This window comes from Methylocapsa sp. S129 (assembly GCF_009765995.1).
In the GTDB taxonomy this organism is placed as follows: Bacteria; Pseudomonadota; Alphaproteobacteria; order Rhizobiales; family Beijerinckiaceae; genus Roseiarcus.
The window spans coordinates 18218-133560 of record NZ_LMUI01000060.1; the positions used below are offsets into that span (position 1 = coordinate 18218).

At 63.3% G+C, this 115343-nt stretch carries 96 protein-coding genes and 4 pseudogenes; 39 read left to right on the forward strand and 61 right to left on the reverse strand.

Features of this window, described 5'->3' with window-relative positions; translation table 11 throughout:
* Both GSQ90_RS30570 and GSQ90_RS30575 read right to left on the reverse strand, forming a co-directional pair.
* A partial coding sequence (locus tag GSQ90_RS30570) for a M56 family metallopeptidase (protein WP_158818776.1) occupies window positions 1-1597 on the reverse strand: 1597 nt, incomplete at its 3' end.
* The gene (locus tag GSQ90_RS30575; RefSeq protein ID WP_246731848.1) at window positions 1597-1977 is read right to left on the reverse strand and encodes a BlaI/MecI/CopY family transcriptional regulator; all 381 of its coding nucleotides are present in this window, start codon (window positions 1975-1977) and stop codon (window positions 1597-1599) included. The genes GSQ90_RS30575 and GSQ90_RS30570, both read right to left, overlap by 1 nt.
* Window positions 1978-2076: 99 nt before the next feature.
* Here GSQ90_RS30575 and GSQ90_RS30580 point away from each other — a divergent pair, with 99 nt between their 5' ends.
* The 3 genes from GSQ90_RS30580 to GSQ90_RS30590 are packed head-to-tail and all read left to right on the forward strand — an operon-like array spanning window position 2077 to window position 9536.
* Window positions 2077-3240 carry an efflux RND transporter periplasmic adaptor subunit gene (locus tag GSQ90_RS30580; RefSeq protein WP_158818777.1) on the forward strand — a complete coding sequence of 388 codons (1164 nt, stop codon included), beginning with the start codon at window positions 2077-2079 and terminating at the stop codon, window positions 3238-3240.
* 6 nt (window positions 3241-3246) lie between these two features.
* Entirely contained in the window at window positions 3247-6432 is a 3186-nt protein-coding gene (locus GSQ90_RS30585; RefSeq protein WP_158818778.1) for an efflux RND transporter permease subunit, read from the forward strand.
* Complete coding sequence (locus GSQ90_RS30590) at window positions 6429-9536, forward strand: efflux RND transporter permease subunit (protein ID WP_256366642.1); 3108 nt, start codon at window positions 6429-6431, stop codon at window positions 9534-9536. Before GSQ90_RS30585 ends, GSQ90_RS30590 begins: the two co-directional genes overlap by 4 nt.
* A gap of 662 nt (window positions 9537-10198) precedes the next feature.
* On the opposite strand, the gene GSQ90_RS30595 is transcribed toward GSQ90_RS30590, so the two are convergent.
* The 11 genes from GSQ90_RS30595 to GSQ90_RS30645 are packed head-to-tail and all read right to left on the reverse strand — an operon-like array spanning window position 10199 to window position 22344.
* Window positions 10199-11593 (reverse strand): FAD-dependent oxidoreductase, encoded by a 1395-nt coding sequence (locus GSQ90_RS30595; RefSeq protein WP_158818780.1) that lies wholly within the window; start codon window positions 11591-11593, stop codon window positions 10199-10201.
* Window positions 11590-12204, reverse strand: a complete 615-nt coding sequence (locus GSQ90_RS30600) for a cysteine hydrolase (protein WP_158818781.1) — start codon at window positions 12202-12204, stop codon at window positions 11590-11592. Before GSQ90_RS30600 ends, GSQ90_RS30595 begins: the two co-directional genes overlap by 4 nt.
* A complete protein-coding gene (locus tag GSQ90_RS30605) occupies window positions 12201-14276 on the reverse strand; it encodes a hydantoinase/oxoprolinase family protein (protein ID WP_158818782.1) in 2076 nt (691 codons plus the stop codon). Before GSQ90_RS30605 ends, GSQ90_RS30600 begins: the two co-directional genes overlap by 4 nt.
* Entirely contained in the window at window positions 14273-16012 is a 1740-nt protein-coding gene (locus GSQ90_RS30610; protein ID WP_158818783.1) for a hydantoinase B/oxoprolinase family protein, read from the reverse strand. The genes GSQ90_RS30605 and GSQ90_RS30610 overlap by 4 nt, the downstream gene beginning before the upstream one ends.
* Complete coding sequence (locus GSQ90_RS30615) at window positions 16009-16956, reverse strand: oxaloacetate decarboxylase (RefSeq protein WP_158818784.1); 948 nt, start codon at window positions 16954-16956, stop codon at window positions 16009-16011. The genes GSQ90_RS30610 and GSQ90_RS30615 overlap by 4 nt, the downstream gene beginning before the upstream one ends.
* Window positions 16957-16958: 2 nt before the next feature.
* Window positions 16959-17672, reverse strand: a complete 714-nt coding sequence (locus GSQ90_RS30620; protein ID WP_158818785.1) for an ABC transporter ATP-binding protein — start codon at window positions 17670-17672, stop codon at window positions 16959-16961.
* Window positions 17665-18411, reverse strand: coding sequence for an ABC transporter ATP-binding protein (locus GSQ90_RS30625; RefSeq protein WP_158819015.1), 747 nt, complete (start codon window positions 18409-18411; stop codon window positions 17665-17667). Before GSQ90_RS30625 ends, GSQ90_RS30620 begins: the two co-directional genes overlap by 8 nt.
* A gap of 8 nt (window positions 18412-18419) precedes the next feature.
* The gene (locus GSQ90_RS30630; RefSeq protein ID WP_246731849.1) at window positions 18420-19409 is read right to left on the reverse strand and encodes a branched-chain amino acid ABC transporter permease; all 990 of its coding nucleotides are present in this window, start codon (window positions 19407-19409) and stop codon (window positions 18420-18422) included.
* Window positions 19406-20275 carry a branched-chain amino acid ABC transporter permease gene (locus tag GSQ90_RS30635; RefSeq protein WP_158818786.1) on the reverse strand — a complete coding sequence of 290 codons (870 nt, stop codon included), beginning with the start codon at window positions 20273-20275 and terminating at the stop codon, window positions 19406-19408. The genes GSQ90_RS30630 and GSQ90_RS30635 overlap by 4 nt, the downstream gene beginning before the upstream one ends.
* Window positions 20276-20284: 9 nt before the next feature.
* Window positions 20285-21508: an ABC transporter substrate-binding protein gene (locus GSQ90_RS30640; RefSeq protein WP_158818787.1), complete on the reverse strand. Its 1224-nt coding sequence runs from the start codon at window positions 21506-21508 to the stop codon at window positions 20285-20287.
* Window positions 21505-22344 (reverse strand): GntR family transcriptional regulator, encoded by an 840-nt coding sequence (locus GSQ90_RS30645; protein ID WP_158818788.1) that lies wholly within the window; start codon window positions 22342-22344, stop codon window positions 21505-21507. Before GSQ90_RS30645 ends, GSQ90_RS30640 begins: the two co-directional genes overlap by 4 nt.
* Window positions 22345-22467: 123 nt before the next feature.
* Between GSQ90_RS30645 and leuC the strand changes: the two genes are divergently transcribed.
* Together leuC and leuD are read left to right on the forward strand one after the other, a co-directional pair.
* Window positions 22468-23871, forward strand: a complete 1404-nt coding sequence (leuC, locus tag GSQ90_RS30650; protein ID WP_158818789.1) for a 3-isopropylmalate dehydratase large subunit — start codon at window positions 22468-22470, stop codon at window positions 23869-23871.
* Between the two features lie 11 nt (window positions 23872-23882).
* A complete protein-coding gene (gene leuD, locus GSQ90_RS30655; protein ID WP_158818790.1) occupies window positions 23883-24530 on the forward strand; it encodes a 3-isopropylmalate dehydratase small subunit in 648 nt (215 codons plus the stop codon).
* A gap of 126 nt (window positions 24531-24656) precedes the next feature.
* Here leuD and GSQ90_RS30660 read toward each other — a convergent pair whose 3' ends face one another.
* From GSQ90_RS30660 to GSQ90_RS30695, 9 genes and pseudogenes are all read right to left on the reverse strand, one after another.
* Window positions 24657-25727, reverse strand: coding sequence for an ABC transporter ATP-binding protein (locus GSQ90_RS30660; protein WP_158818791.1), 1071 nt, complete (start codon window positions 25725-25727; stop codon window positions 24657-24659).
* 27 nt (window positions 25728-25754) lie between these two features.
* A complete protein-coding gene (locus tag GSQ90_RS30665; RefSeq protein WP_158818792.1) occupies window positions 25755-27914 on the reverse strand; it encodes an ADP-ribosylglycohydrolase family protein in 2160 nt (719 codons plus the stop codon).
* Window positions 27915-27958: 44 nt separating this feature from the next.
* A complete protein-coding gene (locus tag GSQ90_RS30670; RefSeq protein WP_158818793.1) occupies window positions 27959-28792 on the reverse strand; it encodes a carbohydrate ABC transporter permease in 834 nt (277 codons plus the stop codon).
* Complete coding sequence (locus tag GSQ90_RS30675) at window positions 28789-29628, reverse strand: carbohydrate ABC transporter permease (protein ID WP_371418512.1); 840 nt, start codon at window positions 29626-29628, stop codon at window positions 28789-28791. Before GSQ90_RS30675 ends, GSQ90_RS30670 begins: the two co-directional genes overlap by 4 nt.
* 77 nt (window positions 29629-29705) lie before the next feature.
* The gene (locus GSQ90_RS30680; RefSeq protein ID WP_158818795.1) at window positions 29706-31052 is read right to left on the reverse strand and encodes an ABC transporter substrate-binding protein; all 1347 of its coding nucleotides are present in this window, start codon (window positions 31050-31052) and stop codon (window positions 29706-29708) included.
* 43 nt (window positions 31053-31095) lie between these two features.
* On the reverse strand, window positions 31096-32106 hold the full coding sequence (locus tag GSQ90_RS30685) for a LacI family DNA-binding transcriptional regulator (protein WP_158818796.1): 1011 nt from the start codon (window positions 32104-32106) through the stop codon (window positions 31096-31098).
* Window positions 32107-32662: 556 nt separating this feature from the next.
* A pseudogene (locus tag GSQ90_RS33015) lies at window positions 32663-32925 on the reverse strand (xanthine dehydrogenase family protein molybdopterin-binding subunit); the annotation flags it as partial.
* Window positions 32918-33976, reverse strand: coding sequence for a xanthine dehydrogenase family protein subunit M (locus tag GSQ90_RS30690; protein ID WP_158818797.1), 1059 nt, complete (start codon window positions 33974-33976; stop codon window positions 32918-32920). The pseudogene GSQ90_RS33015 and the gene GSQ90_RS30690, both read right to left, overlap by 8 nt.
* Complete coding sequence (locus GSQ90_RS30695) at window positions 33973-34470, reverse strand: (2Fe-2S)-binding protein (RefSeq protein WP_158818798.1); 498 nt, start codon at window positions 34468-34470, stop codon at window positions 33973-33975. The genes GSQ90_RS30690 and GSQ90_RS30695 overlap by 4 nt, the downstream gene beginning before the upstream one ends.
* A gap of 260 nt (window positions 34471-34730) precedes the next feature.
* On the opposite strand from GSQ90_RS30695, the pseudogene GSQ90_RS33020 reads away from it, so the two are divergent.
* The 10 genes and pseudogenes from GSQ90_RS33020 to dhaL (GSQ90_RS30740) form a co-directional block, all read left to right on the forward strand.
* Window positions 34731-34914, forward strand: a pseudogene (locus GSQ90_RS33020) (DDE-type integrase/transposase/recombinase); the annotation flags it as partial.
* 504 nt (window positions 34915-35418) lie between these two features.
* Window positions 35419-36897: a sugar ABC transporter ATP-binding protein gene (locus GSQ90_RS30700; RefSeq protein WP_158818799.1), complete on the forward strand. Its 1479-nt coding sequence runs from the start codon at window positions 35419-35421 to the stop codon at window positions 36895-36897.
* A gap of 44 nt (window positions 36898-36941) precedes the next feature.
* Window positions 36942-37928, forward strand: a complete 987-nt coding sequence (locus GSQ90_RS30705; RefSeq protein ID WP_246731869.1) for an ABC transporter permease — start codon at window positions 36942-36944, stop codon at window positions 37926-37928.
* A 99-nt stretch (window positions 37929-38027) separates the two neighbouring features.
* Window positions 38028-39005 carry a substrate-binding domain-containing protein gene (locus GSQ90_RS30710; protein ID WP_371418520.1) on the forward strand — a complete coding sequence of 326 codons (978 nt, stop codon included), beginning with the start codon at window positions 38028-38030 and terminating at the stop codon, window positions 39003-39005.
* 97 nt (window positions 39006-39102) lie between these two features.
* Window positions 39103-39873 carry an SDR family oxidoreductase gene (locus GSQ90_RS30715; RefSeq protein WP_158818802.1) on the forward strand — a complete coding sequence of 257 codons (771 nt, stop codon included), beginning with the start codon at window positions 39103-39105 and terminating at the stop codon, window positions 39871-39873.
* Window positions 39874-39914: 41 nt separating this feature from the next.
* Complete coding sequence (locus GSQ90_RS30720; RefSeq protein WP_158818803.1) at window positions 39915-40907, forward strand: dihydroxyacetone kinase subunit DhaK; 993 nt, start codon at window positions 39915-39917, stop codon at window positions 40905-40907.
* A gap of 13 nt (window positions 40908-40920) precedes the next feature.
* Entirely contained in the window at window positions 40921-41571 is a 651-nt protein-coding gene (gene dhaL / locus GSQ90_RS30725; RefSeq protein WP_158818804.1) for a dihydroxyacetone kinase subunit DhaL, read from the forward strand.
* Between the two features lie 146 nt (window positions 41572-41717).
* On the forward strand, window positions 41718-42164 hold the full coding sequence (locus tag GSQ90_RS30730) for an RpiB/LacA/LacB family sugar-phosphate isomerase (protein ID WP_158818805.1): 447 nt from the start codon (window positions 41718-41720) through the stop codon (window positions 42162-42164).
* 236 nt (window positions 42165-42400) lie between these two features.
* A complete protein-coding gene (locus tag GSQ90_RS30735; protein WP_246731850.1) occupies window positions 42401-44488 on the forward strand; it encodes a bifunctional sugar-binding transcriptional regulator/dihydroxyacetone kinase subunit DhaK in 2088 nt (695 codons plus the stop codon).
* A 29-nt stretch (window positions 44489-44517) separates the two neighbouring features.
* Entirely contained in the window at window positions 44518-45189 is a 672-nt protein-coding gene (gene dhaL, locus GSQ90_RS30740) for a dihydroxyacetone kinase subunit DhaL (RefSeq protein WP_158818806.1), read from the forward strand.
* A 324-nt stretch (window positions 45190-45513) separates the two neighbouring features.
* On the opposite strand, the gene GSQ90_RS30745 is transcribed toward dhaL (GSQ90_RS30740), so the two are convergent.
* The 7 genes from GSQ90_RS30745 to GSQ90_RS30775 form a co-directional block, all read right to left on the reverse strand.
* Window positions 45514-46236 carry an HAD hydrolase-like protein gene (locus GSQ90_RS30745; RefSeq protein ID WP_246731870.1) on the reverse strand — a complete coding sequence of 241 codons (723 nt, stop codon included), beginning with the start codon at window positions 46234-46236 and terminating at the stop codon, window positions 45514-45516.
* Window positions 46237-46350: 114 nt separating this feature from the next.
* A complete protein-coding gene (locus GSQ90_RS30750) occupies window positions 46351-47379 on the reverse strand; it encodes an ABC transporter ATP-binding protein (RefSeq protein WP_158818808.1) in 1029 nt (342 codons plus the stop codon).
* The gene (locus GSQ90_RS30755) at window positions 47376-49193 is read right to left on the reverse strand and encodes a dipeptide/oligopeptide/nickel ABC transporter permease/ATP-binding protein (protein ID WP_158818809.1); all 1818 of its coding nucleotides are present in this window, start codon (window positions 49191-49193) and stop codon (window positions 47376-47378) included. Before GSQ90_RS30755 ends, GSQ90_RS30750 begins: the two co-directional genes overlap by 4 nt.
* Window positions 49190-50140 (reverse strand): ABC transporter permease, encoded by a 951-nt coding sequence (locus GSQ90_RS30760; protein ID WP_158818810.1) that lies wholly within the window; start codon window positions 50138-50140, stop codon window positions 49190-49192. The genes GSQ90_RS30755 and GSQ90_RS30760 overlap by 4 nt, the downstream gene beginning before the upstream one ends.
* A 12-nt stretch (window positions 50141-50152) precedes the next feature.
* On the reverse strand, window positions 50153-51676 hold the full coding sequence (locus tag GSQ90_RS30765) for an ABC transporter substrate-binding protein (protein ID WP_210255024.1): 1524 nt from the start codon (window positions 51674-51676) through the stop codon (window positions 50153-50155).
* Window positions 51677-51728: 52 nt separating this feature from the next.
* A complete protein-coding gene (locus GSQ90_RS30770) occupies window positions 51729-53384 on the reverse strand; it encodes a hydantoinase B/oxoprolinase family protein (RefSeq protein WP_158818811.1) in 1656 nt (551 codons plus the stop codon).
* The gene (locus tag GSQ90_RS30775) at window positions 53381-55432 is read right to left on the reverse strand and encodes a hydantoinase/oxoprolinase family protein (RefSeq protein ID WP_158818812.1); all 2052 of its coding nucleotides are present in this window, start codon (window positions 55430-55432) and stop codon (window positions 53381-53383) included. Before GSQ90_RS30775 ends, GSQ90_RS30770 begins: the two co-directional genes overlap by 4 nt.
* A 345-nt stretch (window positions 55433-55777) precedes the next feature.
* Here GSQ90_RS30775 and GSQ90_RS30780 point away from each other — a divergent pair, with 345 nt between their 5' ends.
* A complete protein-coding gene (locus GSQ90_RS30780; protein ID WP_158818813.1) occupies window positions 55778-57097 on the forward strand; it encodes an FAD-binding oxidoreductase in 1320 nt (439 codons plus the stop codon).
* On the opposite strand, the gene GSQ90_RS30785 is transcribed toward GSQ90_RS30780, so the two are convergent.
* Entirely contained in the window at window positions 57069-57329 is a 261-nt protein-coding gene (locus GSQ90_RS30785; RefSeq protein WP_158818814.1) for an IclR family transcriptional regulator C-terminal domain-containing protein, read from the reverse strand. The two genes, GSQ90_RS30780 and GSQ90_RS30785, sit on opposite strands and share 29 nt — an antisense overlap.
* A gap of 85 nt (window positions 57330-57414) precedes the next feature.
* On the opposite strand from GSQ90_RS30785, the gene GSQ90_RS30790 reads away from it, so the two are divergent.
* Entirely contained in the window at window positions 57415-58350 is a 936-nt protein-coding gene (locus tag GSQ90_RS30790) for a LysR family transcriptional regulator (RefSeq protein WP_158818815.1), read from the forward strand.
* Window positions 58351-58406: 56 nt separating this feature from the next.
* Here GSQ90_RS30790 and GSQ90_RS30795 read toward each other — a convergent pair whose 3' ends face one another.
* From GSQ90_RS30795 to GSQ90_RS30805, 3 genes are all read right to left on the reverse strand, one after another.
* Window positions 58407-59555: an FAD-binding oxidoreductase gene (locus GSQ90_RS30795; RefSeq protein ID WP_158818816.1), complete on the reverse strand. Its 1149-nt coding sequence runs from the start codon at window positions 59553-59555 to the stop codon at window positions 58407-58409.
* A gap of 84 nt (window positions 59556-59639) precedes the next feature.
* A complete protein-coding gene (locus GSQ90_RS32780) occupies window positions 59640-61229 on the reverse strand; it encodes an amino acid ABC transporter permease/ATP-binding protein (RefSeq protein WP_158818817.1) in 1590 nt (529 codons plus the stop codon).
* Window positions 61230-61336: 107 nt separating this feature from the next.
* Window positions 61337-62158 carry an ABC transporter substrate-binding protein gene (locus tag GSQ90_RS30805; RefSeq protein WP_158818818.1) on the reverse strand — a complete coding sequence of 274 codons (822 nt, stop codon included), beginning with the start codon at window positions 62156-62158 and terminating at the stop codon, window positions 61337-61339.
* Window positions 62159-62263: 105 nt separating this feature from the next.
* On the opposite strand from GSQ90_RS30805, the gene GSQ90_RS30810 reads away from it, so the two are divergent.
* The 5 genes from GSQ90_RS30810 (at window position 62264) to GSQ90_RS30830 (ending at window position 68733) form a co-directional block, all read left to right on the forward strand.
* Complete coding sequence (locus GSQ90_RS30810; protein ID WP_158818819.1) at window positions 62264-63346, forward strand: LacI family DNA-binding transcriptional regulator; 1083 nt, start codon at window positions 62264-62266, stop codon at window positions 63344-63346.
* Between the two features lie 140 nt (window positions 63347-63486).
* Window positions 63487-65034: an ABC transporter substrate-binding protein gene (locus GSQ90_RS30815; protein ID WP_210255025.1), complete on the forward strand. Its 1548-nt coding sequence runs from the start codon at window positions 63487-63489 to the stop codon at window positions 65032-65034.
* A 38-nt stretch (window positions 65035-65072) separates the two neighbouring features.
* Entirely contained in the window at window positions 65073-66011 is a 939-nt protein-coding gene (locus GSQ90_RS30820) for an ABC transporter permease (RefSeq protein ID WP_158818820.1), read from the forward strand.
* Window positions 66008-66892 carry an ABC transporter permease gene (locus tag GSQ90_RS30825; RefSeq protein ID WP_158818821.1) on the forward strand — a complete coding sequence of 295 codons (885 nt, stop codon included), beginning with the start codon at window positions 66008-66010 and terminating at the stop codon, window positions 66890-66892. Before GSQ90_RS30820 ends, GSQ90_RS30825 begins: the two co-directional genes overlap by 4 nt.
* A complete protein-coding gene (locus GSQ90_RS30830; protein ID WP_158818822.1) occupies window positions 66889-68733 on the forward strand; it encodes an ABC transporter ATP-binding protein in 1845 nt (614 codons plus the stop codon). Before GSQ90_RS30825 ends, GSQ90_RS30830 begins: the two co-directional genes overlap by 4 nt.
* Before the next feature lie 82 nt (window positions 68734-68815).
* Here GSQ90_RS30830 and GSQ90_RS30835 read toward each other — a convergent pair whose 3' ends face one another.
* The 7 genes from GSQ90_RS30835 to GSQ90_RS30865 all read right to left on the reverse strand — a co-directional run bounded on the left by GSQ90_RS30835 (window position 68816) and on the right by GSQ90_RS30865 (window position 76837).
* On the reverse strand, window positions 68816-69529 hold the full coding sequence (locus GSQ90_RS30835) for a M24 family metallopeptidase (RefSeq protein WP_158818823.1): 714 nt from the start codon (window positions 69527-69529) through the stop codon (window positions 68816-68818).
* A gap of 251 nt (window positions 69530-69780) precedes the next feature.
* On the reverse strand, window positions 69781-70236 hold the full coding sequence (locus GSQ90_RS30840; protein ID WP_158818824.1) for a hypothetical protein: 456 nt from the start codon (window positions 70234-70236) through the stop codon (window positions 69781-69783).
* A 9-nt stretch (window positions 70237-70245) separates the two neighbouring features.
* Entirely contained in the window at window positions 70246-71421 is a 1176-nt protein-coding gene (locus GSQ90_RS30845) for a M24 family metallopeptidase (protein WP_158818825.1), read from the reverse strand.
* Between the two features lie 341 nt (window positions 71422-71762).
* Window positions 71763-73940, reverse strand: coding sequence for a cytochrome P450 (locus tag GSQ90_RS30850; protein WP_158818826.1), 2178 nt, complete (start codon window positions 73938-73940; stop codon window positions 71763-71765).
* A gap of 85 nt (window positions 73941-74025) precedes the next feature.
* Window positions 74026-74655, reverse strand: coding sequence for a flavin reductase family protein (locus tag GSQ90_RS30855; RefSeq protein WP_158818827.1), 630 nt, complete (start codon window positions 74653-74655; stop codon window positions 74026-74028).
* Between the two features lie 36 nt (window positions 74656-74691).
* Window positions 74692-75603, reverse strand: a complete 912-nt coding sequence (locus GSQ90_RS30860; RefSeq protein ID WP_158818828.1) for a fumarylacetoacetate hydrolase family protein — start codon at window positions 75601-75603, stop codon at window positions 74692-74694.
* A gap of 115 nt (window positions 75604-75718) precedes the next feature.
* Window positions 75719-76837, reverse strand: coding sequence for a cupin domain-containing protein (locus GSQ90_RS30865; RefSeq protein WP_158818829.1), 1119 nt, complete (start codon window positions 76835-76837; stop codon window positions 75719-75721).
* Window positions 76838-76963: 126 nt separating this feature from the next.
* On the opposite strand from GSQ90_RS30865, the gene GSQ90_RS30870 reads away from it, so the two are divergent.
* Together GSQ90_RS30870 and GSQ90_RS30875 are read left to right on the forward strand one after the other, a co-directional pair.
* Window positions 76964-77722, forward strand: a complete 759-nt coding sequence (locus GSQ90_RS30870) for a GntR family transcriptional regulator (protein WP_158818830.1) — start codon at window positions 76964-76966, stop codon at window positions 77720-77722.
* 210 nt (window positions 77723-77932) lie between these two features.
* Window positions 77933-78954: pseudogene (locus GSQ90_RS30875) on the forward strand (class II D-tagatose-bisphosphate aldolase non-catalytic subunit).
* Here the strand turns inward: GSQ90_RS30875 and GSQ90_RS30880 are convergent.
* The 7 genes from GSQ90_RS30880 to GSQ90_RS30910 all read right to left on the reverse strand — a co-directional run bounded on the left by GSQ90_RS30880 (window position 78891) and on the right by GSQ90_RS30910 (window position 84653).
* A complete protein-coding gene (locus GSQ90_RS30880) occupies window positions 78891-79289 on the reverse strand; it encodes a cupin domain-containing protein (protein WP_158818831.1) in 399 nt (132 codons plus the stop codon). The pseudogene GSQ90_RS30875 and the gene GSQ90_RS30880 sit on opposite strands and share 64 nt — an antisense overlap.
* Window positions 79290-79376: 87 nt before the next feature.
* The gene (locus GSQ90_RS30885; RefSeq protein WP_158818832.1) at window positions 79377-80045 is read right to left on the reverse strand and encodes an ABC transporter ATP-binding protein; all 669 of its coding nucleotides are present in this window, start codon (window positions 80043-80045) and stop codon (window positions 79377-79379) included.
* Window positions 80017-80853 (reverse strand): ABC transporter ATP-binding protein, encoded by an 837-nt coding sequence (locus tag GSQ90_RS30890; protein ID WP_158818833.1) that lies wholly within the window; start codon window positions 80851-80853, stop codon window positions 80017-80019. Before GSQ90_RS30890 ends, GSQ90_RS30885 begins: the two co-directional genes overlap by 29 nt.
* 2 nt (window positions 80854-80855) lie before the next feature.
* Window positions 80856-81851, reverse strand: coding sequence for a branched-chain amino acid ABC transporter permease (locus GSQ90_RS30895; protein WP_246731852.1), 996 nt, complete (start codon window positions 81849-81851; stop codon window positions 80856-80858).
* A complete protein-coding gene (locus GSQ90_RS30900; RefSeq protein WP_158818834.1) occupies window positions 81841-82785 on the reverse strand; it encodes a branched-chain amino acid ABC transporter permease in 945 nt (314 codons plus the stop codon). The genes GSQ90_RS30895 and GSQ90_RS30900 overlap by 11 nt, the downstream gene beginning before the upstream one ends.
* Window positions 82786-82797: 12 nt before the next feature.
* Window positions 82798-83886 (reverse strand): branched-chain amino acid ABC transporter substrate-binding protein, encoded by a 1089-nt coding sequence (locus GSQ90_RS30905; protein ID WP_246731853.1) that lies wholly within the window; start codon window positions 83884-83886, stop codon window positions 82798-82800.
* 80 nt (window positions 83887-83966) lie between these two features.
* On the reverse strand, window positions 83967-84653 hold the full coding sequence (locus GSQ90_RS30910; protein ID WP_158818836.1) for a GntR family transcriptional regulator: 687 nt from the start codon (window positions 84651-84653) through the stop codon (window positions 83967-83969).
* Between the two features lie 127 nt (window positions 84654-84780).
* On the opposite strand from GSQ90_RS30910, the gene GSQ90_RS30915 reads away from it, so the two are divergent.
* The 10 genes from GSQ90_RS30915 to GSQ90_RS30960 all read left to right on the forward strand — a co-directional run bounded on the left by GSQ90_RS30915 (window position 84781) and on the right by GSQ90_RS30960 (window position 94268).
* Window positions 84781-85341: a cupin domain-containing protein gene (locus GSQ90_RS30915; protein WP_158818837.1), complete on the forward strand. Its 561-nt coding sequence runs from the start codon at window positions 84781-84783 to the stop codon at window positions 85339-85341.
* Window positions 85342-85348: 7 nt separating this feature from the next.
* Window positions 85349-86101: an SDR family oxidoreductase gene (locus tag GSQ90_RS30920; RefSeq protein ID WP_158818838.1), complete on the forward strand. Its 753-nt coding sequence runs from the start codon at window positions 85349-85351 to the stop codon at window positions 86099-86101.
* An 8-nt stretch (window positions 86102-86109) separates the two neighbouring features.
* On the forward strand, window positions 86110-86904 hold the full coding sequence (locus tag GSQ90_RS30925; RefSeq protein WP_158818839.1) for an aspartate dehydrogenase: 795 nt from the start codon (window positions 86110-86112) through the stop codon (window positions 86902-86904).
* A complete protein-coding gene (locus GSQ90_RS30930; protein ID WP_158818840.1) occupies window positions 86901-88136 on the forward strand; it encodes an FAD-binding oxidoreductase in 1236 nt (411 codons plus the stop codon). The genes GSQ90_RS30925 and GSQ90_RS30930 overlap by 4 nt, the downstream gene beginning before the upstream one ends.
* Before the next feature lie 2 nt (window positions 88137-88138).
* The gene (locus GSQ90_RS30935; RefSeq protein WP_158818841.1) at window positions 88139-89152 is read left to right on the forward strand and encodes a 4-hydroxyproline epimerase; all 1014 of its coding nucleotides are present in this window, start codon (window positions 88139-88141) and stop codon (window positions 89150-89152) included.
* Window positions 89145-90989: a cobalamin-dependent protein gene (locus GSQ90_RS30940; protein ID WP_158818842.1), complete on the forward strand. Its 1845-nt coding sequence runs from the start codon at window positions 89145-89147 to the stop codon at window positions 90987-90989. The genes GSQ90_RS30935 and GSQ90_RS30940 overlap by 8 nt, the downstream gene beginning before the upstream one ends.
* Complete coding sequence (locus GSQ90_RS30945) at window positions 90971-92005, forward strand: proline racemase family protein (protein WP_158818843.1); 1035 nt, start codon at window positions 90971-90973, stop codon at window positions 92003-92005. Before GSQ90_RS30940 ends, GSQ90_RS30945 begins: the two co-directional genes overlap by 19 nt.
* A gap of 10 nt (window positions 92006-92015) precedes the next feature.
* Entirely contained in the window at window positions 92016-92813 is a 798-nt protein-coding gene (locus GSQ90_RS30950) for an alpha/beta fold hydrolase (protein ID WP_158818844.1), read from the forward strand.
* Between the two features lie 184 nt (window positions 92814-92997).
* Window positions 92998-93312 (forward strand): NIPSNAP family protein, encoded by a 315-nt coding sequence (locus GSQ90_RS30955; RefSeq protein WP_158818845.1) that lies wholly within the window; start codon window positions 92998-93000, stop codon window positions 93310-93312.
* 8 nt (window positions 93313-93320) lie between these two features.
* Window positions 93321-94268, forward strand: coding sequence for a 3-hydroxyacyl-CoA dehydrogenase (locus tag GSQ90_RS30960; protein ID WP_158818846.1), 948 nt, complete (start codon window positions 93321-93323; stop codon window positions 94266-94268).
* A 27-nt stretch (window positions 94269-94295) separates the two neighbouring features.
* Here the strand turns inward: GSQ90_RS30960 and GSQ90_RS32230 are convergent, their stop codons facing one another.
* On the reverse strand, window positions 94296-94442 hold the full coding sequence (locus tag GSQ90_RS32230; RefSeq protein ID WP_210255026.1) for a hypothetical protein: 147 nt from the start codon (window positions 94440-94442) through the stop codon (window positions 94296-94298).
* Here GSQ90_RS32230 and GSQ90_RS33025 point away from each other — a divergent pair.
* Window positions 94434-94913: pseudogene (locus GSQ90_RS33025) on the forward strand (transposase); the annotation flags it as partial. The gene GSQ90_RS32230 and the pseudogene GSQ90_RS33025 overlap by 9 nt on opposite strands.
* Window positions 94914-95002: 89 nt before the next feature.
* Here GSQ90_RS33025 and GSQ90_RS30970 read toward each other — a convergent pair.
* The 3 genes from GSQ90_RS30970 to GSQ90_RS30980 are packed head-to-tail and all read right to left on the reverse strand — an operon-like array spanning window position 95003 to window position 98819.
* Entirely contained in the window at window positions 95003-95974 is a 972-nt protein-coding gene (locus tag GSQ90_RS30970; RefSeq protein WP_158818847.1) for a polysaccharide deacetylase family protein, read from the reverse strand.
* A 25-nt stretch (window positions 95975-95999) separates the two neighbouring features.
* A complete protein-coding gene (locus tag GSQ90_RS30975) occupies window positions 96000-97220 on the reverse strand; it encodes a DUF917 domain-containing protein (protein WP_246731854.1) in 1221 nt (406 codons plus the stop codon).
* 48 nt (window positions 97221-97268) lie between these two features.
* Window positions 97269-98819, reverse strand: coding sequence for a hydantoinase/oxoprolinase N-terminal domain-containing protein (locus GSQ90_RS30980; RefSeq protein WP_158818848.1), 1551 nt, complete (start codon window positions 98817-98819; stop codon window positions 97269-97271).
* A 209-nt stretch (window positions 98820-99028) separates the two neighbouring features.
* Here GSQ90_RS30980 and GSQ90_RS30985 point away from each other — a divergent pair, with 209 nt between their 5' ends.
* The gene (locus GSQ90_RS30985) at window positions 99029-101746 is read left to right on the forward strand and encodes a LuxR C-terminal-related transcriptional regulator (RefSeq protein ID WP_158818849.1); all 2718 of its coding nucleotides are present in this window, start codon (window positions 99029-99031) and stop codon (window positions 101744-101746) included.
* 100 nt (window positions 101747-101846) lie between these two features.
* Here the strand turns inward: GSQ90_RS30985 and GSQ90_RS30990 are convergent, their stop codons facing one another.
* From GSQ90_RS30990 to GSQ90_RS31020, 7 genes are all read right to left on the reverse strand, one after another.
* Complete coding sequence (locus GSQ90_RS30990; RefSeq protein WP_158818850.1) at window positions 101847-102938, reverse strand: DUF917 domain-containing protein; 1092 nt, start codon at window positions 102936-102938, stop codon at window positions 101847-101849.
* 23 nt (window positions 102939-102961) lie between these two features.
* Window positions 102962-104503, reverse strand: a complete 1542-nt coding sequence (locus tag GSQ90_RS30995; protein WP_158818851.1) for a hydantoinase/oxoprolinase N-terminal domain-containing protein — start codon at window positions 104501-104503, stop codon at window positions 102962-102964.
* A 47-nt stretch (window positions 104504-104550) separates the two neighbouring features.
* Window positions 104551-105615 carry an ABC transporter ATP-binding protein gene (locus GSQ90_RS31000; RefSeq protein ID WP_371418522.1) on the reverse strand — a complete coding sequence of 355 codons (1065 nt, stop codon included), beginning with the start codon at window positions 105613-105615 and terminating at the stop codon, window positions 104551-104553.
* Between the two features lie 46 nt (window positions 105616-105661).
* Window positions 105662-106771 carry a PotD/PotF family extracellular solute-binding protein gene (locus tag GSQ90_RS31005; protein WP_158818853.1) on the reverse strand — a complete coding sequence of 370 codons (1110 nt, stop codon included), beginning with the start codon at window positions 106769-106771 and terminating at the stop codon, window positions 105662-105664.
* A gap of 81 nt (window positions 106772-106852) precedes the next feature.
* Entirely contained in the window at window positions 106853-107659 is an 807-nt protein-coding gene (locus GSQ90_RS31010) for an ABC transporter permease (protein ID WP_158818854.1), read from the reverse strand.
* On the reverse strand, window positions 107656-108570 hold the full coding sequence (locus GSQ90_RS31015; RefSeq protein WP_158818855.1) for an ABC transporter permease: 915 nt from the start codon (window positions 108568-108570) through the stop codon (window positions 107656-107658). Before GSQ90_RS31015 ends, GSQ90_RS31010 begins: the two co-directional genes overlap by 4 nt.
* A gap of 31 nt (window positions 108571-108601) precedes the next feature.
* The gene (locus tag GSQ90_RS31020) at window positions 108602-109369 is read right to left on the reverse strand and encodes an aspartate/glutamate racemase family protein (RefSeq protein ID WP_158818856.1); all 768 of its coding nucleotides are present in this window, start codon (window positions 109367-109369) and stop codon (window positions 108602-108604) included.
* A gap of 436 nt (window positions 109370-109805) precedes the next feature.
* On the opposite strand from GSQ90_RS31020, the gene GSQ90_RS31025 reads away from it, so the two are divergent.
* The 3 genes from GSQ90_RS31025 (at window position 109806) to GSQ90_RS31035 (ending at window position 112301) form a co-directional block, all read left to right on the forward strand.
* The gene (locus tag GSQ90_RS31025) at window positions 109806-110816 is read left to right on the forward strand and encodes an NAD(P)-dependent alcohol dehydrogenase (protein ID WP_158818857.1); all 1011 of its coding nucleotides are present in this window, start codon (window positions 109806-109808) and stop codon (window positions 110814-110816) included.
* Window positions 110817-110862: 46 nt separating this feature from the next.
* Window positions 110863-111198: a hypothetical protein gene (locus tag GSQ90_RS31030; RefSeq protein WP_158818858.1), complete on the forward strand. Its 336-nt coding sequence runs from the start codon at window positions 110863-110865 to the stop codon at window positions 111196-111198.
* A gap of 113 nt (window positions 111199-111311) precedes the next feature.
* Window positions 111312-112301, forward strand: coding sequence for a polysaccharide deacetylase family protein (locus GSQ90_RS31035; RefSeq protein WP_158818859.1), 990 nt, complete (start codon window positions 111312-111314; stop codon window positions 112299-112301).
* Between the two features lie 331 nt (window positions 112302-112632).
* Here GSQ90_RS31035 and GSQ90_RS31040 read toward each other — a convergent pair whose 3' ends face one another.
* From GSQ90_RS31040 to GSQ90_RS31050, 3 genes are all read right to left on the reverse strand, one after another.
* Window positions 112633-113190, reverse strand: a complete 558-nt coding sequence (locus GSQ90_RS31040; RefSeq protein ID WP_158818860.1) for a flavin reductase — start codon at window positions 113188-113190, stop codon at window positions 112633-112635.
* Window positions 113191-113222: 32 nt separating this feature from the next.
* Entirely contained in the window at window positions 113223-113837 is a 615-nt protein-coding gene (locus GSQ90_RS31045; RefSeq protein WP_158818861.1) for a malonic semialdehyde reductase, read from the reverse strand.
* 522 nt (window positions 113838-114359) lie between these two features.
* Window positions 114360-115169: a GntR family transcriptional regulator gene (locus GSQ90_RS31050; RefSeq protein WP_158818862.1), complete on the reverse strand. Its 810-nt coding sequence runs from the start codon at window positions 115167-115169 to the stop codon at window positions 114360-114362.
* Between the last annotated feature and the right edge of the window lie 174 nt (window positions 115170-115343).

Sequence of the window (115343 nt, forward strand, 5' to 3'; positions counted from 1 at the left end):
GGAACGTCAACTGAGCCGCCACGACCGTGTAGAAGAAGTCCTGATCGCTGTAGGGATATACCGCGAATTTCTTTTGATCCGTCCCTTGCGCGAATAGCTGATCGCCTTCGCGCGTGATCGAGAAATAATATATCGACGTCAGCTGATAAATTCCGACATAGCGATCAAGAACGCTTGCATCCACTTTTATCGGCGTATGCGGCGTGAGTTCTTCCGCGACGCGACGGTCAAAATCCGCCTCGAGCTGAGCGGCCGCTTCCGGCGTAATGCGTTCAAAAACCGTCGTGAGCCCATATTTGCGGTGAATTGCACGCGTGACGTTTCCCGATGCGTCCGTGATAAAGGCGTCCTGTTCGACGGCGACGGCCTGGAAGAAATCATGCTCGGTGTAGGGATATTCGGCGACAGGCGATTTGCCGGTGCGCCGGGTTAGCAGATGATCGTCTTCGCGCGTGACGGTCATGACCGACCCGCTCGCCCTATCCTCGTAGAAGCCGACGTCGGCGTCGAGAAGCTTGGAATCGATCGTGATGCGCGGGTGAGGCGCTTGTTGCTGCTCCATGGTCGTCGCTTCATCTTGCGTCACGCCTGTCGAACTCGCCGCCAGAGGGCTCGCCACGATAGCGGCGATCGGCAGGATCGCAGCGAGCAGCACGGCGCGAGCGCGCTTATCGAACGGCGTCGGAGCGCTCGGATCGGCGAGAATACGCTCGATCCGAGCGGGCAGCGTAGCGGGGCGCGCCATCGGTATGCCGCTTGGGAGAATTGGCGAGCCGGAGGCCATTTCCAGGAGGATTTGCGCATAGAGAGGCCGATCGCAAAGATCGCCGATCGCCTCGTCGTCGCTGACCGCCTCCGCGAGTTCGGACAATCTGCGCCGCAGCCACCAACTCAAAGGATTGAACCAGAAAATCGCTCTGTTCACGCTGGCTGCAAGCTGAACGTAGAAGTCGCCGCGCCGGACATGCGCCGCCTCGTGCGCGACAACGGCGGCGCGCTTCACCTGCGGCCACTCGGCATAAGCGAGCGGGAGCAGAATGATCGAACCGAAGGTTGCCGGGCCCTTGATGTCGAGGCTGACGCGGATGTCGCGCCCGCCTGTCCAGGACTCGCGAAGGGGCGTCGCTTTCCAGACGATGCGTCCGGTGATCGCGAGTCCTACGATCAATCGTGCGAGGAATATGCCGGCCGCCGCCGCATAGGCGAACAGGGCGAGCGACCGCCAGTCGAAGAACGATGGGTCGCCCGCTCCGGTCGCCTGCGGCAAGGCCCCAAGATTCGCAGCGCCTCCTGCGGCCGCCGAAGCGTTGGCCGCGGCGGCGGACGTCGCGGGGGGCGCCATTTCGGGTCGTATATCGAGGCCGCCGAGAAGGCTCGGAAACATGCGATCAAGGCCCGTCGCGCTGAGAGGAACGGGAGGCAATATAGCCGCCACAATCCTGCTCGCGATTGGCATGGACAGGGAGACGATAAGAACGATCGTCCAGGCCGCCAACTGAACGCGGGGATTGCGCAGAGGCGGCGTCCTGAGGCCAAACCAGACGACGATCGTCAGCACGAGAGTTCGCAGAGCTGCCTCCAGCAGCGCCTCCACCATCACGCCCTCCGTTGTTTCGCCTTGGCGATTTTCTCGGCCAGTCGCTGAAGCTGCGCGGAATCTAGCACAGCCGAATCGACCATGCCCACCAGGACCTCCTCGACCGACCCATTGCACATCCAATCGATGATCCGTCTCACCGCCCTCGCCGCGACTTCGCCTCGGCTTTCCGCTGCCGCGAAGACATAGGTGCGCCCGCGAACCGAGTGGGTGACAAATCCCTTGTCTTCAAGCCGCTTAAGGACGGTTCGGACGGTCGATTCCTTCAGTCGTCGCGGCAAGCGCTCGCGGACCGTATCGGCCGTCAACGGACCCGACGCCCATACGAGCTGCATCACTTCACGCTCCAGGCCGCCCAAATCGGTTGAGATTTCCATCATTGCTCTGCTATCCTCTGTAGTGCTACTTACCGTAGCGGATAGTTGTGGGCCGCACAAGATTGGGCAATGGCGTTGGACGGAGCGAGGTCGCTATCAACGATGCGGGGCGCTTTGGTCATCACTGGACTTCTGGCCCTGATCGCCGGGAGCTGGGTTTATCTCGACGAGAGACCTCTCGTCTGGGTCGCGGGCGTCTGGCGTTCAACGTCGACGGACGCCGTTGTGACGCCGCCGCCGCCGATCTCAGTTACGGTCGAGGCCGCCCGAAAGGAACTCGCGCCCATTTATCTATCGACCATCGGCACCGTGCAGGCCTTCAATACCGTCAGCGTCAAGACCCAGGTGGATGGTCAGATCACGGAGATATTGTTCCAAGAGGGGCAGGACGTAAAGGCCGGAGATAGACTGGCGATCATTGATCCCCGGCCATACCAGGCTCGCCTGGATCAGCAAATTGCCGCCCGGATGCGCGACCAGGCGCTGCTGAAGGGCGCTGAGCTTGATCTGGCTCGATACGAAGAACTGGTGAAGAAGAGCTTCGCCACGCAGCAACAGGTCGACCAGCAACAAGCGCAGGTCGGACAATATCAAGGCTCGGTGCTGAACGACGAGGCGCAAATAGACTATGCGCGCACGCAGCTCGGTTTCACCACGATCGCCTCGCCGATCGATGGGCGGGTCGGCATCCGCCAGGTCGACATCGGAAATTTTGTGCGCGCCGCCGATGGCGCCTCGATCGTCGTCATCGCCCAGTTGCGGCCGATCTCGGTGATCTTCACGGCATCGGCGGATGCGGTGGCGCGCAGCAAGCTAAGCCTCGGCGCGATGCATGTCCCCGTCATCGCTCTTGGCCAGGACGGCGTCACGGAGCTCGATCGCGGATTTGTCGAGATGGCCGACAATCAGGTCGATCAAACGACGGGAACGATCAAGCTTAAGGCTGCCTTCCCCAATGAGGTGTTGAAGCTCTGGCCAGGTAATTTCGTCAATGGGCGGCTCATCGTCGAGACACGGCGCGACGGCGTGACCGTTTCGTCCGCGGCGGTGCGTCACGGCCCACGCTGCGACTTTGCCTGGATCGTGCGAGCCGACGAGACCGCTGCGACACGGTGCGTGACGGCCGGGCAGGCGTTTGCCGGCCGCACCTTGATCGAAAAGGGTCTGGCGGTTGGGGATCGGGTGGTCGTGGATGGACAGTATCGCCTTGAGGAGGGCAGCAAAGTTGAGGCGCGACCGCCGGCGCCGACGAAGCCGACGGGGTAGCGCGACGTGAACCTCTCTCGCCCCTTCATCCTGCGACCGATCGCCACCACGCTGCTGGTCGCGGCGACCGTGCTGCTGGGGATCATCGGCTATGCGCTCTTGCCTGTCGCGGCTTTGCCGGAAGTCGACTTCCCAACGATCCAGGTCGTGACCGGCTACCCCGGCGCATCGCCGGACGTTATGGCGACGTCGGTGACGGCGCCGCTCGAGCATTTTTTCGGCCAGATCGCCGGCTTGACGTCGATGAATTCGACGAGCTCGGAAGGCGTGAGCCAGATCACGCTGCAATTCAATCTGTCTCGCCGCATCGATTCGGCGGCGCAGGACGTGCAGGCCCAGATCAACGCCTCTGCCGATTGGGTGCCGACCGCCGAACTCCCCAATCCTCCGACCTACCGCGAGGTCAACCCGGCCGATACGCCGGTGCTGATCCTTGCTCTGACCTCCGACACGCTGCCGCTGCACATTGTGGACGATTACGCCGAAACGGTCCTCGTGCAAAAGCTGTCGCAGATCGACGGCGTCGGCGAAGTGACCGCGGAAGGCGGTCAAAGGCGCGCGGTGCGGCTGGAGGTCAATCCCGCCAAACTGGCGGGGCTCGGACTCTCGATGGAGGATGTCCGCCTTGCGGTCGCGGCAACCACTTCGGACCTGCCGAAGGGCAGTCTGAATGGCGAGCGCCAGGCGTTTCAGATCGGCTCCAATGATCAGCTTTTCGTCGCCGACGCCTATCTGAACGCCGTGATCGCCTATCGCAACGGCGCGCCGGTCCTGCTGCGCGACGTCGGCGTCGCCATCGACGGCGTCGAGGACGCCGAATTGGCGGGGTGGTACGCTTCAAGCCGGGCGCTCAGGGACGGAAAGCCGGCGATCATCCTCGATATTCGGCGCCAGCCCGGCGCCAATATCATCGAGGTCGTCGACGCCATCCACGCGCTTTTGCCGAGGCTGCGGTCGTCGCTGCCGCCAGGGCTCAAGATCGATGTGGTGACCGACCGAACGACCACCATCCGGGCGGCGATCGCCGACGTGAAATTCACGCTGGCGCTGACCGTGGCGCTGGTCGTGATGGTGATCTTCGTTTTCCTCCGGAAACTTTGGGCCACGGTGATTCCCAGCGTCGCGTTGCCGGTGTCGCTCGTCGCCACCTTCGGCGGCATGGCGTTATTCGGCTTCAGCCTGGACAATCTCTCGTTGATGGCGCTGACGGTCGCGTCGGGTTTCGTAGTCGACGACGCGATCGTGATGATCGAAAATATCGTCCGGCACATTGAGAACGGCGAACCTCCTGTGGAGGCCGCGCTGAAGGGCGCGCGACAGATCGGCTTCACGGTCGTCTCGCTGACCATATCGCTGATCGCGGTGTTCATCCCATTGTTGCTGATGGGCGGCGTGGTCGGCCGGCTGTTTCGCGAATTCGCCATCACTCTGTCCGTGGCTGTCGTCATCTCCGGCGTCGTGTCATTGACGCTGACGCCGATGATGTGCGCGAAACTGCTGCGCGCCGAAGAGCAGGAGCCCCATCGCGGCGCCTTATTCCGCTGGACCGAGCGAGGCTTTGCGCGAATGCTGGCTGGCTATGAAGTCGGCTTGAACTGGGTGCTTCGCCATCAGGCGCTGACGCTGGCGTTCAGCATCGCCACCCTCCTGGCGACGGTCATTCTGTACGGCGCTGTCGCCAAGGGTTTTCTGCCAGAGCAGGACACGGGGCTTTTGGTCGGCGTCACCGACGCCGCGCAGGACATCTCCTTCCCGGCGATGCAAGCGCGGCAGCAGGCCGTGGCGGAGATCGTGGCGCACGACCCGGCCGTGATCGCGGTGGATAGTTTCGTCGGCGCCGGCTCGGTCAACCCGACGTTGAATAGCGGACGGCTCTACATCAACATCGGGGCGCCGGACCGGCGCGCCGACCGGCTCGCCGCGGTGATGACGCGGCTGCAACTGGCGGCGGCGCAGGTCCAAGGCGTCACTCTTCATCTGCAGCCAGCGCAAGACATTCAGATCGAAACGCGCACGTCGCGCACCCAATATCAATACGTGCTGCAAGACCTCGATGCGACGGAGTTGCGGTTATGGAGCGGCAGGCTGCTCGCGGCGCTGCGAACGCGCCCGGAACTCGCAGATGTCGCGAGCGACTCGCAGGACGACGGCCAGCAGATGACCTTGTCAATCGACCGGCAGGCGGCCGCGCGTTATGGGGTGACGCTCGCTGCGATCGATCAGACTTTGTATGACGCCTTTGGCCAGCGTCAGATCGCCACCGTCTATGCGCAGGCCGAGCAATATCACGTCGTCATGGAGGTCGACCCGGCGTTCCGACAGGATCCCGGCGTTCTGGATAAGCTGTTCGTCACCGCCTCCGCCGCTCAGGCCTCCGGCGCCCCTGATCAGTCGGCTGGCGTCGGGCCGGGCTTTCATCAGGCGTCGGCGCCCGTGCCGCTCTCCGCCTTCGCCCGGATGGAGCGGAGCAACGCGCCGCTTCTGATCACCCACCAAGGGCTCTTCCCCTCGACGACTTTGTCTTTCAATCTTGCGCCCCGGGTCTCCCTTGGTCAGGCGGTCGCGGCGCTTCATGCGGCGGAGGCGACTGTCGGAATGCCCGACAGCGTCGCCACCAATCTCGCGGGTAGCGCCGCGGCCTTCGCGGATTCGCTGACCAGCGAAAAGGTGCTGATCGCAGCGGCGATCGTCACCGTCTATATCGTGCTCGGCGTGCTCTACGAGAGTTTCATCCACCCGATCACGATTCTCTCCACCTTGCCTTCGGCTGGCGTCGGCGCGCTTCTCGCCCTGATGGCGTTTGGCTATGACCTCGACGTGATTTCGCTTATCGGAATCATTCTCCTCATCGGCATCGTCAAGAAGAACGCCATCATGATGGTGGATTTCGCTCTGGAGGCGGAGCGCGAGGGCGGCCTTGCGCCGGAGCAGGCCATTCATCAAGCCTGCATCCTGCGCTTTCGGCCGATCATGATGACGACAATGGCGGCGCTGCTCGGCGCGCTGCCGCTGGCGGTCGGTCAAGGCGTCGGAGCGGAACTGCGGCAGCCGCTGGGCGTCGCCATCGTCGGCGGGCTCCTCGTCTCGCAGGCGCTGACCCTCTACACGACGCCGGTCATCTACCTCGCCTTCAGCGGCATGCAACGAAGCATAGGCAAGCGCGCGCGCCTCCTCGCGCGCCTGACGTCATGATCGGCGCGCTCTGCATAAGGCGCCCGGTGGCGACGATTTTGCTGACGCTGGGCGTTCTGATGCTCGGCGTGCTGGCCTACGCCAGCCTTCCGATCGCCGCGCTGCCGAGCGTCGACCGGCCGACCGTGAGCGTCTACGCCTATTTGCCGGGCGCGAGCCCCGACACGATGGCGACCTCCGTCGGCGTCCCGCTGGAGCGTCAGCTTGGCGTCATTCCCGGCATCGCAGAGATGGCGTCGCTCAGCTCGGCCGACGGCGAAGAAATCGATATCCAATTCACGCTGCAGAAGACGCTGGATAGCGCCGCTGGCGCTGTGCAGGCGGCGATCAACGCGGCGCTGCCCAATCTGCCGCATGACCTGCCCCAGCCTCCCACCTATTACAAGGCCGATCCAGGCGGCGTCCCCATGATCGTGCTCGCCCTGACGTCCGATGTGCTTGAGCCGGGAGAGGTCTACGACGTCGCCGATAGCGTGGTCGCGCAAAAGCTGTCGCGGATCGCGGGCGTGTCGCGCGTGGTGATCAGCGGCGCGGAACGCGCCGCGGTGCGGGTGCGCGTCAATCCAAAGCGCCTGGCCGATATGGGATTGTCGCTTGAGATCGTCCGGACGGCGATCGACACGGCGACCCGTGAAATGCCTAAAGGCCATATCGACTACGGCGGACAAAGGCTTTCGCTCGCCGCCAATGATCAACTTTATCGCGCCGACGACTTTCGGCGCATAGCCGTGACCTGGCGGAATGGCGCGCCGGTGTTGCTTGGCGAACTCGCCGAGGTCACGGACAGCGTGCTGAACGATCTGCAGGCCGGATGGTTCGATCGCAAGTCCGCCGTGACCGTGCTCGTTTTTCGTCAGCCTGACGCCAATATCGTTGCGACGGTCGATCAGGTCCTCGCGGCGCTGCCGGAACTCCAACATTTCATGCCGCCCTCGATCAAGGCGGATGTCGTATTCGATCGCACCGCCTTGATACGCGCTTCGGTGGCGGATGTGCAGCGCACCATCGGCATCGCTATCGTTCTCGTAATTATGGTCATCGCCTTGTTCGTCCGCCGCCTGTCGGCGACAATGATCCCGGCGGTTACAATCCCCGTCGTCCTTGCAGGCACGCTCGCGGCGATGTCGGCGCTCGGCTACAGTCTCGACAATCTTTCGCTCATGGCGCTGACTATCGCTGTCGGCTTCGTTGTCGACGACGCGGTGATCATCATCGAGAATGTCATCCGCCGCATGGAGGAGGGGAGTGCGGCGCCCCAGGCCGCCTTGGCGGCCTGCGCGCAGTTGAGCTGGACCATCGTCTCGATCACGGCGGCATTGATCGGAGCGCTCATTCCGGTGCTGTTCATGCCGGACATTGTCGGGCGCTATTTCAGGGAATTCGGATTAACGCTCGTCACCGCGATCGTGCTGTCAGCCGTTATCTCTTTGACGCTCACGCCGATGATGTGCGCTCGGCTCCTGGGGCGCTCTCAGGCCCGCTACGCTGCTGGCCGCGACGAGGCCCGATGGGCTCGGATCGCTGGATTGCCGGAAGCGGCCTATGGCCGCTGCCTCGATTGGTGTTTGCGCCGCCGCGCCACATGCCTTGTGGCGACCCTGCTGATCGCCGTGGCCACATTCTCGCTCTATTGGATTCTGCCCAAGGGATATATGCCGACGCAGGACACCGGGGTGTTGCACATCCGCGCCATCGCCAACCCCAGCATTTCTTTCGTCGAGATGGAGCGGCTTCAACAGGAGGCGAACGATATCGTTCTGGCCGATCCCGCGGTCGACGCCGTAAGCTCCTATATCGGCGGCGTGATGAGCTGGGGCGATCTTTGGATCGGTCTCAAACCTCCGAATGTTCGAGGCGAATCGATCCAGACGGTGATCGACAGGCTTCGCCCTCGATTGCAAAAGATCGAAGGCCTGCGCGTTTTCCTGAATCCTGTGCAAGACCTGAATGTCGGGCTCGGCGGCTCGGCCTCTCGCTATCAATATCGGGTTACGGGGACCGACGTCGACGAAGTCGTTCGCGCCGGCGAGGCGCTGCGCCAACGCATGATCCATATGCCTGAGCTCGTTGACGTTATCAGCAACGTCGATACGCGCGCCGGACTTCAGGCTGGCCTGGCGGTCGATCGCGTCCAGGCGGGCCGGTTCGGCATCACGCCGCTGGCCATCGACAATGCGCTGTATGACGCCTTTGGTCAGCGTCAGGTCGGCCTCATCTATCTGCCGCTGAGCTATTCCAGGGTCGTGATGGAAGTCGATCCGCGGTTCCAAGGCGATCCGTCGAGTTTCGACAATCTTTTTGTGCCCGGCGCGAGCGGCGCCCAGGTGCCTTTGGCCGAACTCACCGAACTCTGGCGGGCGCATGCCCCGATGTGGGTGCGTCACGCTCAGCAGTTCCCGACGATGACCATTTCCTTCGACACCAAATCGGGCGTGTCGATTGGCCAGGCGATCGCGGCGATACGCGCCATGCAGGCGAAGCTCTCAATTCCCGACGATCTCAAGACGGAGTTTACCGGCGAAGCGGGCGAGGCGAGCAAGTCCGGCGCGGCTCAGCTTCTGCTGTTCGTGGGCGCGGTCTTCGCCATCTACGTCGTGCTTGGAACGCTCTATGAGAGCTACGCCCATCCGCTCACCATTCTGTCGACTTTGCCGTCAGCTTCGTTCGGCGCCGTTCTCGCCCTGTGGGCGACGCGCACGGAATTCAACGTCATGACGGCGATCGCCTGCATTCTCGTGGTCGGCATGGTGATGAAGAACGCCATATTGATGGTGGACTTTGCGATCACCGCGGAGCGCACGGATGGATTGTCGGCGATCGACGCCATGAGGCGCGCCGCGCCTCAACGCCTGAGGCCCATTGTCATGACCATGCTGGTTGCCATACTGAGTGCGCTGCCGCTTGCCTTGGGGCAGGGCCCCGGACACGAACTGCGCCAGCCTATGGGAATTGCAATTGTGGGCGGCCTGCTTGTTTCCCAGTTCCTGACGCTCTTCACCACGCCGCCGATCTATGTGCTGATCGATGAAATCGGCGCCGCGTCGTTTGTCCGGCGGAGGAAGGTCGCTAGAAATCTGGTCGGCGCCGCGGCAAGTCATATTTGAAGTCAGAGTGTCGGAGCTTTGATCTTGGCGACGGAGATATCGACAGCGCAAACCGAAAGTCCGTCTGACGAGGCGATCCGCGCCATTCTGCGCGATCGCATCGACGTCGGGCTTCGTCGCGTTTCTTGGCCGCAATGTATCCATAGCCAGGACGTTGATCGCGATGGCCTGGCGTCGCCTCGCCTCATGCGCGTAAAGCGGTCGGACGGGCGAACTTCGTGTCGAGGAGAAGAAACCGCCGCTCCGTAAGTTCGACTGCCGGGAAACAAATTCTGGAGATTCTGCGTTTTCGGCGTATGCTGTTCGGACGATCGATTGGCCCCGCAGCGCCGCTTCCGTCCGGCGCCGCGAGAAAAAACGAAAAACCCCTTGCGGAAGGAAAACCGGATCTAAGTCTTTGGCATCTCACGAATCGCGGAAGCGTCCCGGAAGCCGTTCGCGCAGATATCAAGGACTTAGCCGGCATTTGGAGCGACGCATTTCCCCATTTTCCTTCCCCGGGAAGCCAAAATCCCTTCCGAGGAAATCGCGGGCGCCGTCCGTGAGCGTACGTCGCGCCAAGCTCGCCCATCACGGCGGCTGCAGGCTTGAGTTAGAGCCTGATGACTTTTGATCGAAGCTGTCGCCGATATCCGTTCGATTCAACCCATTCTCATCTGGCGCTAACGCGACGCGCCAGCCCGTGTTCCCGCGATGCGTCCGAACACGACAGCCGGCAGCAGTCCGTTGCCGGAGAGATAGCCGGCGGCTGTCGAGCCCGAGATCCCCGCCGCCGCCCCGCCCACCGCAAAGAGGTTCGGCAGGGCGTCGCCGGAAGGGCGCAGCACGCGGGCGTGTTCGTCTATCGCGAGCCCGCCCTGGGTATGGAACAGGGCGCCGGTCACGCGCACCGCCTTGTAGGGCGGCGAAAGCGCCGGAACGCTCGCGAAGATGCGTCCGAACGGGTCGGTCCCCGACAGCTTCTTCAGGCGTTCAACCTGTTCTAAGGTTTCGACGAGCGTCGCCTCGGGCAATTTTGCGAGCCGTGCAAGCGCCACGATGGAGTCAGCCGACAGCACCGCGCCAAGCGCTTCCGCTTTGCGGAAATCGTCAAACTGCCGGGCGATTCCGGCGATGCGTTCGTCGAAAATATCGAACGCGATTCCATTCGCTTTGATCAGAACCACGGCGGCCTGCTCCGAATAGCCCTGCGATTCATCGGAGAAGCGTCGCCCCGACGCATCTACCTGGAAACCGCCTTCCATGATCGCGGCCCAGGTGATGAGAATCCCGTGGGGATGAGCGACCGAGCCATGCCCCTGATAAGCCGACATGAAGCGCAATTCGGCGCCGAGCTTCTCGCCCCACAGCACGGCGTCGCCGCGATTGCCGGGATGGCCGAAATAGAGCGCGTCGTTCATTTCGGGAATGTGGCGGCGTACGAGATCGCGATTGCCGCCATAGCCGTTGCAGGCGAGCACCAGCGCGCCGCAACCGATGCGTTCGCCCGAACCATCGGGACGTTGGACGTAAACGCCGCGCACCCTTCCGTCCGCGGCCGCGTAGAGGCTTGTCACGGTCGCTTCGGTCAGAATCGGCAGGCCAGCGGTCTCCACCGCTGTGCGCAGACGGTCGATCAGTTCGGCTCCCGAACGTGAGGGCAGGCCATGCATGCGGCGGGCGCCATGGCCGGGGTAGTCGAAATCATGCACCACCGAGAACGGCAGGTCGTATTTATCCGCCAGCCATTCGATGGTCGCCGCGGCCGATTGCGTCAGCGCGGCGACTATGACGGGATCGGCTTGGTTGTGCGCCTTGCGCTGGATATCGGCGGCAAATAGCGCCGGCGCGTCGGCGATGCCGCGCTCCCGCTGAAAACGCGTTCCCGCGGCGGGAATCAGGCCAGCCGAAAGCGCCGTCGAGCCGCGCGGCAGCGGATCGCGCTCGATGACGAGAACCTCGCGGCCGGCTTCGTTCGCCGCCAGCGCCGCGCATAGCCCGGCGGCGCCGGCGCCGATGATGAGCACGGGAACGTTGGTCTCGAAAGCGATCCCCGCTGCATCCAGTACAAGGCTCATGGCGCGCTCAATTCGGCGACGGCCTCGGCGACTGTCATCACCGGGCTTACCGGCCTGAGAGCAGCGACGGCCGTTTCATGCACGGACGTCGAAAACGCCGCGCAGCCGTCCGATAGTAAGACGGTGGCGAAGTCGCGCACATGCGCTTCGCGCAATGTCGAGGCGACGCCGCCATTGGTGACGATCCCGCCGATATAGAGCTTCTCGATTCCCGCTTTGCGCAGGACCCATTCGAGCCTCGTCATATAGAAGGCGGAATAGGCGATTTTCTCCACCGCGAGATCGGCGGGCGCGAGTTCGTCGACGAGCGCGTGCCCCCAGGCGCCGGGCGCAAAGTCGCCCTTGCCGAGGAAGGGGCGCAGCGCTGTGAGATGCGACGCGATCATCGGCTCGCCGCCCTTGGCTGGAACCAGCGTGAATTGCGTGGCGACTATCCATCCTCCGCGACGGCGAACAAGATCGGCGAGCGGCTTGAGGCGCGCAGGCAGCGCGGCGATTTCCGGCGCGCTCTGTCCGGCGCGCCCATAGGCGCCGTTCGGGTGCACGAAATCGTTTTGCAGATCGCAGAGCAGCAAGGCCGTGCGGGCGATCGGAACGGGCAGCACGCTCATTTCGATATCCTTTCGATGATGAGATTGCCGAAGCGATCGACCAGCGCCGTGAGGCCGGGATCGAGCACGGTGGTCGCATCAGGCTGCTCCAGCACGGCGGGCCCCTCGACGACGGCGCCGATCGGCAGATCGAGCCGCGACCAGATCGCCGCTTCCCGCCAGCCGCCGGCGAACCAGACCTGCCGCGTTCCGCGCCGCGCGGCTTCAAGCGACAGATCCGGACCCGGCGCCAGCGCCGCGAGATCGAAGACCGGCCGCCGCCCGATCGCCGCCGTTCGCAGCGAAACGATGCGGACCGGAATTTCCGACAGGATTTGGCTGAACTGCTTGCGGTAGGCCGCCTCGAAGGCGGTGCGGACGATCGCCTCGGTCACTTCGACGCCATTGTCGTCGAGCGTCACAGGCAAGGGCGTGGCGACGCTATGCGTCTGGCCGAGGTAATGCATGTCGAGTTCGTAGACGACATCGACGCTGTCCACGGCGACGCCAGCCGCGTCGACGACTCTTTTTGCCTCTCGTCCGGCCTCGACCATCCGCGCTTCGAGCGCACGTGCGTCCAACCCTGCGAGATCCAAGTTCACGGTCAGCACCTGATCATGCCGAAGATCCGCGATCACGCAGCCGAGCGCGCTTGTGATGCCCGGAAAGCGCGGCACAATGGCGCTGGAAAGACCGACTTCGCCAATCAGGGCGCCCGCGTGGAGCGCCCCGCCGCCGCCGAACGGCATGATGGCGAAACGCCCGGGATCATGTCCGCGTTCGATCGAGACAAGCCGTATCGCTCCGGCCATGCGCGCATTGGCGACGCGCACAATCGCTTCGGCCGCGTGGATGGCGCCAAGCCCGAGCGGTACGCCGATATGCCTAGCGATCGCCGCTGTCGCCGCCTCCACATCGAGCCTCGCCTGCTTGCCGCCGATCGGGCGATCCGCATTGATGCGCCCGAGCACGACATTGGCGTCGGTCAGGGTTGGACGCGTCGCGCCCTGGCCGTAGCAGACCGGTCCTGGCCGCGAGCCCGCGCTTTCGGGTCCGACCTGTAGCAAGCCGCCTTTATCGACGTGGGCGATCGATCCGCCGCCGGCGCCGATTGTCGTGATTTCGATCATCGGCGTACGGATGACGAGGCCGAAATCGATCGTCGTTTGGGCGGCGAGCGACGAGGCGCCGCCGGCGATCAGCGAAACGTCGAACGAGGTGCCTCCGAGATCGGCGGTGATGACGTTGGAATAGCCTGCCGCTCGCGCGATCGCGGCGGCGGCGATGACGCCGGCGGCGGGACCTGAAAGCGCAGTCCGGACGGGCAACCGGCGCGCTGTGGCCGTCGACATGACGCCGCCGTTCGATTGCACGATATGAAACCGGCCCCCGAATTGATCGAGAGCCAAGGCATCGCCGAGTTTATCGAGGTAGGAGCTGACGACGGGCTGCAGGTAGGCGTTGATCGCCGTCGTCGAACTTCTCTCGAATTCCCGAATTTCGGGCAGAATCTCATAGGAAGTCGCGATGTTCTCGTTCGGCCAGACTTCGCGGGCGGCGGTCGCGGCGGCGCGTTCGTTGGCTGGGTTGGCGTAGGCGTTGATGAAAACGATCGCCAGCGCCTGCGCGCCCTTCGCGACCAGTTTGCGCGCGGCGTCCTCCACGGCGGCGAGATCGACGGCCTGGCGTATGGTTCCATCCGCCAGGACGCGCTCGTCCACTTCGATGCGCATGTCCCGATCGATCAGGGGAACGAAATCGCCCCAGAGGCCCCAGGTGCGCGGCCGGTCGCGCCGGCGCATCTCCAGCACGTCGCGAAAGCCGCGCGTCGTGATGAGGCCGACGCGCGCGCCTTTGCGCTCAAGCAGCGCATTGGTGCCAACCGTGGTGCCGTGAACGATCGCGCCCATTTCCCGGATCGGCCCCAATCGGCGGAGGCCCTCGATAAAGCCGACAGCTTCATCGCCGCGGTTCGAAGGCGCCTTGGCGGTTGCAAAGCGCCGCTCGGCTTCATCAAACCAGAAGAGATCGGTGAAAGTGCCGCCCACATCGACGCCGACGATCGTCGGCGGCGGCTTCTTCGGTCCGGTCATGCGACGCTCCGCGCGCGCAACGCCTGAGTTTGCTCGGAATCGAGTTCGCCCTCGGGCGTAACCTCGATCCTGTAGTCGGTGCGCGCCGCCGCGGCCGAGACATAGCCGAGCCGGACATCGCGCGCGACGATGGCGCCTTCGCGCCCCAGCGGGTGGCCCCAGCCGCCGCCGCCTGGCGTCTCCAACCTGACGCGTTGACCCTGGCGAACCCGGACATCCGTGACCTTGGAGGCGAGCGGCGGATGGGCGTCGCCGCTGTCGGTCTGCCACGAAAAGACGTTGAGGGCCGCCGGCCCGCCGCCGTTGACGCCGAATGGCGCGAACCGGCCGCGCTCGCCGAGTAGGAATGCGTCGGCGCCGTTGGGCGCAAGCGCCTCGATCTCATAGATGGCTCCGAGGCCGCCGCGATGGAGCCCGGGCCCGGCGCTGTCGGGACGCAGAGCCCATTGAGTGAACAGGATGGGATAGGCCGCCTCCAAGATTTCGGCGGGCGGGATCGTCGCCATCGAAATCGGGTTGTTGCCGTGATTGAGCCCGTCGGTCTCCGGATTGCCGCCGAGGCCGCCGCCGAAGAAGGAGAACATCACCCAACGCTGGCCGCCGGCGCGATAGCCCGCGAGCGAAAGCGCATTGATCGTGCCGAAAGGCGCCGCCGTCGCGCGTTCCGGCATGATCGTCGCAAGCGCGCCGAAGACAACGCCGATGACGCGCAGGATTGTTTCGGTATAGCCGCCGACAGGCTTTGGCCAAGATACGCCGAGCAGCGTCGTGTTCGGAATGATGAATTCGATCGGCGCGAGGCAGCCGGCATTGGCGGGCACGTCCGTGAAGACATGTTTCAGCGCGACGTAACAGCAGGCGACGGCGGTCGAGCGCGCGATGTTGAGCGGCCCGGCGCATGGCGCCGACGATCGCGAGAAATCAAGGATCATCGCGTCGCCCCTGATTGTCAGGTCGAGCGCGATCGTCAGTTTTTCGTCAGTGACGCCGTCATTGTCGAGATAGTCCTCGAAGCTCGTCCGGCCGTCCGGCAGCGCTGCTATGTTTTCGCGCATCAAGGCTTCGGCGCGTCGCATGAAAGCGTCGAGCGCTTCGGAGACGATTGCCTCGCCATATTGGTCGAGCACGTCGGCGAGCCGCCGCTCGCCAAGGTCGAGCGCATTCAACTGGCCGTGCAGGTCGCCATAATTCGATTGCGGCACGCGGCTGTTGGCCGACAGGATCGCAATGATGTCATCGTTGAGCCTGCCTTGCGCGATGAGCTTGACCGGCGGGAAGCGCACGCCCTCCTGCAGGCTCTCGGTCGCGCGTGCGTTGAAGCCGCCCGGAACGTTGCCGCCAATGTCGAGCCAATGGCCGACCGAGGCTAGCCAGCAGAACAGGACGCCCTTGCGGAACACGGGCCGCACCAGCCGGAAGTCGTTGAGATGCGTGCCGCCGTCATAGGGATCGTTGAAGATGAACGTGTCGCCGGGCTCGAGGCCGCCGTCGCGGGCGACTTTATCGATCACTGCTTTGACGGCGAAAGCCATCGCGCCGACGAAAATCGGCAGGCCCGTTGTTCCTTGCACCAGCGTTGCGCCTGTCTCAGCATGATAAAGGCCGTGGCAGGCGTCGTGCGCCTCGGCGATGATCGGGTTGAACGCGGAGCGATAGAGCGTCGCGTCCATTTCATCGGCGATCTGCTCCAGCCGGCCCTTGAGGATGGCGAGCGTGACGGGGTCCAACGCGCTCATCGGGCAGCCTTCGACGGCGCCTGATAATCTTCCTCGTAGCCCTTGCCGCGCTCCAGCATCGCCGGCGTGCCGACGATTTCGTTGATTGCCTGAAAGTCGAACATCCGGTTGCGGAATCCGTCGGTGGTGCCGTCGCGTCGGAGGACTCCGTAGAAGTCCTGCGCCGTGAAGGCCAGTGCGCGCACGATGGCGCCGGGAAAGATGACGAGCCGGAAGCCGATCGCCTGCAAATCGGGGCCGGAAAGGATCGGGGTCTGGCCGCCTTCGACCATATTGGCCATCAGCGGCGCGTATGGCCCGAGCGCTTGCGCCACAACGCTGAGCTGCTCGCGCGTGCGCGGCGCTTCGACGAACAGGATATCCGCGCCCGCCTCGGCGTAACTTTCCGCCCGCTCGACAGCCGCCTCGAACCCTTCGACGGCCAAGGCGTCGGTGCGTGCGATGACGAGGGTCTCGTCGCTGCGGCGCGCATCGACGGCCGCGCGTATCTTGCCGACCATCTCCAGCATCGGGACCACGCCCTTGTCGGCGAGGTGACCGCAGCGCTTGGGAAAGGTCTGGTCTTCGATCTGAATCGCGGCGGCGCCCGCGCGTTCGAACAGGCGAACGGTCCGTTGCACGTTCAAAGCATTGCCGTAACCCGTGTCGGCGTCGACGATGACGGGCGTCTCCACACGTTCGCATATATGCGCCAGCGTATCGGCGACCTCGGTCATCGAGACGAGGCCGATGTCGGGCTGGCCAAGCTTGGTATAGGCGATGGCGGCGCCGGAAAGGTAGAGCGCCTCAAAACCGGCCGCGGCGGCGAGCGAAGCCGTCAGAGCGTCATAGACGCCTGGCGCGACGATGATGTGGCTTTGCGCGATGCGCGGCTTAAGCGAGGCCGGCCGGAGAGGCCGCCCGTCGCGGGCGCGCGCCGATGGAGCGTGGGAATCATTCGTCATGGTCACATCCCAAGGTAGGTTTTCTCAAGTTCGGGGTCGCGCGCCAGGTCTTCGCCGCGTCCTGACAGCGCGAAGCGGCCGTTCTCCAGCACATGGGCGCGCGTCGCGATCGCCAGCGACTGCATGACGTTCTGCTCGACGAGAAGGATCGTCATGCCTTCGGCGTTGAGGTGCACAATAAGCGCGAACATTTCCTCGACCAGCAGCGGCGATAGGCCCAGCGAGGGCTCATCCAGGATGAGCAGGCGCGGCTGGCCCATCAGCCCGCGGCCGATCGCGAGCATCTGCTGTTCGCCGCCCGATAGCGTTCCGGCAAGCTGCGCCCGCCGTTCCCGCAGGCGCGGAAATGTGTCGAAGACCTTTTCGATATTCGCCGCTCGCTCGGCTTTGCCGCGCCGATAGCTGCCGAGCTCGAGATTTTCCCTGACGCTCATATCCGGAAAGATGCGCCGCGCTTCAGGCACGTGGATGAGGCCGGCGGCGACGATCGCCGGCGGAGCCAGATGATCGATGCGCTGGCCGCCGAAATAGATTTCGCCGGCCGCGGCGCGGATGACGCCCGAGAGCGTCTTGTTCAAGGTGGTCTTGCCGACGCCGTTCGAGCCGAGCACGGCGACGATCTCCCCGGGGCCCACTTCGAGATCGACGCCGCGCAGCACTTCGGTTTCGCCATAGCCGGCGACAAGGCCGCGAACGCTGAGAAGCGCTTCAGCCATGCGCCACGTCCCGCGCGGCGAGCCGTTTGGCGGCGCCATGACCGAGATAGGCCTCGATCACGTTCGCATCCTTGGTGATGGCGGAGGGCGAACCCTCGGCGATGATTCGGCCCTGCGCCAGGACGAAGACCGTTTCGCAAAGACTCATGACGGCCTGCATCACATGCTCCACCATCAGCACCGTCACGCCGCCTCGCCGAATGTCCTGGATGATCGGAATGACGTCGCGCACTTCCGACGGGTTGAGGCCGGCAAGAACCTCGTCGAGCAAAAGCAGCGTCGGCTCGGTCGCGAGCGCACGCGCAAGCTCCAACCTTTTGCGGCCGGCGATCGTCAGTCCCGAAGCGGGCGCATTCAGCCGGTCAGCGAGGCCGACGCGCTCCGAGACCGCCTCGGCCTTGGCGAGCGCCTCGTCGCGGCGCGCGTGCCGCAGATGAGCGCCCACGGCGATGTTTTCGCGTACGGTCAGGCCGGCGAAGGGCTGGACGATCTGGAACGTGCGCGCGACGCCAAGCGCGGCGCGCTTGTGCGGCGCCAAGGCGCCGATATCGACGCCTTGGAAAGCGATGCGCCCGCTCGTCGGCCTCTCGAAACCAGAGATCAGTGTGAACAGCGTTGTCTTGCCGGCGCCATTGGGTCCAATCAGGCCGGTGATGCCGCCCGCATTGATGGTCAGCGACACGGAATCGACCGCAAGCACGCCGCCGAAGCGTTTGGATGCGTTCTGCACTGACAGCAGCGGCGCGCTCATGACGCCCAACGGGTCGAGAGCCCCCGTCCGAGCCGAGCCGCCAGCCCGCGCAGACCCTTTGGAGCGAAGGCGATGACGAGCACGACCAGTGCGCCGTAAAGCGCGACGTCGATTCCGGGAATGCGGCCCGTCAGGGCTTTGGCGCCTTCCGCAAGGCCGTGCAACGCCAAGGTGCCGATCAGCGGCCCGAATGCTGTTCCCAAGCCGCCGATGATCGGCGCCAGCAGCGCCTCGACGGAAACCGCGGCGCCATAGGCGATGTCGGCGTTCACATAGAGGAAATATTGCGCGTAGAAGGCTCCCGCCGCCGCCGTGACGGCGGCCGATAGCGTGATCGCCTGCAGCTTCACCTTGAATGTGTCGATGCCGAGCGCCTGCGCGGCGCTCTCGTTCTCACGGATCGCGACGAGATAGGCGCCGAAGCGCGAACGCTCGATCGCGCGCGTGAGGATCAAGACGAGGGTCACGAGCGCCAGCGCGATCCAGAAGAAGATCGCGCGGCTGGCGAACTGGAAGTTCCCCGGCGCGACGTCGAGCTTCAACAATGTTCCCGCGGCGCCGCCGGTAAAGGGCGAGGCGTTGGCAACGATGCGGAACACTTCGGCGAAGGCGAGCGTCACCAGCGCGAAATAAGAGCCGCGCAGCCCTGAGCGAAAGCTGAGGAAACCGATCGCTGCGCCGACCGCCGCGCCCGCGCCAATGGCGGCTGCGAAAGCGACATAGGCGTTCAATCCGTAGCGCGCCTGCAGGAGCGCCGTTCCATAGGCGCCTGTCCCGAAGAACGCCGCGTGTCCGAACGAGAACTGGCCGCCGTAGCCGCCTAAGATGTTCCAGCCCTGACCGGCGAGGGCGACCAGCAACGCCAGCACCATCGCATTGAGGACCGTGTTCGCCGAAGTCGCCAGCGGCGTCAACGCGAGGAGCGCCGCGACAACGAGAATCGGCGCATAAGCCGAAAACATCCCCCTTGCGCCGGAGACCGTCATGCCCGCGCTCCGAAGAGGCCTGTCGGGCGAACCAGCAGCGCGAGAATGAAGATGACGAAAATGCCGAGCTGCCCGAGGCTCTCGCCGAAATAGAGTCCCGATAGGCTTTCGACGACGCCGATGAAGAGGCCGCCGATCATCGCGCCGGGCGCTGAGCCCATACCGCCCAGCACGACTACAGTGAAGGCCACGAAAACATAGGCGTCGCCGACGCGCGGCTGCACGTAATAGCTCGGCAGCAGGACGCAGGCGGCGATTGCGAGGCAGGCGGCGCCGAGGCCGAAGGTGACGGCATAGACATGCGCCACGTCGATGCCGACGAGCGCCGCGCCGAGCTTCTCCTTGGCGACGGCGCGGATGGCCTTGCCGGTGTCGGTTTTCTTGAGCAGCGCCCAGAGCAGCGTGGCCGTCACGCACGTCACTGCGAACGCGATCACCCGCGGCGCCGGCAGAAAGACGAATCCGAGATCGACCGTCGAAAAGCCGTAGGGCACGTCAATGGTGCGCGTGTCGGATCCGAAGGCGGCGAGCAGCGCGTTCTCGATGAGAATGGAAAGCCCAAGCGTCACCAACAGGGTGTTGCTGTCTTCGCCATGGCTCGCCGGTCCGATGATATAGCGCTGCGCGCCATATCCGAGAACGAAAAACAGCGGCGCCAGGCCAAAGACCGCTATGAGCGGATCGACGCCCGCCTGCTCAGCGAAGAAGGCGGCGAACATCGCCGCCGTGAGGATCGCCCCATGCGCGAAATTGATGATGTGCAGGACGCCATAGACGAGCGTCAACGCGACCGAAACGAGCGCGTAGACCGCGCCCGTCAGGAGACCGTTGATCACGGCGGCGATGACAATCTCGGGCGCGAACATATTTGGCGGCTATGCCGGCACAGGGAAGATCGGCTTGGCGTTGGCGAAGGCGTCGGGGAAGACCACCTTGATGTCGCCGCCCTGGACCTGGGTATTCACGGGCGCGGCGCCCGTGTTCTGGCCGTTGACGAACTTTGTCGGTCCATACGGCATAATGTGCTTGGAGAAGGTCGAGGTCTCCAGCGCCGCTGTGATCTTCGCACGATCGACCGAACCGGCGCGTTCGATGGCGTCGACGAGCAGCAATACGGCCGAATAGTTCAACGCCACGTTATAGGTGAAGAACTTGCCCATGCCGTCTACTTCTTTTTTGAGGGCGATCGCCGTCTCGTTGCGCGGATCGTACCAATGGTTGGTGTCGATCACATTTTCCGCAGCCTCCGGGAATTCCTTGACGAAGCGATAGTTCGAGGCGGCGCCGTTCAATATGGCGAAAATGCCCTTGGGTTTGATGCGCTGTTGTTGCATCGTCCGCGCCAGCAGCACGAACTCGCCGTAATAGCTCGACGGAATCACGAGATCGGGGTTCTTCGCCTTGATCTGCAGAGCGACATTGGACATGTCGCGCGAGGGCGTCGGGTGGGCGATCGACTCGATCACTTCGAAGCCGCGTTTGGGAAGCTCGGTCTCCAGCAGCTTGGCGAGGCCCGAGCCGAACAGGCCGTCCTCGTGAACCAGCGCGATGGTCTTGATCGGTTTTCCCGCCGCGTCGTTCAGCTTGACAAGATTGTCGAGCGCCTGAGCGCTCACGATCGAAGACCCGGGTCCAAAACGGAATGTGTTCTTAAGTCCGCGATTGACGATCTGATCGTTGACGCCGACATCGACGATATAGGGCAGATCGTAGCGCGAGGCAGCCTGGCTGGCGGCGAGGCAGATCGGGCTGGCGAAGCCGCCGACGATCGCGCAGACCCCCTCGGCCTGCATGCGCTCGACCTCGCTGACGCCGCCTTCCGGCGTCGATAAGGCGTCGCCCTTGACCGCCTCAAGATTCACGCCACCGAGCGCCTTGACGCCGCCCGCCGCGTTGACAGCCTTGATCGCAAATTCGGCGCCGAGCTGGCCGGCCTGGCCGTCGAAGGCGAGCGCGCCGGTCAGCGGCTGCAGGATGCCGATCTTGATCGACGTCGCCTGCGCGCGCGCGAGCCCTGGCAAGGCGAAGGCGCCGGTCGCCAAGCCCACGCCCGCCTGGAGTGCGCCGCGGCGAGAAATTCCGGTTCTATGCTTTGTCATCGCCTCTTTCCCCTCTCCTCGCGGGCGTTTCCCGCTTGCGTCTCTGAACCCTTGGTCGTTCCGGCCTCGGCGTGGCCATTCTCCACCGGCGACCAGCGGCGGCCGCCATTCCTGCCCGTGCGCGCGAGATCCATGCGGAAAGCGTAGCGGTCGGGTCGATAGAGCGCGTGAAGATGCTCCACGCCGCGACCCTTGCCGTCATAGACGACGCGCGTCAGCGCGATCAGCGCCGAACCGATATCGACATTCAGCGCCGCGGCGGCTTCCGGCGAGGCGAGAACCGCGCTGATTTCCTGCGTCGCACGGTCGACGGACACGCCCGATCGCTCGAGCAGCGCGAGGAGCGGCTTCGAGGCGAGCTCAGGTTCGGTATAGGTGACGCCGATGCGCTCGGGGACATGGGTCGTCAAATAAGAGAAGGGTTCGCCATCGACGATTCGCACCCGCACCGAGCGCTGCACGCGCTCGCCCTTGACCAGGCGCAGCGCATCCGCGACCATGGCGGGAGCATCTTGATAGCTGAAAGCCAGGAGCCGCACATCGGTGGACCGGCCCATGGCGATCAAATTGCTGAGCACATCGGCGAGGTCGGCGACCACCGGTTTGACGGCATTTTGCAAGGCGATGAAGGTTCCAGCGCCCCGACGTCTGTCGATCAGGCCTTCGCGCTCCAATTCGGCGAGGGCGCGCCGCACCGTCACCCGCGAGACATTGTGCTCGCCCGCCAGTGCTTGCTCGCCTGGAAGCGTGTCGCCCGCATTGAGGCCGCCGTTGGCGATACGCTCGCGCAGCACCAGATAAACCTGACGGGCTTTTGGGAGTTCGACGCCGACCAATTCAGACTCGCAAATAGTGCTTTTAATTGTCTACATTATAATACAACATGAGCGAGTCAAGCGCGTCTACGGAAGCGTCAGCCTTTGCGGAATGATGAGATCGGAATGGCGAGATAGGACACGATGAGCCGAACAATCATCGACAAGCTTTGGGACGCCCACGCGATCACGACGCGCGAAGACGGCATGAGCCTGCTTTGGATCGACCGGCACTTGCTTCATGAGGGTTCGTTCCATGCGTTCGATCAATTGGATAAGCGCGCCGCCGCGGTGGCCCATCCAGAGGCGACATTCGGCGTCGCCGATCATTACGTGCCGACCCGCGGCAGGGCGAAGGGAATCGCCAATTCCGAGATCGCGCGCATGGTCGATCTCCTCAAGGAGAATACGCAGCGGCATCATATCCGCCTGATCGGTCTCGACGACTCTCGTCAGGGCATCGTTCACGTGACCATTCCCGAGCAGGGGTTGACGCTGCCGGGATTGACGATCGTCTGCGGCGACAGCCACACATCGACCCACGGGGCCTTCGGCGCCTATGCGTTCGGGATTGGGGCCTCCGAGGTCGCCCATGTTCTCATGACCCAGACGCTGTGGCAGAAAAAGCCCAAGCGCATGCGCATTACTATCGAAGGCGCGCTCGGTTCCGGGATAACCGCCAAGGACGTCGCCCTCACTATTATCGCCCGCATCGGCGCCGACGGAGCGCAGGGCTGCGCGATCGAATATGCGGGATCCGCCATCCGCTGCCTGTCGATGGAGGGCCGGATGACCCTTTGCAACCTGTCCATCGAGGCGGGCGGACGGCTCGGACTGGTCGCTCCGGACGAGACCACTTTTGCTTGGTTGCAGGGCCGCTCGTTCGCGCCGCAAGCCAAAGCTTTCGACGAAGCAGTTGAGGCGTGGCGTGCGCTCGGCAGCGATAGCGACGCCAAGTTCGACCGCGAGGCGAGCTTCGCGGCGCGCGAGATCGCCCCGACTGTGACCTGGGGCGTCAGTCCCGAGCACGCCGCCCCGATCGACGGTGCGATCCCCGATCCCGCTAACATCCGGGACGCCAGCCGCGCCGCGGCGGTGCGCGATGCGCTGGCCTATATGGACCTCAAGGCCGGCACTTCGCTAGCGGCCATCCGTATCGATAGAGTCTTCATCGGCTCCTGTACTAACGGTCGCATCGAGGATCTGCGCGCGGCCGCGGCAGTGCTGGCGGGCCGCCAAGCCGTTGTGCCCGGGCTCGTGTCGCCAGGTTCGTCCAGAGTGAAACGGCAGGCCGAGGAAGAGGGGCTCGACCGCATTTTCCGGGACGCCGGCCTGGAATGGGCCGATTCCGGTTGTTCGATGTGCGTCGGCATGAATGGCGATGTCGTCGCCGCGGGCGAACGTTGCGCCTCGACGACCAACCGCAACTTCAAGGGCCGGCAAGGTCCAGGCGCGCGCACCCATCTGATGTCGCCAGCGATGGCGGCCGCCGCCGCTGTCAGAGGCCAATTGACAGATGCGCGCGAGCTTCTGGCAGGACGGACATAGGGGGAGGGCCGATGGAGCCGCTCAACATCATCGAGACGCCGGCCATCCCGTTGGCGCTCGCCAATGTCGATACGGACCAGCTCATCCCGGCGCGATTCATGAAACGCCCGCGCGCAGCGGGTTACGGGCCGTTTTTGCTCTACGATCTTCGCAACATCGGGACGGGCCAAGCAAGCGACAGCCTTCTCGACGACCCTCAGCGCGCCGGCGCCGCCGTCATGATCGCTCGCCGCAATTTTGGCTGCGGCTCGTCACGGGAGGCGGCGGTCTACGCCCTGCTGGATTACGGCATACGCTGTGTGATCGCACCGAGCTTTGGCGATATTTTCGCGTCGAACGCCATCAAAAACGGCGTGTTGCCTGCTCGCGTCTCGGAGGCCGACGCCGAAGAGCTTCTGGCCTCGCCCAGCGCGACAGAAGGGCGCGCCATACGCGTCGATCTCGCCGCCCAGACGATCATCGCAGGAAATTTGGTCGTTCTATTCACAATCGACCCTGTGTGGAAAACTCAGCTCCTCAACGGCTGGGACGATATCGATCTGACCATGGCCGAGCGTCCCGCCATCGATCGCTTTCGAGCGCAGGATCTGAGAGCGCGCCCGTGGGCGGCGGTCCCCGACGGTGAAAACACGTTCAATAATGACCCGGTCGAGAATTGAACGCATATTATTGTTTTGTAACATGAATCTTGGTCTCGATAGGGAGCCGCAGACGCCTTTCCGCTCCTGCGTCTAGCCCTGATCAACTGTCGAGCGACAAACATGCGGCGCCCGAAAATGGTCGGGTCAATGGGTCAACCGATTGCCGTTTTGCGCGTCGAAGAAATACATGTTCTTGGCCGGCGCGGCGAGATTCAAGATGTCTCCCGGGCGCCTCTCGATACGCTCGCGAAAGACGCCGACTAGACTCTGTGCGCCGAAGCGGGCGACGATATGGGTTTCCGAACCCGTCGGCTCGACGACGATGATCTCGGAGGGAAAACCGCCTGCATCGACGATGAGATGTTCCGGGCGGATGCCGAGCGTAACCGGGCGACCGTCCGACGCGGGCGGAGCCGCGCCGAGGGGCATGCTGAGGCCATCCTCCGTGACAAAGGAGGGAGCGCCGTTGCTGATGACGACGCGTCCCTGGAACAGATTCATCGAAGGCGAACCGATAAATCCCGCGACAAAAAGATTGGTAGGACGATCGTAGAGATCGAGCGGCGCGCCTATCTGCTCCACAACGCCGTCGCGCATGACGACAATCTTGTCAGCCATGGTCATAGCTTCGATCTGGTCGTGCGTCACATAGACGATCGTTGTTCCGAGCCGGTGATGTAGCGACTTGATTTCGGCGCGCATCTGGACGCGGAGCTTCGCATCGAGATTCGACAGGGGCTCGTCGAATAGAAAGACCTTGGGATCGCGAACGATTGCGCGTCCCATAGCGACGCGCTGACGTTGGCCGCCGGAAAGCTGGCGCGGAAAGCGGTCGACAAGACTTTCCAATCCCAGAATCTCCGCGGCTTTGGCTACTTTTGAGGCCATGATCGCCTTCGGCGCGCCTTTGAGCTTGAGCGCAAAGCTCATGTTCTCGGCGACGGTCATATGCGGATAGAGCGCATAATTCTGAAACACCATAGCCACGTCCCGCTCCTTTGGCGGAACATTGTTGACCAGGCGGTCGCCGATGAGGAGTTCGCCGTCCGTAATGCCCTCCAGCCCCGCCAGCATGCGAAGCAGCGTGGACTTGCCGCACCCGGAGGGGCCCACCAAGATGACGAATTCCCCGTCGGCGATATCAACCGAAACGCCCTTGATCACTTCGACTGCGCCAAACGCCTTGCGCAGGTTGCGGATGGCGACTGAAGCCATGTTCGTTCTCCTCATAGAACCGGATGTTCAGGCGTTGGCCAGCGCGGGACGCCGGGGAGAATGGACGGGGACGCCCGCAAGAGGCGCTACTTCCACCTGATCTGTCGATAAGGCGCCCTCCGTGATCACGAGGCCGATGCCGCCGTTCTCGAAAGGCGTGTCGCTTTCGTCTGTTGCACGCAGAGTCAGACGCTCGTCGACCATGCCGACGATCTCTCGACCACGAAGTTGAAGGGCCAACGTTACGGGCTTTTCGAGACTCCAGTGGAAGGAGCCTTCCGCCAGGATCGTGCGTGCGTCGTCGCGCACCTTCACTAGGCGCACACGGTCGCCCGCTTCTAGCAGCAGAGCGTAGTAGCGCCGCAGACCCTGGACGCGAGCGGCGAGGCCCGCACTCGACCCGAGATGCACTGCGACCGCGCTGGAGACCTGATAATCCATCCATTCGCGCGTGCCGTGCACGATGATGCCGCTGCCGCGGTCCTGTGAGATGCGGAAGGCCGCTGCGAAATTTTTGCTGAAGAAACTCACATTGTTGACCCAGGACTGACGCCAGAACGCGCTTGGCTGTTTCGGCCGCCGCAGGTTCAATTTCGGGGCGCCGTCCCAGCCGAGATAGTCGAGCCAGACCGTTCCGTCGGCTCTCGCGCCGCGCGAGGTCAGCGCGACGCCGATTTGCTGGATCGGCTGCCCGTCGAGGTCCGGCAGGGTCCAACTCAGAATGCCGTCGGCGCCTGGCGCAAGATCGACGAATGGCCCATCGAAATCGAAGAGGCGATCGTCCAGTCCGTAAACCTTGATTCGCAGGCCGGCGGAGACCGCCGATGTGTTGGCGGCGTCGGCGACCACGCGCGCCTTGACGGTCTGACCGGAATAGACGCGCGGGCTGGCTTGCAGATCATAGGTGCGCATGTCGACGACATTCGGCGGCGAGAAGGTCGGCGTCAGCGCCGCCGCCAAACGCCCGCGCGCCAGCCCCTTGAAGCGTAAAGCGAGCGCTGGCCCTCCCGGACTCTTGCCCTGTTCGATGGACATGAGGTCGGGTTGAATGGCGTCGCGATCGGCCATGAAGCCTTGCACGCTCCCAGGCAGAGAGAAATGGAACTGCGCGCCAGCCTTGGGCGGCGCCAGCGGCGCCGATCCGGCAAGCTGGAGGCCGAGATTGGCGATATCATACGCGATCCGCGCGGCGTCGTTGACGGCATAGCCGCCGTCGCTGGCTGAAATCAACGTACGGTCGGCGAGCGGGCCGCGCCAATCGGGGCCGCCCTCGAGGCCTTTGAGGCCGTGCATGATTCCGATCAGGCAACCGACATTGCCGGAATTGCAGTCCGTATCCCAGCCAGCGGTATTGACGATCATCATCGCCTGATGGAAATCGGCGCGCGAATAGAGCAGGGAGAGGATAATCAGCGCATGATTGGGCACGACATGGCAATTGCCGGGAAATTTGTCGTAACCATATTGATCCTCGATTCTTTGCCGGGCGTCGCGCCAATCCGGAAGCTCCGCATGCCAGGCGCGCACATCGGCGACGAGCCGCGCGATGAGCGAATTGCCGGGAATGACGGATAGGCCGACGTCGATAAGATGGTCGATGTCGGTGGAAAGGAAAGCCTCGGCCTCCATAGCCGCGAGAAGCTTGGCGGCGTGGACGGATTCGCCGTCATGGCTGACGCTGCCCGCCGCTTCGGCGAATTGCGCGGCGAGCTTCGGTTGGCCCGGCGCCACCAGCGCCCAGCCGTCGATGAAGATCTGTGCGCCGATCTGTTCGGCGACTGCTTGCCCGTTCGTGGCCATCGAGCCCGAGTGCGGGGCGGGCACGCCGCGTTTGAGGTTCAGCCACGCCGTATGTTCGGTCGAATTGCCATTGCCGCCCCACCAAAGGATGGAACGTTGCTCGACGATGGAGTTGAGCCAGGTCTTGCCGATTTCTTCGGCCGAGAGATCAGCTTTGACGCCATGTTCCGCGAGGGCGCGAACGAAAGTGAACGTGCCGGACACGTCGTCGTCGGTGACCACCAACGGCGCATTGAGGCGGTCGTGGACATAATATTCGATAGGGCCGAGTTCGTTCATGATGCGCTGATAGGTCCAGCCTTCGAAGGGTCGCCCGAGATAGACGCCGATCAGCTTGCCAAGCACGCCAGCGTAGACGCGTTCGAGATAATCTGCAGGAATGGACATGGGCTCTGATCCTTTTCGTTCAGAGAGGTGGAAGATGGAACGCGTCAGCCTTTGACCGAGCCGCTCGCCATGCCTTCGATGAAACGGCGTTGCATGAGCAGGAAGAAGACCAAAGCTGGCGCGACGATGAGGATTGCGGCGGCCATGATCTCCCCCCAATCGCTGCTGTATTGGCCGCCAAGCGTGTAGAAGCGCACGACGGCGGTCTGCGCGTCGTGGCTTTGCAGGAAAGTCGATGAGATCAGAAATTCATTCCACGTGTTGAGGCCGGAAATGACGGCGACGGTGAGGATGCCCGGCGAGACCAGCGGCAGACAGACCTTGTAGAAGACCTGCCAGCGATTGGCGCCGTCGACGATGGCCGCTTCCTCGATTTCCCTCGGGATGGCGAGGAAATAAGTTCGCAGCAGGAAGATGGAGAACGGGCTGAAGATCGCGGTATAAACGAGCGATAGGGCGAAGACATTGTCGATCAGCCCGAGATGCGCGTAGCCAAAATAGAGCGGGAAGAGATAGAGCTGGATCGGCAGAGTTGTGGTGGCGAGCAGATAGGCGCTGATCCACCGCCATCCCGGCGTCGCTTGCCGGGCGAGCGCATAGGCGGCCATCGAACAGGTCGTACAGATCAATACGACGGTCAGCCCCGTCACCTCGGCGCTGTTCAGAAGCGACCGCCCTAATTGCGCGTCGGTCCAGGCGCGCGAAAAATTGACCCATTGTAGAGCGCTCGGCAGAGCGAGCGGATTGGCGACGATCTCGGCGCTGGTCTTCAACGCGCTGACGACCATCAGCGCCAATGGGAATATCGCGATGATCGCGCCTATCGCCAGCACGAGATAGGAGAGGGCGATCGTGCTGCGTCCGAGCGTCTGATTCATCGGGCGCCCTCTCGCTGCTGTATCCGCACATAGAAAACGGTCGCTACAAGGCCGAAGAAACTGATGACCAAGGCGACTGCGGCGGCAGGCCCCACGGTGTAATTATAGAAGGCGTAGCGATACGAGAGCGTCGAGAGCACCTCGCTCGAATAGGCCGGTCCACCCTGCGTCAGGACATAGACGAAGTCGAACGCCAGGAAAGACCATATGACCGTCATGATCATCATCAGGGTGATGGTCGGGCGGATCGCAGGAAGCAGCACATAGCGCATCAATTGCGGGAAGTTCGCGCCGTCGAGCATGGCCGCGTCAATCTGCGCCATATCGACTTGGCGGAGGGCTGCGAAGAAGATCACGGCGAGAAATCCCCACCAGTGCCAGACATCGACCGACGCGACGGCGTAGAGGGCGGTCGGTGGGTTGGCGAGAGGATCGGAGAGCGCGACGCCATAAAGCTTCAGCCAACCGACAAGGCCGGATTCCGGATTATAGATCATGCCTTGCCACACGCGGGCGACCACGACCGTCGCGATGATCACCGGCAGGAAATAGACGATCTGAAAAAATGTGCGTCCGCGCCGAACGACGAGCAGGAGCGAGCCCGCGACGAGCCCCATTGCGATAGGAATGATGAGGAAGATCAACGTCCATTTGATATTGTTCAGGAGCGCTGAAAAGAAAACAGGGTCGGCGAAAATAGTGCGGAAATTATCAAGGCCGACGAACGTTGGGGTCGATACGCCGTCCCACTCGACGAACGCCATCGCGACGGTGAGAAGCGCCGGGATCAAAATGATCACGATGTTAATCACGAGAGCTGGCAATAAAAAGGGCATCGACATATCCGAGGAGGGGCGAGATAGGCAAGGAAAAGGGGCGGCGGCGCGCCGCCCCTTTAATTACAAACGTTGTCTCAGCGCGCCGCCAGCGGCGGCACTTTGCCGTCCGCCATTTCCTTGGCGAAGGTCTCCTGCATTTTCTTCAGATAGTCGTCGGTTGATATTTGACCCAACCACACCTGCTCGATCCCGTGGATGAGATAGTCTTCCGTCGCGGGCGGCCAGAAAGTCCACGTGGTATAGCCGAAGTTTCCCTGTGCAACCGCTTTGGAGAACGACGTCACGGTCGCGGCAAATAGGGGCGATACATTTTTAGAGAGCTTGGCTTCATCGATCGACGTCAGCGGCAGGTTCCAGTCACCGGGCCAGTCCTTGCTAATGAGATCGTAGAATGAGTCGGAGTAGAGATAGTCGAGGAATGCGCCTGCGCCATCAGGATTGGCCGAATTCTTGTTGATCGACATCGTGCTGCCCGTGCCGATGGCGTAGATCGGGTAGGGGACGCCATCGCGCAAGCTTGGGAACGCCGCAACGCCGAGTTCTTGGCCCGTTTGTTTGAATGCGGCGACCATGCTGTCAAACGAGAAAGTTCCGTTCGGCGCCATGCCTGCCTCGCCCTTGGCGAGAAGAAGCGCTTCCTGGTCGCCGGTCAACGAAAAGTAATTCTTTCCGAACCATCCCTTCTGATACCAGTTCTTGAGCACGTCGATCGCTTGCACGAATACCGGGTCGGTCCAGGGAATCTCGCCTTTCAGAGCTTTGTAGATATTCTCTGGCCCGGCGTAGTGGTTGAGCACGACGGTGACGTGCCATTCATTGGCGGCGCGCCAGTCGCCGTTGCCGACCGAGAACGGCGTGATGTTCTTGGCCTGCATCGCTTCGGCGATCGTATTCAACTCCGCCATTGTTTTGGGTGGCGTCCAACCATTCTTGTCGAACAGGGTCTTGTTGTAATAAAGGACCATCGTCTCGAACGTTCGTGGCAGGGCATAATTATGTCCCTTGTATTCGCCGGTCTTCAAAACCGGAGCAAGGATGCGTTTGTCGAGATTGTATTTCTTGATGTAATCGTCGAGCGGCAGGAGATGATCGGATTGCACGAGGGCCAAGGTCGTGCTCGGGCCCGGCGTCATGACGATATCGGGTCCTTTGCCCGAGATGACGGCCATGCGAATCTGTTTGTCGCCATTGCCGCTGGCGCGAACGTCGAGCGTGAGAGGCGATGTCGGGTGCGCTGCGTTGAATGGCCCAACCAGATCCTTCTGCAGAATGCGCTGCTGTTCTGGCGTGCCGCCGCGCTGATACCAAAGTGTGATTGGTCCGTCGGCGAAAGCCGGCGGCATGGTCGCGAGCATTGCAGCGATCGTCAGGGCGCCGGTGAGCGCTGCAAACGTCGATTGGGGTCCCTTCGACAAAAGCATTTCCATCCTCCTCTTCGTTTATGGTTAGGCGGCGTTCCTCCGCTCATGCGGATTGGCGTATGACGAGTTCGAACGGCATCTCCCGATGTCGCCCGGGTAGGTCGGCGGGCAGTTCGTTCAGCCGCTGCAGAACCATCTCCGCGGCGACGCGGCCCAACGTCTGTTGAAACTGATTGATCGTCGACAATGCCGGTGTAACGACGCTCGCCGCAAAAATATCGTCGAAGCCCATCACCGCGATATCGTCCGGAATTTTCAGGCGTTCCTCGCGGATCGCCTTCATCGCGCCAAGCGCCATCAGATCATTGGCGGCGAATATGGCGGTTGGGCGAGGGGAGGCGGCGAGAATGTCCTTGGTTGCGCGATAGCCGCCTTCCTCGTTGAAATCGCCGTAGTTCGCGAGCTGCGGCGCCAGGGCCGCCTCGCTCAAAGCTCGGAGATAGCCGCTGACCCGATTGCCCTGCGGGCCGCCGATGCCGGCGATCATGGCGATGCGGCGATGGCCGCGTTCCATGAGATAGCGCGTCGCGGCGGCGGCCGCCGCCATATTGTCCACGAATAGATTGTCGATCGGCAGGGGGCCCTGTCGTTTGGCCGAGGTCTCGATGCGCACGATGCCGATGCCGGCCTGCGCGACGGCCGCGAAATCGGGCGCTTTAATCGTGAAGAAGACGCCGACGACGCCGTCGATCATCCCCCGAAGGCTCCAGGCGAGGAATCTTTTCTCGCGAGCGGCCAATCCGTCGGTGTTCAGCGCGATCACGTCATAGCCGGCGGCGTCCGCGACGGACTGAATGCCGCGAACAAGAGACGGGTAAAACGGGTTGGCGACATCGGGCACCACGCAAGCGATCGTCATCGTTCGATTGGTTTTCAGCGCTTGCGCATAGCGATTGGGAACGTAACCGAGTTCATTGGCCACCTGCATCACGCGTTCGAAAGTCTCCGTGGGGATGCCGTGCCCCTGGGCGCCGCCGAGCGCGATGGACACCGTGGCTTGGGAAACGCCGGCGACCCGTGCGACTTCGCGCTGTGTTATCCGCCGGTATTTCATTAAACTTCCACCGTCGTTTCCCTTTAGGTTATACGTATAACTAAATCGGCTGCGCCGCAATAGGGATCCACTTTCCGGATGCAGATCACCTCCTCATTCGATGATGCTCGCGGAGATGGCGTGGCGACGGTGACGCGCCTGATGGACGACGCCGCGCTGGGGATTCGCATAAGTGCGCCTAGGAACGTGGCGTTCTGTTCTCGGCGTTGATGTGTTCTCTTGGCCTTCGCCTGTCGCCTATTCGAGGGCGCTTAGAATGGTATCCGCTCGAGATGAAACGATTTTTGATTGGTTGGATTCACAAGGGTGCGGGATTGGATGTCCGCTCGGAAACGCCACGCAGTTTCACCACTCGGAAGCGATGGTCAACGATGCCTGAGGTTGTTTGTGGCGCGACAATGGCGGTCGCCGCGCTTAACGCATCGCAACAAGCCGATATTATTGTTTACCTCCGAACCATAGGCGCTCAGAGAGTTCGATTCGCATAAGGTTGCGCGGGGAACGGGACGTTTTCTCTCCAAGAAGGGTTGTTCTCGGCGTCAGGACCTTGGGCCTATGGCGGCTTGTTGGCGGGCGTCACGACCTCGCCGCCGCCGTGGCGGGCCTTTGCCGCCGGCGCGTCGAGAAAGGCGACGCGCCCGCGCGCGATGCTGTTCACCGCCAGCACGGCGTAGAGCATGCCGGGCTGATAGTCTTGTCGGCTGCGTAGCGCGCGTCTCCGGCGACCTTCAGGACGCCGTCGCGGCGCGTGATCGGCTGCCCGACTTACAAGCCATGTCGGAGACGAGCGGGAGCTTGTGCGAGCGCGATCTCAGACATTGAGAAGAGCTCCGGGATTGTGAGCGAACGGAGAGGCGGGCAACGCAGGCGTGCGCTCAGGGGTTCCCGCGGCGGCCAACGCAAGCGCCCGCACCACGATTCCTCGCGCGAGCACGATCTTGAAGTTATTGTCGCCGGATGGTTTCGCGTCCGCGAGCGCGAGTTCCGCCGCCCGGCGGAACGCCGTCTCAACCGAACGCTCGCCGACCAGCATCTCCTCGGCCGCCCGAGCCCGCCAGGGTTTCAGCGCGACGCCGCCGAGCGCGATCCTCGCTTCGACGACGGCGCTTCCATTTATCCGTAGCGCAGCCGCGGCCGAAACGACCGCGAAGGCGTAGGAGGTGCGCTCACGAACCTTGAGGTAGCGAGCATGAGCCGCAAAGGGGGCCGCTTCCGCGGGCAGACGGACCGCGACGATCAGTTCGCCGGGCTCGAGTACGCTGTCGCGTTCGGGCGCGTCTCCAGGCAGACGGTGGAAGCTCTCGAGCGGAACTTCACGGCGCCCTGCTTTGCCCTCGATTTCCACGATAGCGTCTAACGCGACGAGCGGCACGCAGAAATCGGAGGGGTTGGTCGCGATGCAGCTCTCGGTCCAACCGAGCACCGCGTGCAGCCCGGTGTCGCCGCCGCGCGCCTCGCAGCCTGCACCCGGTTCGCGCTTGTTGCAGGCGCTCGCGGTGTCGTAGAAATAGCCGCATCGCGTGCGTTGCAGGAGATTGCCGCCGACTGTCGCGGCGTTGCGAAGTTGCGCCGAAGCGCCGGAGAGCAACGCCTCGGCGACGGCCGGAAAGCGCTGGGCGAAGTCTGGGTCGTGCGCCAAATCGGCATTGCGCACGAGCGCTCCGATCCGGACGCCGCCGGCCGGGAGATGTTCGATCTGGTCGAGGCCTGGAAGATGATTGACGTCGACGAGACGGCTCGGGCGGGCGACGCCGCCCTTCATCAGGTCAAGAAGGTTGGTGCCGGCGGCCAGATAGGCGGCGCCGGGTTCCGCGGCGGCGGCGACGGCCTCGGAGATCGTCGTGGGCCTGAAATAATCGAATGTGTTCACGCCACTTGCTTTCGATCGAGTTTGGTAAGGCGTTTTTGTGCATCGAGCACCGCGTCGGCGATGTCGACATAGGCGCCGCATCGGCAGAGATTGCCGCTCATGCCTTCGCGGACGCGCTCAGGATCGTGGCCTGCCTGGCCTTCCTGGATCAGGCCGACTGCACTCATGATCTGACCCGGTGTGCAGAATCCGCACTGAAAGCTGTCATGGGCGATGAAGGCGGCCTGGACGGGGTGGAGTGCGTCGCCTCGCGCCAACCCCTCGATCGTGAGGAGGTCCGCGCCATCATGGCTGAGGGCAAGAGCAAGGCACGAATTGATTCGTCGGCCGTCGATGAGGATCGTGCATGCGCCGCATTGCCCGCGATCACAGCCTTTCTTGGCCCCGGTCAGGTCGAGGCGTTCGCGAAGGAGATCGAGGAGCGTGACCCGCGGGTCGTCAAATGCGACTTTCCGCGCCGCGCCGTTCACAGTAAGCGAAATTGAAAAGCTCATACGGCCTCCGATCAGCGCGATGTTCGAATGAGATTCCCGCCAGGGTGGTCCTAGGCGATTGGAGTAGGGACGACGAGGCATCCGCGCGATTCGCCGTTTGCCGGGATTCCGACCACCCAACAGGGTCAGAGAAGACGGGGGCGGGATCGCTTTGTTTTGGCGCCAACTCCAGTATTATACGGAGGGTTCCTCCGTTTTGCAAGCAGCGGAAGAACCATTAGCACCGGGACCATGACACATAGTCTGGGCGGCCATTTGACCGCGATCTCGGGATCGAGAGCCGCCATGAGCATGGTCGACGGAAGAATAACCGAGCTGAAAACTCACATCAGCCAACCTAGCGAAAGGAGCGCAAGATGCAGCGCTTCAAGAGCCCGGACTCGGCGCAAAAATTCCTTTGCTTTCAACGTCCAACGCCATCTTACCTCTGCCCGAACGCACTGAAGCTTCCGCGCCGCCGCGATGAATTACTTGGGGTGCGGCCGTCACGGTCGCCTGAAAATTCACACGTCGTAGCCTCACCGCGTTCCTTGCTCGGCAGCGTGACAACGCTCTGTCGAAAGCGAGGCGTATCCCAAAGATCAACTCGGTCTCAGCCTAAAACCAATCGCCAAGGACGCGGACCCAGGGAAGGGGTTAGCGGCGTGGCGCGTCATATCACCGCTTCCTGAATAGACGTGACCTCGAAGGCCCACAGGTCATGAGGTTCCAGCGCTCCGCCGAATTTCTGCTTTGCCAAGCGCAAAGTGCGGATCGCGCAGGCTCCCCTAACAGGTGCGCCTTAAGTCATTGTTATCGTGTGGTAAATATCCAGAAAGTGATCGCATCGGTCGGGCTCCAGGGCTCCGGCCGCGGTGCGAACTCGTGACAGGGGCGTTGAATGTCTTGACTTTTGTCAATAATAAGTATACAAATATCAAAAATCGACAAGCGGCGCTCGGGGGGAACGTGGGGGTCTTGCTGAAAGTGGAAGGGCTCAAAAAGTCGTTCGGCGGCATTGCCGCGCTGCGCGATGCTCGCTTTGAACTTGAGGCTGGTAGCGTTCACGCCCTGTGCGGCGGCAACGGCGCGGGCAAATCGACCTTTCTATCGATATTGATGGGGATTTACCGGCGCGACGCCGGCAAAATCTGGCGCGACGGCCGCGAGGTCGAGTTCGGCAGCCCTGCGGAGGCGTTGGCGGCAGGAATCGCCATCATCGAGCAGGAATTGAGTCCGGTGCCGCATATGACGGTGGCCGAGAACATCTTCCTCGGCCGCGAGCCGCCGGGCCGGTTCGGCGGGGTCGACTTTCGCAAGATGAACGCCGCGGCACAGGCGATCCTCGACGATCTCGGTTTCGCGATCCCTGTGACGCAGCACATGCACGGTCTTTCCGTGGCCCAGATGCAACTGGTCGAGATCGCCAAGGCGCTCAGCCACGACGCCGAAGTGATCTTTATGGACGAGCCGACGTCGGCGATAGGCGAGCGCGAAGCGCACCAATTGTTCACGGTCGTCAGACGCCTGCGGGCGCAGGGGCGAGGCATTGTTTATGTCTCGCACCGCCTGTCCGAAATCTTCGACGTCGCCGACCACTACACCGTGTTCAGAGACGGGGCGTATGTCGCCTCGGGCTCGCTCGCGGATGTCGATCGCGCAGGTCTCATCCGGATGATCGTCGGGCGGGAAGTCTCTGAGGAATACACCAAAGTCAATACGCCGACCGACGAGGAAGGGTTGTCGGTCGCCGGCCTCACTTCGCCGGGCAAGATCGCCGATATTTCCTTCACCGTGCGCAAGGGCGAAATCTTCGGCATCTACGGCCTCATGGGCTCGGGCCGTAGCGAGATCTTCGACTGCCTCTTCGGTCTCGACCGGTCGTCGAAAGGCGCGGTGAAACTGTTCGGCAAGCCGGTCTCGCTCGCCACGCCCGCTCAGGCGATTGCGGCAGGCGTCGCGCTCGTCACAGAGGACCGAAAGCTCACAGGCCTCAACCTCAGCGACAGCATTCGCGGCAACATCTGCGTCGCGAGCTTGCCGGAGCTCAGCCCCAATTTCGTGGTCAGCGCGGCGCGCGAGGCCGCGGCGAGCCGCGAGACGATCGAGCGCTTCCACATTCGTGCAGGCCGCGACACTGATCTCGTCTCCAGTCTTTCCGGCGGCAATCAGCAAAAGGTCGTTCTGGGCAAATGGTTTCTGCGTAACCCGCGCATGTTGTTGCTCGACGAACCCACGCGCGGTGTCGACGTTGGCGCCAAGCGCGAGATTTCGCGGATCGTCGGAGACTTTGCGGCAGCCGGCGGCACGGTTGCGATGATCTCTTCAGAGATCGACGAACTTCTCGGCGTCGCAGACCGCATCATGGTGATGCGCGACGGTCGCGCGGTCGGCATTCTCGATCGATCGGAAGCGAACGCCGAGAAACTCGTCCATCTCTCAGTCTAATGATTCACAAAGAGAATCGAGCAAAATCCGTGCAGGAATCGTCCATCAAACCTCATCGGGCCATCGGCTCCGGGACGTTAAAGCGGATCGCCCGCGAGTATGGCATCTACCTCGCGTTCGCCATTCTCGTGATCGTGCTCTCTTTCGCCAACCAATATTTTCTCACGCAGAGCAACATTTCCAACGTTCTGTTGCAGACTTCTATCAACGGCGTGTTGGCGTTCGGAATGACTTTTGTCGTTATCACGCGCGGCATCGATCTGTCGGTGGGTTCGGTTCTGGCCCTCGCCGGCATCGTCTCTTCGAGCTTTGCTACGACATCCTCGATCGCTGCGGTGGCCGGCGGCCCCTATCCCGTTTTCGTGGCGCTCGCGATCGGCGTCTTCATCGGAGCCGCTGCGGGCGCGATCGTTGGCGTCATCGTCGCCCGTTTCGCTGTTCCGGCATTTGTCGCAACCCTCGGCATGCTGTCGGCGGCCCGTGGCCTCACGCTCATCTATGCGGGGGGGCGACCCGTTCCGGCTCTGACGCCGCAGTTTCGCTGGATCGGAACCGGCAACCTGTTCGGCATTCCGGCGCCGGTCATCATCTTCGGCGCGGTCTTCCTATTCTCGTGGTTCGTTCTCTCTCGCACCCGGTTCGGCCGCTATGTCTACGCGGTCGGGGGCAATCCACGCGCCGCCAAGACGTCCGGCATCGATGTCATCCGCATTCGTTTTGCCGTCTACGTCATCTGTGGCGCGCTGGCCGGCCTTGCCGGCATGTTGCTCGCGGCGCGCACCGGTTCGGCGCTGACGCAGGCAGGGATCGGTTACGAGCTCGACGCTATCGCGGCGGTGGTGATCGGGGGCGTCAGTCTTTCTGGCGGCGTCGGCCGAGTGACCGGCACGCTGATCGGCGCGCTGATCATCGGCGTCATGAACAACGGTCTCGATCTTATGGGCATCGAATCCTACTACCAGCAAGTGCTCAAAGGCATGCTGATCGTCGGCGCCGTGATGCTGGATCAAAGAGGAAATCAGGGCGAATAACCCTGAGGAGAAGGACGCCAGACCACTGAGGCGACGTCCAGAATGCGGCGAAATTACACGCCGCGAAGCGCAGAGGAGACGGGTATGAAACTCAAGGGCATGTTGTTGACGGTGGTTTCGGCGACGGCGCTGTTCGCCTCGCCGGCGATGGCGGAGAAGATCAAGATCGGAGCGGCGGTATATGGGCTGAAGGCCGAGTTCATGCAGATCTGGTCGGCCGCATTGAAAGAGCATCCCGCTGTCAAGAGCGGCGATGTCGAAGTCACGGTCTTTGACGGAAAGTATGACGCGCTGACGCAACAGGATCAGATCAACACGATGATCACGCAAAAATACAACGCGATCATCTTCGTGCCGATCGATGCCGAAGCCGGCGCGACACCGGTGCAGGCCGCGCATGACGCGGGAATTGCAGTCATTGGCTCCAATACGCGCGTTCACTCGGATCTGCTGTCCTCTTATGTCGGCTCCGACGACACAGTCTCGGGTTATCTCGAAGGCAAGTCGGTGCTCGATCGCATCGGCTGCAAGGGCAACGTGGTGATCATCGAAGGTCCGATCGGTCAGTCGGCCCAGATTTCGCGCCTCGAAGGCAACAAGAAAGCCCTGGCGGAATGCCCGAAAGTCAAGGTGATCGAAGACCAGACAGCCAATTGGTCGCGCGCCGAAGCGCAGAAGCTAATGGAGAATTGGCTGACCGCGCATCCAGGCCAGATCAACGGCGTCATCGGCCAGAACGACGAGATGGCGCTTGGCGCGATCGAAGCGGTTAAGGAAGCCAAACTCAATCTGAAAGACTTCGCCATCGCCGGCATCGACGGCATAACCGACGGGCTCCAGGCGGTAAAGGCGGGAGAGATGACATCGATCCTTCAAGATGCTCGAGCGCAAGCGCAGGGCGCCCTCGACCTCGCGATTTCTTCTGCCAAGAAGGGCGACTACAAGCCTCAGTCCGACATCTGGGCCCAATACAAAGACATGCCTTGGAACGGCGGCAAGGACAAGATCTACAATGTCCCGTGGACGCCGGTGAGCACTTCGAACGTCGACGCACTATTGGCCGCGCGTTCAAAGTAGACGGCCTCAGACGAAGCGTGAGCTTTCTAATGATAGGGATACACGCGCTTGAGCGCGCGTGTATCCGCTCTGCATACGTCCCAAAGGAAGTTGAGAGATGGCCGACACCCCAAGAATCGACATGGACTTCTCATTGAAAGGTAAATGCGCGCTGGTGACCGGCGGCGCGTCGGGGATCGGCGCAGCGATCTGCAGCGCATTCACCGCCAAAGGCGCGAGGGTCGCCGTTGTCGACCTGAATATCGACGCTGCACAGACCAAGGCGAGCGAAATTGGGAACGGCGCGATTGCGCTCGCCTGCGATGTCGCGGACCCGACTTCGGTGAACAAGGTGGTTGAAGGCGCGCTCGCAGCTTTCGGAGGCCTCGACATTCTAGTCAACAGCGCCGGCGTCGTGTTTCTGGCTCCCGCGGAGGACCTGCCGCTCGACTATTGGGACAAGACGATTGCGATCAATTTGAAGGGCACGTTTCTCATGTCACAGGCCGTCGGCAAGGCGATGATCGCCGCTGGTCGTGGCGGCAAGATCATCAACCTCGCGTCCCAGGCAGGCTCGGTGGCTATCGATCAGCACGTCGCCTATTGCGCCTCCAAGTTCGGAGTCATCGGCTTGAGCAAGACGCTTGCGGCCGAATGGGGCAAGCACGGTCTCTGCGTCAACACGATTTCGCCGACGGTCGTGCTCACCGAACTCGGCAAGAAGGCGTGGGACGGGCCGAAAGGCGACGCGCTGAAGGCGCGCATCCCCTCCGGCCGTTTCGCCTACCCAGAAGAGATCGCCGCTGCGGCGGTGTTTTTGGCGTCCGGCGGCGCCGATATGATCAACGGTGCGGATCTGCTCGTCGACGGCGGGTACACGATCGTTTGATCGGCCTTGTCGATTCGCGAAAGCCTCAGGAGGCCATCTTAATGCAACGATTTATCAACGATCCGGACTTTGTCGTCGAAGACACGCTGCGGGGATTCGTCAAGGCCCATAGCGATCTTGTTAAGCTCGCCGACAATCCCAAAGTGGTCGCGGCCGCGGATGCTCCGATTCTCGGCAAAGTCGGCGTAGTGACCGGCGGCGGATCGGGCCATGAGCCCGCCTTCATCGGTTATGTCGGCCGGAACATGCTCGATGCGGTCGCTGTCGGTGAGATTTTCTCCTCGCCAACCGCGAAGAGCTTTTATGACGCGATAAAAATGGCCGACGGGGGACGTGGTGTCGTTTGCCTATATGGCAACTACGCCGGCGACAACATGAACGTCAAGATGGCGGTGAAACTCGCGGCCAAGGATGGAATCGATGTGCGGACCGTGGTGGCCAACGATGATGTCTGCTCTGCGCCGCCGGACGAGCGTGAAAAGCGTCGCGGCGTCGCCGGCGAGATCTTGATGTGGAAATGCGGCGCCGCCAAAGCCGCCGCGGGCGCCAGTTTAGAGCAAGTGCGCGCGACCGCGCAGAAAGCGATCGACAATTGCCGCTCGATCGGCGTTGGCCTCGGGCCCTGCACTCTGCCGGCGGTCGGCCATCCCAATTTTGCTATCGAACCCGGAACCATGGAGGTCGGTATCGGGCATCACGGCGAACCGGGAGCACGGGTCGAGCCGTTGAAGAGGGCGGCGGATGTGGCGCGCGACATGGTCAAGACGGTTCTCGACGACCACAATCTGCCCGCGGAGACGGAAGTCGCCATCTTGATTTCCGGCCTTGGCGCGACACCAACCAACGAACTCTACATTCTCAACGACACCGTCGAATCGGAAGTCCGCGCCCGGGGGCTGAAAGTCGCCCGCACCTATGTCGGCAACCTCTTCACCTCGCTGGAGATGGTCGGGGCGACGCTGACGATCATGGCGCTGGATGAAGAATTGAAGCAGTTGCTTTCCGTCGAAGTAGCGTGCCCGGTGCGATTGTAGAGGGTTTCCTGCAATGCAACAGTTTTCCAATTCTGACTCCGGCGACATCGTGCTTGCCATCGCCCAGCGCATCGTGGAGAACCGCGTCCATCTCAGCGACATCGACGGGTTGATCGGCGACGGCGATCATGGCGTCAACATGGCGAAGGGCTTCGGCATCGCGGCTGAACGGCTGCGCGGCAAGGCGCGACCGCTGTCTGCGTCTCTGACGGTCTTGGGCGATGTCCTGATGACGGAGATCGGCGGCTCGATGGGACCGCTTTACGGCGTAATGTTTTCTGGCTTTGCGGAGTCGCTCAATGATGTCGTCGAGATCGACGCGGCAGCTTTCGAGCGAATGTTGCGCACTGGACTGGCGGAAGTCCAATCGATTGGCGACGCAAAGGTCGGAGACAAGACTTTGATCGACTCGTATGCGCCCGCGCTCGAGGCATTTTCCGCCGCGACCGCAAAGGGCGACGGTTTTGCCACCGCCCTTGATGCGCTCATCGCTGGAGCTGAAAAGGGGCGCGATAGCACGATTGAACTGGTCGCCAAAATTGGCCGCGCCAGCCGCCTCGGTGAGCGCTCGCGCGGCGTGCTCGACCCGGGCGCTGCATCTTGCGCAATCATCCTGCGCTCCCTCGCCGAGGGAGCAAAAGCGAAGCTGAGGGTAGTTCCCTAAGGGAAAAGGCCGCTTTGGCGCGCGGATCGTCGAGCGAGCGTATTGAAATGTGGCCCTGTTGGATTTTGCGAGGTCGTTTATTGTTTGATCCGCCAAGTGGTTTCGCGTTGGTGCGATAAGAGCGAGGGGATGTTCGAGGTGCTACGATGAAGATCGCTCTCGGCGCAGATAGTGCTGGAAAACCCTTGCTCGACGTGATCGCCGCGTATCTGGCGCCGCGACCTGGCCTGACGGTTACGGACTTGAGCCAGGACGGCTTCTACGCAGATATCGCGGCGAAGGTGGGGAGGGCGGTGCTTGCCGGCGACCACGAACGCGGCGTCCTTTTCTGTGGAACCGGGATCGGTGTCTGCATATCCGCCAACAAAGTGCCGGGAATTCGTGCTGCGCTGACACACGATACCTACTCAGCGGAGCGCGCGGCGAAGTCCAACAACGCCCAGATCATTACCATGGGCGCACGCGTCATTGGCCCCGAGCTCGCCAAGGCTATCGTCGATGCTTGGTTGGCGTCCGACTTCGACCCGTCAGGTCCTTCTGCGGCGAACGTGGCGGCGATCGATAAACTCGGCGACGCGAAGTATGTGCGCTGAAGCGTCAGACGCCTCGGCTCAGAAGGTGCGCCGATTTTGGCTGGCGGAAGGTTTGGCGGCCGGAAAAGGCCGGCAGCGTGTTGTCTTTGCGCTAAGTGCGTGTCGACGCTGGTCGCCAGGGGATAGCGGTCGTCAGTCGAACGCGATGAACGCACTCGACACTCCTAGCGTCCACCCTCTATCCTCGTTACAGCGGCGTCGGTTGTCCTGCGTCGCCGCGGGAGAGGGAGCTCGGCGTGCCCGAAGGTGAAGGTGAGTTTCGCAGCGCTACGCGATTGCGCGCCGTGCCCAATGAGGTTGCCGAAGCGACGCCGTTGCGTTTCGGCGACGACCCGTACGTTTGGGTGAGTTGGCTCTATTACCAGGAAGGCATGACCCAGAACGATATCGCCCAGATCATGGGGATATCGCGCGCCACCGTGATCGCTTACCTGACCGAGGCGCGTGAGCGTGGGATCGTGAACATCTCGATTGAACCGGCGCGCCTGGCGTCCCTGACCCTGGCTCAATCGATGAAGAGTCATTTCAGTTTGCGCGATTGCTTCGTAATTCCCAATGGCGCCGATGGCCGAGCGCTCGGAGAAGGGTTGGGCGCGGCTGGCGCCCTGGCTTTGCGCAAGTTCCTGAAGTCGGGCGATACGCTGGCCGTGACGGGCGGTAGAACCGTCATGGCGGTCGGTTCCAAGCTGAAGATCGCGGCGTTGCAGGACGTCACCGTCGTTCAGGCGGTCGGTGGAGCGATGGCCAGGAATCCCTTCTCACCCGAGTTGTGCGCGTCATCGATTGCGTCTGCCGTAGGCGCGGCATGCGTGAGCCTGTCTGCGCCCGCCGTCGCCTCGACGGCCGCCGCCCGTGCAATTATGTTCGCCGAGCCTCTGGTTGCAGAGCAATTCGCGATTCTCTCACGCGCCAACAAGGCGCTGTTTGGAATAGCCTCATTGAGGCCGAACGCCTCGCTTTACAGCGATGGCGTGTTCGGCGGAGCCGATCTCCAGCGGTATATCGATGGAGATGCGGTGGGCGTCCTTGCGGCCCGCTTCATCGGCGCATGGGGGCAATTGGTCGAAGGGGTGCTTGACGACCGTGTGATCGGTTTGTCTCTCGCGGATCTTCTTCGCATCGATTTGCGTATCTGCGTCGCCGGCGGATTCGACAAAGTGCCTGCGATTCTGGGGGCGCTCCGCGGCGGCTACGCCAATGTTCTTGTCACTGATGCGGCGACCGCACGCGGCATCCTGCGCGCCGACGGCGTGGCGGAACTCGGTCGCCGCCCGAGCGATAAGCAAGCGGTTAAACACCATGGGCGCGAGCCAAGGCAACACGTCAAGAAATTCATCAACGAGCCTGACGCTGTTGTCGATGAGATGCTGGATGGGGCAATCCGGGCCCATCGTACATTCCTAAGACCGCTCGCGGGGTCGAGGCGCGCACTGGTGTCGCTGGACGGTCCACGGGCGGGCAAAGTCGGGCTTGTGATCGGGGGCGGCTCCGGTCACGAACCTTGCTTTCTTGGATATGTCGGCAAGGGGCTCGCCGATGCGGTTGCGGTTGGCAATATCTTCTCGACCCCGCCTCCCGATCCGATTTTTCAATGTGCGAAGGCAGCGTCCGGGGGCGCGGGCGTTCTCTTCGTTTACGGAAACTATGTCGGCGACGTGATGAACTTCGACATGGCGGCGGAGATCGCCCGCGATCATGGCATCGAAACACGGTCGATAATGACGACCGATGACGTAGCGTCCTCTCCGCGCGAAAATCGCGATTCACGCCGTGGCGTGGCCGGGAACGTGTTCGTCTTCAAGGTCGCCGGCGCTGCGTGTGACAAAGGCTGGACTCTTGATGCCTGCGAGGCCGTCACGCGCAAGGCCAACGCGCGCACCTTCACGGTCGGCGTTGCTTTGGAACCGTGCTCGTTGCCGCAAACCCGCCGATACAATTTCGAGATCGGCCCCGATGAAATTGAAATCGGCATGGGCATCCACGGCGAACCGGGTGTGCTACGCGGCGCTCTGGCGACGGCGGACGAAACGGTGGACATGATCCTGGATCAGATCTTCGCCGAAATGAGGCCGGCATCTGGCGACAGGGTCGCTGCGCTGGTCAATTCGCTCGGGGGGACGCCGCTCATGGAGCTATACATCCTGTACCGCCGCGTCGAGCAGCGGCTGGCGGCAAAAGGCATCGAGATAGACACCAGCTTTGTCGGTCACTATTGCACTTCGATCGACATGGTCGGGGCGTCGATCTCGCTTCTGCATCTTGATCGCGAATTGCAAGAGCTTCTTCATCACCCTTGCCGAGCCGCATTCCTACAGGTTGGCTGAGAGAAGTGATCGAATAACGGGGAAAACAAATGGTCGAGCTTCTTTCCCATTGCTTGGGCCGAATGTTCCACAACATTTCCGATGCGATTGAGGAAACGAAGGATCATCTATCCGCGCTCGATGGAGCGATCGGCGACGCCGACCACGGCGTCACGATGTCGATCGGATTTCAGGCGGTGAAGATCGAACTCTCCAAGCGAAATGTCGACGCGATGGCGCCTGCCGATTTGATGAATATAGCGGCGGCGGCGTTTCTCAACTCCGTCGGCGCGTCGACCGGGCCGCTATACGCCACCGGCTTCCGTAGCGCCGCGCAAGCGCTTGCGGGCGCGACCAGAGCGACATCGGAGGCTCAAGCGGCGCTAATTAAAGGAATTGCTGCGGGAGTGCGAGAACGCGGAAAGGGGCAGCGTGGGGACAAGACGATGCTCGACGCTTGGATTCCCGCCGCGGAAGCTGCCGCCAACGCCAACCGTCGATCAGCGGGTAGCGAAGAAATGTGGCGGCTAATCCTAACTGCCGCGGAAGCAGGCGCCGCTTCGACATGTTCTATGGTCGCCGCCCGAGGACGCGCAGCGCGGCTCGGAGAACGCGCAATCGGCCATGTCGATCCCGGCGCTGCCAGCGCTGTTGTCATTCTCAAAGCCATGGCGTTGGCGTTCTGCGAGGATGGCACAGAGCAAAAGAAAAGTCTTCGTTAGCGAGGCCAGCGAATTTGCGGACCAACGTCTCAACGCTGACGCCACGAAGAATCGCGATGATGGACGACGCTCCTAAGAGCCTTTATGTTGAGGTTCGTTGGCATCCGCGCCGCGAATGCGCCGAAATCTGATGCGCGCGCATGTTGCATGCATCTCCCCAACATCGAGCGTAGCGCTCAGAGAAGCTTCGTCAACGCGACAGCGCAGGACGTGGCGCGCGATCGCGCGCGGAGCTATCCGTCGATTCGCATAAGGTTGTGTTTGAAACCAAGCGCGGCGTCGATCGTCATCGAGCCCGCGCGGGCGCGGGCTCGAATATCGCGATCAGGGAGAGGCGCCATGGCGAGCCTTGTGAAGGGCCATGAGCTCCGCGAGCGATGTTACGGTGAGGTCCGGCTCCGCACTTGTGGCGAGCGTGGCGCCGCTGCCCTTCTTATCGTGTCGCCGATTAACCCAAACCGAAGTCAGTCCGAACTGCCGAGCTGGGTTGATGTCGTGGTGCTTACTCTGCGCGACATGAAGGATCTCGTTTCTGGAAATTCCCCTGCGACTGAACTCCTCGACCGCGCGTTCGAAATGCGGAAGACCGGGCTTGTACGACGCAACGTCCTCGGCCGTGATCGTGAATTCAAAGGGGACCTCGAGTAGGCGGAGGGTGCCGCGCAACGATCCGTTGTCCACGTTCGAGAGGATCGCGAGTTTGTGCGAGCGCGAGAAATATCGCAGGCTTTCGATCGTATCCGAGAACGGAGTCCAGCTCGGGACCGAGGATGCAAAGGCCTCTGCGCGATCCAAATTCTCGTCCCAACCGAAGGTTCCCTCGATGTCTCGCCAGGTTCGGCGTAGGACCTCTGGATAGAGGAGCGCCGGACGCGCCTGTTGGTGCTTGGCCTGCATCAGCGCAAAAGCGGTAACGACCAAATCGGGCGGGACTGGCGAACCGATCTCATCCATCCAAGGTTTGACCAGGCGGGTGATGCCGCTCTCCCAATCGATCAATGTCCCGTAACAATCGAAACTGAGCGCTTTGAAGTTTTGCAAGTCCATCACGAACAGACTCCGTTTTTCATCTTGAATGTGAAGATAGAGCCGGTATCGGCCGCGAAAGGGGGGACGCGGGCTTGTTGCAGCTTCACAGGCGTCTCCCGACAGTCGTCGGCATCAACTTTGATTATTGCGAAATGCCAAGCGATGTAATTCGTCGTCGATGCGATGCGTCGTGTCTTCGCCGACGCGGATGCAGGCGGCGCGATGCATAGATCCGCCAACGGGCGTAAGCTGCGGCGCTTCTGTTGCGCAGGCGGCTATGGCGAAAGGGCAGCGCGTGCGGAACACGCACCCGGACGGCGGATCGAGCGGGCTCGGCGGATCGCCTTGCAGCACGATGCGATGGCGCCGGCGCGCGACATCGAGGCTGGGCGCGGCGGACATCAGCGCCGCTGTGTAGGGATGGGCGGGACGGGAGAACACGGCTTCGACCGGGCCTTCCTCCATCACGCGGCCGAGATAGAGCACGACCACGCGATCGCAGAGATGACGCACGGCGCCGAGATCATGGCTGATGAACAGAATCGCGAGGCCAAGCGATTGGCGCAAATCGGCGAATAGTTTCAGCACTTGCGCCTGGACCGAGACATCGAGCGCGGACACAGGCTCGTCGGCCACCAGGAAGACGGGTTCTGTCGCCAGAGCGCGCGCGAGGGCGACGCGCTGACGTTGGCCGCCGGAGAATTCGTGGGGATAGCGGCCGGCGGCGCTCGGATCGAGCCCGACCTGGCGTAGTAGCGCGTCGACGCGCGCGGGAATTTGACGCGATGGCAGCAGGCCGTGAATGACGATTCCGTCGGCGATCTGCCGCCCCACGGTGCGGCGCGGATCGAGACTGGAATAGGGGTCCTGAAACACGAGCTGCATCTTCTTGCGCAAGCGGCGCCTTTGGGCGGACGAGGCGCGCGCGAGATCGTCGCCGTCGAAACAGACCCGCCCGGCGCTCGCCGGGATCAGGCCAAGCAGCAGGCGGCCGATCGTGCTCTTGCCCGAGCCGCTCTCGCCGACAAGCCCGACGATGTCTCCAGGCGCGATCGAGAGATTGAGATCGACCACCGCCTGGACGCCGGGGCGGCGGCGCAAGAACCCGCCGGAGGAGAAGCGGCGGCCGAGTTTTTCCGCCGTCACCAGGGGGGCGCTCACATCTCGCTCCATCGGATGCAGCGGCTTGTCCGGCCGCCGCCAATTTCGACGAGCGGCGGCGGTCGCTCGCATGCGGCAAGGCGCATCGCGCAGCGCGGCGCGAAACAGCAGCCGGACGGCAGCTCGCCTGGCGAAGGCACCGAGCCCGGAATGCCCTCCGGCGGCGGGCCCTCCTCGCGAGGCGCGCTTCCCAACAACGCCTTGGTGTAGGGATGGCGCGGATGCGCGAAGGTTTCGGCGGCGTCGCCCTGCTCCACGACCTGGCCGGCGTAGAGAACGACGACGCGGTCGGCGATTTCGGCGACGACCGGCAGGTTGTGCGTGATAAACAGCAGGGCCACGCCCGTCTCGCGCTTCAGGTCGCTCATCAGCGTCAAGACCTGCGCCTGCACCGTCACGTCCAGCGCCGTCGTGGGCTCATCGGCGATCAACAGGCGCGGTCCATTGGCGACGGCCATGCCAATCATCACGCGCTGACACATGCCGCCGGACATTTCGTGGGGATAGGCGGCGGCGCGGCGCGGCGGATCAGGCACGCCGACCTGGCGCAACAACGCGACGGCGCGCGACCTGGCGTCTGCGGCGCCGACATCGCGATGCGCGAGGATGACTTCAGCAATCTGGTCGCCGACCCGATGAACGGGATTGAGGCTGCTCATCGGGTCCTGAAAGATCATCGCCACGCGATCGCCGCGCAGGCCGCGCACAATGTCGGGCGCGCTATCGAGCACTTCGATTCCATCGAGCCAGGCGCGGCCCGCCTCGACGCGCGCCGCGGGGGGCAGCAGCCCCATCAGCGCGAGACCCGTCAGCGACTTGCCGGAGCCGCTTTCGCCGACCAGCGCCAAAGTCTCTCCGGCCTTGATGTCGAAGCTGACGTCGCGCACGGGCTGGATGGCGCCGCGCGGCGTATCTATGGCGACCGAGAGGCCGCGCAGGCTCAGGACCGTGTCGCGGCTGGGCGGCGCCGCAAGGCCTGGGGCGGTCCGGTCTGCTAGACGCGTCGGCCGCCGCGCCGCAGGCTGTGGGTCGACATAGTCGCGCAACCCGTCGCACAAGGCGTTGATCGACAAAATAGCCGCCGTCAGCGCGGCGCAGGGCCATAACAGCAATTGCGGCGCCTGGCTCATGGTCGCGCGCGCCGCGCCGATCATCAAGCCCCAGGACGGCGCCGGCGGCGTGACGCCGAGGCCAAGGAAAGACAGGCCCGCCTCCAGCACCATCGAGGCGGCGACTGCGAGGCTGAACTGGACGAGGACGGGTCCCGCGATATTGGGCAGAATGGTCCGGGCCATGATGCGCGGACGCCCGGCCCCCAGCGCCTCGATGGCCGTCACATAGTCCAGCGATCGGATCGTCAGCGCGCCGGCATAGGCGACGCGGGCGAAGCTTGGGGCATAGACGATGGCGAGGACGGGAATCAGCGTTCTCGCGCCGGGCCCGAACAAGGTCACGATCAGCAACGCCAGCAGCATGGGGGGAAAGCAAAGCAGAATATCGGTCAGCCGCAGCGTGACGAATTCGGCGCCGCCGCGCAGATAGCCGCCGATGACGCCGAGCGTGACGCCGACGACGGCCGCGAGCAGCGCCGCGCCGAGGGATACGGAGAGCGAGACGCGCGCCCCCCACACAAGGCGCGAGAGCACGTCTCGCCCGTATTCGTCTTGGCCGAGAAGATGACTGGCGTGGGGCGCCGCAAAGCGGCCTGCGAGGTCCATCCGGGTCGGGTCCGGCAGAGCGAGATACGGAGCCAAGAGCGCCAGGATGACAAGGAACGCGACGGCGCTGGCGGAGACCCAGGGAAACCTTCTCATCTTGCGCGCACGCGCGGATCGAGGAGGCCATAGGCGATGTCGACCAGCAGATTGAGGCTGACGAACAAGGTCGAAATGATGACGATGCAGCCGACGACCATCGGATAGTCGCGATTGTTCACGGCTTCGACAAGCGCCCCCGAAAGGCCCGGCCAGTTGAAGATATATTCGACCAGAACGGTTCCGCCTAGCAGCGAGCCGACGTTCAGGGCGAGCACCGTGAGGATCGGCGCCAGCGCGTTGCGCAGCGCGTGCCGCATGATCACCGCATGCTCGCGCAGCCCCTTGGCGCGCGCGGTCCGAATGAAATCGCGCTGCAGCACGTCGAGCAAGGACGATCGGGTCATGCGAAATATCTGCGCCCACAGCCCAAGCGCGATGGTCGCCGCCGGCATCGACAGCAGCAGAAGATGGCGCAACGGATCTTCGCCGAAAGCGACATAGCCGCCGGCAGGCGCGAGGCGCAGCCATTGAGCGAAGATCATGACCAGCAGGGAGCCGACGACAAACACCGGCGTCGAGAGAGCGAGGCCCGACAGCGCCGAAAAACAGCGTCCGAGCGGCCCGCCGCGGTTGACCGCGGCGGCGACGCCCGCAGGCACGCCCGCCGCCGTGCTGATGAGCGCCGCCGCGCCGATCAGTTCAAGGGTCCTGGGCAGTCGCCGCAACGCCTCGGACATCACGGGCGTCCCATCGCTCAAGGAATCGCCGAGGTCCCCGACGACGAAATGGGAGAGGCTGTGCAAATATTGCGTCAGGATCGGTTGATCGAGCCCGAGCTGCGCGCGCAATGCCGCGACGCTGTCCGCATCGGGCGCGCTGCCGCCGAGCGAGAGCAACACTTCGGCCGGATCGCCGGGCACCAAATGAATCGCCAGGAAGACGATGCTGGACACCACCCAAATCAGGAGGAGCGAGATCGCAATCCTTCGGAGGATCCAGCCCATCGCCGACCCGACCTAGACGGTGGTTTGTTCGAGGGTCGTGCCGGAATAGAAGGTGATCGGCCCGGGGATGTTGACGAAGCCCTGCACCTCCTTCTTCATCGCATAGCCTTGCGATCGCCAGGCGAGGCTGACGTAGGGGCATTTCTCAAGCGAAATCCTCTGCACGTCGCGATAAATCTGCTTGCGTTTGGCCGGGTCGAATTCGGAGCGGCCCGCCGCCAGCAAGGGCCCCAGTTCGGGGATGTCGATCCCATAGCTGCGCGCCGCCGACGGGGCGAGCGCGCCGTCGATGAGTTGCGAATAGCTTTCGGGATCGGCGTTCTCCCAGGCGGTGCCTTGCACCGCGATGTCGTATTGGCCTTTGTTGCCCATCGTCACGCGCGTCGCCCAGTCCGGCAGCGTCAGTTCGGCTGCAATGCCGATCTCGCCAAGGTGTTGCTGCACCACTTCCGCGGTGTTCTTATGCATGCCGTATTGGGCGGTGGAGAGCAGCGTGCACTTGAGGCCGTCGCCGACGCCCGCCTCGGCGAGCAGCGCTTTCGCCTTTTGCGGATCGTAGCGCCAATCATGGGCGAGGTCCGGTTCGAAATAGGGGGAATTGTCCGGCGTGGCGAAACCTTCCAGAGCGGCGCCGCGGCCAAAAAAAGCAGCCTTGACGATCTCGTCGCGGCGGATCGCATGCGCGACGGCCAGACGCACGCGCGGGTCGTCGAAGGGCTTTCTCTGGAAGTTGAATTGCAAAAACATGAAGGGGCCGCTGGTGCTTTCCAGCTTCAGCCTAGCGTCGGCTTCGATCGCCTCCATAGCCTGCCACGGCACATAGTCGATGATATCGACATCGCCGGCCTGCAGGGCGGCGACGCGCAGATTTTCGTCGGGATAGGCGATGAAGCGCACCTTCTTCAGCTTCGGCTTGCTCTTGTCGTAAAATTTATCGAAGGCGGCGAATTCGATCGACTGGCCGCGCTCGACATCGCCAAGGACGAAAGGTCCGGCGCCTTCGCCGGGGGCGTTCGCCTTCCACGACCCCTTGCCGATGATCGGCAGATAATAGCTGCCAAACCACAGCGGCAGCGTGACGATCGGCGTTTTGGTCGTCAGCGTCAGGGTGCGCGGATCGGGCGTCTCGATCTTGACGATGTCTTGCATCTGCGCACGCAGATAGGCCGTTGATTTCTCGGCGCCGACGGTCTCGATGGTGTAGCGCACGTCGTCGACCGTCACTGGCGCGCCGTTGTGCCAGAAAGCCTCACGCAGACGGATCGTCCATTTGACGCCGCCGTCATTCTCCCAATGTTCGGCGAGTTCGCCGCGTAGCGTTCCGTCCGGCGCATAGCCGAACAGGCCGCGATGCATCATCAATCGCATCGTCGCCGGCGACGTGCCGTTATTGAGGAAGGGCTCAAGGCTCGTTGGAAAGGCGGAGAGGCCGAATTTCAGCGTATCGCTGGTCGCCGCCGCGGCCTCCGCCAAGTGCAGGAACGGCAGACTGACGGTTGCGCCGAGAAGCCCGCGCCTTGAGATCAACATCGTCATGTCATGCTCTCTCTCTCGCTTGGCCGGCGACGCGGCGGTCGGGTCGGACTGGCTAAATGTCGATCCCATAGACGCTCCGCGCGGTGTCGCGGGATATTCTCTGTTCGGCGACGTCGCGCGCGACCTGCCCGGGATCGCGATCGCCCGGCGGACCATAACCGCCGGCGCCGGGGGTCATGATCTCGATGATCTCGCCGGAGCGAAGCTGGCCCTTGCCTTGCACGAACGGCGCCACTCCGGCGCCGAAACGGAACGCGCCGCGTCCGCCGGGTTTGCCCCCGAGGAGTCCCCACGGCGACGAATGGAGCCGCGAGCCATCGACCCTCACAAGGCAGTCGGCCTCCGCGCGGTAGACGCGGCGCAGACCCATGCCTCCGCAAAAGGCGCCGCCGCCGCCCGAATCGTCGATCAATTCGTAGCGCAGCAGCGTCAGCGGATATTCGAGTTCGAGGGCTTCGGCCGGCAAGTTCGACGTGTTGGTCATATGGACGTGGACGCCGTCCAATCCGTCCTTGCCGGCGCGCGCGCCGGAGCCGCCGCCGATCGTCTCGAGATAGACCCAGGCGCGGCCGTCCGCCGGATGCACGCCGACGAAGGTCGCCGAGGCGCAGGCGCCGTTGGCGGCGGCGGTCACCTGGTCGGGGACCGCCTGGGCCAGCGCTCCGTCGATCAGGTCGACCACGCGCTGGCAGGTAGCGATGCGGCCGTTGACCGCGGCCGGATGAACGCAATTGAGCACGCTGCCCTCTCGCGCCGTCACCGTCAGCGGCCGCGCAAGGCCGGCGTTCGGAAGGATTGACGGATCGACGATGCTCTTGACCGCGTAATAAACCGTCGAAAGCAGCGCGGTATAGACCATGTTGACGCCCGCGCGCACCTGAGGCGGCCCATCGAAAGCGAGCCGCATCTCGTCGCCGCGCACTTCGATCTCGACCGACAGGGTCAGATCGTCGTCGAGCTCCGGATTGTCGAAGCGGTCGGTGAAGCGATAGATTCCGTCGCGGATGGCGGCGATGCCGGCGCGCATCTTGCGCTCCGCATAATCCTGCAGCGCTTCGCCCGCCGCCAGCACGACGGACGCGCCATATTTCGCGCATAGAGCCTGCATGCGCTGCACGCCGAGGCGATTGGCGGCGATCTGGGCGCGTAGATCCGACAGGCGTTCGCGCGGCACCTGACAATTGAGCAGGATCAGCTCCTGCACATCCTTTTGCAACTCGCCAGCCGCGTAGAGGCGGATCGGCGGGATGCGCAAGCCCTCCTGATAGATATGAGCATGGCCTCGATCGGCGAAATCGGCATGATGGGCTGTGTTCACCGCCCAGGCGATAATGGCGCCGTCGAAGAAGATCGGTTCGGCGATGACGATGTCCGGCAGATGCGTGCCGCCGCCTTCGTAGGCGTCATTGCCGATGAACATGTCGCCCGGGCGCATCTGCGCGACCGGATGCCGCTTCAGGATATGGGGAATGATGCCGATGAAGCTGCCAAGATGCATCGGAATATGTTCGGCTTGGCACAAGGTGTTGCCGCGCGTATCGAACAGAGCGGTTGAGCAATCGCGGCGCTCCTTGATATTCGTCGAATGGCTGGCGCGAACCAGCGCCTCGCCCATCTCCTCGGCGATCGAGGCGAAGGCGCTGCCAAGAACCTCGACGGTGATGGGATCGACAGCGACAGGCCCTGGCGAAGGTGCGTTCACGGTCATGCCGCCTCCAAGATTAGATTGAGATAGGGCTCGACGCGCGCGCTCCAGCCGGGTGGCACTACAGTTGTGGCGTCCATCTGCTCGACGATGGCCGGGCCGGCGATGCAATTGCCGGCGTCGAGCTTGGTCCGGTCATAGATCTTGCACATGACCCACCCCTTCGCTTCCGGCATCCAGACCTCGCGGCGTCCGACCACGGCGGCCGAGGCGTCCGGTCCGGCGTGCGGGCGCGGCGCGAACGACGCCTTCGCGACAAGGCCCGCCGCTTCGAGGCGAAACGTGACGAGTTGCACGGTCTCGCCCTCAGCGGCAAAGCCATAGAGGCGCTGGTGCGCGGCCGTGAAGTCGTCTGCGAGCGCCTTGAGCGTGGCGGCGGCGATCGGGCCGCTCGCGATCGGCACGGCGATCTCATAATTCTGCCCGGCGTAGCGCATGTCGACGGTGCGGACGATCTTGCGGGCGTCCGCGGCCACATCCTCAGCGCCAAACCATTGGCTGGCGCGATCTTCGAGTTCTCTGAAAGCGGCGACCATCGGCGCCGCGGCGTCGGCGTCGAGCGTCAGCAGCTTGGTCGTGGCGAAGTCGGCGCGCAAATCGGTGAGCAGCAATCCCATCGCGCATAAGATCCCCGGATTGCGCGGCACGAGAATCTGTCTCATTTCCAGCTCGCGCGCCAACCGGACCGCGTGGAGCGGTCCAGCGCCGCCAAAGGCGATCAGGGTGTAGTCGCGCGGATCGTGCCCGCGTTGGACGCTGATCACGCGGATCGCCTTGGCCATATTGGCGGTGACGACGGAGAGAATGCCCTGAGCGGTCGCCATCAGATCGAGCCCGAGCTTCTCGGCCAGACCCGCTATGGCGGTCTTGGCGAGGTCTTGGCGGATCGGCAGACGCCCGCCCAGCAGATGCGTCGGATTCAATGTCTGCAGCACGACATTGGCGTCGGTGACCGTCGGCTCGGCATTGCCGCGGCCATAAGCGACCGGCCCTGGATCAGCGCCAGCGCTGCGCGGTCCGACTTTCAGCAATCCGCCATTGTCGACATAGGCGATCGAGCCGCCGCCGGCCCCCACGGTGTGGATATCGAGCATCGGGGCTTTGATCGGATAGCCGTGAATAGTCGCCTCGCCGGCCAGCCGGCATTGGCCGTCGGCCAGCAGCGCGACATCGGTCGAGGTGCCCCCCATGTCGAACGTGATGAGATTGGGAAGGCCGGCGACGCGACCGATCGCCTGGGCGGCGACGACGCCCGTGCTGGGCCCCGACAGAATGGTGCGCACAGGCAGCCGCGCCGCCGCCTCGAAGCTGATCACGCCGCCATTCGACTGGGTCAGATGCGGCGCGGCGGTTATGCCAAGGTCAGCGAGGCGTCCGGCCAGACGCTTGATGTAGCCCTCCATCACCGGGCCGAGATAGGCGTTGACGACGACCGTCGACAGGCGTTCGTATTCGCGAAATTCCGGCGCCACCTCATGCGACGCGCAGACGAAGGCCTCGGGAAATTCCTCCGCGAGAATGCGCAGCACCGCCTTTTCATGCTCGGTGCGAACGAAGCTGTAGAGAAACGCGACGGCGACCGCCTTGACGCCCGCGGCGCGGAGCTTCCGCACAGCCTCGCGCGCCGCATCCTCGTCCAGCGGCAATTCGATCGCGCCGTCATGGCGGACGCGTTCAGGCACGCCGATGCGCATGTCGCGCGTCACCAGCGTCTCGGGTTTGTCGGCCTGAATGTCATAGAGATCGGGACGTTTCTGCCGGCCGATCTCCAGGAGATCGCGAAATCCGTCCGTGGCGATGAGGCCGGTCTTTACGCCCCGATGCTGGATCAGCGCGTTGGTGCCGACCGTTGTGCCATGGCCAAAATAGCCGACGGCGCCCGCTTTGGCGGCGACCTGGGCGAGCCCCTCCTCGACGCCTTGCGTGATGCCGCGCGAGGGATCGTCCGGCGTCGAGGAAACTTTCCAGACATCGACCTGTCCGCTGGAATCATCGAAGAGGCAGATGTCGGTGAATGTTCCGCCGGAATCGACTCCTACGCGCCAAGCCATGCTGCCTTCCTTATGTCTCGTCGGAATGTCGTCTCTTGCGGCCAAGCGCGATGAAAGACGCGCCAGAGACTTCTGTAAACGCCAGGATCGCACTAACTGTTATGACAATATCGTCGTCGCCGCAGGGCCGGCCGCGCAACGATTCGTAAAAACCAAGTCCCAATAGCGGCTTGCCTTATTCCGACGCGCCTGGTCGCGGCGGCGTGCGGCGCATCCGCATAGCTGCTATTCACAATGCCGCGACGCCTCGATGTTCCGCCGCAGCGTAGACTGAATGTTGCGCGCGTTCGCCGGCAGCCTGACGCGGCGGCGCGTTGAAGATTTGCCCAGCAGAAGAGGTCCCTCATGGCGCCCCGTCCCGATCACGTCGCCTCGAGCGCGACTTGGCCTCAGCATGTCGACGTCGTCGTCATCGGCGGCGGCATCGTCGGGGCGAGCGCCGCGCTGTCTTTGGCCGAAAAGGGGATCAGCGTCGCCCTTTGCGAGAAAGGGCAGATCGGCGCCGAGCAATCCAGCCGAAACTGGGGCTGGTGCCGCAAGATGGGACGCGACATATCGGAAATGCCGCTCGCTTTGGAAAGCCTGCGCATGTGGGAGCGGATGAACGAGCGGACCCAGGCCGAAACGGGGTTCCGCAAAGCGGGCATCGTCTATCTATGCGAGTCCCAGGCGGATATCGACCAACACGAAGCCTGGCTGGAGCAGGCGCGGCAATTTCAGCTCGATTCCCGGCTTCTGAGCCCCGACGAGGTGGATCGATTGCTGCCGGGCTCGTCTCGGCGATGGCCGGGGGCCCTCTATACGGCGACCGACGGCCGGGCGGAGCCGCAAAAAGCGGCGCCGGCTATCGCCAGCGCGGCGGCGCGCGCAGGCGCCTACGTCTTCACCAATTGCGCCGTGCGCGGCGTCGAAACCAAGGCTGGCCGCATTGCGGGCGTCGTCACCGAGCGCGGGCCGATCCGCTGCGAGTCGGTCCTGCTGGCCGGCGGCGCCTGGTCGCGGCTGTTCTGCGGCAATATGGGCGTCAATTTCCCGCAATTGAAAGTGTTGGGCTGCGTCGCGCGCACCGAACCGATCGATGGCTTGCCCGACTACGCTGTCGGCGCCGGCAATTTCGCTTTCCGCAAGCGTCTTGACGGCGGCTACACGATTGCGCAGCGCAACGGCAATCTGGCGCCGATCGTGCCGGACAGCTTTCGCCTGTTCTTTGACTTCGCGCCGACGCTGATCGCGCAGTGGCGGGAGCTTCGGTTGCGCGTCGGGCGCCGCTTCCTCGAGGAATGGCGCATCCCCCGGCGCTGGTCGCTCGACGGGCCGACGCCGTTCGAGACGGTGCGCGTGCTGGATCCGGAGCCGAGCGACGCGATTCTCGACCAGGGCGCCGCGAATCTCGTTCGGAACTTTCCGGCCTTCAAAGGCATGAAGATCGCCGAACGCTGGGCCGGGCTGGTGGATGTGACGCCGGACGCCGTGCCGGTCATCTCCGCGGTTCCCGGACAGCCGGGATTTTTTCTGGCGAGCGGCTTCTCCGGCCATGGGTTTGGTCTTGGTCCGGCCGCCGGCAGACTGGCTGCCGACCTTGTCGCCGGCGATGCGCCGATCGTCGATCCGGCGCCCTTCCGGTTTGAGCGCCTCGTTAAAGGAACCCGGCCTTCGGCCGCATGAAGGAGGACGTCTTGTTCTGCGCGCGGTTCGGCGGCGGAAGCTGCTCGATCGTGGCGATCGCTTGCTGAAGTTCGGCGACAATAGTGGCGACTCGTTCATGATTCAAATAGGACAACGGCGCTGACACAGTGATGGCGGCGGACGCGTGCCCGTCGCGATCGCGGATGGGGAGCGCAACGCCGCCGCAATCGGCGACAAAATCAGCGCGATCGAAGGCATAGCCGCGCGCCACGGCGTCTTCAACGAAGCGTCGGATTTGCCCGCCCGTCTAGCCGAGCGCTTGATAGTTCGCAGCGTTCTGGACGAAGATCAGGGTGATGAACCAATCCGACCTCGAATATTTCGTGAAAGTCGTGGAAGCTGGGAGTTTCTCCCAGGCGTCGATCCTGCTCGGCGTCGCCCAACCCGCTGTCAGCCGCCACGTCAAGGAGCTGGAGGCGGAGCTCAAAATCAATCTGCTCTATCGCAATGGCCGCGGCGTCGTGCTGACCGAAGCAGGCGAGAAACTTTATGTGCGCGCCAGAGCCATTCTCGAGCAGATGACCGACGCCCGTCTGGAAGCGCTGAGTCTGGCCGGCGGCAGCATCGAAAGCGCCGCCATCGGCTTGCCCGCCTCCGTCGCGCGGTTGCTAGCGGCGCCGCTGTTCGAAACACTGCGCACCGCCTATCCCAACGCCAGACTCCGCCTCATCGAAGCGTTCAATGGGCACCTGCTGGAGTGGCTGGCGGCCCAGCGGCTGGATGTCGCCATTTTATACGCGAGCGAAGCGACCCAGCGCTTGAACGCGGATCCCCTTTTCGTCGATCGGCTGTCGTTGGTCGTGGGCGGCGGCAGGGCGCTGCCGCCCGAAACGCCGGCGGCCGCGCTCGGCAATCTGCCGTTGGTCTTGCCGAGCCGGTTGCACGGCCTGCGTCACCAGCTTGAGGTCTGGGCCGCCAGGAACGGAATCGAGCTGAATGTCCGTGCGGAATGCGACGCCTTCTGCGCCTTGCTGGAGCTTGTGCGCCACGGTTCCTATGCCACGATTTTCCCCGGCGGCGCGATACGTGAAGAAATCGAAACTCGGAGGCTCGCCAGCTCGCTGATCGTGGACCCGTATGCCGAGCGCTCTCTGGTGCTCGTCACCCCGATCAATCGTCCCGTCACCGCCGGCACAACGGAGCTGCTGCGCATGGTGAAGCAACTTGTGCGAACCATGGACGCGGCCGCGGGCTGGAGCCCCGCCGCATCGCACGCTGCGCCACAGCCCTGAACCAGAGCGTGTTCAGCGTGGGAGCTCGTTCCTCGCGCCTCCGACAGGCGCGCAAGTTATGAAGACCGGGCGGCGCGTCGCCCTTCAAACCGGCGCGGGTGAAAATTCGCCAGCAGCGGATGCGGCTCGCCCGTCGCGATCTCATCCGCCAGCAGCTCTCCCGCGATCAAGCCGAGCGTCGCCCCGCTATGACTAAAGGCGACGTAATAACCCGACACGCCGTCGAGCTGTCCAAAGGCCGGCTCGCCGTCTTCCGGTATCGGTTTAGGGCCGACGCCTAGCGAATCGAGCGCGAGCACGGGATGGCCTTCGAGGACGGCCGATGCGGCCTCGAGGAGGCCATGGACTGTCGATTCTTTGACGTCATAGGTCCCGTCCGGCTGGATCGCGACCTCCGCTTCCGACCATGCGGAATCCAGCACGAGCGCGCCAGTCGGCGTAGGTCTGACAGCGACGCGCGGCGTATTCAAAACGGCGCGCAGCAGGACTTCGGTGGGTTTCGTCCTGACGAGGAGGGCGATCGGCGTCGCGTCTGGCACATGTTTCCCCACCTTCGCGACGAAGGCCGGCACGGCGGCGCCCGTCGCGACGAGGACTGCGTCCGCGCCGAAACGCCGGCCATCGGCCGTGCTTACGCTATCAAAGCCCCCGTTGGCGACATTGACGGAGGCTGGTCCGGCGTTGGAGACAAGTTCGCCTCCGAGCGCCGCAAATTCGCGGAGCAGAACCGTGATCAGGGATGGCAAATCGACCCAGCCTTCGCCGGGATTGAAGATGGCGCCTTGCGGTGTAATCGCGCGAGGATCGACTCCCGGCGTCACCGCGGCCACGTCGTCAGCGGTGAGTAGTTGAGCTTCGTAGCCGATGCTCCGTTCGTGTTTGAGCGCCGCGGCGATGCCGTTCGAATCGCCGTCGGCGTCCCAGGTCAGGCCGCCGTCGAAACGCAGCCACCCCGCGTCGGGATGTCTTGTCGCCAAGGTGCGGTAACGGTCTATGCCGATCATTCGCAGCCGATGGTATTCGGCCGAGCGCATGCGCGAGGAGTTGATCCACGAGAGCGAACGGCCAGAGGCCCCGTTTGCTGGAGGCCCGTCGGTGACGAGGATTGCGCCGACGCCGCGGCGCGCCAGGTGCAAGGCGGTCGAGACGCCGAAAATGCCGCCGCCGATAACGACGACGCGGGAGACAGGAGCAGAGAATGCCATGACTATGCTTTCATTGACCAAACGAAGACAAGTTGCGAGGCCGTTTCGATCGAAGAACGAACCGGCGCCGCGCGATGATCCGCCTCACAGCATTTCCGACAGGAAGCGTTTCAACCGAGGGCTCTGCGGGTTGTCGAAAATCGCCTCTGGCGAACCGGTCTCGACCACGACGCCCTCATCCATGAAAACGACCTGATCCGCCACGCGTCGCGCGAAGTTCATCTCATGGGTCACGACGACCATGGTCATGCCGCTGCGGCCGAGCTCGGCCATGAGGTTGAGAACGCCTTTAACGAGCTCAGGATCGAGCGCGCTTGTCACTTCGTCGAACAGCATCAGCTCTGGCTGGAGCGCGAGCGCGCGGGCGATCGCGACGCGCTGCTGCTGGCCGCCGGACAGATCGATCGGACGGTGATGAATGCGCGCGGATAAGCCGACTTCCGCGAGCCGCTCGGTGGCGATCCGTTGCGCCGCGGCCGCCGGCATGCACTGCACCTTGCGCAGCGCAAGCGCGACATTGCCAAGCGCGGTATGATCCGGAAACAAGTTGAAATGCTGGAACACCATACCTACTCTGCGGCGCAGGGCGTCCTGCTTCACCCCGAGCACGCTTTGCCCGTCGAGACGGATGTCGCCGCCGCTCGGTTCGACCAGCCGATTGATACAGCGCAACAGCGTCGACTTGCCCGAGCCGGACGGGCCAATCACGCATGTGATCGCGCCCGCTTCGACTCTCAGGTTGACGCGCCGCAATACCTGGAAGTCGCCATAGGACATATCGAGGTCGTTCACTTCCAGGCTTGCGCCTTTGCGGGCGCCGACTGCCGAGCGTCCGCCGGAAGCAGCGACTTTCTGCGGCATAGCCTGATCGAGGAGCGAACCCGACGCCGACGCCGACAACGCGTTCGCCCTCCGCGCGGCGTCCGCGACCTCGCTGACTTCCTCAAGCCCGCTCGATACCGCCTTGATCCGCCGGCCAGCGCGAAGCCGGTTGTCGATCGCGTTGACGACGTGGGTCAGGGGTACGGTGATGAGGAGGTAGAATATGCCTGCCAACATGAGCGGCGAGAGGTTGCCCGACACCACGGCTTCGTCTTGTCCGACCCGGAAGAGTTCCCGTTCGGAGGCCAACAGACCTAGAAAATAGACGAGGCTCGAGTCCTTGATGTTCCCGATGAACTGATTGACGAGAGCCGGCAGCACGCGCCGCACGCCCTGCGGAATGACGACGAGGCGCATACCAAGGGCATAGGTCATCCCCAAGGCGCGGCAGGCTTCCAACTGGCCTCGTTCGACGCTCTGAATCCCAGAGCGAAAGATTTCGCCGATATAGGCGCCCGCGATGAGGCTGAGCGCGAGGATGCCAAGCGGGTAGGGCGAAGGCCCGAAGATCTGGCGTCCGAGGCGGGCGAGGCCCTGTCCGATCAGAAGAATCGTCACGATCGCCGGCAAACCGCGGAAAATATCGGTATAGACTCGCGCCGGCGCTCTGATCCATGCCGAGCGCGATATCCCCATCACAGCCAGAACCATGCCGATGACGATGCCAAGAAGCGTCGAGGCGATAGCCAGCAGCAGTGTGTTCTTCAGCCCGACGAACACCATGTTCGGCAGCACATCCGCCATGGCCCGCCAGTCGAAGAAGCTCCGACTGATCACTTCGAACCAACTCATCGGCAGACATCCTCAACAAGCGGGCGAAGGTCCTTCCAACCGAGGCCTCACCGCGCGAAAGTGAGCCGCTTCGCCTTGTGCTCGCTCATAGTCGCACACAGGGCCGGCTACTTCTTGGGAAGATATTGCTCCGGCATCGGCGAGCCGGGGAACCACTTGACGTAGAGGGTCTTCCAGGTTCCGTCCTGCATGGCCTCGTGCAGCGCCTTGTTGAGCGCCTCGCGGAGAGCGTCATTGCCCTTCTTGACGACGAAGCCGGCTGGCGCGTCGAATGAGGGAATGTTGATGGCCAGACCCAGCCCCTTGAACCGTTCGGCATATTGTTTGGCCGCTTCGTAATCGAGGAAATGCGCGTCGATCGATCCGCTATTGAGCGCGGAGATGGCCGAATTGTTGTCGGGGAAGTTGACGATGTCGGCTTTGACGAAATGGGCCTTCGCATAGGCTTCCTGCAGCGTGCCTTGCACGACTCCCAAGCGCTTGCCGGCAAGATCGTCGGCGCTCTTGATGGCGTCGCCGGCCGCCAACACCGTCAAATAGCCCGCGAGATAACCGTCGGAGAAGTCGACCGTCTTCTTGCGGGCGTCGGTCGTTCCGATCGCGGCGACGGCGACGTCGAACCGACCATTGGCCACGGAGGGCAGCAGCGCAGAGAAATCCTGGCCCGTGAAGGTGACGTGATCTTTGTCGAAGCCCAATCGCCGCGCAACATCGCGGAAAAGTTCGACGTCGAATCCGCTGAACTGACCGTTCGCATCCGTGAACGCATAGGGCTTGGCGTCGCCCATGCTGCCGACGCTGATCGTCGTCGGATCAAGAAGGCCGTAAGGGTTGCTGGCCGGCGCGCCAAAGCCGGCGCCTGGCGCCGCCAGCGCCAAGTAGCCAAGGGCTGCCGAAAATAATGCTCTTCTACGGTTGACCTTGTCCATTTAGTCCCTCCGACTATAATAGAGACCGGTCTCAATACCAAATGAGACCGGTCTCATCAATTCATTTCTGCAAACGCTAGAGATGTGGCCCCAATAGAGCGCCCAATGCACGAAAGGTTCGCAGCAAAACGCCCCGCAACCGTCGCCGATGTTGCGGCGGCGGCGAATGTCTCAAAGGCCGCCGCCGCAAGGGCGCTAGGCGGCTATGGCTCGGTCAGCTCCGCGGTGAAATTGAAAGTTCTTGAGGCTGCGCGGCGTCTCGACTATCGCCCCAACGAACTCGCGCGCACCATGGCGACCGGCCGTTCGGGCACGATCGGCGTCATTATCGGAGACATCGAGAATCCTTTCTTCGGATCGGCGGTGCGGGGGCTCAGCGACTGCGCGGCGCAATCCGGCTTCGACGTGATTCTTTCCAATTCCGATGAAACGATCGCCACTGAACGCGCGGCCGTCGCGGTGCTTTTGGCCAAGAGAGTGGACGGATTGATCGTTGCGCCGGCCACGATGCATGACAAAGCTCATCTTGAGGATGCTCGAGCGCAGGGCTGCCCTCTCGTTCTTCTCGATCGCGAGGCGCCGGGACTGCTGGTCGACGTGGCGATCGTGAATAATCAGGAGGCGGCGCGCGATGCGACGCAACTTCTCATCCTGGCGGACCACCGCCGTATCGCCTATGTCACCGCCACGGCCGCGGCGGATGTTTCCTACGAGAGCCCAGAACAAATCGCGCTCGCGACCGTGCGCAGCCGGATCACGGGCTTTTTGGAGGCGTCGACTTTGGCCGGGTTGCCCGAACCTGGCCGCTACATCCGACTCGGCGCGAACAATACCGCGACCGCGCAGGCAATCATTGCCGACCTTCTTAGCGCGCCAGATCGGCCGACAGCGATCGTCGCATCCGACAGCAAGATCGCTTTGGAGGTGTTCCGGGCGGCAAAAGGGCTGGGATTAGCCATTCCTCGGCAGCTCTCGCTCGTCGCGTTCGACGACGCCGACTGGACGAGCGTAGTTTCGCCTGCTGTCACAGTTGTTGCGCAGCCATCCTACCAGCTCGGGTTCGAGGCCGCTCGCATGCTGATCGAACGCATCGGCGGAACGCGTACGGAGCCACGTCGTTGCATCCTCGCGACCACGCTCATCAAGAGGGAGTCGACTGCTTCGCCGCCGATGCGCGGAGACTTTTAATTCGTAATCGGAAATCCGACACCCTATCGCAGCGCCAACTTTTATGAATGGATAGGGAAGCTTGTCGAGCGCGCCCGCTTCCCTTGCGTCCGCATGCCAGTTGCGGCCATAATCGCTGCAGCGGTGAGGAGCATGAACCCATGATGAAAATTTTTGGAGCAACACTCGTCGTCGCGGCGCTCCTGGCCGCTGGCGGGGCGCAAGCGCAGAAAAAGACGCTCGTGATCGGCATGGGTTCGGCCGACGCCGGTAAGCTCGATCCGCATGTCGCCTCGACGACGCCGGACAAGGGCTTGCTACAATATATCTTCAATGGCTTGGTGCGCATGAAGCCTGGCCAGATCAGTCCCGACACGATCGAGCCCGACCTCGCCGAAAGCTGGACGTCCAATCCCGCCGGCACGGAATGGACTTTCCACATCCGCCAAGGCGTGCAATGCCATTGGGGTTATGGCGAGTTCACCGCCGAGGACGCGGCCTATTCGATCAAGCGCGCGGCGAACAAGAACACCTCATCCTATTCGAACGACTTCTCCAGCATCGCCAGCGCCGATCCACTCGACAGATACACGCTGAAGATCACGTTGAAAAACCCGGTTGCGGGCTTCCTTGGCTATGTCGCCAACATCAACGGCGGCAATATGGTGTGCAAGAAGGCCGCCGAGGAGATGGGCGACGGCTTTTCAAAGAAGCCGATCGGCACCGGCCCCTTCATGTTCGCAGAGTATCAGCCGCAGCAATATGTGCGCCTCGTTGCCAACAAACAGTATTTCCGCGGCGCGCCGATGCTCGACGAGATTATGTATCGTTATATCCCCTCCGATTCGAGCCGCGATCTCGCCTTTCAGTCAGGCGAGCTCGACATGATCTACGGCAAACAGGACCAGTCCTGGGTCGATCGCACCAAGCAGTTGGAGGGAGTCAAAGTGCTGGCCATGGAGCCCGGCGAATTGTCGACTTTGTTCCTCAATATCACGGTCAAGCCGCTCGACGACATCCGCGTGCGCGAGGCCATCGCCTACGCCATCGATCGAAAGTCGATCGTTGCCTTCAAGGGCGCCGGCTCGTCGCGCGAGGCGGTCTCGGTCGTGCCATCAGGCTATCTCGGCACGGACGAGCATGCGCCGCTCTTCCCCTATGACCCCGCCAAGGCGAAGGAGCTCCTGACCGAGGCCGGCTACCCCGACGGCCTGCCTGTCAAGACCATCCACACGACGCTGACCGGTATGGAAACTTTCATCGAAGCGGCTCAGGCGCAGTTGAAGAAAGTCGGCGTCAATCTCGACATCCAACTCGTCGAGCACGCGACCTACCACGCCCAGATCCGTAAGGATATGTCGCCGCTCGTGCATTATCAGGCGGCGCGCTTTCCGGTCGCCGACGTCTATCTCACCCAATTCTATGATTCGGCCTCGATCGTCGGCACGCCCAAGGCGGTGACGAACTTCTCGCATTGCAATGTCGCGGACGACGAGATTCGCGCCGCGCGCGTCGAGCCTGACTCAGTAAAGCAGAAAGAGCTCTGGAAGACGGCGCAGGAAAAGATCATCAAGGCTGTCTGTGGCATCCCCGTCTACGAACAGCTCCAGCTCTGGGCCTGGAAGGACAATCTCGATCTTGGCTACGAGCTGAAAGGCTCGCTCAATCTCGCGCCGCCGGTCACGGAGAAGACGCATTTCCTGAATTGAGCGGCCCCTTCGCGGGCGGCAAGGCTGGATGATCGACCATGACCGCCTTCCTCATCCGCCGTATCGCCTTCGCTTTCGTAACGCTGTTCTCGGTGCTCACGCTCGTTTTCGTGATCGTGCGCATCCTGCCGGGCGACCCGGCGCAACTCATCCTCGGCGACCAGGCGTCGCGCGAGGCGATCGAGGCGATGCATGTCAGGCTCGGCCTCGATCAGCCGATCCTGCTGCAATATGCAAGCTTTCTCGGCAATGCGCTGCGCGGCGACTGGGGCGTGTCGATGATGACCGGACAGCCGGTGCTCGCCGAGGTCCTCAACGTTCTGCCCTGGACCATCGAACTGACGCTTGTCTCGCTCGCGCTCGGCATTGCCATCGGCGTGCCGCTCGGCGTCTGGGCGGCGGTGCGGCGCAACCGCTTGGCCGACTATATCGTGCGGATAGCCTCGCTCGCGGGGCTCTCTTTTCCCGCCTTCGTCTCCGCCATCATTCTACTGTTCCTGTTCGCCATCGAGCTGCGCTGGTTTCCGGTAATCTCGGCGCATAAAGGCAGCCTTCAGGCGTGGACGCAGTCGATCACCCTGCCGGCGATCAGCCTCGGCCTGAATAGCGCCGCCTACATCACGCGCGTGACGCGCTCGGCCATGCTCGAAGTGCTGTCGGAGGATTACGTGCGCACGGCGCGCGCCAAGGGCGTGCCGCAGCGGATCGTCGTTTGGCGGCATGCGCTGCGCAACGCGCTGATCCCGATCATCACGGTGGCCGGGCTCTATCTGTCGACCCTGATCGGCAATTCAGTGCTGACCGAGATCGTGTTCAGCCGACCGGGCCTCGGAAAGCTAATCGTCGGCGCCCTGAACCAGCGCGACTACACGATGCTGGAGGGGATGATGGTGATCTACACCCTCGCCGTGGTGGTCGTGAATCTTCTGTCCGATCTTGCGTACGGCCTCGTCGATCCCAGGGTGAAGCTCGCATGACGGAGATTGTTCTAACCCCCGCGCCGTCGCGGCCGCCGACTGGCCTCTCGGCATTGTTGCGCGCTTTCAACGCCAACAAGGCCTCCTGGATCGGTCTCGTGATCGTCATCCTGGTGGTGCTCGCCGCAATCTTCGCGCCGCTGCTCGCGCCCCATGATCCGCTGGAGCAAGACATCCTTGATCGGCTGAAGCCGCCGACGACCGATCATCTTCTGGGCACTGACTATTTCGGCCGCGATACGCTCTCCCGGTTGCTTTACGGCGCCCGCGTCTCGCTCATCATCGGCGTCGGCGCGACGCTGATCGCGATGGCGCTCGGGACGGCGATCGGCATGCTGGCCGGCTGGCGCGGCGGTCGTTTCGATGCTGTCGCGATGCAGGCGATGGACATGCTCCTCGCCTTTCCCTCGCTGATCCTCGGGCTGATTATCGTAGCAATGCTCGGCCCGTCCATGCCGAACATTATCGCTGCCATTGCGTTGACATCGATACCGACTTTCGCCCGCATCGCGCGGGCGCCGACCATCGCGATGAAAGGGCGGGACTTTATTGAGGCCGGCCGGGCGCTTGGCTTTTCTGACACGCGCATTCTTACTCGCCACATTCTGCCGAACATCTTCCCCGAAATCCTGGTGATGGCCACGCTCTGGCTGGCGAACGCGATCCGCACCGAGGCTTCCCTCGCCTTCATCGGACTCGGCCTCAAGCCGCCGACGCCGACCTGGGGCGGCATGATCCGCGAAGGTTTCGAGAACATCCTCGATTCGGCATGGCTCGCGATAGCGCCCGGCGTCGCGATCCTGATCGTGGTGTTCGCCTTGAACCTTCTTGGCGACGGACTGCGCGATGCGATCGATCCCAAGCTCAGGAATGAGACGTGAGCGCCGCGTCCGAGTCTGTTCTTTCCATCCGCGATCTCTCGGTCTCCTTTCGCGCGGACGGCGTCTGGCGGCCGGTCGTCGAGGGCCTGTCTTTCGATGTCGGTCCTCACGAGACCGTGGCGGTGGTTGGCGAATCCGGCTCTGGCAAGAGCGTCACGGCGCTTTCCGTCATGCGCCTGCTGCCACAAGCCAACAGTCGGGTCGAGGGCGTAATACGCCTCGACGGGCGCGACATCCTGAAGCTGTCGGAAAAGGAGATGCGCGAGGTGCGCGGCGATGTCGCCTCGATGATCTTCCAGGAGCCGATGACGAGCCTCAACCCGGTGCTCACCGTCGGCTTCCAGATCGCGGAGGCGCTGATCTATCATCGCCAGCTCGACCGCAAAGCGGCCGAGGCTGAAACGCTGCGCATCCTCGAACGCGTGCGCATGCCGGCCGCGCGCCAGCGCTTAAATGAATATCCGCACCGCTTTTCGGGCGGCATGCGCCAGCGCGTCATGATTGCGATGGCGCTCGCCTGCAATCCAAAGCTGCTCATCGCCGACGAGCCGACCACTGCGCTCGACGTGACGGTGCAGGCCCAGATCCTCGAACTCATCAAACTGTTACAGGACGAGGAGGGTATGGCGGTCGTCTTCATCACCCATGACATGGGCGTGGTCGCCGAGATCGCCGATCGCGTCGTGGTGATGTGGAAGGGCAAGAAGGTTGAGGAAGGCGCGGCCGCGCAAGTGCTGGAGAAACCACGGCATCCTTATACCCAGGCGCTGCTGGCCGCCGTTCCCCGCCTAGGCTCGATGAAGAGCGAGCCCTTGCCAAAGCCCTTTCCGGAGATCGAAGGCGCAGAGGTCGCACCGAACTCCGTCTTCGCGCGGGTGGACAGGGAGAGCGAGGCGGCCCGCGCCTCTCCCCCCGCTCACCGCTCGATTCTCGAAGTGACCAACCTCGTTACGCGCTTTCCCGTCCGTTCCGGAATCTTCGGCCGGGTGTCGGGCCGCGTGCATGCGGTCGAGGATGTGTCCTTTTCGCTGCATGCTGGCGAGACGCTTGCCCTTGTCGGCGAATCCGGTTGCGGCAAATCCACAATCGGCCGCTCGCTTCTGAGGCTAGTCGAGCCGAGCGGCGGGCGTGTGCTATTCGAGGGGCAGGATGTTCGCGCCCTCGATCGAGAGGGCCTGCGTATGATGCGTCGGCGGATGCAGATGATTTTTCAGGACCCGTTCGCGAGCCTCAACCCCAGGAAAAGCATCGGGGCCGCCATCGCCGAACCTATCATCGTCCATGGAATCGCCCCGCCGCGCGAGGCGCCCGACCGCGTGGCCGATCTATTACGCAAGGTGGGCCTGACGCCCGACATGGCGGAACGCTACCCGCATGAGTTCTCGGGTGGCCAGCGCCAGCGCGTCGCCATCGCCAGAGCGCTCGCGCTGGCGCCGAAGCTGATCGTCGCGGACGAAGCGGTGTCCGCCCTCGACGTCTCGGTGAAGGCGCGCGTCGTCAACCTGATGATGCGCCTCCAGGCGGAGATGGGCCTCGCCTTTTTGTTCATCTCTCACGACATTGCAGTCGTCGAGCGCATCAGCCACCGCATCGCGGTGATGTTTCTCGGCGAGATCGTTGAGATCGGTCCGCGCGCCGCGATCATCGAGAACCCTTGTCACCCCTACACCAAAAAGCTGATCGCGGCGGCGCCGGGGCTCGACCCGGCGCGCCGAGCCGCCAGGCGCGGCGTCTCGAATGAGGAGGTTCCGAGCCCGCTGCGACCGGCCGATTACCTGCCGCAGCCGCGTCTCTACCGCGAGGTGGCGCCAGGGCATCTGGTGCAAGATTTCATCGCGTGAGCGAGACAGCACGCAAAGCAGCGAAGTCCGCGGGTCTGTGGGCTCCAAGTTCGCCTCAATTCGAAGGTTCGCGGAAGGATGATTATGGCATGTCGCCTGCCAGCAGGCGTTCGTAGAAGCCGCCGAACGCTTTGTCAGACGAAACCAGGTGGATCTCCAGGATCCAGTGCCGCACACGACCGTTGGTGTCGAGATCGCGCATAGGCTCTGGGTTCTCGGGGCTGACATGGTGGATCTGCTTGACGCCGGGGATACGGGCGTGGGGGAATTCGGCGACGATATGGCCGGCGATTTTGCCGCCGAACTTCCAGCCGGCCTCCTCGGCCGAAGCGCACGCAAAGGCATAGAGCTCGGCGCCGGTAATGCCTGGACTTGTGTCGAAATGGCGCTTCACTTTCTCGAATTGGCGCGGCAACTCCTGGCAGAGCGCATGCTTGCTGGGATCGCCGCCCACCGCATAGCTGCGACCGACGTCGGCTTCCCATTCCTCGAACACCGGGCCAAGGTCGAGAAAGACGATATCGTCATCCTCCACCATCCGGATCGGCGGATTGTCGGCGGCGACAGAGAGCGTATTGATGCCGGCGCGCACGATGCGCTTGTGCCAATCGCGCTCGATGCCGAATTGCTCCTTGGCGAGGGTGCGGATATCCAACTCGATCTCGCGTTCAGTCCGCCCCGCCCTGATGAATTCGGCCGCCTCAATCGCATCGAGCAGCCTCAGCGCCATGCGCTCGGCTCCCATCAGCGCCTCGGCGCGTGCTGCCTCATCATGATGGCCGAGCGGCTGGTCCATGGCGTCCTCGTTCTTTTCGCGATATATCCATCCGAATACAGCGGCGGCAACGCCGACTCAAGCGCTTGTTCTCGCGACAGGAACCAACGGCGGTGCAGAGCACCAGACGTGCACGACGGACGAGACCTGTGACGGGCGATCGATCTTCCGTGTCGCCGATGTTCGCGCGCATCATCGAACAAAGCGTTCGCATGGTCTTGCTCGCGGAGACGACCAAGGGCGTCCACATCGAAGCCTGCACGGGATCGGCTTCAACCGTCAACGGCAATCAGGCGATCGATCGACTGATAAACCTTACTGCCGTCTGCCGAGCACGGCGGTCCCGAGCGCCATGGCGTTTTCGTCGACACGGAGCCCAGCCCCACGGCGGTATGTGCGCCATGATTGTATGCGTGCGTGACGCCAAGGCGGGTCGAGGCGAATGAGAGACCGCTTGCCTCTACAATCGGCAAGGCGTCGATGTCTGCCCGCAGCGCAAGCTTTCGATTGGATAGCCCCGCTTCGCCGACGACATCGACGACAATGCCGGCGCCCGGGACAGGCCGCGGCGTGAGCCCACGTTCACATAACCGGTTACGGATGAAGGCTTGGGTTTCCCGCTCCTCGTTCGACAGCTCGCGATGGGCGTGCAGATGTCGTCGCGCGGTGATCATCTCGGCGAGCAAAGCCTGGTCGAGCCCGGGAACATTGGTGGTCCGGTCCGGCATTTTCGTTCCTCAAGCTTTGACGAAGATGTCGCGCGGCAGGTTCGTCAACGTCTCGCAGCCCGTTTTGGTGACGAGGATCGTCTCGCTGATCTCGATGCCCCAACCATTCATCCACATGCCGAGAATCGCATGCAGGACATGGCCGGGCTCCAGCACGGTGCGGTCGCCCTGCCGCAAGCTGATGGTGTGCTCTCCCCAGTCCGGCGGATAAGCGACGCCGATGGAATAGCCGATCCGCGATTCCTTCTTGAGGCCATGGCGTCCGATCGCGTCGCGCCATGCCGCCTCGACGTCATGGGCGTGCGCGCCGGGTTTCATAGCGCGGAGGACGGCGTCCATGCCTTCGAGGACGGCGTTTTCCACATCGGCGACCTGACGTGGCTTGTCGCCGAGCTGCATGGTCCGGGCGAGGCCGGCGGTATAGCGCCGACACGCCCCGGCCAGTTCCAACGCGACCGTCTCGCCCTTTGCAAACCGACGATTGCTCCACATGACATGCGGCGCAGACGCGTTCTCTCCGGCCAGAATCGTCGGCGGCAACGCCGTAATATCGCCGGCAAAGTCCGGATGGCCGCCATATTGAGCCGCCTGAATCGCCGCGACGGCGTCGCATTCTCGAACGCCCGGTTCGATGATCTCGTAAGCCTTCCGGACAGCGGCTTCGGCCAGACAGGCGCCCTGGCGCAAATACGCAATTTCGGCCGGCGACTTTACCGCGCGAATCCAATTGACGAGCAGATCGGCATCGATGAATTGCGCATTCGGCAATGCCGTCGTCAGCCGCGCATGCGCCTTGGCCGAGTAATAATAGGCTTCGAGCTCGATGCCGATCCGGCCGCTGCCCCAGCCTTTCGCGGCGATCCATTGTCCGATCCAGTCCATTGGATGACGGTCCGGCTGCTGAACATGGTCTTCCGGAAATCCCACAATATTTTCGGTTTTCATCCAGGCGGTGAGCCTGCCGCCTGCCGCATCCATGGCTCGGCCGATCCAGACCGGCTCGCCGACCGCCGGAACCAGAACCACCTGCGGCGTATAGAACGACCAGCCGTCGTAAGCGGTGATGTAATGCTGATTGGCGACATCGTTGACGATCAGCAGATCCAGTCCTCGATTCGACATCTCCCGTCGAATCTTAGTCAGACGATTCTCATATTCGAGGGGCGCGAAGGGCAACGGCGCCATGGACAGGTCCTCCAGCGGCGAGATTGAAGCGTCACTGCGACGAAGTGTGTGACTCAACGTCGATCCGGCCATTAATCGGCGGGGAGCTCGACGCCAATCGACGTTGTAGGTCTTTGACCGAGCTAATGATAGAGCGTTCGAGAGGCGGCGCCGAGGGATAGCCTATGGCCGTTGCGACTCGTATAAAATTGTGAGTGGAATGCCTGCGTTTCGTCCGGCTGCGCCTTGGTGAAAGGGCGTTATTAAACCGCGCTGTCGCGCGCACGAGGCCGCAAATTACTGGATGCGTTGCGATTGACTAGCGCGCCGCCCGCTTATTCCCCGTTTCGTGCCCGAAGAGATCAAATATCCAGTACGATAACTCTACTTTTAGATCGCGAACAGCAGACGGCTATTCTGTCGTTCTCGGCTTTCTCCGCATCTGTCAGCACCATATCGCGGTGATCCGGCCGACCCTCGATAACGCGCGTCAGGCAACTACCGCACACGCCATTCCGACAACCTGTCTCAACGCGATAGCCGGCTCGAGTGACCGCCGCGAGAATGGTCTCGGCCGGGCCAACCTCGATTCGGCGCCCTGATCTTGCGGCCATGACGGTAAACGGGTCGCCGTTGACGTCGATCTCCGCCCCAAAGTGCTCCTGGCGCACTTGCTCGGTTGGGATTCCAGCAATGCGCGCGGCTCCCGCGACGTAATCCATATAGCCGCGAGGGCCGCAGATATAGATCAGCGCGCCGGCCGGCGCATTTCGTATTTCCGAGGCCGCGTTGAGCGCCTGCTCGGCGCCGCCGTCGTCGAAATGTAGTCGAATGTCTTCCCGGAACGGCAGCGTCTCGATTTGTTCGGCCCAGGCCAGCCGAGATCTGCTGCGCGCCGAAGCGTGCCAGGTGAACGCTCGCCCGAGTTCGTGCAGCCGCCAGGCCATCGCGAGGATAGGCGTCAGGCCGATGCCGCCGGAGAAGAGGAGGTAGCGGCTGGCTGTTTCATCGAGCGCAAAATGATTGCGAGGGCGCGACAGCCTGACCGCGCCGCCGGTCTCAAACTTCGCGTGGATGGCCTCGGAGCCGCCGCGTGATTGGGGGTCGCGCTGCACCGCGATAAGGTAGCGCCCGAGCTTTGTCGGTCCCGTTAAAGAGTATTGCCGAACGACCCCGTCCCGGACATGGATATCGATGTGCGCGCCGGGCGACCAAGATGGGAAGACGTCGCCGCCCGCCGGCTCGATCTCGAAGCTCATCGTGTCGTCCGTCAGCCGCTCGCGCGCGATGACGCGACCCATGAGCGGCGTTAGCTCCGCCCAAGGGGCTTCGAGGGCTTGTTTCGACCTCCAGCTTTCCGATGCTGCCGATAGGGGAATGAACTTGGTCGGCAAGGATGAAAAGCTGTAGATGGTGTTGTTGAGGCCGACAATGGCTTCGCCGACCTCAATCGCTTCGACGCGCGGGATCATGGCTTCGAGAAGCGCGATCATCTCCATTTGCGCCAGATGCATCCCGACGCACATGTGAATGCCGCTGCCGAAGCCGAGATGGTGGCGTGGGTTGCGGGTAATGTCGAAATCGTTCGGCCTCTCGAAGACAAGTTCATCCCGATTCGCCGAAGCGAACACCATCATGACGCGCGCGCCTTCCGGGATCATCGTGCCGCTCACCTCGACGTCGCGCGCTGTGTGGCGACAGAACGAGCGTACCGGCGAGGCCATGCGGACAGCCTCGTTCGCCGCACTGCGCGCCAATTCTGGACGCGCGCGCAGCAGCGCCCATTGGTCCGGATTCTTCCCGAGTCGCCAGATCAACTGGCCCGTCGCCGAGATCGTCGTGTCCAGGCTGGGGTTCAGATAATCTCGCATCGACACCGGCGCGAGTTCGGCGGGTAGGGCGCCCTCATCGACAAGATCGAATAGGCGGCGCGTCCAACTTCCTGATTTGAGCATTGCAGGCGTTTGCGTCTGTGCGAACCTGCGTTGCTCGAGGAAAACGGCGAGCGCGGCCTTGCCGCGAGCGTTCTGCACGCCGAGCAAATCGAAAGTCGCATTGGCCCAGCGCAGCATGTTCTCGCGGCCGTAGTCGGGTAGCCCGACGAGGTCCCGGACGATGGTGAGAGGCAAATGAGTCGCCAAGTCGCGCATCGTTTCGAAGTCGCCTACGGCGACAAGTCGATCGATTAGCTGTTCCGCCGATTCGTTGATGAGCGGGCGAATTTGATCAAGCGCGCCTGGCAACAGCGGAGCAGAAGTCGCTTGCCGGATGGCGTGGTGCCGCGCTCCGTCGGATGCCGCGGAGTTTCCACGCGTGACCTCGTTGGCGAGCGGATCAGCGGCGACGCCGCGGCCGCTGATGAACGTGTCATGATCCCTCAAGGCGTCGGCCACTTCGGCATGACGGACCAGCGCGAAATTCTCGTGTCGCGGCAGCCAAACCACCGGCCCGAGTTCCCGCATCCGGGCGTAGTGCGGCCAAGGATTTCGTATGAAATCGTTTGAGTAGAAGTCGGCGTCATAGATCGGAGCGTCGGGCATAAACTCAGTCCGCCGTCGAAACAATGGTCCGCCGTACGACGGCGACGCACACCGATGTCGACATAGTCAATCTCCTTCTCGGCAACTAGCGGGCCGAACTTGCGGGCCAAACCGGACGCGGCATGGAGAAAAGGTCCGTCGTGCGAACGTACATGTCCGCGCCGTGCATGCGCCCGATGAGGTTCATCGCCTCCGTCTGCACGCGCGGTCGGTCGCCGACGATCAAAACCGCCTCGGCGAAGTGCGCCATGACGACTTGACCCAGGATGAGCGTCTGGCAGGGGCCAGTTTCGATCAATTGGAGCGTCCGGCATTCGAACGCCACAGGCGAGTCTCTGACGCGCGGCGGCCCGACCTTCGTGCTGCGCGTCGTCTCGATTCCGGCGTGAGCCAACTCGTCAATCTCAGGAGGGGCGTCGATGCACGTGGCGTTCATCGCTTCCTTCATCTTGTCAGGTACGAGATTCACGACGAACTCGCCCGTTTCCATGACGTTGGCCACCGTATCCTTGTGTCCGATGCGACCAGGCAGCGCGCCGATGGCCAGGATCGGCGGCTCCGAGCCCATCATATTGAAGAATGAATAGGGAGCCGCGTTGAGCACGCCAGCGCCCGATCGGCTGACAACCCAGGCGATAGGCCGGGGAACGATGCTCGAGACCATAAGTCTGTAGCAGGCCTCGGCGGTCATCGATTCGAAATCGAAACTGCGCATCCAGGTACCGGCCCTTCATTGCTGTGAAGTGAATCGTCAGGCTCTGACAACCGGATGGCGGATCGACCCGATTCCTTCGATCCCAGCCTCGACGACATCGCCGGGCCATAACCATTCCTGCGGCGTCCGTCCCGCACCAACGCCATCGGGCGTTCCTGTCGCAATGATGTCGCCGGGTTCGAGCGTCATGACGGATGAGAGGTCCGCGATGAGTTCGGGGATCTTAAACAGCATATGTCGGGTATTGGATCTTTGCTTCTCCACGCCATTGACTCTGAGCCAAAGTTCGAGACCGTGCGGCTCGGTCATTTCGTCCGCCGTCACGATGCAGGGGCCAAACGGTGCGAAAGTGTCCTGTCCCTTCGACACGATCCACTGACCGGCGCGGCGGCAGTCACGCGCGCTGATGTCGATCATCACGCTATAGCCAAAGACGTGATCGAGAGCTTGGTCCACACCGACCCGCCGCGCTGTCTGGCCGACGATCACCGCCAGTTCGACCTCCCAATCCAATTGCTGCGTGATGGCCGCGTCATGCTGGATGGCGTCCCCCGGGCCGATGACGGTCGTGGGCGGCTTGCTGAAGACAACCGGCTGCTTGGGCAGGTCTTTGGACGTGTCGAGGCTGCGACTCGATTCCGCGACATGCTCCACATAGTTCAACCCAATCCCGAAGATGTTCTTGCGCGGGACGGGGATAGGCGCGAGCAGCCGGACATTGGAAAGGGGCAGGACCGCTTCGATCGGCCAGTCATCCAAACCTTTCTGCAGAATCCGGGCAGTCGCTCGCGTCACAGCAGGGCCTCTGCTGATGAATTCAAGCATGTTGGACGGCAGCTTTAAATCGCTGCCGGCCCCAAGCGCCTCGACATCCACGACGAAGCCGTCGGACAGCGCTCCGAGCCTGGCTCGGCTTTCGATCGATCGTCGGTAAGTAACAAGTTTCATCTGTCCCACATCGTCTGGATCGGCTTCAGATCAATCGGAAGGTCCGCGCCGCGAGGTTCAAGGCTCCTCGAAAAGGCGCCAGCGTTCCGTCTCGGCCCAGAGAGATTTTCGCCGCTCACTGTGGTTGATGACCGCCGTTGTCGCCGTAGGCTTCCTCACGATACAGCCCCAACGCCGTCATCACGGGAAGGTCGTTGAAGCAGAACAGACAAGCGTCCTCGCTGTTCGAGGCGTTGCCATGTTCATGGAACGTCCATGCGGGGAGACAGAAGATGTCGCGCTCGCCCCAATTGAACCGCTTGCCGTCGATGATCGAATATCCTTCGCCCTTAGCGCATTGGTAGAGGTAGCTGCCGGTGTGCCGATGCGCCTTGGTCCGTTCTCCCGGCCGCAACAATTGCATGCTGGCGCCGATGGTCTGCATTACCGGACCGCCGGTTCTTGGGTTGATGTAACGCATCATCACGCCGTCGTAGGGCGAACCGTCGGTCGATTTGGAGTAGCGCAGAAGCGCCTCATATGTCGGGCCCCATTCGTATTTGAGAAGGGGCGAATAGCCCTGCGACCACGCATTATCGATGGGCTGAAGGCCCGGAGCCCCCCACGCGTGGGACATGTCGTCGACCGGAAAAGTTGCCGGCTGGGTCAAATCCGGATGAACGACGTAGAAGTTGGCCTCCAGGCAATTCACGAGCGGGATGTCGAGTCCGTCCTGCCAGATGCACGGCGTCCCGCTTTCCTCCACGGCATGCTCGTGCCACGTGCCGTTGGGCGTGAGAACGAAATCATTCCGGCCGAGCGTCATCTTGTGCCCGTCGACGATCGTATAAGCGCCGGTTCCTTCCATGATGAAGCGAAGCGCGGAAGCCGAATGGGCGTGAGCGGAAGCGCGCTCGCCGGGATTCATCACCTGAAGACCAGAATACAGCCAGCCGACGGCGGCGGACACATCGCGACGACCGGGATTATTGAGATAGATGACCCGCCGGCCCGCCTTCTCCGGCGTCACCAGATCCACCGATCGAAGGACATGCTCGCGCAGGTCCTTGTAACGCCACAGTACCGCCTCAGAACTGGATTTTGGCTGCCACGGTTCGATCTTGTTGGCGACGGTCCAGAGCGCGCCGGCGTCGAGGCTATCGAGTTCATTGTAATAGGCCAGCAACTCGGGCGTATCTTCGACATTGGCCCTGCCGGCAATATCTTCCCGGTGGTTCTCGCGCTCGCTCGACATGATCATCTCCTGAGATCGCGGGCAGTGAAGCACGGCAGCCCCCCATTATGTCAACATATTTTATAAAAAAATGATATTGCATAAAATATTCAATGGCCGTAAGCCGGGATTCATGGAAGCGATAAAATGAGCGTTATTCAACGGAGCTTGGCCGACAACCACGAAGTCTCGCTCGCGGACCGGGCCTATTCCGTACTCCGCAGGGACATCCTTGACGGGGCGTTCGATCCTGGCCAGCCCCTGCGCCTCGAAGCCTTGAAGGAGCGATACGGGTTGAGTTTCTCCCCGATCCGCGAGGCGTTGACGCGCCTAAGCTCGGATCATCTGGTCGTGCTGTCGAGCTTAAGAGGCTTCAGGGTGGCGCCAGTGTCGCTCGACGAGATGTGGGACCTGATCTCGACCCGTCTTCTGATCGAACGCGAAGCTCTGCGGCGGTCCATCGCCAAGGGAGATGATTTCTGGGAGGCCGCGATTCTCGCCGCCTTTCATGCGCTCCGCCGGAGTTCGGAGCGGATCAGTTCGGACGCGGCGGCCCATGAAGAGTTGGAGCATCGGCATGCCGACTTCCACACCGCCTTGATTGCAGGATGTGGCTCGCCGTCGCTGCTGAAGATCGCCGCCAAGCTCTACATGCAGTCCGAGCGTTATCGCCGACCCACCCTGTTTCGAGAAAACAGCTCGGCTAGGGACGTCATGGGCGAGCACGAAGTCATCATGGCGGCGACAATCGGCCGTCGATCCGCCGAAGCGCTGAGCGCTCTCACCGGTCACTACGAAAAAACTGGCCACACCATCGAGGCCGTGCTTTCGAAAACGGCGGTCGCATCCAAGCCGCATGGGCGCAGACGCTCCAAAGTTGCGTCAGCGGAAAGCCAAGCGTCCTGAAAGCATGATGATCTCCTCGTTTGTCCGCACGCCGGAATGGTGTGCAGAAAAGTGGTAGGGAGGCGGACGGCCTAACGGAAGACGCTGAGCCAGCGAGTGAGGCCGGAAGTGATCGCGATGCGATCGGAATAGCTCGCAAGATCATGGCGGGCATTGACTGGCGCCTCGACGGGCCGAGGCGTCACATCGGTTTGCTCCGCACATCCGCTGGTGATCGAGGCGCCGCTGCGCCAGGCTATGGGGAGTGGCGCGCCAGCACTGATCGAGGCGACCTACAATCAGGTCAACCATCGCGGCGGCTACACTGGCATGGCGCCGGCCGACTTTCGAAGATTGGTGGACGGCACCGCTCACAAGGTCGGCTTCGATCCCTCGCGCCTGATCCTTGGGGGCGATCACCTAGGTCCAAACCCCTGGAAGCACCATGCGGCGGAAGAGGCCATGCATGAGGCGGCCATGATGGTCGAAGCCTACGTTCGGGCGGGGTTCGAGAAGATTCATCACGACGCCAGCATGGGTTGTCTTGGCGAGCCCCCAGCACTCCCAGACGAACTCACCACCGGGCGCGCGGCAACGCTAGCAGCCGTCTCCGAGGCCGGTGCTGTAAGCAAGCCGATCTATGTCATCGGCGCCGAAGTCCCTTTCCAGGCGGGGCAGTCAGCGCTTCCCATGCAATCGATATCACCAGCTCCGATGCCGTCCGCCGGACGATCGAGGTTCATCGAGATGCCTTCGCGAAGCTGAATCTCCAAGGCGCATTTTCGAGGGCTATTGCGGCTGTCGTGCAGCCAAGTGTCGAGTTTGGGGATAACTGGGTCCATGTCTTTGACCAGACGACAGCGCGCGATCTGAGTGCTGCACTCTACGACCTGCCCGGCTTCGCGTTCGAAGCGCACTCCACCGACTATCAGCCGCAATATGCGCTTGACGGTCTCGTCAGGACTGGCTTCGCAATCTTGAAGGTCGGACCCGAACTGACCTTCGCCTTACGGGAAGCCCTATACGGCCTCGATATGATCGCGACTGAACCGACCGGCGATGCGCGTTCGAATTTGCGGCAAGCAATGGAAGAAGCGATGCTCGCGGACCCTCGCCATTGGCAGCCTTACTATCAAGGCGACGAGCGCGAGCTTGGCGACGGCAGGCGAGAGGCTGGGCTCGCGCGTTCTCAACCTATAGCCGCGTGCGTCGGCGACCAACGGCGGCTGGTTTCCTTCGAACTGTCGTACTGAGCCTCGAAAATCGACGAGGCAAGCGTCGCGCGGACGTGCAACGTTTCAGTTCCGATGTTGCGAAAGCCATGCGACGCGCCTGCCGGTATAAGGACAGACTGATTTGCGCCGGCGACCGACTTCTCGCTGTTCACCCATATTTCGGCGCTGCCCGAAATCACTTCCAGGACTTCTTCGACGGCGTGGACGTGCGTGGGGGCCCCGAGACCGGGATCGCAGAACTGATCGAAGATACAGAGCTGACGGCCGCCGAACAGGTGTGACATCCGCATCTGCGTCATCACGCCATCGCGCCATCGTTCGAGTGGATGGTCAGCGTGGTTGAGGACTTCCATGGCGGCGACCTTTCGATGACGTGTTCCAATTGATGATCTCAGTCGGGTCGGGCAGTCACTCCGCTGGAGCCGCCCCCCGCGCCTACGCTAGGCCACGCGAGGCAGGTACAAGTCGCGCACCCGCTCATCGCCACGCAGCGTATCGGCCGGCCCCGCGCAATGCACGCGACCATGTTCAAAGGCGTAGATAAAATCGGCGATCTCAAACGAGAGGTCGACGTTCTGCTCGACCAGGATGATCGAGACGCCGCGTTCGGCAAGCCGGATCACGATCTCGAATATCTGGTGGATTACGATGGGCGCGAGCCCGAGCGAGGGCTCGTCGAGCAGCAGAAGTTCGGGATTGCCCATCAGCGCCCGGGCGACGGCGAGCATTTGCTGCTGGCCGCCCGACAGACGGCTTGCCGATTGCGTCCGCCGCTCGCCCAGCATCGGGAACAGGCTGTAAACCTCTTCGAAGAGCTCCGCACGGCTCTTGCCACGACCCGGCAGAAACCCCGCAATCAGGTTCTCCTCGACCGAGAGGTGCTGGAACACGCGCCGTCCCTCGGGACAATGGCCAAGACCCCGGCGGGCCATCTGAAAGGGCTTGGCGCCCTGAACAGGCTCGCCCTTGAAGGCGATGCGGCCGGCGATCGGGCGGCACAGTCCGCTGACGGTGCGCAGCAGGGTCGTCTTGCCGGCGCCATTCGGGCCGATAATGCAGACGACCTCGCCTGCAAAGAGTTCAAGACTGACCCCATGCAAGACCTTCACCCGCTCGTAGCCGGACTCGATTGCGTCGACCGCGAGCAGCGGCTTCGATGTTCCCCATCGCTCCGGGTTGGCCAAGATATGCCTCCTGCACTTGCGGGTTGTCGCGAATGGCTTCAGGATTCCCGTGGGCCAGAACCGCGCCGCGATTCATGACGTAGATATCGTCCGACACCGACATGATGAGCCTCATGTCGTGCTCGATCAACACGATCGCGAGTTCGGGTCCTCGCAGAGTCTGGATATGGGCCTTCAACTCGTCCGTTTCGCCGTGATTGAGGCCGGCAGCCGGCTCGTCGAGCAGGATCGCGCGCGGGCGCGCCGCTACCGCGCGCGCCAGTTCCACGATCTTTTGCTGCCCGTAGGCGAGGCTTCCCGCCTGCCGCTCCGCAAGATGAGCGATGCCCAGCCGCTGGAGCACGGCCATGCAGGTGTCGCGGACCTCCGCGCCGGCGCCCGGGCCAAGCCAGAACGCCTGCGCGATCAGCGTCGGCAACGAGCGCGGGACCAAGGCGACCTCGAGGTTCTGCAACACCGAAAGGCCATCGAAAAGCCGGATGTTCTGATAGGTGCGGCTCAGACCCGCGCGGGCGATCTTGTATTTCGGCAGACCCTGCAGTTCGACGCCATCGAGGAGGATGCGCCCGCTCGTCGCGCGAAACGAGCCTGCCGCCATATTGACCAGGGTCGACTTGCCAGCTCCGTTCGGGCCGATCACGGCGGTGATCACGCCGGGCCGGATCGTGAGCGAGGCGTCGTCGATCGCGACATTGGCGCCAAAGCGCTTGGTGACATGATCGAAGATGAGCATCGTCAGCGCGCCATCAGCTTGCGGGCGAACCAACTCGGTCCGTATTCGCGACGGATGAGGCCCATCGGCCGGGCCAGGATGACGAGCACGAGGGCCACGCCGAAGAGGAGCTGCCGGTAATCGGCATAGGCGCGCAGCAGTTCGGGCACGAGGACCAGCAGGCCGGCCCCGAGCATCACGCCGAATGGATTGCCCAGACCGCCCACGACGACGACGAGCACGATCGAAAGGGATTCCCAGAAGGTGAAACTCTCGGGGCTGACGAAACGCTGCATGGACGCGAAGACGACGCCGCCCACGCCCCCAATGGTGGCGCTGGTCGCAAAAGCGATGAGCTTTACCCCGGTGGTGTCGATGCCGCAGCCGCGCGCTGCATCCTGATCCTCGCGGACAGCCGCCAATGCGGTCCCCAAGGCGCTCTCTTGCAGGCGCCAGACGAACAGGAACGTCAGCACCGCAAGGCCCACCAGGAGGTAGAGAAAGTCGACCGGCGTCGACACACGCCAGCCGAACAGGCTCGCCTCATCGATCCGGGCGATGCCTTGCGGCCCGTTGGTCATCCAGTCGAGATTGTTCATCAGCACGCGGATGATCTCGCCGAAACCAAGGGTCACGATCGCGAGGTAATCGCCGCGCAGCCGCAGCACCGGGATGCCGAGCAGCACCCCCGCCAGCGCGGCGAGGCCTGCGCCGATCGCGAGGATCAGCAGAAATGGCAGGTGCAGATCGAATTGAGGCGACGCCAGCAGCGCGTAGGTGTAGGCGCCGATCGCGTAGAAGGCGACGTATCCGAGATCGAGCAGGCCGGCGTAGCCGACCACGATATTCAGCCCCATGCCGAGAATGGCGTAGAGCAGGACGAGGTCGAGGATGCGCAGCGGATAGGCGGGAAGGAAGACGCCGACAACCACCACCGCGATCGGCATCAGCGCCATCGCGGCTAGGGCGCGGATGACGGGTCGGCGGCCGATCGGGGCTATGGCGACTTCAGAAGTCACGCTTGTAGACCATGGTCTCCTCGCTGACATGCTCGCCGAGCAGGCCGGAGGGGCGGAACAGCAGTATGAGGACCAGCACCGAGAACGCGAAAATGTCGCGATATTCAGTGCCGATGACCCCGTGGGTCAGAGCCGGCATCCAGGCGGTGGCGAAGGTCTCGATGGCGCCGAGCAGCAGGCCGCCCAATACGGCTCCGGGGATCGAGCCGATGCCGCCCAGGATCGCGGCCGTGAAGGCCTTCATCCCGATGACGAAACCCATTGAGAAGGTCGCGACACCATAATAGGAGGCATAAAGAATGCCCGCCACCGCGCCGAGGCCTGGCCCGACAAAGAAAATAAGGGCGATCGGCAGGTTTGGGTTGATGCCGACGAGCGAGGCCGTTTCGGCGCTCTCGGCCACCGCACGGATTTTCACGCCAAGGCTCGTGCGGTTGACGAGAAGCTCGAGCCCGACCATCAGCACCAACGCCACGGCGAGGATCGCGAGCTGCTTGTAGCTCACGATGGCGCCCGCGACGTTGATGACGCCGCGGGGCAGGAAGGAGGGATAGATGAGCGGGCGGCGCCCGCCCGCCAGCATCACGACGTTCTGGATCACCACCGCCATGCCCAGCGCCGACAGCATCGGCGCGAGCCGCGACGTGCCCCGCAGCGGCCGATAGGCGACCGCCTCGACCGAGACGCCGAGGAGACCGATGGCCACGAAGGTGGCGAGCCCGGCCAGCAGCGCGACGCCGGGATGACCCGTGACGCCGCCTAGCAGGCCCGCCGCGAAGAGGGCGACGAAAGCGCCGGCGGTGAACATTTCGCTATGGGCGAAATTGATCAGCCGCAGAACGCCGTAGACCATCGTGTAGCCGAGGGCGATCAGCGCGTAGATGGCGCCGACCGTCAGCGCATTGATCAACTGCTGAAGGACGAGCGTCGCCATCGCTGACCCCCCTTACTTGAGCAGCTCGAACTTGCCACCTTTCACCGTGTAGAGAAAGATGAAGGGCTGCTTCAGCTCGCCGTTGGGCTGGAAGGAGACGTGGCCGACGAGGCTGTCGAAGTCGCTCTTGGCGATGGCGGGGACGATCGTGTCGCGTTTCGGCGAGGCTCCCGCGGCCTTGATGCCGTTGATCACGACCTGGGCTTCCATGTACCCATAGGCCGAATAGGGGCCGGGATCCTCCTTGAAGGCCGCTTTGTAGGCCTTGGCGAAATCCTGCAGCTGCGGCGAGGAATCGTAGGGCGGGGCCTGGAAGGACACGATGGCGCCCTCGGCGTTCTCGGGGCCGGCTCCCTGGATGAAATCTGGCGTGAAGGCGGAATCGGCTGCGAACACCTTGGCTGTAATGCCAAACTCGCGCGCCTGCTTCACGAACAGGCCGACGGCCGGCATGATGCCGCCGAAATAGATGACGTCGGGATTCTCGCTCTTGATGGTGGTCAGCAGCGCGCTGAAGTCGACATCCGTCTGGGCCACGCCGCTGAACGAGGTGATGGCGCCGCCGCCCTTCTTGAAGACGTCCTGGAACACTTCCGCGACGCCCTGCCCAAAGGCCTGCTTGTCATGCACGATGGCGGCCTTCTTGGCCCCGAGCGTCTTCAGCGCGTAATCGGCCGGAGCCGCGCCCTGCGAGAGGTCGTTGGCGATGGGCCGGAATAAATTGGCGTAGCCGCCCTTGGTGACTTTCGGATTGGACGAGTTCGTCACCTGCGGCATGCCGCAGCGGTGGTAGACGTCGGAGGACGGTATGGTGACGCCGCTATTGAAGTTGGCGATCACTGCGAGCATGCCAGCATTGTCGCACTGCTTCTGGGCCACCAGGGTGCCCTGCTTGGGGTCGCCGCCGTCGTCCTCCCGCTGAAGCACGAGCTTCTGCCCGCCGATGCCGCCGGCGTCATTGGCTTGGCGTAGGGCCAGCTCCATGCCGTTCATCCAGGTGGCGCCAAAGAGGGCCTCCGAGTTGGTGAGCGGTCCGGCGCTGCCGATCGTAATGTCGGCGTAGGCTGCGCCCGATAGCGTCGCAAGGAGCGTGGTGGTCAACGTCAAGGTCACGAAACGCATGTTGGATTTTCCTTTCCATTCGATACGAAGCGACCGCCCGCCGGCGAGGCGACCAGCCGTCAGGCGATATGTTTCAGGCCTTCCTCAGCGCCGCGGGACAGCGACGCCATCAGGTTGCGGGACACGCGCGCGATATGGCGGCGCAGCATATCGACACCGCGCTCAACGTCGCGCAGGCGCGCATAGGCCAGCATTGCGTGGTGGTCCGACAATTCTCGCTCGACGTCCTGCATGACCATCAGCTGCAGATTGACGTAGCGCGCCGCATTGTCATGCACAGAGCGCAGGAGCTTCAACGTGATGCGGCTTCCGCTCGCCCGGTAGAGGGCCTCGTGGAACCGCCAGTTCAGTTCGCCCCAGTTGCTGACGTCGCCGGTCTTCGAGGCTTCCTCGATGAGGGCCTCGGCCTGGTCGAAGTCGGCTTGCGACATGCGCGGGATCGCGGCCTCGAACAACCAGGTCTCGAGTCGCATGCGGATGCCGAACAATTCCTCAAGTTCGTCTGGCGACAAGCAGGAGACGATTGTGCCCTTATGCAGTTCGGAGACGACGAGGCCTTCCGCCTCGAGATGACGGATGGCCTCCCTGAGGGGGATGCGTGAGACGCCAAGTTCCGTCGCGAGCCGCTCCTGACGCAGCGTCGTTCCCTCGGCGAGCTGGCCATTGAGGATGCGACGGCGCAGCTCGGTCGTGATCTGCTCGGTCAACGACGTGCGCACCGACTTGGGGACAATTTCTTTCGCCATATTGGATATCATATCGATGGCCTTGGCCGTATCAACCCCAATTTATGGGCATTTTCAGCATAAATTGCCTATTTTATGCACTTGAAACACGGAAATCTCGAGACTATTCTCGAAATAGTATCCAATTATGAGGAGAGCGTCGTTGACTCAATCTACTGTCGCACAGGCAGCCGACGCGCCGGTTCGCGGTACGTTGGGGGAGATACTGGTCGTCCAGCCCGGAACCGCTGAAAGCCATTGGCAGCCCGTTCCTGCCAACGGCCACATTGAGGTGATCTTCGCGCCGCATCGGGTGGCGATGGAACATCCGATCGGGCTCGGCACCCAGACAGTGGCGGTCGGCGGCTACGTCCGCGAGCACGCGCATGACCGCAACGAGGAAGCGATCTATGTGGTGCGCGGCAAGGGCCGCGCCGTCATCGATGGCGAGAACCATTCCATGGCGCCCGGCTCCGCCTTCTTCATCGGCAAGAATCGCCGCCACATGTTCATTAACGAGGGCGAGGAGGAGATGAGCTTCGTGTGGCTGATCGTCCCCAACGGCCTGGAGGATTTCTTCCGCATGATCGGGCGGCCGCGCCAGGACAACGAGCCCGATCCGGAACCGTTCCAGCGGCCAACCAACGTTCTCGAAATCGAGCGGCGGACCGTTTTCGCGGCCCAGCCCGCCGACCAGCGTCAACCCTGAGCCCGCCATGCGCCTCAAGAACAAGATCGCCCTCATCACGGGCGCGGCGGCCGGCATTGGCAAGGCCACGGCCACGCTTTTCGTGCGCGAGGGCGCCAAGGTGGTGATCGCGGATCGCGACGGCGACAAGGCCGCGGCCGTTGCGCGAGAACTTGGCGACGCCGCGTCCGCCTTCACAGTGGACGTCAGCAACGGCGCCCAGGTAAAGGCCATGATCGACGACACGTTGGCGCGCCACGGCCGCCTCGACATCCTGGTGAATAACGCCGGCTACGGCATCCGCGGCAACGTCGTTACCACGCCGGAGGACGAGTGGGACGCCCTCATGGCCGTGAATTTGAAGGGCGTATTCCTGTGCTCGAAATACGCCGTCCCGCCTATGATTGCGCAGGGCGGCGGCGCCATCGTGAACACGGCTTCCACGATCGCCAGCGTCGGCATTCCCGACCGGGTCGCCTATGTCGCATCAAAGGGCGGCGTCGCGGCGCTGACCCGCGCGATGGCGCTCGACCATGCGACGGACAATATCCGCGTCAACAGCGTGGCGCCCGGCGTGATCTGGTCGAGCTATTACGAGAAGATGGTCGAGACCCATGAGGATCCCACCACGTTCCTGGCCAAGCTGAAGGCCCGGGCGCCCACCAACCGCTGGGGCGAGCCGCACGAGATCGCCACTGCGATCCTCTGGCTGGCGTCGGACGAGGCCTCCTTCGCCACCGGCAGTTCGATGACGATCGACGGCGGCTACACAGCCTGGTGACCAACCCTATGGCGACGCGGACCTCTGTGGGCATCATCGGCTTCGGCGCGATCGGGCGCGACCTATCGGCCCGTCTGACCGCCGAGGGTTACGCCGTGATCGTGCAGCTTCGCGCGGGCTCGACCTCGCGCCCCACCGTGCCGGCGGAGATCCGGGTTGTTGAGAACGTCGAGACGCTGATGGCTGCATGCCCAGTCGTCGTCGTCGAGGCCGCGGGGCAGGCGGCCCTGCGCGATGCAGCGCCCGTACTGCTCGGCGCCGGCATCACGGTCGTGGCGGCCTCCACCGGAGCGCTGGGCGATCCCGCGCTCTTCGAGCGCCTGGAGGCAGCGGCGCGACGCGGGGGCGGGCGCTTGATCGTGCCGGCTGGGGCGCTCGGGGGGCTCGACTATCTGGCAGCGTTGCGCGGGTGCGCCGGCGCTACCGTCCGCTACACCACACGAAAACCGCCGGCCGCCTGGCGTACCGAACTCACCGCGGCGGGCCATGATCCAGAAACTCTCGCCGCGGAGGTCGTCCTGTTCGAGGGCGGGGCCTTCGAGGCGGCGCGTTTGTATCCGCGCAATCTCAACGCCGGCCTCACCGTGGCGTTGGCCGCGGCGCCCGCGCCCGTGGTTGTCCGGGTGGTGGCCGATCCGGCCGTCTCGCTCAACACGCACGAGATCGAGGCGGAGAGCGAGCTCGGGTCGGCCGCCATGCGCTTCGCCAACCGGCCCTCGCCGGCCAATCCCAAGACGTCGGCGCTGACGGCGGCGAGCCTCGCGGCCGCCGTGCGGCGCCTTCTCGCGCCCGTGGTCCTGTGAGCGCCCCCTCGCACATCGTGGTGATCGGCGCCGGGATCATCGGCCTGAGCGTAGCGCGCGCGCTGCTTCGCGACGGCCACAGCGTCACGGTGATCGACCGCGATCCCGCCGGCGACAAGGCCTCGTTCGGCAATGCAGGTGGATTGGGCGTCACCGAGATTCTGCCGGCCGCTGCGCCCGGCCTGATCTGGCGGATCCCGAAATGGCTCGCCGATCCGCTTGGTCCGCTGTCGCTCCGCCCCGCCCATCTGCCGCACCTGCTGCCCTGGCTCGCGCGCTTCCTGCGCAGCGGTACCGCCGCCGAAACGACGCGGATCGCTGGGGCCCTCGCGGCTCTGCTCGCGCCCGTCTATGACGACATGCTGTCGCTGCTGGAGGAACTCTCCCTCACGACCGACCTGCACCGCGTCGGCGCGCTCTGGGTCTATGATACCGAGGCCGGCTTCCAACGCGATGCGCCAGCCCACGCGATGCGTCGGCGGCATGGCATCGAAGTGGAGACGATCAGCGCGGCGGAGGCCCGCCGGCTTGAGCCCGCGCTCGCCCCTATGAGCGCCCGCGCGGTTGTCACGCCGCAATGGTCGCATGTCTCCGATCCCAAGCGCATCGTCGACCGGCTGCGCGAACAGCTTCTGGCCCGAGGGGTCGCGATGCTGCCGCTGGAGGCGACAGGCATCGAGGGCCGCGCCGTCGTCACCGCGCAAGGCGATCGCGTCGCATTCGACACCCTGGTCGTGGCGGCTGGCGCCTGGTCCGGCCGCATCGCGCGCACGGTCGGCGACCCCGTCTTGATCGAAAGCGAGCGCGGCTACAATGCGACGCTTCCTTCACCCGGCGTCACGCTGTCTCGAGAGGTGATCTTCGCCGAACGGCAGTTCGTCGCCACGCCTCTGGCGATCGGCCTGCGCATAGGCGGCGCCGCGGAATTTGCGGGGCTCGACGCCAAGCCGAACTTCCGGCGGAGCGACGCCCTGGTGACGCTGGCGCGCCGCTACCTGCCCGATCTCGATCCGCGCGGCGCCGTGCGCTGGATGGGTCATCGGCCCGCGACGCCCGACAGCCTGCCCGTCATCGGCCGCTCGCGGCGGCGGGGCGACGTCGTCTATGCCTTCGGCCATGGCCATCTGGGGCTGACCCTCGGCCCCACCACCGGCCGGCTCGTCGCCGACATCGCGATCGGACGCGCGCCATCGGTCGATCTCTCCCCCTTCTCTGTCGCACGGTTCGCCTGACCATGACCGCTCCCACCCATCCTCACACCTTCCTTTGCATCGACGCGCACACCTGCGGCAATCCAGTCCGCGTGGTGGCGGGCGGCGCGCCGGTCCTACCGGCCGTCGACATGGCCGAGAAGCGCCAGATATTCCTCGCCGAGCACGATTGGGTGCGGCGCGCCCTGATGTTCGAGCCGCGCGGTCACGACGTTATGTCCGGCTCGATCCTTTACCCGGCGTCGCGGGCGGACTGCGACCTGGGCGTTCTGTTCATTGAGGTCAGCGGCTGCCTGCCGATGTGCGGCCACGGCACGATCGGCACCGTGACGGTGGCGCTCGAGGAGGGCTTCGTGACTCCGAAGGTCGAGGGGCGTCTCGCGCTGGAGGTCCCGGCCGGCCGGGTCGAGGTGACCTATGAGCGTAATGGACGCTTCATCGACAGGGTTCGGCTCTACAACATCGCGAGTTATCTCCACGCTGCGGAGGTTAAGGTCGCGGCGCCTGGCCTCGGCGAACTCGTGGTCGACGTGTCCTACGGTGGGAATTTCTACGCCATCATCGAGCCACAGAAGAATTGGGCTGGACTCGACGCGATGAGCGCAGACGACATTCTGAAATGGAGCCCGATCGTCCGCACGGCAGTGCAGGACGCGGTGGCCCCCGTCCATCCGGAGGATCACCGGATCGCCGGCGTCAGCCATGTCATGTGGGCCGACAAGCCCAAACATCGTGAGGCCCATGCCCGCAACGCGGTCTTCTACGGCGCCAAGGGAATCGATCGATCGCCATGCGGCACGGGCTCCTCGTCCCGTATGGCGCAGCGCGTCGCCAAGGGCCTGCTCAAGATTGGCGATGATTTCGTGCACGAAAGCATCATTGGCACCCTGTTCCATTGCCGCGTCGAGGGCGAGGCCCGCGTCGCGGACCGCCCCGCCATCCGTCCGAGCATCGGCGGCTGGGCGCGGGTTATCGGCCACAACACGATTTTCGTGGACCCGCGCGACCCGCTCGCTCTGGGCTTCCAGCTTGCCTGAGCCTGCCGCCCCACTCGATCGTGCGGCGCTTACGCCGCCGAACCTGCGCCCCGGCTGGGAACTCGTGGCCGAGGGCCGCGCGCTCGCGCGCGACTGGCGGGTCGGCCGGACGCCCTTCCTGGATCGGGCCGGGGCGGCCTGCGAGGCCGACTACAAGCGCGCCGCCGCGGCCGAAGGGCGGATCATGCAGCATGCCCATATCGGGTTCCGAAGCGTCGATCGGACCGTCGGCGCCATTGCGGAGGTCTTCGACACCTGCGGCGCCCGCGGCGTGACGGTCGATCGTTTCGGCATCACGCTCGACTGGTCGATGGGCTACCCGGCCCTGAGTCGCGCCGGTCGTCCCAAAGGCACCGGCATCGTGCTCGACGGCCCGGAGGATTTTGCGCGCATCGCGCATGCGGCGCCGGCGGCGGCCCATTTCGGCGATTTCATGCTCGGCCTGCCCGGTGCGCTCGACAATACGAAACACGCGCTCGCAGCCGGCGCCACGGCGATCGGCAACCTCGGGCAATATTTCACGTTCCGTCTGCCTGAATGGGACGATGACGTGGCCACGACCGAGGCGACCGTGCAAGCGCTCGGCCTGATCGCCGCCCAGCCCGTCGAGATCATGGTCCACTCCAACCTCGACGATGGTTTTGCCGGGCTGTTTGCCGACATGAGCGCGACGCTCGGTATGGTGCTGATCGAAAAGCACATCGTCGAAACCCTGATCGGCGCGCGCACGAGCCATTGCTTTGGCCATCACTTCACGGCGCCCGCCATGCGGCTCGCCTTCCACCGAGCGCTGGCCAAGGTGACCGCCGGGCCCGGCACCATGATTTTCGGAAATACTGTGAGCTACCGCTCGACCCCGGGCGGCAATTTCGCCAGCCTCGCGAGTTACCTCCAGGCGGATATCTGGGCCTTGCGCCGCCACCATACAGGCCACGCCATCAACCCCGTGCCGGTGTCGGAGAACGAGCGCATTCCCGACGTCGAGGAGATCATCGACGCACAGGTCTTCGCGGCGCGAATGGTGGCGCATGCCGCCGATTCGTTCGACCTCGTCTCGTTCGCCGAGGTCGATCGCAACGCCGACATCCTCGTCAACGGCGCGCAAAGATTTGCTGGCCGGGTTTTGGACGGCCTCCGAGCGGCCGGCGTCGACACTGCCGATCCGGCTGCCCTAATGCTCGCGCTGCGCCGGATCGGACCCAAGCGGCTGGAGGCGCTCTACGGCCCCGGCGCTTCCGATTCCGACGCTTGGGGCGGCCGCAAAGCGCTGATCCCCGCCGAATGGGTCGAGGACCTACGCCGCGCGGCCGGCGGCTGGGTGGCGCTGACCCCAGCCCCCGTGCGCGAGCGCCTGCGTGCAAGCGGCATCAAAGTCTGCGTCGGCGCCAGTGACGTCCACGAGCACGGCAAGATGCTGATCGACGAGGTTCTCGCCGGCCTCGGCCTCGCCATCATCGACGGTGGGACCTCGGTCGACGCCGCCGACCTCGTCGCGCGCGCGCTGCGGGGCGGCGCGGACGCCGTCGCTGTCAGCACCTACAACGGCATCGCGCTCCGCTACGCCCGCGAAGTACGGGACGCGCTGGCGGCGGCGGCCGCGGATCTACCTCTCTGTATTGGCGGCCGCCTCAACCAGGTGCCGGACGACAGCAATTCGGGCCTGCCGGTCGACGTCACGCGCGACATCGCGGGTGTCGGCGCCACGCCCTGCGCCACGCCCGAGGCCCTGATCGCCGTACTCGACGGCATCGCCCGGCGGCAGGAGCGCGCTGGCGCGCCCCAACCCTCCCCATCCACACTCAATACTGAGAGGTCACTATGCGCTTTTCCCGAATGATCACCGTGGTCGGCGCCCATGCCTGCGGCGAGCTGAACGAGGTCATCACCGGCGGCGTCCGCGACGTGCCGGGCAAGACCATGTTCGAGAAGATGCAATATGTGGAGAAACACGCGGACGACCTCCGCCAGTTTCTGCTTAACGAGCCGCGCGGCAAGGTCAACCAATGCGTGAACCTCGTGCTGCCGCCCACAAATCCAGCGGCGGACGTGGGCTTTGTGATCATCGAGGCCGACTATTACGTGCCGATGTCCGGCACCAACACGATCTGCACGGTCACGGCGCTGCTGGAGACGGGGATGATCCCGATGGTCGAGCCTGTGACGAAGCTCACCCTCGAAGCGCCCGCTGGCCTCGTGCCCGTCACCGCGGAATGCCGGGACGGCAAATGCGTCAGCGTCACCTTCGACAATGTGCCCGCGTTCGTCTTCGCGCTCGACGCCGAGGTCGATGTGCCGGGTCTAGGGCGGATCAAGGTCGACGTGGCCTATGGCGGGATGATCTATTGCATCATCGACGCACAGAGCCTCGGCTTCAAGATCAACAATTCGGAAGCCGCCAAGCTCGTGGAGGTTGGCGAGCGCATCAAGCGCGCGGCGGCCGTGCAGATCCCCTGCGTCCACCCGGAAAACCCTGAGATTCACACCATCAACCAAACCCTGTTCGCCGGTCCGCTGCAAACGACGCCGGAGGGCAAGCGGGCGCGCAACACGGTGATCGTGTCGCCCGGGCGGCACGACCGCTCGCCCTGCGGCACGGGTACCTGCGCGCGCCTCGCCGTGCTGCACGCGCGCGGGCAGCTCGCGCAGGGCGAGACCTTCGTGCACGAGAGCCTGATCGGGACCGAATTCATCGGTCGCATCCGCGGCGTCGCCGAGGTCGGCGGCAAGCCCGCCATCCTGCCGACCATCACGGGCAAAGGGTGGATCACGGCCTTCCATCAATACGTCCTCGACCCATCCGATCCGTTCCCGCTCGGCTTCCGGGTCGGCGACACCTGGCCGACCTCCGGCTGAGGAGCCCGCCATGGCGACGATCACGGCAGCCGACGGTTGCGAACTCTACTACGAACGGACGGGGTCCGGGCCGCCGGTGGTTCTCATTCCCGGGCTCGGCGGCGACGGTCGGTTCTGGACCGGAGTCGTGGCGCGGCTCGTCGGCCGCTTCGATCTGATCGTGGTGGATCACCGCGGCGCCGGCCGCAGCGCCCGCCCGCCGGGCCCGTACAGCATCGGCGGGATCGCCCGCGACGTCCTTGCGGTGCTCGACGCGGAGGATTGCGACGCGGCGCATCTCATCGGTCACTCGACGGGCGGCGCCATCGTCCAGACGATCGCGCTCGACGCGCCCGGGCGCGCGCGCTCCCTCGTGATCAGCGGCAGTTGGGACCGGTCTGATGCGCGGTTCCGAGCGGCCTTCGAGGCCCGCGCCGCGCTGCTCGATGCTGGGATGAGCGCCGCCTACCAACAGCTCACGCATGTGTTCGGCTACGATGCCGCCTGGTTCGACGCCCATGAGGCGGACCTTTGCAAGGCGGTCGTGGCGGCCGGCGCCGCTCTTGCTCCCCTCAAGGTCGCTGCGGCGCGGGTCCGCATGCTGCTCGACTTCGACCGGTCCGCGGAGCTCCACCAGATCGCCCAGCGGACGCTCATCATCGGCGCGCGCGACGACGCCCTCATTCCCATCCACCACGCGCGCAGACTGGCGGCGCTGATCCCGCATGCAGCCTTCAGCGAACTCCAGGGCGCGCATTTCCATCCCCGCACCGATCCCAGTCCCTTCGCCGACCGCGTCGCCGCATTCCTGAACGAGCAGGGCGGCTAGCGATGTTTCCGATCGACTGGCGCACACTCCATGATTGGGCCCAAACCAGTAGGGAGCCGGTCCGAGCCCGCGCGCCGTTCCATGCCGCGACGGTTCAGGTCGCACGGCGCATCCGCGCTCTTCGTCGCTGGCGGAGCCGACCGTCCACGGCGGCAGACTGGACTCTGAAGGAAAGGACGAACCCGTGATCGTTGAGGAACGCGACTACACGATCAAGCCTGGCAAGCTCGCCGCCTTCGTGGAAACCTATCGAGAGCATGGGCTGCAGCTCCAGCTTGAATATCTCGGCGCATTCCACGGCTATTTCACCACTGAGATCGGCGAGCTGAATCACGTCGTCGCCTGGTGGTCTTTCGAGAGCCTCGACGACCGACAGGCGCGTCGCACGAGGATGCTGGCCGATCCGCGCTGGCAGGCCTATCTCGCTATGGTCGGCGATCTTCTTCATCTGCAGACAACGCGGATGTTGTCGCCCGTCTCCTTTTCCCCGCTACGCTGAGGAACGCCATGCTCATCCAGCAGACCGCCATTGTCGGCAGCGGCATCATCGGGCGCTCCTGGGCCATCGTCTTCGCCCGCGCGGGCGTTCCGGTCCGCCTCTACGACCACCTCCCCGACAATCGCGCGAAGGCGCTGGAGCACATCGGCGAGGCGCTCGCGCAATCGGCGCCCCTGGTCGGGGACGCCACGGCACAGAAAGCCGTGTTGGACCGCATCGCCGTGGCGGACCGCCTGGCCGACGCCGTCGCGGACGCAGATTTCATTCATGAATGCATCGATGAAAAGCTCGACAGCAAGCGGACGATTTTCCGCGAACTCGATCAATGCGCGAAACCCTCGGCCATTTTGGCGACCACCACGTCGAGCTTCCCCGTCTCGACCTTCGCGTCTGAGCTGCCCGGCCGTGGCCGCTGCATCGTCGTGCATCCAGCGACGCCGCCCCATCTCCTGCCTGTAACCGAGATCTGCCCGGCGCCTTTCACGGACCAGGCGGTGACGGACGCGACATTCGCTTTCATGGAGCAGTGCGGCCAAACGCCGGTGCTGATCCGTTTCGAGCAATCGAGCTTCGTGCTCAACCGCCTGCAGGCTGCGCTCGTCGTCGAGATGCTGCGCTGCCTGAACAGCGGAATTATCTCGCCCGGCGACATCGACAAGATCATCAGTCAGGGCTTTGGGCTTCGCTGGGCGTTCCTCGGCCCGTTTGAGGGCGTTGACCTCAATGCGGCCGGCGGCATCCGCGAATATCTCGAGCGCTTCGGCTTCATCTTCGACGATATGGCCCGGCAAAATGGACTCGAAGGCGCGGTGGTCACACCCGAAGCGATCGCGATGCTCGAAAAATATGCGCGCGACCAGCTTCCGCTCGAGGCGTTAGGCGAACGAACGGCTTGGCGGGACCGTTCGATCGCTTCGCTCCGTGAGCTCAAGAAGGAAAGCGCCCGACATCGGTGATTGACGATCATTCCCCGCTATCGCAGTTCAGCGCAGACGCGCCGCCAGCCGTAGCGTTCGAACTCGTCGCAAATCGTTTGCGATGGCCTTGATGATCGCGGCGCCGTCGAGGCCGGTGTAACGCACCTTGACGATCGCCAGGGCCTGGCCGAACGCAGGATCGACATCAGCCATGAGAGCGTCCGTTTCTGGTGGAACCGCTTTGGTCCGATGTTCTCTGCTAAGCTCAGTAAGAAGCGGGTTAATCGCATGCGTGGCTTCGCGCAATGGCGGTGGCATTTGGACGAAGTGTTTGTGAAAATCAGTAGCAAACTCCGTTATCTCTGGCGCACGGTTGATCAGGAAGGGGCGGTTCTGGACTCGGTTGTCACCGTGAATCGAGACAAGACTGCGGCGCTGAAGTTTCTCAAGCGTATTATCAAAAAGTACGGTCGACCGCGCGGCGTGGTGATCGGCGGACTTTGCTCCTATTCAGCGGCGATGAAGGAAATTGGCTCCGCCGATCGTCATGAACCTGGTCGCTCGCTCAACAATCGCGCCGAAAATTCGCATCAACCATTTCGACGGCGAGAACGGGCCATGCGGCGGTTTCGAAGCATAGAGACGCGGCAGAGGTTTGTCTCAATTCACGTCGAGGTCCGCAACCAATTCAATCATGAACGTCATCTGCTCAACCGCGAAGTCTACAAACGAAGGCGCTCCGCGGCGATGGAGGAATGGCGCGTTCTTCTCCGTCACCCATCCTGCGCAGGGTGCTCTCGGCGCCAATGCTCGGCGATGTCGCGCCCGGTGCAAAACCATACTCTGTCATGCTTGCGCGCATGTTCGAGGAACTTGATCAAGCCAGTCGCCTTGGCAGGTCGGCCGATCAGCCGGTCATGAAGGTTGATCGCCATCATCTTGGGTTGTTCGGCGCCCTCATCGTACAGCAGGTCAAAACAATCGATCATGTAGCGCGCAAACGCTTCGGCCGTACGGAAGCCGCTGTTGCGGTCGAAGCGATTGTCGTTCGTCTCGAACGAGGTCGGAATGACAAGATGGCGGCGTTGGCCGAGTTTGACCCAGAAAGGCAATTCATCGCCAAGATAGTCGCGATCGTAGAGGAAGCCGCCGTGCTCGACCAATAAGCGCCGGGTATTGTTGCTCGGTCGGCCGTTGAACCAACCAACAGGCGCTTGGCCGGTAAGGTTCTTGATGCTCTCGACCCCCAGCCGGATATGCTCGCGTTCGGTTTCCTCGTCGATCTCGAGATAGTCGAGCCAGCGGTAACCATGGCTGACGATCTCGTGGCCCTCGTCGACGAAGGCCTGCGTCAGTTCGGGACATTGCTCCAACGCACGGACGACGCCGAGCACGCTAATCTTGACGTCGAAGCGCTTGAAGATGCGCAGCAGACGCCAGCACCCGCTGCGCGGTCCATATTCAAAGACCGATTCGACGCTCGGGCTGCGCGCGCCCTGATAGGACGGCAGGCCGATGTCATTGAGCGCATCTTCCGAGCGCGCGTCGCCTTCGAGCAGACAATGCTCACCGCCCGCCTCGACATTGAGGTTGATATTGACGGCGATGCGCGCGCCGCCGGGCCATTTCGGATCGGGCGGATTGGGGCCATAGCCGTAGAAGTCGCGCGGCGGTCCAAGATCGACGGGGCGCGGTCTTGCAGCGCGCGATTTGGCGGCGGAGCGGGTGATGTTTCCAGGATTCATCGCTGATCCTCGGCCGCAGCTGGCCTCAAGCGCGCGCCCTGAACGGGCGGTATTCGACCTTGTAGCCGAAATAATTCGGGCCAACCAAAGCCAGTCCCGCTCGCGTGCGCCATTGCGGCGCGCAGGGAATGGCGATCGCGACGATCCGAAGCCCGAAGCGGAGCGTTTCGGTGGTGATCGGAACGCCGGTGTCGGCGTCAAGCAGGGTAATAAGATCGGGCGTGGTGACGATCGGCTCGCCGTCCCGTTCGGCGATCAGGAACTCGTTCTGGAATTCGATACGATAGGTATGATTGCGATAATCATCGACGCCGACGAATTTGGCGTCGCCGCGCGCGAATCCGGTTTCCGTGCGCCGGGCGATATCCGTCACCCGGCCTTCGAAGATCGTCGCGGCGTTGAGCTTCGACTGGATCGCTGCGATCGCGTCGGTATGCGCGGCGCGGCTCTCGCGCAGGATTTCGCCAAGGCGGCGAGCGAGCGTGAGCGTGCCGCGCACCGAGGCTTTTTTCGCGACCGCGCCGGTCATCGGGTAAAGGGCGATCAAAACCGACCCGCCCATTTCGATGGTCGCGGTGCGGGCCAGGCGTTCGGTCCACCGGTTATCGATACATTCGAGCAGAATGCTATTGCCCTTGTCGTCCACCACCACCATCGGTGTGGCCGAGACGCCATGCAAGGTGAACGTTACCATCTGGAGCTCGGGAAAGGCGCGGCCCATGCCATCGCCGTCGATGACGGGAATGCCGGTCATTGCGCCGATCACGAAGGGGATGGTTGAATTCAGTCCGCCGGCCTCGGCGCACAGGATCGCGCCGATCTTCTTTCCAAGGAATCGTTCCAGCTTACGGAAAGCCGTCAATATCTCGTCGCCTTGCGGGATCTTTTCGACCATTACTGTCGGGGCGCCCATCATGGCGCAGGGAACGACCAGATCGTCGTCCCTGATCTCGGCCACGTCGATCATCCGTACGGGGCCGTATTTGCGGATCGCCTGCTGGGCCATCAGCTTGCCGATATAGGGATCGCCGCCGCCGCCCGTGCCAAGTATCGCCCCGCCGACTGCGATATCGTCGAGATCGGCGACGTCGATCATCTTTACCGGGGCCGTCTTGGCGAACTTGGCGGACGCTCGTGCGCTGATTGCGGATTTTCTGGTCCTGCCGCCGCCTGTTTTGGCGCCAGGCGACGCCTTCTTGGATTTGGCGCGAACAATTGTCCCGCGCTTCGTAGGCTTCTTGCTCATTGCCTTATTCTCCAGACCCTGCCGGGCATTCGGATCGATCCGAGACTTCTAAAGAGCGAGTTCGCCAACGGCCTTGACGCGAATTCGGGTGGCGTTGCCGGGGATATAGGCGAGCGGCACGTCTTCGACGTCGACGATCGTCACGGAATCGGTGCGGGCGCCGGCCGCGACAGCGGCGTCGGCAGCCTTCTGCTTGGCGTCGGCCAGCGCCTCCTCGCGGCTGGACTTGCCAAGCATATAGATGCGGTCGACCTCACCGCTCACCTGAGCGATGGCGGCGCCAACCGCGTTTGCACAGGCGAAGTGCTCCGGCTTCACCACATCAAGGTCGCCGATCTTCGAATCGATGAGGACGCTGCCGCCGCCGACCACAATCACCGGCAACGGCTCCGACGACAGACGCGACCGTTCGACGGCGTTATGCGTCATCTCCATGATCCGCGCTCTTGTATTGGCGATCAGCGCAGGCGGCAGGTGTGCGACCTTCGATCGGTCGCCGAATTTGGCGCGACCGGCGGCCACGACGATGTCGCTGGTCGTCAGCGTCTTGCCGCCAAAAATCAGCGCGTCCATGGTAAGCCGGTAGCCGACGGAACGCGGCCCGACGGTTACCTTGCCGCCCGGTTTCTCCTCGACTACCAGCGAGCCGCCGCCAAGGCCGATCGAGAACACGTCGGGCATGCGGAAATTGGTGCGCACGCCGCCGACTTCGACGGCAACGGTGGCTTGGCGCGGGAAGCCTTTGTGCAGCGAGCCGACGTCGGTGGTGGTGCCGCCGACATCGATCACGATCGCATCCCGCACGCCCGATAGGAACGCGGCGCCGCGCATCGAGTTGGTGGGGCCGCTGGCGAAGGTGAGTACGGGGAAGCGCTCGGCGAAATCGGCGTCCATCAGTGTCCCGTCGTTCTGCGTCAGGAAGAACCGCCCCGTGACGCCGGTTTGATCGAGCGCGCCGCGAAATGCGCCCATCACGACACGCGACAGATCGCGCAGACAGGCGTTCATGATGGCGGCGTTCTCGCGCTCGAGCAGCCCGATCCTGCCAATATCGCTGGACAGCGTGATATGCGCGCCGGGCGCTTCAGCGGCGAATATCTCGCCGGCCTGGCGCTCAACCTCGGTATTGACCGGGCTGAACACCGAACTGATGGCGATCGTGCGTATTTTCTTCTTGACGATATCTCTCGCGATCTTGCGCAATTCATTGGGATCGAGCGGGGTGATCGGTCGCCCGTCGAACTCGTGGCCGCCATGGGCGAAATAGGCGTGGCCGCCGATTGCATCGCGCAAGTCCGGCGGCCAGTCGACCATCGGCGGTAGCGCCTGCGTCGCGGGCAAGCCGAGCCGCACTGCCGCGGTCGGCGCAAGATCGCGCCGCTGGACCACCGCGTTGGTGAAATGGGTGGTGCCGAGCGCCACCACGTCGACCGATCGGGCCGCGACGCCCGATTGTTTGAGCGCGCCGGCCAGAGCCTCGCGGACGCCAGTCGTAACGTCGGGTGAGGTCGTCGCCTTGACGCTGGCGACTACGCGTTTGCCCTCCATAATGACGGCGTCGGTGTTGGTGCCGCCTACGTCGATTCCGATTCTGATCACGATCGTGCGCCCCTTTCGACTTCCGCTTTGTTGTGAGACCGGGCTGACGCCCGCGCCAGGCTGCGCCGACGGGAATGGCAGGCCTCGATCCGATGCGGCGCCGCGGCACAGCATATGCATCTGTAATTTCGGGGTCGCGGGCCGCCCGTTCTCGTATTATGCTGGCCGCGACTGCGACGGAATGCCCGTTTGGAAAGGGGACAAGCCCGGTGACGTGGTCGTCCTTGGACAGCGATCCGGCGTCGAGCGTCGATGCGCGTGCGCGGCCGCCGCACAGCTTGGCTCGCACCCTCGAACGCCACTTCCTGCTTGAACGGCTGAACCATTGCCTCGAGCGGCAGGTTTTGGTGGTGCAAACGCCGGCTGGCTTCGGCAAGACCACTCTTCTCACCCAGGCCATGCGGCAGTTCCGGGCGCAAGGGGTCGATTGCGCCTGGCTGACGCTCGATCAATCGGATGGGATGCGCGCCCACTTTCTTCATAACCTGGCGAGGGCCCTGGCGCTGGCCGGCGAGGCTGACGGTCGGTCCTGGCCGGCGGCTTTGCGCGCTCTCGCCGAGACCGACGATGAGGCAAGCTGCGCGATCCTTATGCGGACCATCGCACGCCGAGGCAATAGAGTGGTGTTGGTGCTGGACGATTGCCATCTCGCCGACACGACCTCGTTCAACTACGGACTCGAACGCATTCTGCGCGCGCTGCCGGACAACGCCAGGATCGTGCTCGCCGGACGGTCGCGTCCCCGGGTGTCGTTGTCGACGGCGCGCGCGCGAGGGCTCCTCGCCGAACTCTACGCCGCCGACTTGTCGTTCTCTCGCGCCGAAACTGAAGCGTTGCTCGGAGCGCGCACGACCACCGCCGATCTGATCAATCTTCTCGACCGCTGCGAAGGTTGGCCGGCGCCGCTGCAACTCGCGTTGCAGCTTGGCGAACCCGGCGTCGTCGGCGGATCGGGGCGTCGGATGCACCCGGTTTTGCACGAATACATCAACGACCAGGTGCTTCTGCCGCTCTCGCCGCGGACGCGCGAACTGTTGGTGAAATGTTCGATCGCGCCGCAATTTTGCGGCGAACTGGCTGAGGCGGTGACGGGAGGGAGCCTCGACCGCAGCGTGCGCGCCGAACTCGCATTGCTGACTCCGTTGCTGACGCCGATCGACGGACGGCCCGATTGGGTGAAAATGCATCCCCTGCTGCGCGACACGCTTACTGCTGAATTGGTGCAGGGCGGCCGCGCGGCGATCATCCGCCTGCACGCGTTGGCGGCCCACTGGTTCGGCGCGCAGAACGATCTCGAGGCTGCAGTCCGACATGCCGGCGCGGCTGGCGATTTCACGCTTGCCGCTGCGACGATTCAACGCGCCGGCGGCGTTCGTCTGTTCATCCGGGTCGGCAATGCGATGTTGGCCGATCTTTTGGACAAACTGCCGCCGACGGCGATCCACGCGACCTACGGTTTGCGGCTGGCGCGCGCAGTGGTGCTGGCGAAGAAGGGCCGATTGAAAGAGGCGCGCCGATTGGCTGACGAAGTGCGGCGCGCTTTCCAGGGCGCACCGGTGGCGCCCGACGCATTGCCCGGCGATGCGCGCGACGACATCGAGCATATCGACGATCTGATCAAGATTTACGAGGACCGCGAGGTCGACGCAGAAACCATCGCCAGCCGCGAACGCGAAGTCGAACGCGTTCCGGTAAGCGATACCTGGATGCGCGGTTGGATCCACAACCATCTGACCATCCAGCTTTGCCGCTACGGCGATCTGGGGCGCGCGCAACAGGCGGCGCATAGCTCCCTGGCCTGCTATCGCGAGGAAGGGCCGACTTACGCCCAGGTGTTCATGTTGATTCATCTCGCGCTGATCGGAATCGCTTGCGGCCGCATCGCCATTGCGCTGGAGCCTGCGCGCGAGGCTGAGAGCCTGATCGACTTGGCGCACACCAAAGACGAAGGATTGCGTGCGATCGCCCAGGTGCCGTTGGCCGAAGGGCTTTACGCGCAGAACGACCTGGTGGGCGCGCGTCGGCGGCTCGACTTCGCGATCCCGACAATGGCCGCGGGCGAGGGCTGGGTCGACATCTACGCTCGCGCGCTCGAAACGCGCATTCGCATCGCTTTGGTGGAGGAGGGGCTCGGCGCGGCGATCGGTTTCCTCGATCGCGGCTATGAGATCGCCGCTGCGCGCGATCTGTGGCGACTGCGCTGGACCATGGACGCCATGCGCCACGAAGTCATGTGCCGTACCAATCTGCTGGTCGAAGACGATCAGATCGGACTGGCGCTTGCGCGCGACGTGGCTGCCGGCGCCGCGCCAGAGGGGCGGAAGCTGACGTGGCGCGAGCTGTTGGCGGGCCGGATCACGCTCGCGCGCGGCGCCCTGTTCCGCAATAATCCCGCCGCCGCGCTCGCCTGGCTCGACGCGGCGGTGGCTCAGGGCGAAGCGCTGGGCGCCTATCATTGGGTGATTCCAGCGCTGGTCCTCAGGGCTATCGCCCAAGGCCGCAGCGAGGATTCCGAAGGCGGTTTCAAATCGTTCCTGCGCGCGGTGGCGATCGCCTCGCCGCAGGGCGTGGTGCGCCCGTTCATCGACGAGGGAAGAGCGATGTCCTCCTTCGTCCGCCAGGGGCTGCGCCGTTTTGGCATCGCTTCGCTGTCGGCGGCGAGTACCGAGTTTGTCGCCCATATCCTGTCCGCGGCCTCGAACGACAGCCGCGCGACGGCTGGCGGAGCAGGGGGACTGCTGAGCGAGCGCGAGCAAGAGGTGTTGGGCCTGCTCAACCACGGGCTCGCCAACAAAGAGATCGCCCGTTCCGTCGGACTGAGCGAGGCGACGGTGAAATTCCACCTCAAGAACCTCTACGGAAAACTCGGCGTGAACAGCCGGGTGATGGCGCTCACAGTCGCTCGCCAGCAACATCTGCTGCACTGACGACGTCCAAACGTCGCGCTGGCGCGCGCGAATCCGGAGCGGACCGCCATTGGCGCTGAGGCGCCTTGCGATCATGGCCGACCGCCTCTGAGACAATTGTTCATGTCAGTTGCTCAATCGGCGTATAGGGTTCGTTGATGTGAAAGCCTTTGGGGCCGAACACTTCGAGCGCCTCGGGCGTACGCATCATGGGCGGCACCGCGACCGAGACGACCACGACGCGCTGGCCGTAGCGAAGATATTCGGTGGTGATCGGCTCGGCGGTCTCCGCCTCCATGATGCAAATCAGATCAGGCACGATTGCGCGAACCTTTCCGTCGACGCGGGCGATGAGGTTCTCGTTCTGGATCTGGATTTCCATCGTGCCCTTCCATCCATCGACGCCCTCGATCCTTGCGAAGCCGAGCGCCCAACCCATCTTGGTTTCACGGCGCACGTCGATCACTTTGCCGCGCCAGATCACCTTGCCGTAGGAATAGAGGGTGTCGGGCAGCATCTGCAGCAGGGCTTCAATCGGATTCTTGTGGTTCGTCTTGGCCTCGCGCAGGCAGCGCCCGATGCGGATGCCGAGCGAGAGCGTGTTGGGCACCGCAGTGCGCTTCACGTCGGCGCCGCTCATGGAATATTCGGCGATATAGGCGGCCCCGCCCATGCGGATGGTGACCCCGCGCGAAATCCATTCCATGAACTTGTCATCGCGCGCCTCGATCAAGGCGCTGTCGCCGTATTCATTGGTGACCACCATCGGCGAGCCGCGCACCCCAAGCACGCTGAAGGTTTCCATCTGCAATTCCGGAAAGGCGCGGCCCATGCCATCGGCGTCGACCACGGGCAGGCCGGTCAACGCGCCGACCAACAGAGGGATTGTGGAATTGATGCCGCCGCATTCGATCGGTATGGTGGCGAATGCCTTCCGGCCGAGATGGGCCTCAAGCCGACGCAGCGACGCCACCGCCTCATCGCCGCTTGGAATCTTTTCGACCAGCACCGTTGGCGCGCCCATCATCGCCGTGGGGATCACCAGGGCGTCGTCCGGAACTTCGCTCGGATCGAGGATGGTGACTGTCTTGCCCTCGTCCATCGCGGCCTGCACCATCAGCCGTCCGATATAGGGGTCGCCGCCCCCGCCGGTGCCGAGGAAGGCCGCGCCTACCGCGAGGTCCATCAGGTCCTGCCGGGTGATTTGCCGCATGTTCTTGATCCTTGCCTCAAACTTTAACGCATCAGCAGGTCGCCGACCGCCTTGACGCGGATGCGGGTGGCGTTGCCCGGGAGATAGGCGAGCGGCACATCCTCGACGTCGACGATCTTGACCGACGATTCGTCGGCGCCGGCGGCAACCGCGCGATCGGAAGCCTCACGTTTGGCGACATCGAGCACCGCATCGCGGGTCGTGCCCTCGACCGCGAACACCCGGTCGACCTCGCCGCCGACCTGGGCGACGGCCGCGCCGATGGCGTTGGCGACAGAGGAATAGGGCGGATGGACGACTTTCGACGCCGAGGGCAGTCCGCGCGACACCAGGATCGCGCCGCCGCCGACCAGGATGACCGGCATCGGCTCGGCGCTGGTCTTCATGCGATCGACCGCGATGTCGGCCATGTGGTGCATGGTGTCGAGCGCGGTCTCGATCAACGAGGCAGAGAGGTGCTTGACGCGGGAGCGGTCGCCGATGTCCTGCAGCCCGGCCGCCACGACAATGTCTGTCGTCGTAAGCGTGTCCCCGCCGAACACCATCGCGCGGCTCGTGAGTTCATAGCCGACCGAGTCAGGGCCAATGCGCGCGCCCTCGTCGCGCACCAGGCTGCCGCCGCCGAGCCCGACGGCGAGGACATCGGGCATGCGGAAATTGGTGCGCACGCCGCCGATGTCGACCGACACGGCGGCCTCGCGCGGAAAGCCATGCATCAGCATGCCGACATCGGAGGTGGTGCCGCCGATATCGACCACCATCGCCTCTTTGAGCCCGGCCAGCAGCGCGGCGCCACGCATCGAATTGGTTGGACCCGAGGCGAAGGTGAGCACGGGATAGCGCTCGACATGCTGCGGCGCCATCAGGGTGCCGTCGTTCTGGCTGATGAAAAACGGCGCCGCAATCTTCAGTTCGTGCAGGGCCCGACGGAACGACGATACGACGGCGAAGGCGAGGTCCACGAGACAGGCGTTCATTACGGTGGCGTTTTCACGCTCGAGAAAGCCGATGCGCCCGATCTCGTGCGACAGCGATAGACGAATGTCCGGAACCTCCTCAGCGAGGATCTCGGCGGCGCGTTTCTCCATATCGCCGGTCACCGGCGAGAAAACCGAGCTGATCGCCGCTGCGGTGATCCGCTTGCGCCGGATGTCCTTGGCGACGTCCCGCAGGCCGAGTTCATCGAGCGGCGCGATCTCGCGCCCATCGAATTCGTTTCCGCCTTTGAGCATGTAGCGGTGTCGGCCTACCGCGGAAGCAAGGTCGGCGGGCCAGTCGGTCAGCGGCGGCAGCGACCGGGTGGCGGGTAGCCCGAGGCGGATCGCGGCGACTTCGACGAGCCGGCGGCGCTCGACGATGGCGTTGGTGAAATGGGTTGTGCCGATCATCACCGCCTGGACGTCGGCGGCCGACACTCTGGTTTCGGAAAGCAGATTGCGCAGCACTTTGACGATGCCGTCGCTCACATCGGGCGTCGTGGGTGTCTTCCGCCAGCCGAGCACATCGAGCCCGTTCATCAGAACAGCGTCGGTATTCGTGCCTCCAACATCGATGCCGATGCGCATTGCAAAACGTCTCCGCGTTCGTGAAAACTGATCTACGGCGTGAGCTGCTACTCCACCGGCAGCACCTCGGTCCGCTCCGGATGCCAGTGCGCCGTTATTCGGCTGCCCGGGTCGTACTGCGTATGCCCGATTTGATTCTGCACTTCCGCAACGATGGATTGGCCCGCCGCGCTGAGCCGGTAACGGATCAGTGCGCCCTGATAGATTTTCGCCTCCACGACGGCCGGCAGACCGGCAAGGCCGTCGATCGGGGCGCCGTCGAGCAGGATGTTTTCTGGCCGTATCACCAGCTTGACCCGCTGGCCGGCGATCAATCCTTTTCTCGGAGGCGCCGAAACTTCGCTGCCGTCGCCCAGCGCGAGACGGATGGAATCAGCGGTGGAAAGCCGGACCGTTCCGTCGAGCAGGTTCGATTCGCCGATGAAGGTGGTGACGAACAAGTCGCCCGGGCGCTCATAGATTTCGGTAGGCGTGCCGACCCGAACCACGCGGCTCTTGTTCATCACGCCGATTCGATCGGACATGGTCAGCGCCTCCCCCTGGTCGTGGGTCACATAGATGGTCGTAATGCCCAGGCTTTTTTGCAGGTCCTTGATCCAGTATTTCATCTCTTCGCGCAGATTTTTGTCGAGTGCGCTGAGGGGCTCGTCGAGCAGGAGGATGCGCGGCCGGGTGACGAGAACGCGGGCGAGCGCCACGCGTTGTTGTTCGCCGCCGCTAAGTTCTTTCTGGAAGCGCCTCTCGTATCCCGCCAATCCCACCTGCTGGAGCGCTTCGCCCACCCGAAGTTTGATCTCCGTCTTGTCGACCTTGCGCATCCGCAGACCGAACGCGATATTGTCGGCCACGTTCATATGCGGGAAAATGGCGTAGTTCTGGAAGACGATGCCGACGTCGCGCTTTTCCGGCGGCCGGTCGACGATATCGTCGCCGTCGATGAATATCCGGCCGTCGTCAGGCGCGACGAAGCCAGCCACCATGCGCAGCGTCGTCGACTTGCCGCAGCCCGACGGACCCAGAAGGGAGAAGAATTCACCCGAAGCTATCTTGAGATTGACCTCCGACACCGCGACATGGCCGTTATAGGCCTTGGTCAATCCGACTAGCTCCACGACGGCCAATTCGCTTCTCCCTTCGTTAACGCCAATGTCCGGTCGATCAACCGGCGAAGATGCCGTTGACGGTTTCCTCGATCTCATCGGAATGATCCAGGTATTTCTGGTAGTCCGGAATCCAGAATCCCTTGATCGAATCGGCGGTGTTGGTGATGCCCTTGGCCGTCATTTTCGGCGTGACGTCCATGTTCTTGCAGGTCGGTCTGAGATAGAAAAGCTCGGCGAACTTGCTGAACACTTTGGGATCGAGCGTGCGGTCCATCAGGGCGAAGGCAAGTTTCTTCTGCACGGGATCGGCGTATTTGCTGATCGTGCGGGTCTGGGTGAGCAGCGGCTTCTGCTCCTCCCAGATATATTGCGCCGTCTTCACGCCGCGATCCTCCATCGCCCACATTTCGCCGTCCCATTGCACGCAGGCTTGAATCTCGCCGCGCTCGAGCAGCGCCTGCATGTTGCCGGTGAAATCGCTGGTCTTCACCGGCGCCAGTTGCTTCATGGCTTCATAGCCTGCCTTGGTGTCGTATTGGTCCTTGCCATACACTGCGCAGGCGGTGAGGAAGAACGTCATTTGCAGTTCGTTGACAGTGACATAAGTGGCCCGCTTGCCGACCAACGACGGACGCCAGAAGTCCTTGAAGGTTTTGATTGGCGCGTCGATCAGGTCGGTCCGATAGCCGAAAGTGTAACGCCCGTAGGCCCAGGTGATGCCGAGGCCCGTGACCTTGGCGAAGTCCCAGAGGTTGGCGGCATTGGGAATGTTGGGCAGAACGTCGTCGAGCGGCAGAAAATAATCGCCGGCGCGCGCCGTTTTGTGCATATCGGCGAGGTTCCAGTTGGCGAGCGCGAACGGCGGATTCTTCGGCCCGCCGGCGGCGAATTTCGGAAACCAGGGAAACGAGGAATCCCAGGCGATCTTGCAATTGAAGTCTTTTTCGAAGTCGGGCAGCAGATATTTGCGCACCGACTCCTCCCAGAATCCGCCCCATTCGGCCATATGCAACTGGGCGCCACCCGCGTCGAACGGCTTGCCGTCCCAGAGCACATCCTTCGACCAGGCGTGATTGATGTTGAACACGCTGGTGGAGGCGGCGGCCGCCACGGCGCCCTTGAGAATTGTGCGGCGATTCAATTTGGCCTTGGATCGGTCGTCCATGATAATCTCTCCCACTCCAGAGTCGCTCTACCTTCGATCTTCATACTGCGCCGCAATGCGGGGCCGTATCCTTTGGCGCGGTCACGCTCTTGCGACCAGCTTGCGCAGATTGATGAGGCGCGAAGACAACACCATCGAGAGCACCACGAGCACGATCGCGAAAATGCCCGCGGCCGCCGCGGTCGGCTCGAATTTGTAACGCAGGGAGATGTACATCGCGTAGGGCAGCCCGGTCAGATTCTGCGCGCCGAGATAGAGCGACAGATCGAACTGGCCGAATGAAATGATGAAGGCGAAGATGGAGCCAGCGCTCACCGCTGGCGAGATGATCTTCAGCGTCACCAGGCGAAAAGCCTGCAACGGCCCGGCGCCGAGGCTGCGCGCCGCTTCCTCCAGCGAGGGATCGAACCCGACGAGCGAGGCTGTCACCGTGGCGATCACGAACGGGCAGGTGACGAGGACATGGCCGATCAGCAGGCCGGTGAAAGTCCGGGCGAGTCCGATGTCGGTCGACACGTAGAACACATAGAGCGCTATGCCGAGCACAATGCCCGGCAATACGATCGGCGACATAAAAAGACCGCGCATCGCCTTCGCGCCGCCGAATCGCGTGCGTGCGAGATAGACGGAGGCCATCGTGCCGATGATTGTCGAAATCACCATGGTGATGGCTGCCAGTTCAAGGCTGAAGAGATAGGCGTCGAAGAAAGTCTCGGACTGAATGAATGCGATCACCCAGCGCAACGAGAGGCCTTGCGGCGGGAAGGTCAAGTAATCCCCGGCGTTGAGCCCGGCGAGCACGACGATCACAACCGGCAGCAAGAGGACGATCAGCGCCATTGCGGCGCCGATCTTGATCGGCCAGGACAGGCGCGCGGCGTCGCTCATATCCGCCCCCCAGAGGTGCGCGCGGCGACGGCCTGGTAAACGAAAATGGCGGAGATGTTGACGACGAACAGGATGGTGGCGATGGCCGCGCCGAATTGCCAATGACCGCCATTGCTGACCTGTTGGAAAATGTGGACCGGCAGCACCCATACTTTCCAGCCGCCCATCAGCGCGGCCACTACATAAGAGCTGCTGGCGAGGGCGAACACGAGCAGCATTCCAGCGAGGATGCCGGGCATGCTGAGCGGCAGGATCACGCGGCGGAAGGTCTGTCCGGGCGACGCGCCCAGACTGCGAGCCGCCTCTTCAAGCGAGGGGTGAATGCTGCGGATGACGCCGATCAGCGACAACACCATGAAGGGCAACGTGATCTGCACATCGCCAACGATGACGCCGAACACGTTATACATCAAAGGAAGTGGGCTTCCGATCACATGCCAGCGGATCAGTGAGCCGTTAATCAGGCCGTTGTCGCCGAGCAGCACCATCAGGCCATACAGCCTGATGACGCCGTCGAGCTGCATCGAGGCGAGGACGAGGATCATCAGGAACGTGTTGCGCCCAGGGTGTTCGGTCTTAGCGATCAGATAGGCGAGGGGATAGCCGAGCACCGCCGCGATCACTGACGATGCGATCGAAATCGCGACGGTTCGGAAAATCGATTCGTAATAGAGCGGCTGGCTGAAGAAACGGATGAAGTTGGTGAGCGCGAAATCACCCTTGGCGGCGACCGTCCCGGCTGCGGGCTTGTCGAGCGAAAGCGCGAACATCGACAAGACCGGCAACACGAAAAACACGATGAAGAACAGCGTCATCGGAACCACAAGCAGCCACAGCCGGTTCCAACCAAACCCGAAAACGCCGCGCCTGGAACGGGCGGTGAGCTGTGAAGCGGTTCCTGCGACAGCCATGTCCAATTCGGTTTCCCAGCGCCTCGGTTGCCTACTCGGCGGCTGCCCGGCTTTCGACCCCGATGCCGATGTTCGTGTAGCCGACCACGGTTTTCCTCGGCGGCTGTTGATAAGTCTGTTTGCTATGCGCGAGCCGCGAACGCACCAGCGCGGCGGCGACATTCACCGCGGTCGGCACGGGATCGATCACCGGCACGTTGAGGCCGTCTTTCAGAAGGCCTTCATGCACGGCGTCGGCGCAACCGAGCATGCCGGTGCAGCCGAAGATGATGTAATCGGCGCCATCCTCGATCACCGCCTTCCTGGCCTCGGCGATCAGGGCGCGTTTGGTCGCGGCGAGATCCTTCTCCAGCTCCAGCACCGGAATGTTGACCGAACGCGCCGAAGCGAGCTTGCCGGACAAGCCATAAACCGCCGCCTGGGTCGCGATCATCGGCAGAATGCGGCTGAGCACGGTTACGACGCTGAATTTGTGACCCATCATCGCCGCAACGCCCATCGCGGTCTGCATGGGTCCGAGCACGGGAATGGCCACGCATTCGCGGGCGCCGAACAGGCCGGGATCGCCCATGCAGTCAATCACCACGGCGTCGGCGCCATGACGTTCCGCTTCGACGATCCGGGCGACCGTGCCGGGCTGAGCGAGTATGATCTCGTAGTCGCATTCGATCGAGGCGGGACCGGTGTCGATATTGACGAAGTCGACCTTTACACCCTCGCTCTCAAGCGGCGCCGCGTCCGCGGAAATGCGGAACCCCTGGGTGGTAATCGGCGTGACAACACGGATGTGAATAGCCATCGCAAACCTCCATTGGTTCGAGCCGCAACCCATTCGCGATCCCTCGGAATCCACCATTGCGAAAATATGCGGAGCGGCGCCCGATTTCCGCCGCGCAGTCGCGTTCGAACACACGGGATCATCGAGCGATCAGCGAGGACGCCAGCATAAGCATGCCCGCCACCCCCGGAAAGCCCGACGGCGGATAGGAATACTGCTGATCGGGACAGGCGTCGGCGGAGCCCAATCTCAGGCGCTTATCCGATCGGATAGGCGCCTAGGCGGCCGGCGGCTCAGGTCGCGGCAGTTCGAGGAACGAAGCGGCGCCGTCTGCCAATTCTCGCGCCATCGTTGCTGCATAACCGATCACGGCGCGTGTCGTGTTCGTGAGGATCGCGGTCTTCCCTTGCATAGGAAGATGTGTCTCAATGTCAGGGAACGATCCGGGAGGAATGCGATGAAGGCGATCGTGATCGACGGTCAGTTCGGACTCGATCATCTCAAGCTGATCGACCGGCCCAAGCCAGAACCGCGCCTCGGCGAAGTAGTGATCCGCACACGGGCCGTGTCGCTCAACTATCGGGACACGGACATCGCTGCGGGCACTTATCCGTTCAATTTTCCGCTTCCGCTTGTGCCGACTTCGGATGGCGTTGGCGAAGTGGTCGCGGTGGGTGAAGGCGTCACGCGCGCCAAGATCGGCGACCGGGTGCTGGGCACGTTCTGGCAGAGTTGGCTCGGGGGCGATTTCGATCAAACCGCCGATATCGGGCAACTCGGCGGCGACAGGGACGGAATGCTCGCGGAATATGTCCGCTTGGATCAGGAAGGCCTGGTGCACGCGCCCGAACATCTTACGGACGAGGAGGCCTCGACGCTGCCATGCGCCGCGCTGACCGCGTGGCAGGCGCTCGTCGCAGAGGGGCGTTTGAAAGCTGGCGAGACGGTTCTGGCGCAGGGAACCGGCGGCGTGTCGATCTTCGCGCTTCAGTTCGGCGTCATGTTCGGAGCGCGTACGATCGTCACCTCGAGCAGCGACGCCAAGCTCGAACGCGCCAAGCAACTCGGCGCAACTTACACGATCAACTATGTCAAGACGCCGGTTTGGCATCCTGAAGTGCGCCGGTTGAACGGCGGACGCGGCATCGATCATGTGATCGAGGTCGGCGGCCCGGATAGTTTCATGCAATCGTTGCAGGCGATCCGCATGGGCGGACAAATCCATATGATCGGCTATGTCGGCAGCAAGAAGGGCGAGATCAATCCGCTCGAAATCCTCTATCGGCGCGCGGTGGTGCGCGGCATCCCGATCGGCTCGCGCGAATCCTTCGACCACATGAACCGCGCGATCGCGCTTCACAGAATGCGCCCGGTGGTCGATCGCGTATTCGCCTGGACCGAGTTCCGCTCCGCGCTCGAATACATGCGCGAGGGCAAGCATTTCGGCAAAATCGTGCTGAAGTTCTGAGGGAGATTCATCGCCCTTGGGAATGTGATTTACCGACGAGAAAGCCATGCATAGAATTGAGATCGCGCAGCAGGTTATCGATATTTCGCTGCGCCGTCGCGGGCAGGTGCAGCCCTTCGCCACGATCGAGCAGTGCAAGACCGCGCTTTTGGCGGTGTATACGCAGACCGGATTCGTAGGGTCCGACGCCGCGGCCGAGATTCCGGCAGCGCGCGAGATTGCGCCCAATATCAATCGCCTTGCGGCGCGCGCTCCGACGCGCGGGAGGAACGGTGGTATGGATCGTTTCGACCTATGGGCCCGGCGCGGAGAAGGATTGGCCGACGTTCTTCAACTTCATTGTCACGGGCGAGACATCCGATCGTTTCGCCTCGCTTTCTAAGAGGGCGGGCTGGAACATGAAGCTTACGCCATTGGCCGATAGGGCCCCCGCGTACTTGCAAGCGTGGCTGTTTATTTCCGCCGCTGCGAATTCGGTTTGAGGAGAGCGAGCGGATGGTTTTCAAGAAAAGTGCGGTCGCCGGCCCCGCGAGGTCCAGATCGCGCGCCAAATCGGCGCCAGTCGACGCCGGGTCAGACTTGGGTCCAGCGCGGGACTTTCTCGGCTACGGCGCCGATCCGCCACGCGCGCGCTGGCCTGGCGAGGCGCGCATCGCCGTTAATTTCAACCTGAACGTGGAAGCCGGCGGCGAGCATTCAATCCTCGAAGGCGATGCGCATTCCGAGGATCTGCTCACAGATATCGGTTTCCCGGCCTATGAAGGCAAGCGCAGTCCGATGGTCGAATCGGCGTTCGAATATGGGCCGCGCGTCGGCTGCTGGCGCTTGTTGCGTATCTTCAAACGTTTCGATGTGAAGATCAGCGTGCTGGGCGTCGTGCGCGCGCTGCAGCAATGCCCGGAGCTGACGCAGGCCTTCGTCGCGGGAGGTCATGAAATCGTCAGCCATGGATGGCGTTGGCTCGACTATCATAAGATGGACGAGAAGGAAGAGCGCGACCACATCAGGCTGGCGGTCGCAGGGATCAAGAAGCTGACTGGCGCGCCGCCGGCGGGATGGTTTAACGGCCGTTCAAGCGTCAACACGCGTCGCCTGCTGGTCGAGCACGGCGGCTTTGAATACGACCGCGACTATCTGGGCGACGAATTGCCCTTCTGGATCAAATTCGGCGCCCGCAGCCATCTTGTGATTCCCTATTCGCTTGAAACCAACGACAATCGCTTCGATCGCAACACCGGTTTCAGCACGGCCGACGAATTCGCGCAGTATATGATCGACTGCTTCGACCTGATGTACGAAGAAGGCGCCGAGCGTCCGAAGATCATGAGCGTGGCGCTGCACGACCGGCTGATCGGCCGGCCGGCCAAGGCGGTTGGGCTGATCAAGTTCCTCGAACATGCGCGCAAACACGACAAGGTGTGGTTCTGTACGGGGCGCGACATCGCGGAACATTGGCGCCGGGAGCATCCGCCGCAGGACGGATGACCAGAGCGGTGGGGACCCGCCGAAAGCGCGCAGGCAGGTTCTTCGTTTTCATGTTCGATGGTCAGCGCGCCCGCGATGACGTAAATCACATGGCTCTTCGAGCACCAATGATCCCTGAGATAGCCAGGCGCATATTCAACGATCGGCTGTAAGAATGATGGGCCGTGATCGAGCGTGAAGATGGGTACCGAGAAGGACTATTATGGATCAATACTCAAAGAATAGATGCCGTTTATGAACAATGATCTACAACAATTTAAATCTAACTGACTGAGGGAAGGCAGCGCTGCCATCTTTCTCGTAGAGCCTCGCGGCAGACGAGCATGAAAGGTCAACTGTTTTCGTTTTGCTCCTGGGCCGCATCGGGCAAACTGACGGCGTGATAGGCGCGGCCGAAATACAAAAGCGCCTTGCGCGTCGGACCTTCATGGACGCCGACCACTTCGCAGAACAATACGGCATGGGTTCCGACATCAACCGTTTTGGCGATGTGGCAATCGAAGGCGACGAGGGCGCCCTCGAGCATGGGGGCGCCGGTCGTGGTGTCCAGCCATTGCGCGGCGGCGAAACGCTGCGCCATCGGAGTCTTGCCGCCGAACAGGTCGGATATTTTGTGCTGTCCGTCACTCAACGCGTTGACGCAAAGCACGCCATTCTCATGCACGGCCGGGCTCGCTGAAGCGCCGCGGTTAAGGCAGACGAGTAGCGTCGGCGGCGAGTCGGTGACGCTACAGACCGCCGAAGCGGTGAAACCGGCGCGGCCGGCGGGTCCGTCTGTTGTAATCACGTTCACGGCCGCGACGAGGCGAGACATGGCGTCACGGAAGCCCTGGCGTGTGACGGATTCCCTCGGGGCCGCGTTCGCGGCCAGGCTACGAAGTGGCGGCATCGACTGCTCCTTGAGGCTGCTAAGCAAACGCATCAAGCGAATAGACAGGCGTCGTCGAAATCGAGACGCGGCAGTCGCGACAAGACGCCGGCCGGGTCGCCGTAACCGAGATTGACAAGGAAATTAGTTCTGTAACTCGTGCCCGCGAAAAAGGCCTCGTCGACGAGATCGGGTTTGAAACCGGACATTGGGCCCGCGTCGAGGCCGAGGGCGCGCGCCGCCATGATGAGATAAGCGCCTTGCAGCGAAGCATTGCGAAACGCGGTCTCTTTCGCCATGGCGGGGCTGGACGTGAACCAGGACTTTGCATCGGCATGAGGAAAGAGCCGGGGAAGCTGCTCATAGAACAGCGTGTCTTCGGCGACGATGACCGTAACCGGCGCGCTCATTGTCTTTTCAAGGTTGGCGCTCGAGAGCGCCGGTCGGAGCTTATCCTTCCCCTCTAGGGCGCGCACGAAGACGAATCGCGCCGGACAACAATTGGCCGAGGTTGGTCCCATTTTGACAAGATCATAGAGTTCGCGCAGCAGGGCGTCGGAGACCGGGAGGTCCCGCCATTTGTTCTGCGTGCGCGCGGTGCGAAAAAGCGTATCGAGCGCGCTGTCGCCGAGAGGTTGTCGAAAGTCGAGAGGAGCGTCAGAATTCACAGAAGGTTCCTTTCCGGCCTGGCGAGCGCGCTTGGCTGTTTGCGAAGGACCTGCGCTCGCGGCTGCCCAAGATGTCACACCAATCTCAAGCGGAGACGACGAAAATTTGCGGATGGGCGCCCTGGGGAGTGGTCCGCGCAACGCGGAGAGCAGGGGAGAGAAGCGTCCTCTTCAAATCGGCGAAGATCGAAGGCAAGTCTGCGACCGCGGGGCCGAATAAAGCGAGCGTGGCAATCCGCCCGGCTATCACGCCGATGCGCTCAATGATTGTCCTGCGGGCTTGCGCCATCAAGCGTTCAATCGGGCTCATGTTCGCCTCTCGATGGGTTCGCCACGCGCAGAATCGGGAGCGAAGGAGATTGACGGAAGGCGCGATGAGAACATTCAGGCGCCGCAGCAAACTCTATGCCAAGTCCGGACATATACAATGAAGTGCGGCGTGGTCGGCGAGGCCACTACGACCGGATCGCAGCGCGGAATTGGCGGGCCGGGCGACACTCTAGCGGAGTGCTCGCCGCCGGCTCAATCCGGCCGGAACGTCATGGAATAGGCGAAACGATCGGCCGGCAGCAGGGTCTTCGAGAGCTGGATAAGCCGGCCGCCTGAGGCGATGTAGCGGCGGGTGATCTCCAGAGCGAGATCGCCGTCCATCGCCCCCATCCAGCACGCGCGCTCCGCATCGATGACCGCCGGCCGTATATCTTGTTTGATTTCAACGATATGCTCGCCGGATTGCTCCTGCACAAGCACGAACACGGCGAGGCGGATGACGTCGATCTTGCGCACGATCGGCGCCAGCCGCCCGTCGAGATAGACCTCCGACCAGCAGAAAGCGGTCGCATTAGGCACGTGATAGCGCGGGCCGGCGAAATGTAGCCATTTGCGCCCGGGCCGGCAGGCGAGCTCCACGGCGAGCTTGCCGCGCGCCTCGATCTCCTCGCGCGCGACGATCCGCATCTCGGTTTCACGCGCCAATTCAACGAGATCGGCGACCGACTGGACCGAAAAGCTTGACCGCGAGTCGCGTTGCGAGGCCTCCACCCGCGTGCCGACGCCTTTACGCGCCGACAGCATTCCCTGATTGCGAAGATGGCCGATCGCGTGCCGCACGGTTTGCCGGCTGACGCTTAACGTCCTAGCCAAATCGATTTCAGTCGGCAGCAACGATCCGATCTTAAGCGATCCCTCGCGAATTTTCCGCTCGATCAGGCGCGCGACCTGAAGATAGAGCGGCACGCTGGCGAGAGGCTCCGATCCAAGCGTCGCGGCAAGGTCGGCCTCTCGAAACAAAGCGGGGGCGACCGCGAATTCTTCCAAATGACTCAAGCTCATCCCTAGCCTGCCCCCTAGCGCGACTCCCGACGGCGGCGATCGTCCAGCCGTTTTTTGTCCGTTGATCTCGCCTATCCCCGGCCGCCACGGGACGCAAGTCTAAGGCCACGGCGACTCACGCTTTTGCGCTTCTCGCCGCCGGCGCCCATCTCGCAAGCAGATGAACGGGGTTTG

What these genes read in the sequence shown, in the direction of transcription:
- GSQ90_RS30575 (WP_246731848.1), bottom strand. Translation starts at nt 1,977, where the DNA reads ATGATGGAAATCTCAACCGATTTGGGCGGCCTGGAGCGTGAAGTGATG.
- GSQ90_RS30580 (WP_158818777.1), top strand. Translation starts at nt 2,077, where the DNA reads ATGCGGGGCGCTTTGGTCATCACTGGACTTCTGGCCCTGATCGCCGGG.
- GSQ90_RS30590 (WP_256366642.1), top strand. Translation starts at nt 6,429, where the DNA reads ATGATCGGCGCGCTCTGCATAAGGCGCCCGGTGGCGACGATTTTGCTG.
- GSQ90_RS30595 (WP_158818780.1), bottom strand. Translation starts at nt 11,593, where the DNA reads ATGAGCCTTGTACTGGATGCAGCGGGGATCGCTTTCGAGACCAACGTT.
- GSQ90_RS30600 (WP_158818781.1), bottom strand. Translation starts at nt 12,204, where the DNA reads ATGAGCGTGCTGCCCGTTCCGATCGCCCGCACGGCCTTGCTGCTCTGC.
- GSQ90_RS30605 (WP_158818782.1), bottom strand. Translation starts at nt 14,276, where the DNA reads ATGACCGGACCGAAGAAGCCGCCGCCGACGATCGTCGGCGTCGATGTG.
- GSQ90_RS30610 (WP_158818783.1), bottom strand. Translation starts at nt 16,012, where the DNA reads ATGAGCGCGTTGGACCCCGTCACGCTCGCCATCCTCAAGGGCCGGCTG.
- GSQ90_RS30615 (WP_158818784.1), bottom strand. Translation starts at nt 16,956, where the DNA reads ATGACGAATGATTCCCACGCTCCATCGGCGCGCGCCCGCGACGGGCGG.
- GSQ90_RS30620 (WP_158818785.1), bottom strand. Translation starts at nt 17,672, where the DNA reads ATGGCTGAAGCGCTTCTCAGCGTTCGCGGCCTTGTCGCCGGCTATGGC.
- GSQ90_RS30630 (WP_246731849.1), bottom strand. Translation starts at nt 19,409, where the DNA reads ATGACGGTCTCCGGCGCAAGGGGGATGTTTTCGGCTTATGCGCCGATT.
- GSQ90_RS30635 (WP_158818786.1), bottom strand. Translation starts at nt 20,275, where the DNA reads ATGTTCGCGCCCGAGATTGTCATCGCCGCCGTGATCAACGGTCTCCTG.
- GSQ90_RS30640 (WP_158818787.1), bottom strand. Translation starts at nt 21,508, where the DNA reads ATGACAAAGCATAGAACCGGAATTTCTCGCCGCGGCGCACTCCAGGCG.
- leuC (WP_158818789.1), top strand. Translation starts at nt 22,468, where the DNA reads ATGAGCCGAACAATCATCGACAAGCTTTGGGACGCCCACGCGATCACG.
- leuD (WP_158818790.1), top strand. Translation starts at nt 23,883, where the DNA reads ATGGAGCCGCTCAACATCATCGAGACGCCGGCCATCCCGTTGGCGCTC.
- GSQ90_RS30660 (WP_158818791.1), bottom strand. Translation starts at nt 25,727, where the DNA reads ATGGCTTCAGTCGCCATCCGCAACCTGCGCAAGGCGTTTGGCGCAGTC.
- GSQ90_RS30665 (WP_158818792.1), bottom strand. Translation starts at nt 27,914, where the DNA reads ATGTCCATTCCTGCAGATTATCTCGAACGCGTCTACGCTGGCGTGCTT.
- GSQ90_RS30670 (WP_158818793.1), bottom strand. Translation starts at nt 28,792, where the DNA reads ATGAATCAGACGCTCGGACGCAGCACGATCGCCCTCTCCTATCTCGTG.
- GSQ90_RS30675 (WP_371418512.1), bottom strand. Translation starts at nt 29,628, where the DNA reads ATGCCCTTTTTATTGCCAGCTCTCGTGATTAACATCGTGATCATTTTG.
- GSQ90_RS30680 (WP_158818795.1), bottom strand. Translation starts at nt 31,052, where the DNA reads ATGCTTTTGTCGAAGGGACCCCAATCGACGTTTGCAGCGCTCACCGGC.
- GSQ90_RS30685 (WP_158818796.1), bottom strand. Translation starts at nt 32,106, where the DNA reads ATGAAATACCGGCGGATAACACAGCGCGAAGTCGCACGGGTCGCCGGC.
- GSQ90_RS30695 (WP_158818798.1), bottom strand. Translation starts at nt 34,470, where the DNA reads ATGAGCTTTTCAATTTCGCTTACTGTGAACGGCGCGGCGCGGAAAGTC.
- GSQ90_RS30710 (WP_371418520.1), top strand. Translation starts at nt 38,028, where the DNA reads ATGTTGTTGACGGTGGTTTCGGCGACGGCGCTGTTCGCCTCGCCGGCG.
- GSQ90_RS30715 (WP_158818802.1), top strand. Translation starts at nt 39,103, where the DNA reads ATGGCCGACACCCCAAGAATCGACATGGACTTCTCATTGAAAGGTAAA.
- GSQ90_RS30720 (WP_158818803.1), top strand. Translation starts at nt 39,915, where the DNA reads ATGCAACGATTTATCAACGATCCGGACTTTGTCGTCGAAGACACGCTG.
- dhaL (WP_158818804.1), top strand. Translation starts at nt 40,921, where the DNA reads ATGCAACAGTTTTCCAATTCTGACTCCGGCGACATCGTGCTTGCCATC.
- GSQ90_RS30730 (WP_158818805.1), top strand. Translation starts at nt 41,718, where the DNA reads ATGAAGATCGCTCTCGGCGCAGATAGTGCTGGAAAACCCTTGCTCGAC.
- dhaL (WP_158818806.1), top strand. Translation starts at nt 44,518, where the DNA reads ATGGTCGAGCTTCTTTCCCATTGCTTGGGCCGAATGTTCCACAACATT.
- GSQ90_RS30745 (WP_246731870.1), bottom strand. Translation starts at nt 46,236, where the DNA reads ATGGACTTGCAAAACTTCAAAGCGCTCAGTTTCGATTGTTACGGGACA.
- GSQ90_RS30755 (WP_158818809.1), bottom strand. Translation starts at nt 49,193, where the DNA reads ATGAGAAGGTTTCCCTGGGTCTCCGCCAGCGCCGTCGCGTTCCTTGTC.
- GSQ90_RS30760 (WP_158818810.1), bottom strand. Translation starts at nt 50,140, where the DNA reads ATGGGCTGGATCCTCCGAAGGATTGCGATCTCGCTCCTCCTGATTTGG.
- GSQ90_RS30765 (WP_210255024.1), bottom strand. Translation starts at nt 51,676, where the DNA reads ATGACGATGTTGATCTCAAGGCGCGGGCTTCTCGGCGCAACCGTCAGT.
- GSQ90_RS30770 (WP_158818811.1), bottom strand. Translation starts at nt 53,384, where the DNA reads ATGACCGTGAACGCACCTTCGCCAGGGCCTGTCGCTGTCGATCCCATC.
- GSQ90_RS30775 (WP_158818812.1), bottom strand. Translation starts at nt 55,432, where the DNA reads ATGGCTTGGCGCGTAGGAGTCGATTCCGGCGGAACATTCACCGACATC.
- GSQ90_RS30780 (WP_158818813.1), top strand. Translation starts at nt 55,778, where the DNA reads ATGGCGCCCCGTCCCGATCACGTCGCCTCGAGCGCGACTTGGCCTCAG.
- GSQ90_RS30790 (WP_158818815.1), top strand. Translation starts at nt 57,415, where the DNA reads ATGAACCAATCCGACCTCGAATATTTCGTGAAAGTCGTGGAAGCTGGG.
- GSQ90_RS30795 (WP_158818816.1), bottom strand. Translation starts at nt 59,555, where the DNA reads ATGGCATTCTCTGCTCCTGTCTCCCGCGTCGTCGTTATCGGCGGCGGC.
- GSQ90_RS32780 (WP_158818817.1), bottom strand. Translation starts at nt 61,229, where the DNA reads ATGAGTTGGTTCGAAGTGATCAGTCGGAGCTTCTTCGACTGGCGGGCC.
- GSQ90_RS30805 (WP_158818818.1), bottom strand. Translation starts at nt 62,158, where the DNA reads ATGGACAAGGTCAACCGTAGAAGAGCATTATTTTCGGCAGCCCTTGGC.
- GSQ90_RS30810 (WP_158818819.1), top strand. Translation starts at nt 62,264, where the DNA reads ATGCACGAAAGGTTCGCAGCAAAACGCCCCGCAACCGTCGCCGATGTT.
- GSQ90_RS30815 (WP_210255025.1), top strand. Translation starts at nt 63,487, where the DNA reads ATGATGAAAATTTTTGGAGCAACACTCGTCGTCGCGGCGCTCCTGGCC.
- GSQ90_RS30820 (WP_158818820.1), top strand. Translation starts at nt 65,073, where the DNA reads ATGACCGCCTTCCTCATCCGCCGTATCGCCTTCGCTTTCGTAACGCTG.
- GSQ90_RS30825 (WP_158818821.1), top strand. Translation starts at nt 66,008, where the DNA reads ATGACGGAGATTGTTCTAACCCCCGCGCCGTCGCGGCCGCCGACTGGC.
- GSQ90_RS30835 (WP_158818823.1), bottom strand. Translation starts at nt 69,529, where the DNA reads ATGGACCAGCCGCTCGGCCATCATGATGAGGCAGCACGCGCCGAGGCG.
- GSQ90_RS30840 (WP_158818824.1), bottom strand. Translation starts at nt 70,236, where the DNA reads ATGCCGGACCGGACCACCAATGTTCCCGGGCTCGACCAGGCTTTGCTC.
- GSQ90_RS30845 (WP_158818825.1), bottom strand. Translation starts at nt 71,421, where the DNA reads ATGGCGCCGTTGCCCTTCGCGCCCCTCGAATATGAGAATCGTCTGACT.
- GSQ90_RS30850 (WP_158818826.1), bottom strand. Translation starts at nt 73,940, where the DNA reads ATGCCCGACGCTCCGATCTATGACGCCGACTTCTACTCAAACGATTTC.
- GSQ90_RS30855 (WP_158818827.1), bottom strand. Translation starts at nt 74,655, where the DNA reads ATGCGCAGTTTCGATTTCGAATCGATGACCGCCGAGGCCTGCTACAGA.
- GSQ90_RS30860 (WP_158818828.1), bottom strand. Translation starts at nt 75,603, where the DNA reads ATGAAACTTGTTACTTACCGACGATCGATCGAAAGCCGAGCCAGGCTC.
- GSQ90_RS30865 (WP_158818829.1), bottom strand. Translation starts at nt 76,837, where the DNA reads ATGTCGAGCGAGCGCGAGAACCACCGGGAAGATATTGCCGGCAGGGCC.
- GSQ90_RS30870 (WP_158818830.1), top strand. Translation starts at nt 76,964, where the DNA reads ATGAGCGTTATTCAACGGAGCTTGGCCGACAACCACGAAGTCTCGCTC.
- GSQ90_RS30880 (WP_158818831.1), bottom strand. Translation starts at nt 79,289, where the DNA reads ATGGAAGTCCTCAACCACGCTGACCATCCACTCGAACGATGGCGCGAT.
- GSQ90_RS30890 (WP_158818833.1), bottom strand. Translation starts at nt 80,853, where the DNA reads ATGCTCATCTTCGATCATGTCACCAAGCGCTTTGGCGCCAATGTCGCG.
- GSQ90_RS30900 (WP_158818834.1), bottom strand. Translation starts at nt 82,785, where the DNA reads ATGGCGACGCTCGTCCTTCAGCAGTTGATCAATGCGCTGACGGTCGGC.
- GSQ90_RS30910 (WP_158818836.1), bottom strand. Translation starts at nt 84,653, where the DNA reads ATGGCGAAAGAAATTGTCCCCAAGTCGGTGCGCACGTCGTTGACCGAG.
- GSQ90_RS30915 (WP_158818837.1), top strand. Translation starts at nt 84,781, where the DNA reads ATGAGGAGAGCGTCGTTGACTCAATCTACTGTCGCACAGGCAGCCGAC.
- GSQ90_RS30920 (WP_158818838.1), top strand. Translation starts at nt 85,349, where the DNA reads ATGCGCCTCAAGAACAAGATCGCCCTCATCACGGGCGCGGCGGCCGGC.
- GSQ90_RS30925 (WP_158818839.1), top strand. Translation starts at nt 86,110, where the DNA reads ATGGCGACGCGGACCTCTGTGGGCATCATCGGCTTCGGCGCGATCGGG.
- GSQ90_RS30935 (WP_158818841.1), top strand. Translation starts at nt 88,139, where the DNA reads ATGACCGCTCCCACCCATCCTCACACCTTCCTTTGCATCGACGCGCAC.
- GSQ90_RS30945 (WP_158818843.1), top strand. Translation starts at nt 90,971, where the DNA reads ATGCGCTTTTCCCGAATGATCACCGTGGTCGGCGCCCATGCCTGCGGC.
- GSQ90_RS30950 (WP_158818844.1), top strand. Translation starts at nt 92,016, where the DNA reads ATGGCGACGATCACGGCAGCCGACGGTTGCGAACTCTACTACGAACGG.
- GSQ90_RS30960 (WP_158818846.1), top strand. Translation starts at nt 93,321, where the DNA reads ATGCTCATCCAGCAGACCGCCATTGTCGGCAGCGGCATCATCGGGCGC.
- GSQ90_RS32230 (WP_210255026.1), bottom strand. Translation starts at nt 94,442, where the DNA reads ATGGCTGATGTCGATCCTGCGTTCGGCCAGGCCCTGGCGATCGTCAAG.
- GSQ90_RS30970 (WP_158818847.1), bottom strand. Translation starts at nt 95,974, where the DNA reads ATGAATCCTGGAAACATCACCCGCTCCGCCGCCAAATCGCGCGCTGCA.
- GSQ90_RS30975 (WP_246731854.1), bottom strand. Translation starts at nt 97,220, where the DNA reads ATGAGCAAGAAGCCTACGAAGCGCGGGACAATTGTTCGCGCCAAATCC.
- GSQ90_RS30990 (WP_158818850.1), bottom strand. Translation starts at nt 102,938, where the DNA reads ATGCGGCAAATCACCCGGCAGGACCTGATGGACCTCGCGGTAGGCGCG.
- GSQ90_RS30995 (WP_158818851.1), bottom strand. Translation starts at nt 104,503, where the DNA reads ATGCGCATCGGCATCGATGTTGGAGGCACGAATACCGACGCTGTTCTG.
- GSQ90_RS31005 (WP_158818853.1), bottom strand. Translation starts at nt 106,771, where the DNA reads ATGGACGACCGATCCAAGGCCAAATTGAATCGCCGCACAATTCTCAAG.
- GSQ90_RS31010 (WP_158818854.1), bottom strand. Translation starts at nt 107,659, where the DNA reads ATGAGCGACGCCGCGCGCCTGTCCTGGCCGATCAAGATCGGCGCCGCA.
- GSQ90_RS31015 (WP_158818855.1), bottom strand. Translation starts at nt 108,570, where the DNA reads ATGGCTGTCGCAGGAACCGCTTCACAGCTCACCGCCCGTTCCAGGCGC.
- GSQ90_RS31020 (WP_158818856.1), bottom strand. Translation starts at nt 109,369, where the DNA reads ATGGCTATTCACATCCGTGTTGTCACGCCGATTACCACCCAGGGGTTC.
- GSQ90_RS31025 (WP_158818857.1), top strand. Translation starts at nt 109,806, where the DNA reads ATGAAGGCGATCGTGATCGACGGTCAGTTCGGACTCGATCATCTCAAG.
- GSQ90_RS31030 (WP_158818858.1), top strand. Translation starts at nt 110,863, where the DNA reads ATGCATAGAATTGAGATCGCGCAGCAGGTTATCGATATTTCGCTGCGC.
- GSQ90_RS31035 (WP_158818859.1), top strand. Translation starts at nt 111,312, where the DNA reads ATGGTTTTCAAGAAAAGTGCGGTCGCCGGCCCCGCGAGGTCCAGATCG.
- GSQ90_RS31040 (WP_158818860.1), bottom strand. Translation starts at nt 113,190, where the DNA reads ATGCCGCCACTTCGTAGCCTGGCCGCGAACGCGGCCCCGAGGGAATCC.
- GSQ90_RS31050 (WP_158818862.1), bottom strand. Translation starts at nt 115,169, where the DNA reads ATGAGCTTGAGTCATTTGGAAGAATTCGCGGTCGCCCCCGCTTTGTTT.